Genomic DNA, 91,313 nt, shown 5'->3' on the forward strand with positions numbered 1-91,313 from the left:
GTCCCACTTGCAACTAGATCAACTCGTCACCTTTTACAAGGCACTCGGAGACCCCACGCGCGTGCGTATTCTCGCGATTTTGGCAAATGGTCCACTGCATGGACAGGCGTTGGCAGGCAAGCTCGGCGTGACACCTCCGACCATCACACATCATATGGCAAAGCTTCGAGATGCAGGGGTCGTTTACGAGCGTCGTGATAAAAACACTATCTATTTCTATTTGCATGATGCAAATGTAAAACGACAGTCGCAGGCAATCGTGAATGTCATGGAAAAAGCAAGGGATACGTCAGTAGAGGAGTTATTTGCAGAAGACACCTTACATGTTCAGAGGAGGCACCAGATGGCAGCCGAAAAAATGCAGGTTATTCGCAGCTTCATTACTCCAGATGGCAAGCTGAAACAAATCCCGTCCCAGCGTAAGAAAAAGCTGATCGTCTTTGAATACATGGTGCGCGGTTTAGAAAAAGGGCGCAAGTACAAAGAACCGGAGATCAACGAGTATATCCGTCAGTTCCATGAGGATTACGCTACGATTCGCCGGGAATTCATTATGAATCATTATATGTATCGGGATGAGGGCATCTACGAGCTGAACCCAGAGGAAATGTGGGCAAAAGTCGAAGACCTGCAATAATGGAAATGGCTTCCTCCTGACTTGAACAGAAAAAAGGACAACCTTCGGCACTGCCGCTCAGGTTGTCGAAGCAATAGAATGTCACACAAATCTATTATAGCGAGAGCTCTATCAGGTTTGTATGATAAACAGCTGGGAATAGAGGAAAAGTATTTCCAGTCATCGTTTTCCTAAAAATGAAAAAGGCATGCGGAACGTAAAGCTGTTCCCATGCCTTTTTTTATACCCCTTTTTTCAATTCTGCCTGCCAAGCTGTACGATAACGGAAATAATTGCGAGTTCCCAAGAATAAATTCATAGCCCCTACAATCAGCATGATCAACGCTACAACAATGCGGATCGTATCGAGAGAATCAAAAGTAAACTGATTGATGCCGAACAAAGAAACGAGTATCCCCAATGACACATTCATTTTCCCCAGCAACATACGCGATTCAAGCGGATGGATGCCTCGTCTGCGCGCATGGATACTATAGTAGACACTGGCTACCAGGGAAGCGAGAATACCGGTCATGTAAAAGGCAGGCCACATATATGGATTCATCCTTTCTAGCCATTCTGGTATTACCCATCCTACCAAAATCAGGGGAGAACGGTCAAATACAAGTAAGAACGTTTGTTCTTAGCGTCCGTATGCGCTATACTTCCGGTATAATGTAAGAGAGAAAGTTTCCATTGTGAAAATTGAGAGGGGTAATATCATGACCTCCTTTGTCCATTTGCATGTTCATACGGAGTACAGTCTGCTGGATGGTGCAGCACGTATTGATGCACTAGTGAAGCGAGCCAGCGAATTGGGCATGCATGCACTGGCTATGACAGACCATGCCAATCTGTACGGGGCGATCCCGTTTTATAAAGCTTGTCTGGAGGCAGGCATCCAACCGATTATCGGAATGGAAATATACGTAATAGAAGGAAATCTTCAAGATCGCGTGCGAAATGCACCGCCGCCTAGTCATCTGATCGTTCTTGCTGAAAACGAAACGGGCTATCGGAATCTCCTGAAGCTGGCGACAGTCGCGAATACAGACGGCAATTATATTCTTCCGCGTCTCAACAAAGAGGTGTTGGCAAAGCATACAGACGGCCTCATTGCACTGAGCGGCTGCCAGCAAGGGGAAGTAGCCAGGCTGTTACTGGCTGGAGAAGCGGACGCTGCGCAAGAAGCAGCCCGCAAGTATCAGCGAATGTTTGGTGAACAGCATTTTTATTTGGAACTGGCTGATCATGGACTGGAAGTGGAGCGCAGGCTGAATACTCGTCTCGTGAAACTGAGTCAGGAAACGGGGATTCCGCTGATTGCGACAAACAATGTTCACTACATCTACAGGGAGGATCACCAGCAGCATGATATCTTGTTGGCGATCAAAGAAGGCAAGACGATTGGCGAAGAAAACCGTTTTCGCTACGAGACGGATCAATACTATCTGAAAAGTGCCGAGGAAATGGCGGCGCTCTTTGCCTTTGCGCCCCAGGCGTTAGCGAATACGCTAGCCGTTGCAGATAGGTGTAAGCTGGACCTTACCTTTGGCGTGCATATTTTGCCGGAATTTCCCTTGGCAGAGGGACAAGATTCAACACAGTATTTGCGTGAGCTGTGTGAAAAGGGTTGCCTGGAGCGATACGGCGAGATTACGCCAGAGGTGCAAGCGCGTCTGGATCACGAGCTGACGATTATTACAGGGACGGGCTTCACCGATTACTTCCTGATTGTATGGGATTTCATGCGGTACGCTCACGAAAACGGGATACCGACTGGACCAGGACGCGGATCTGCGGCAGGTAGCCTCGTCGCGTATGTTTTGAAAATCACGAATGTCGATCCCCTTCGCTTTCACTTGCTCTTTGAACGCTTTCTCAACCCGGAGCGGGTGACGATGCCCGATATTGATATCGATTTTTCCGTAGAGCGCCGTGACGAAGTCATTCACTATGTAGCGAGCAAGTACGGGCATGATCGTGTCGCCCAGATCATTACCTTTGGAACGATGGCGGCTCGTGCAGCAGTGCGTGACGTTGGGCGGGCGTTAGGCTTGTCTTTGGACATCGTGGATCGCGTGGCCAAAATGATTCCGCAATCGCCAGGCATGACAATTGAGCGGGCGATGCAAATTAACCCGGATATCGGCAAGCTGTGCGCGCAAAACAAACAGGCAGCACAACTCATCGAAACGGCAAAGGGCGTAGAAGGCTTGCCGCGCCACGCATCCACACATGCGGCGGGTGTCGTCATTTCGCGTGAACCGCTGACGAATTACGTTCCATTACAGACGGGTAATGAAGGCTTGGCACTCACGCAGTATCCGATGGAGATTCTCGAAGAAGTCGGTCTCTTGAAGATGGACTTCCTCGGCTTGCGCAATTTGACCATCATTCAGGAAACGTTGCGTCATTTGCAGGAGCAGGGAATATCGCTTGATCTGGATCAGCTGCCGACAGACGATGAGAAAACATTTCGTATGCTCTCCCGTGGGGAGACAACCGGCATTTTCCAACTGGAATCTTCGGGGATGCGCAATGTGCTGCGAGATTTGAAGCCGAGCAGCCTCGACGACATCATTGCGGTTCTGGCTTTGTATCGCCCGGGGCCGATGGAGATCATCCCGCAGTACATCGCCGCCAAACACGGACAGAGCAAAGTACAGTACGCTCATCCTGTTCTCGAGCCGATTTTGCGAGAGACGCACGGTTTTATGATTTATCAGGAGCAAATCATGCAGATTTCCTCGACACTCGCCGGCTTCAGTCTTGGTGAGGCAGATATTTTGCGCCGAGCAGTCGGGAAAAAGAAACGGGAGCTATTGGCGGAGCAGCGGGAGAAGTTCGTCGCTGGTTGTGTCCGGCAAGGGTACGGGCAAGAGCTGGGCAATCAAGTCTACGATTTGATCGTACGCTTTGCTGATTATGGTTTCAACAAAGCCCACTCGGTGGCTTATGCGGTCATCGCCTACCAGATGGCTTATTTGAAAGCAACTTATCCGCTTGCGTTCATGGCAGCGCTACTATCCTTGTCCATTGGCAGCCAAACGAGAATTGCCGAGTATACGGAAGAAGCGCGGCGACTACAGCTTACTGTGCACGGGCCTGACGTGAATAAAAGCCTGGCTTACTTTACAGTGGAGCAGGATGCGATTCGCTTCGGTCTGGCCGCAGTGAAAAACGTCGGCTACGGTGCCATTGAATCGATCGTGAAAGAGCGCAAAGGCAGAGCGTATCGTGATGTCTTTGATTTTTGTGCGCGCGTGGATGCGCGGTTAGTCAATCGCAGAGTAGTAGAATCACTCACTTTATGCGGTGCGCTGGACTCGTTGCCAGGTCATCGCAGTCAGCTCTTGCTATTGCTGGATGAAGCAGTAGGGAAGGCAAACAGCAAGAGAATCGAGCGTGACGCCAACCAGCTCAATCTATTTGCAGTTGAAGAAGATGCGGAACCTTTGCGCGAGCCAGCAGAATATCCAGAGGTAACACCGTTCTCACATACCCAGCAATTAAAAGAGGAGCGGGATTTGATCGGGGTATATATCTCCGGTCATCCACTTGACCAGTTTGCCCATGTCGCGAGTCGCCCGGAAGTAGCCGTTATCTCTTCATTGGGGGATGTGCCGCGCGACAAGACGGTGAAAGTATTCGGAATGATAACGGAAGCGAGACGCATCCAAACGAAAAAAGGGGATCCGATGGCGTTTATTACGCTAGAGGACAAAACGGCGCCAGTAGAGCTGGTCGTCTTTCCGCAGGTGTATACGAAGTATGCGCCTCTGCTCGAGCGCGAACAAATCGTCGTGGCAGAAGCCCGAGTCGAACACCAGGACGAGATGGTCAAGCTCATGGCTTCTCGTTTCTGGGATGCACAAACGCTGCCGCAGCCGAAGTCCGAGACTGTATTATTTGTCAAAATATCGGCAGAGCAAGAGCATGATTCGACGCTGCAAAGACTTTCACGTTTGTTTGTCGAAAAAAAAGGAACGATTCCTGTTATTCTCTTCTACGAAGGAAAAAGACAGACAATTCGCCTGCCAGAAGCAAATTGGGTAGACGTAGATGAGTCATTTTTGGAGCAAGCGCGAGAAATTGTGGGGCCTGACAGCGTAATTCGGAAAGAAATGCCTATAAATTGGGGAGGATGAGGAATGTCCTCCCTTTTTCGCCGTTTTCGGCAGGTTTACAGGAGAACAGTTTTTTATTATATTGAGATCATAACTCAATGAGTGGTCAGACCACTTGGAATAACCCAGGCATTTTTTACTGCCTACAAGCCATCATAGAAACTATTATCGTGAAATGGAGTGGGATCTCATGTCCAACCTGAGAGAGGAAGCACTGGAGCTTCACAGAAAACATCAAGGAAAATTGGAGGCAGTGACCAAGGTACCCGTTCGCAATGCTTACGATCTGAGTCTTGCCTATTCTCCTGGGGTTGCTGAACCTTGCAAAGATATTTTTGATGACAAGTCCAAAGTGTACGATTACACGATGAAAGGCAATCTGGTTGCAGTAGTCAGCGACGGTACTGCTGTATTGGGTCTTGGAAACATCGGACCAGAAGCAGCAATGCCGGTTATGGAAGGTAAAGCAGTTTTGTTCAAATCTTTCGCAGGCGTAGATGCATTCCCGATCTGCTTGAATACAACAGATGTAGATAAAATCGTAGAGACAGTAAAACTGCTCGAGCCTACTTTTGGTGGCGTTAACTTGGAAGATATCGCAGCTCCTGCATGCTTCGAAATCGAAGAGCGTCTGAAGCGCGAAACAAACATCCCGATTTTTCACGATGACCAACACGGTACAGCAATCGTTACAGCGGCAGGTCTGATCAATGCTCTGCGCGTGGTTGACAAAAAGCTGGAAGATATTCGCGTCGTAGCGAACGGTGCAGGTGCAGCTGGTATCGCGATCATGAAGCTCTTGATTTCCATGGGCGTAAAAGAAGTGATCATGGTTGATACAAAAGGAATCGTGTACGAAGGCCGTCCATTCGGTATGAACCCAGTGAAGGAACAAATGGCGAAAATCACGAACCGCAGCATGCTGCAAGGTGACCTGGCTGATGCAATGAAGGGCGCTGACGTATTTGTCGGTGTATCCGTAGCTGGCGCTGTTACACAGGACATGGTTCGTTCGATGAACCGCGATCCGATCATTTTCGCGATGGCAAACCCAGTACCAGAAATCATGCCGCAAGAAGCAAAAGAAGCAGGTGCGGCAGTAATCGGTACAGGCCGTTCCGACTTCCCGAACCAAGTAAACAATGTACTGGCATTCCCGGGAATCTTCCGTGGCGCTTTGGATGTACGTGCAACGGAGATCAACGAAGAAATGAAGCTGGCTGCTGTATATGCAATCGCAGACCTGATCACGCCAGAAGAGCTTACTGCGGATAAAGTGATCCCTTCCGCATTCGATCCACGTGTAGCGCCAAACGTAGCTGCGGCAGTAGCAAAAGCAGCGATGGAAACGGGTGTTGCTCGCATCACAGTTGATCCGGAAGAAGTCAAACAAAAAACGACGAAATTGACAGCTATCTCTTACCAAGAAGCGTAAAATACTCTTTATCGAGGCACCGACGACACCCTCCGCGAAAAAACGTAGTCTTTTTACAAACGTGGAGGGTGCTCCTCGTTAAAGGTACGAGTAAGGAGGATAATCGTGCTCGACTCTTCCCAAGATCGAAAGGTTTACGAAGGAATTCTCCTGCAACTTCATGAAATCATCCAGGAGCAAAACTTGCGGCCCGGGGACAAGCTGCCGTCTGAGCGAGAGCTGTCCGAGCAACTGGGAGCAGGTCGTTCTTCTGTACGCGAGGCTCTTCGGGCTCTGGAGTTGCTCGGACTCATTGAGACCCGACGCGGGGAAGGCACCTTCCTCAAGCATTACCGGCACAATCGGCTGATCGATATTCTTGGCTTTTTTATCCTACGGGATACCAAAACCAAGAAGGACTTGATCGAAATGCGCCGAATGCTAGAGCTGGATGCTGTCCGCTTAGCCTGTAGACGGGCGACTGACAAGCATTTTGATGAAATGGAACGCATCCTGGCCATTGCAGAGGAAAGAGTAGCAAGAGGCGAGGTACCTGCGGAGGAAGACTATCAGTTTCATCGCGTCATATGTCGCTCCAGCCGCAACTCGATTCTGCATCGCATCTGGACGCCTTTGGTTGAGTACAGCAACAGTATTCGAATTGAATCACTGTCGCGCGAAGGTAGAGCGAGTGCAGCACTCGTAGAGCATCGACAGATTATGGAAGCCATTCGCGAAGGCGATGTGAACGTCGCATTAGAGAGAATGAAAAAGCATTTGGAGAACAGCAAGCTTTAGTTTTCCCCCAATTTGCGAGGGGCGTTGGCGCTGTGATATGATGATGCAGACCTGTATTGGACGATTGAGGGGGAAGCCAGCATGTGGACGGTCATCTACATCGCTCCTAGCGCTAGAATTGCAGAACGGATACAGCAACGTTTGACAGATGAAGGGTTTTTGGTAAAGGTTCGCGAAGGTAAGGTCTCGAAGCAATACGAGATTCTCGTGCCGGAGAGCGAACTAAATGAAGTCCGAGATGTACTCGGCACGATCCTTCACTGATGAGAAAGGTGGGTGTACCTGTGCTTAAAGATCTTTTTGGGAAAAAGCGCAAATTCGCTACAGTTCCTTCAGAGACACTAGCACGTGTCCCAGCTTCCACCGACACTAGCAAGGAAGCGGGTACGAAAGAAAAGGAAGTCCCTGAGGGATTGATGAATAAATGCCCACATTGTGGGACGATTCACTACTCGAAGGATTTGGAGAAGAACTTGCGCGTCTGCAAAGGCTGTCAGTTCCACTACTCCATGTCCGCTCCAGAGCGTCTGCAAGCGCTTCTGGATGATGGGGTTCTAACAGAAGAATTTGATGCCAACTTGATTACAGCCAATCCACTCGGTTTTCCTGGTTATTTGGAAAAAATGGAGCAAGATATGGCCAACACCAATTTGAACGAGGCGATCATTACAGGAGAAGGTATCCTAAGTGGAAACCGCATCGTGATTGGGGTCATGGATTCTCGTTTCCGTATGGCGAGTATGGGATCGGTCGTCGGAGAAAAAATCACGCGCGCAATTGAGCAAGCGATCGAACGGCGTTTGCCTTTCATTCTGTTCAGTGCATCTGGTGGAGCACGCATGCAAGAAGGTGTATTGAGCCTGATGCAAATGGCGAAAACCAGCGCAGCGTTGTCTCGATTGGATCGTGAACGCTTGCTGTTTGTCTCGGTCATGACGAATCCTACATATGGTGGCGTATCAGCCAGCTTTTCTTCGTTGGGAGATTACAATATCGCAGAACCAGGAGCTATGATCGGTTTTGCTGGGCGTCGAGTCATTGAGCAAACGATCCGTCAGGAGTTGCCAAAAGACTTCCAAACAGCGGAATTCTTGTTAAAGAACGGGCAACTCGATATGGTGGTACACCGTAAGGATATGCGAAATACGCTGTCCAAACTGGTAGAGATGCACACGTCTCGGGAAGGAGTAGAAACATGGCAGGCGAGCTCTCCTTTGAAAAGCCATTAGTAGAATTACAAGATAAGATTAAGGAATTGCGCCGTTTTACTGAGGAAAAGGGAATTGATTTCTCTGACGAAATACAGCGTCTCGAACAAAAATCAAAAGAGCTTGCTGCGCAAATTTATGGCAATTTGACTCCGTGGCAACGCGTACAGCTGGCTCGTCATCCGGAACGGCCAACGACTTTGGACTATATACAACTACTTTTTACCGATTTTATCGAGGTGCATGGAGACCGTTTGTTCGGAGACGACCATTCTATTGTGGGTGGAATTGCCAAGCTGGATGGGCGCCCGGTTACGATCATCGGTCACCAAAAAGGGAAAGACACAAAAGACAACATCAAGCGCAACTTCGGGATGGCTCACCCAGAGGGCTATCGAAAGGCCTTGCGTATTATGCAGCAGGCGGACAAGTTCGGTCGGCCGATCATCTGCTTTATCAATACATCAGGGGCATATCCTGGAAAAGCGGCAGAAGAACGCGGTCAGAGCGAAGCGATTGCCCGCAATCTGCGTGAAATGGCGACATTTGGCGTGCCAATTATTTGTATCGTAATCGGGGAAGGTGGAAGCGGTGGAGCCTTGGCGATCAGCGTAGGTAACCGCATCTATATGTTGGAGAATTCCTATTACTCCGTGATTGCACCGGAGAGTGCCGCTGCGATTCTCTGGAGAGATTCCAGCTTGGGCATGCGTGCAGCGGAGACGATGAAAATTACGGCACCTGATTTGTTGGAATTAGGAGTCATTGACGGAATTATTGATGAACCATTCGGAGGAGCCCATCGTGATTTGATCGCGCAGGCAGGGATGGTCAAGGCGGTCATCACGGAACAACTAGAACAGCTGGGCCGTTTAACTCCAGATGAATTGATACAGGACCGCTACGAGAAGTTTAAACAGATCGGAGAATTCGCCTCCCTGTAAGAAACAGGGGGCGTTTTTTTCTTTTTTCTCCGAGGAAAATCTGCTACAATCGAAGTCGAATGAAAGAGTTATCAGAGCTTTCAAAAAGTATGGCACATATCTTTTGATTGTATAACAGATATGAGGAATTGAGTGATACAGCATGTTTCATACAAAGTATGGTACATACTGTTTCCGTTAAATGACATGCTAAAGACGAAACGATTGGAGAGGTGGATTCCATGCGAAAACTTGCAGTTCTCACTAGCGGTGGAGATTCTCCTGGAATGAATGCCGCAGTCCGGGCGGCAGTGCGTCGTGCTCATTTTCACGAGGTACAAATGTTTGGGGTTTACCACGGATACGAAGGGCTGATGAGGGGAGATATCAAGGAGATGTCTCTGGGCTCTGTTGGGGATATTATCCAACGGGGAGGAACCATTCTCTACTCCGCTCGCAGTGAAGCGTTCAAGACGGAAGCCGGACAGCAAAAAGCAGTGGAGCAATTACGTGTTCATGGAATTGAGGGTCTGATTGTGATTGGGGGAGACGGGTCGTTTCGCGGTGCACAGAAGCTGACCGAAAAAGGCTTCCCGACCATTGGTGTACCGGGTACGATTGATAATGATATTCCGTGCACCGATTTCACGATTGGGTTTGATACGGCATTGAATACCGTTGTGGAAGCGATCGATAAAATCCGCGATACAGCTACCTCGCATGAACGCACGTACATTATTGAAGTGATGGGGCGAGATGCTGGCGACCTGGCATTGTGGGCAGGGCTTGCAGCTGGTGCCGAGTCCATTATTATCCCGGAAGCGTCGCAGGAGATGGACGATATTATTGAGCGTCTACATGCTGGACAACGCCGTGGCAAAAAGCATTCCATCATTATTGTGGCGGAAGGGGTAGGAAGTGCCGCTTCTTATGCCGAAGCGATTACGAAAGAGACAGGCTGGGAGACTCGCGTAACGGTACTGGGTCATATCCAGCGCGGTGGTTCCCCTACTGCGATGGACCGGATGCTTGCGAGCCGAATGGGTGCAGCAGCTGTCGATTTGTTGCTGGAAGGCAAGCAGGACCGAATGGTTGGGATTCAGAACAACCAGATCGTTGATGTCGATTTTCAAGAAGCATTGGCGACAAAGCATCAATTGGATTTATCTATTTATCAATTGGCGCGCACGCTATCTATATAAAACTGACAGTTTTCGGAGTGTAGAGGAGGCTTACATCCTATGTTAAGGAAAGCAAAAATCGTATGTACCATCGGACCGGCAAGTGAATCGGTTGAAACACTGAAAAAACTGATCGAAGCAGGAATGAACGTAGCCCGTTTGAATTTCTCGCACGGTTCCCATGAGGAGCATGCGGCGCGAATTGTAAACATTCGTCAGGCATCAAAAGAAACCGGAAAACCTGTTGCAATCCTGTTGGATACAAAAGGTCCTGAAATTCGCACGGGTACGCTTGCAGTAGATGCAGTCGAGCTCGTAGAAGGAAATACGTTGATCCTCACTATCGAGGAAGTAGCGGGTACTGCAGAGCGCGTCTCCATTACGTATCCGGAATTGCCTCGAGATGTAAAAATCGGCGATACAATCTTGATCGACGACGGCTTGATCGGGTTGACTGTACAAGAAGTACGGGACACTGAAATCATCTGCTTGATCAAAAATGGTGGAACACTGAAGAGCAAAAAAGGCGTCAATGTTCCGGGAGTCAAAATCAACTTGCCAGGTATCACAGAAAAGGATGCACAGGATATCGAATTCGGTATTGAACAAGGAGTCGATTTCATTGCGGCTTCCTTCGTCCGAAAAGCATCAGATATCTTGGAGATTCGCAAAATCCTGGAGCGCCATAACGTGCGTATCGATATTATCGCGAAAATCGAAAACCAGGAAGGCGTCGATAACGTAGACGAAATTCTGGTAGTAACAGATGGAATCATGGTTGCGCGCGGTGATTTGGGCGTAGAGATTCCGGCAGAAGAAGTACCACTTGTTCAGAAGAAGCTGATCAAGAAGTGTAACGAGCTTGCGAAGCCAGTCATTACGGCGACACAAATGCTCGATTCCATGCAGCGCAACCCACGCCCGACTCGTGCGGAAGCGAGTGACGTTGCGAATGCCATTTTCGATGGTACAGATGCAATCATGCTCTCTGGAGAGACGGCTGCCGGTAAATACCCGGTTGAGTCTGTCGAGACCATGGTGCGCATTGCTGTACGTGCAGAGCAAGAGCTGAATTATCGCGAGATCTTGTACGCACAAGCACAGCTCAAACAAGTGACGATTACAGATGCCATCAGCCAAGCTGTATCCAATGCAGCACTGGATCTGGACGCAGCGGCAATCATTACTGCGACCGAAAGCGGACACACAGCTCGCATGGTATCAAAGTTCCGTCCAAAAGCACCAATCGTGGCTGTAACGCCGCATGAAGCGATTATTCGCCGTCTGGCACTCGTAAATGGTGTGTATCCGGTGAAGGGCGAAATGGCGAATACAACGGATGAAATGCTGGAGATGTCTGTCCAGGAGGCGCTTGATGCAGGCTTCGTTCGTCATGGCGATCTCGTTGTGATCACAGCAGGCGTACCTGTGCGTGAAGTTGGGACAACGAACCTGATGAAAATCCATGTCATTGGCGATGTGGTAGCAAAAGGACAAGGAATCGGCCGAAAAGTTGTCACAAACAAGGTAATTATTGCTAGATCTGCTGAAGAAGCGCTGGCAAAGGTAGAAGAAGGAGCAATTCTGGTAACCATCGGTACGGACTCCGATATGATTGAAGCGTTTGGCAAGGCTGGAGCGGTGATTTGCGAAGAGGGGGGACTTACCTCTCACGCAGCCATCGTAGGCTTGAATCTCGGCGTTCCAGTCATCGTAGGAGTGCAATTTGCTACGGATGTATTGAAGGACGGACAAATCGTAACGGTGGATTCTGAACGTGGGCATATTTACTCAGGACATGCCCGGATTCTGTAGGTAATACTATCCATCTTTAATGGAGAATGCCTCTGAAGGGTGACCAAGCGTCACCCTTTTTTGGCTTGGTGCAAAAAGGATTAGCCGACGAACTACCTGATAAGTTTTACCAGATAACGGTGATTATTAGGTGGTGCAAAGCGAGTGGGAATCTGTTAAAATCGGTCGGTGGCTTTGTGTCAGGACGGATTAAATCCATACGTTCGGAGTTTCCAAATCATGACAGAATGGGTGTTGTAGCGCTCGCTGCCAGGAAAAGGCTGAACATAAAACGGTTCTTCTGTACGTCCAATGTTCGGGATTTTGTGTCAAGTGTTTTTTTAGAGTGAACACAACATCTAGTATTGTCGAAAATTATTTCGCACAATATATAGGTAAAACTATTGAGTTTTACAGATAAAGATAGTTAAACTAGAGAGGAAAGATTCGAAGGAGGAACGATATGCTGGCGACCGAAACCGTATCCCGAACTCAATTTTTGCGGGATGAATTCTTAAATCAATATCCTGATTTTCCGATTCATATGAGTCCTCTGGGACAATTCGTTTACTACCGTACTTATTCTCGCTTTGTTCCGGAAAAAGGAAGACGCGAAACGTGGAAAGAAACTTGCCGCCGCTCGGTGGATTACAATATTAAGCTGGCTTATCAGCATTTGAACAAAATCGGATTGTACGCCGATTCTCGCGCAATGGAAAAAGAGGCAGAAGGATTGTTTGACAACATGTTCAACCTTCGCCAGTTTTTGTCTGGCCGTACCTTGTGGGTTGGTGGTGCAGACAACGGCGTAGCGGATTTGTATCCGTTGGCGAACTTCAACTGCTCCTTCCTGAACATCAAGTCTTGGGATGACTTGGGCGATTTGTTCTACCTTCTCTTGGTAGGAACTGGAGTAGGTTTCAAATGCACGAAGGAAATGGCTGCTGGACTGGGCCCGATTCGCACGAATGTTTCCCTGCTTTCTTCTGAATACAGACCGCTGCCAAAGCATCAACGCCTGGAGCGTTCTGAGCTGAATGTACTGGATAACGGCTTTGCCAAAATTTATGTGGGCGACAGTAAAGAAGGCTGGGTAGAATCCCTCCGTCTCTACCTGCAAATTTTGACAGATTCCACTTACGAACACATTCACACAGTGAAAATCTCTTATAACAGCGTGCGTCCGAAAGGCGAGCGCCTGAAGCGTTTTGGTGGTACTGCTAGTGGTCATGAGCCGCTTCGCGAAATGTTTGAAGGAATCGATAAAGTGTTGAAAAACCAAATCGACCAGCATTTGGCATCCATCGAGAGTGATGAAAAAGGATACGGCAAAATCCGTCCGATACATATTCTCGACATCGGAAACCTCATCGGAGCAAACGTCGTAGTAGGTGGCGTGCGCCGTACAGCGGAAATTTTCCTGTTCGATCACGATGACTACGAGTGCATGCTGGCGAAATACGGCATCAACGGCTTCTGGACTGAGGATCAGCTGAACCATCACCGTCGTGTAGGCGAGTTGTTGGGAGAACACAAGCCTGTATGGTTTGACAGCATCCAAAATGTAGGAGACGGACGCAGTGGTCTGGATCACCGCCGTATGTCCAACAACTCCATCGCCTTTACTAAACAACCGACCAAGTCATTCTTGAACCTCGTGTTCACCTTGATGCAATTGGAAGGCGAACCAGGCTTCATCAACTTGGAAGAAGCAAATCGTCGTCGTCCAAATGCAGAGGGCTTGAACCCTTGTGCAGAAATCCTGCTCGATTCTTATGGCGTCTGCAACCTGACGACAGTCAATCTGGTTGAATTCGTGAAGGATCACGAGGATGGCTCCAAGTATCTGGATCTCGATGGCTTGCTGGAAGCACAACGCAAATCTGCTCGTGCCGGTCTGCGCATGACGCTGGTTACGTTGGAACTGCCACATTGGGATACTGTTCAACAGCGTGACCGTTTGCTCGGAACATCCCTTACTGGTGTGAAGGATGCGTTGGCATCCCTGGGCTATACAGAAGAGCAAGAGCTCGAACTCCTGCGTCAACTGGGCGATGCTGCTCGTGACGAGGCGAACCGTTATGCGTATGAGCTGCGTGTGAACTCTCCACTCTTGGTAACGACAGTGAAGCCGGAAGGTACGCTGTCTCAGGTAGCTGGTGGTGTCTCCAGCGGTCTGCACTGGTCCCATTCGCCATACTACATCCGCCGCATTCGCATCAATGCTGAGGATCCATTAGCAAAAGCGGTACAAACTCTCGGCTGGACAGTCAACCCAGAGGTAGGAACACCAGGCGAAACGTATGAAGAGCGCATGGCAAATGCACGTACACTCGTAATCGATTTCCCTGTAGCATCAGGCGCAGAAGAAACGAAGAACGAAGTAAGTGCAAAACGCCAATTCGATACGTACTTCCGTTTCCAGAAAGAATATACCGAGCACAACTCTTCGAACACCATTACAGTTCGCAAGGAAGAGTGGGTAGAAGTAGAAGACATCGTTTACGATAACTGGGATAATTTCGTAGGTGTATCCTTCTTGCAATTGGATGGCGGAAACTACCAATTGGCTCCATATGAAGAATGCACCAAAGAAGAGTATGAGGCAATGAAGCAGTCCATGAAGCCATTTGATCCTGCGATTTTGCAGCAGTATGAAACCGGCGGCGAGGCTGATCTGTCCACGGCTGAATCTTGCGAAGGCGGAGCTTGCCCGATTCGCTAAGCGATCCGAATAATGAAAGGCAGAGGTGGACTGAAAAAATCAGTTTGCCTCTGTTTTTTTATGTGGCTGTAGTGGGGAGAAGAATATTTCCAGTCTAGGCTCCAGGCTCCGTCCTGCTGGGGGCTGGGACTGCTCGCTCCGAAGGGATTCGCGGGGAAACGCAAAAGTGGTAGCCGCTACGTCGCGTGGGCACGGTTGCGTTTCTTTTGCCCGCGAATCCCTTCTCCGCTTGGTAGGACTCCACAAGTCGCTACGTCTGGAAATATTCTTCTCTGGCGTAACTGATCAGATTCTTCATTCTTTCAATTCTTTAAAAAACGATTAACACGGAAAGCTCGTAGAGGAAACAGGAGAAAAAAGCGAAGATCTTTGGTACACCGACCGAGACGTAATGCAAAAAGCGAAACAAGCCCTTAAGCGTCCACCTCTGAAATACATCTTGAGTGGACCACTTTGGATGCGGTTTCGCTTTTTGCATGGAGACGGGCAGTGAATCCCTCAGCGGGTGGGACAAGAAGCTGAGCGTTTTCTCCTGTTTCCTCCCCACCACTACAGCCACACAGGGTTACTATGGTACAATCATCCTATAGAGAAAGGAGCGATCTAAAATGACTCCCATTATTCATTCCCATCGATTGCGCGTCCGCTATGGCGAAACCGATCAGATGGGTGTGGTCTACCATACGAACTATTTGAACTGGTTTGAAGTAGGAAGAACAGAACTGATTCGCTATGCGGGGATCACCTATCGTGAGCTTGAGGAAAAAGGCGTACTTTTGCCTGTCACAGATGCGAACATCTCTTACAAACAGCCCGCCCGCTATGACGATGAGGTAGAAATACGGACACGTGTAAAAGAGATCAGTCCTGTCCGTCTCACTTTTTCTTACGAGATTGTTAGATGGCCTGACCAACAGCTGTTGGTGTCAGGAGAGACGATGCATGTATTTACCAACACAGCTTTGAGGCCGATTCGCTTGTCGCGAGCGGAGCCTGACATCTATGATTGGTTGGATTCCCAGCATAAAGGAGGGGAATAGGCATGTTCCGTTTTTTTGCCATTCTGTTTGTCGTCGCGTTTGGATTAGAGCTTTGGGGGCTTATTACCATTGGATCGTGGATCGGTGGTTGGAATACAGTCGTGCTGGTCATTCTCACGGGGATCTTGGGAGCTTGGCTAGCGAGGCAGCAGGGGATGCAAGTATTTCGGATGGTCCAACACCAGTTGGCGCGAGGGCAAATGCCTACGGATTCGCTCATCGATGGTGTTTTGATCTTGATCGGTGGCATTTTGCTCTTGTTGCCTGGATTCGTCACGGATGTGATTGGACTGGTCTTCCTCATTCCGTACACGCGGATGATTATTCGTCATCTGTTGAAGCGCTGGCTGTGGAACCTCATCTCGTCTGGTCGTGTTCAATTGTTTTTTCGCCGCTAATACAGCTATTCCCTATAAAAAAGAACCGCTACGAGCTGTGTGACATGCGCTCGCAAGCGGTTCTTTTTACATTGGGTCAGGTTTTCTTCCCACGGATGTAGCCCCAAACATCTTCGAAGACGTTGGCTTTTACCAAAGCATTGATCATGACAAGTGAAACAGGTCCGATGATCAAGCCCAAGAATCCGAACAGCTGGAGGCCGACAAACAGTGCGACCAGCGTGAGGAGAGGATCGAGCCCGACGTTCTCCGCAACGACTTTTGGCTCGATAATTTGCCGGAAAATCAAGACGATCCCGTACAAAATGGACAAGCCGATCACCATCGAGTAATTGCCTTTGAAAAACATGTAGATGATCCAAGGAACGAAGACAGTCCCTGTCCCAAGATAAGGCAAGAGATCGACCAAGCCCGTGATCAAGCCAATCGTAATTGCGTATTCGACACGCATGAACAACAGACCAATAATCACGATGGCAGCAGTTAAGGAGATGAGAGTCAGCTGCGCCTTGACGAATCCGAATAAGGCATTGCGCAAATCGATAAAGATCTGATCGAGACGGCTGTTTACCCCTTTTGGCAAAAGACGGCGAGCCCGCGCTTCCCAGAGAGCAAAATCTTTGGAGATAAAGAAGGCACCCATGATGGAAATGACGGAAACTGTTGCCATATTCGGGAGTGAGACAAGCAGGTTTTTCAATCCATCCAGGAATTTGACGATCAAGTCCTGTCCGACATTCGTGATAGTCGAGATCGCACTGCCTACCGTACTGGTAAGCTTATCCTTATAACTTGGATCGAGCTGATCGTAAAACCACTGAATCTGATTGTAAATGCCCATCAAGAAATCTTGAGAAATCGTATTTTGCAAATAATGGGCTAGCTCCTGTGAAACGACTGGTAAACGTTTGGCCAGCTCTCCGATTTCCACGACCGTTTCCGTGATAATCAGTGTGAGCACTCCGCCCGCGAGCAGCATCAAAACCAAGAGCGCGATAATGACAGAAAGCCAGCGTGGAATCCTGAACTTTCTAGTCATGAACGTAACTGGTTTGTTGATGACGAGCGCAATGATTAAAGCGATTATAAATGGGTACAGTAAGGGTGTTGCATGTTGGAATACCCAAATCCCTACATAGACAAGCAGACAAACCCATAACAAGCGAATGATTTGAAAGAGGCGCTCTACCCAGTTTTCCTGATTCAAACGATTTCTCCTTTCCGCCGCGAAAGTGCGAACAAATTACTGATGTTTCTATTATGCAGCATGCCTGATAGGTGGAGCAAGAATCGCGAAAAAACAAAACTCCGTTTCACCCTTCGAAACATTTTTTCGCCAACCTTATTCACAAAATCGCAATAATCTTTTATAATTGGGTCGTCTTAGTGGATTCTTTTCTCTCGCCTCTCCCCTTACACGAGCGTCATTTTCATGTACGACCTTGTGAGGATTTGCGTGGATACATTCCCTGTCAAGAGTGGTGGATGAAAGAAACCGCTGCTTACAATTGCATAGATAGGATGTTCAAAAAGAGTCGTCTTTTTTGAACGTGATCAGGTCGTTTATCAGTCATGGCGGACAAGCGAAGACTAGATAAGCACTACTACTTGAGTGGAAAAGGAGAGGGAGTTCTATGACAACTACTCGTGGACTTGAAGGCGTTGTTGCCGCTCAATCATCCATCTGTTCGATCGTCGATGGGGTTCTTTGCTATGGCGGGATCAACATCGATGAGCTGGCAGAACATGCAACTTTTGAAGAGGTTGTATATTTGCTCTGGCATGGAGCGTTACCGAAGCGTGATCAGCTAGACGCTTTGAAAAAACAATTGGGTGAAAATGCAGCAGTGGCCCAAGAAGTGCTGGAAAGCATTCGCCACTATCCAAAAGGCGTACACCCAATGGCGGCGTTGCGCACAGCTGTCTCTTCGCTAGCGCTCTACGACACAGAAGCGCAAGATATGTCTCCTGAAGCCAACTATCGGAAATCTATCCGTCTGATGGCACAAACTCCTACCTTGATCGCTGCTTACGAGCGTATGCGTAAAGGTCTGGAGCCAGTAGCTCCACGTGCAGATTTCACGATTGCACAAAACTTCCTCTACATGCTCACAGGCCAAGAGCCAACAGAAACGGCTGTTAAAGCATTTGACGTTGCTCTGATCCTGCATGCTGACCATGAGTTTAATGCATCTACATTCTCTGCTCGCGTATCTGTTGCGACTCTGACTGACATTTATTCCGGTATCGTGTCCGCAATCGGTACGCTCAAAGGCCCTCTGCATGGCGGCGCTAATGAAGCGGTAGCGAAAATGCTGAACGAAATCGGCGGAATGGCTAACGTAGAATCCTATATCCGCACCAAGCTGGATAACAAGGAAAAAATCATGGGCTTCGGACACCGTGTATACAAAGACGGTGACCCACGTGCGAAATGGCTGAAAGACATGTCCAAAGCACTGACCGCGCAAATCGGTCGCCCTGAGCTGTATGAGATGTCTGTGAAGATCGATGAAATGATTTCCGGCGAAAAAGGCTTGAAGCCAAACGTTGACTTCTACTCCGCATCTGTTTACATCTCACTCGGTCTTGAAACAGACCTGTTCACACCGATCTTTGCCATCAGCCGTATGTCCGGTTGGACGGCACACATCATGGAACAGTATGAAAATAATCGCCTGATCCGTCCTCGCGCGGATTACACCGGTCCGGTCAACCAACACTACGTTCCGATTGACCGCCGCTAAGAACTCGCTATTCTCGAGCGTGGAGGGCAGGTGGTCAGCCAGGCTGATCGCTCCTGAGCGCAAGCTTGAGAACTACCACAAGTGAGTGGTAGTTCTCCTACGTCTGGAAATATTCATAATCACCTAATATATATAACACTGGAGGGATTTTTTGTGTTTAAAAACCTGACGCAACCAACTGTAGGCGAAAAAATTACTGTGGATAACGGTAAATTGGTAGTTCCAAACAATCCGATCATTCCTTTCATCGAGGGTGACGGTACTGGCCCTGATATCTGGAAAGCTTCCGTTCGCGCTCTGGATGCAGCTGTAGAAAAAGCTTACAAAGGCGAGAAGAAAATCGCTTGGTTCGAAGTATTCGCAGGTGAAAAATCCTTCAACCAATACAACGAGTGGCTGCCAGAAGATACGCTGACTGCTGTTCGTGAATACCTGATCGCAATCAAAGGTCCTTTGACTACACCAGTAGGTGGCGGTATCCGTTCCATCAACGTAGCACTGCGTCAAGAGCTGGATCTGTATGCTTGCGTACGTCCTGTTCAATACTTCGATGGTGTTCCATCCCCAGTGAAACATCCTGAATTGACTGACATGGTAATCTTCCGCGAGAACACTGAAGACATCTACGCTGGCGTAGAGTGGGCTGAAGGTACTCCAGAAGTGAAAAAAGTGATCGACTTCCTGCAAAACGAAATGGGCGTGAAGAAAATCCGCTTCCCAGAAACTTCTGGTATCGGTATCAAGCCTGTTTCCAAAGATGGTACAGAACGTCTGGTTCGTGCAGCGATCGACTACGCGATCGAAAACAAGCGCAAATCTGTTACCCTCGTGCACAAAGGCAACATCATGAAGTTCACAGAAGGTGCTTTCAAAAGCTGGGGATATGCACTGGCTGAAGCAGAATACGGCGACAAAGTGTTCACTTGGGCTCAATACGATCGCATCAAAGCTGAAGGCGGCGACGCTGACAAAGCACAAAAAGAAGCAGAAGCAGCTGGCAAAATCATCGTGAAAGATGTTATCGCTGACGCGTTCCTGCAACAAATCCTGACTCGTCCAGCTGAGTACGATGTAGTAGCAACACTCAACCTGAACGGTGACTATGTATCTGACGCACTGGCTGCACAAGTAGGCGGTATCGGTATCGCTCCAGGTGCAAACATCAACTACCTGACTGGCCATGCGATCTTCGAAGCAACTCATGGTACAGCTCCAAAATACGCTGGTTTGGATAAAGTAAACCCATCCTCCGTGATCCTGTCCGGAGAAATGATGCTGCGTCACCTCGGCTGGAACGAAGCAGCTGACCTGATCATCAACTCCATGGAAAAAACCATCTCCGCGAAAACAGTAACATACGATTTCGCTCGTTTGATGGAAGGCGCACAAGAACTGAAATGCTCCGAGTTTGCTGACGCTCTGATTCAAAACATGTAAGATAGATTTGGGTACAAATTTTTACACTTACATTTTTGGAGGGGAATAGTTCATGGCATTCAACCGTAAAAAAATCGCTGTTATCGGTAGTGGCTTCACTGGTGCAACAACTGCATTCATTTTGGGGCAAAAAGAGCTGGGCGACATAGTATTGGTTGACATTCCGCAACTGGAAAACCCAACAAAAGGTAAAGCACTCGACATGATGGAATCCTCACCAGTATTAGGCTTTGATGCAAGCATCACAGGTACTGCGAACTATGAAGACATCAAAGATGCTGATCTCGTCATCATCACAGCAGGTATTGCCCGCAAGCCTGGCATGTCCCGCGATGACCTGGTTAACACCAATGCTGGCATTATGAAATCTGTTGCAGAGCAAGTAAAAACATATGCACCTAACTCTATCGTGCTCGTACTGTCCAACCCAGTTGACGCGATGACGTACACCTTCTTCAAAACGTCCGGCTTTCCGAAAGAACGCGTAATCGGTCAATCCGGCGTTCTGGATACGGCTCGTTTCCGTACCTTCGTGGCTATGGAGTTGAACGTATCTGTAGAAGACGTAACAGGCTTCGTTTTGGGTGGTCACGGTGATGACATGGTTCCATTGGTTCGCTACTCTTATGCTGGTGGTATCCCATTGGAAAAATTAATCCCGAAAGACCGTCTAGATGCCATCGTAGAGCGTACCCGCAAGGGCGGCGGCGAGATCGTAAACCTTTTGGGGAACGGTTCCGCTTACTACGCACCTGCGGCTTCCTTGGTACAAATGGCTGAAGCCATCATCAAGGACAAAAAACGCATTCTGCCATCCATCGCTCTTCTGCAAGGGGAGTACGGCTACAACGATCTCTACCTGGGTGTACCGACTCTGCTCGGCGCAAACGGGATCGAGAAAATCATCGAATTGGATTTGACTGCCGAAGAGAAAGCAGCTCTCGACAAATCTGCTGACTCTGTACGCAGCGTCATGGCTGTTTTGAAATAAGATCCATACATGTAAGACGCCTTTCTTTGGGAAGGCGTCTTTTTTGCTTGATAAAGTGGCTCTAGTGGGGGAAGAAGCGAATTCCCAGTCTACGCTTCGGCCTACGCCCTGCAAAGGGGATTGACTGTCCGCTCCAGAGGCGCTTGGCCTGGAAATTCGCTTCTTCTACGCAGCTTTTTCTTTATCTTAAAGTAAAATCTAAAGAAGTGCCTTCAAAAGCTCCGCTGTGTTGACTTGCAAAACGTACTAAAAGCACGAAATACATCCACAGCTGTACGAAAGCACTGTCACATGTTTGGAAGGAGACCGCCCGAACGAAGAGAGGATACAGGCGACTGGAAAACATGTGGCAGGGCTTCTCCCGACCATTACAGCCAGAAGACCTTTTTCATGTAGATACCTTTACCTAAAAGCGGAATACTATTGCCAAGCAATAAGTTCTATATGCCCTTTCAGCATGTCTTTACAAAAAAATTACTTGTTTTCCGCAATGAGCCTTGGCAGACTGAGTATTGTAGAGAGAAGCATTTTTCAGGGGACGTAGGTTAGAAAATCGAGCGCAAGCATTGCAACGCTAGGGGGAAACAGACAGATGATCAAAGTATTGGTAGTGGATGACGAAGCTTCCATTGTAAAGCTATTGCAATTTAATCTTGAAAAATCAGGTTTTCAGGTCGTGACTGCTTTTGACGGTAAACAGGCCTTGGACATGGTCAAGAGCGAGCAGCCTGATTTTATCATTCTTGATTTGATGCTTCCCAAGATGGATGGAATGGATGTATGCAAAACCTTGCGCCAGGAACGCAATAATACCCCGATCTTGATGCTTACAGCGAAAGATGATGAGCTCGACAAGATTTTGGGGCTTGAGCTTGGTGCTGATGATTATTTGACAAAGCCTTTTAGCCCGAGAGAAGTAATTGCTCGCGTGAAGGCCATCCTGCGGCGGTTTCAGACCACACCAGAAGCGACTACAGCGCCCCAAGATGTGTTGCTCCAATTTGGGGATATTCGCATCTATCCGGAGAAATACGAAGTGTTTTGTAAAGACGTGAAGGTTGAGCTGACGCCAAAGGAATTCGAGCTGCTTAACTATTTAGCGAGCCACCAAGGTCGTGTACTGACGCGCGATCAATTGTTGAACGCTGTTTGGAACTACGATTTCATCGGGGATTCTCGAATTGTAGACGTGCATGTCAGTCATTTGCGCGAAAAGCTTGAGGATGACACGAAGAACCCGAAATACATCAAAACAGTTCGTGGATTAGGATACAAATTGGAAGGATAACGGAGGATTTACCTTGACTCGCTTTCGAATCAAACTCACTTTGACTATTTTGGGTTTAATCTCTCTCGTACTATTGGTAATGGGGATGTATTTTGCCAAAGTGCTGGAGAATTCCTACCTCCAATCACTGAATGAGCTATTGTCCCGCGAGTCGAAGCTCATCTCTCAGGCGGTCCGTTTCCCGAACGTCTTTACCGATAAAGCGACGTTAGCGGATCGGGTCACACAAGTAGCGCCAACGGATGAAGTACGGATTACCATTATCGACAAGGATGGTCAGGTGATGTACGACAACTCCTCCCACTCGGAAGAGATGGAAAACCATCATGATCGACCGGAGATGATGGCAGCGTTAAAAGGAGAAACAGGAATTTCCCGCCGTTTCAGTGAGACGCTCGGCTATGACATGATGTACGTTGCAGTACCTGTTGAACTGAACAACGAAATATTCGGTGTTGTTCGTTCAGCGATGTCGATGAAAGATATTACCGATACGATCCACAAGATGTGGTACAGCTTGCTCACCGGTTTATTGGTTACTTTGGTAGTCGGATCGATTGTCGTTTCCCGCATTTCCTTTTCCATTATTCGTCCGATCGAGGAGATCACCCGAGTAGCCCGCAACATTACACAGCGCCAATACGAGAGCCGTGTGAGAATCAAAGCAAAGGATGAGATTGGTCAGCTTGCAGGAGCGATCAACTTCATGGCATCGAGCCTGGAGCAGCAGATGTACGAAATCTCGGAGAATCAGCAGCGCCTAGCAGGTGTGCTGACCAATATGACGAGTGGCGTGATCTTCATTTCTGAGCAACGTCGGATCATGCTGGTCAATCCCGCCGTTGAAAAGCTGTTGGGGACTGCTGGACATGAGATCGTAGGGAAGCTGCATATCGAGGCAGGCAAGAGCTTTGGGCTCAGCCAATACATCGACAGGTGTCTCGACAGAAGCGAGAAGTTCCGTCAAGAGGTACACATCTATTACCCGCAGGAACGCATCCTTGACGTGAATTTTGCTCCCTATATTAACTTCAAGGGGGAGTCGAGGGGTGTAGTCGTGGTGCTGCATGACATCACCGACATTCGCCGCTTGGAGAAGATGCGCAGTGATTTTGTGGCTAACGTATCGCATGAGCTACGCACGCCGATTACCTCGATCAAGGGCTTCACGGAGACCTTACTTGAAGGGGCGATGCAGGACGAGGAAACATGTCGCAACTTCCTGCAAATCATCTCAGATGAGAGCGAGCGACTCTACCGGATGATCCGCGATATTTTAGACCTGTCCAAAATCGAGCAGAAGCGAATCCCCTTGCATCTGAGTCAGGTTCACTTGCAGGATTTGATCAGTTCGGCAGTTGCCATCATGCATGACCAGGCACAGCGCAAGGAATTGACGATCACACTCCCTTCACCGAAGCCAGATATTTGGTTGATGACGGATAAGGATTGCTTGCAGCAGATCATCTTGAATTTGTTGACGAATGCGATCGCCTATACGCAAGAAGGTGGGAAGATCAACGTTAAGACACAGGCAGACAGCGAAAACATCACCATTCAAGTTATGGATACCGGGATCGGCATTCCGGAAAAGGATCTCACGCGTATTTTTGAGCGGTTTTATCGCGTAGACAAGGCGCGTAGCCGCGATTCAGGTGGAACAGGTTTGGGCCTCGCAATTGTGAAGCATCTCGTGGAAAATTTGCACGGACATATCAGTGTGGAGAGCAAGGAAGGAAGAGGGACAACCTTCTCAGTTACACTTCCCCTTACCTAAAAAGCTGCTGTAAAAACATTTACACAAACAAAATAGTAGCTTTACTTCTACAATACAATCGCCTTGTACCATTTGACATGTCAGACACTAGAAGGGGGAAGAGGGAAATGTCACGGCACGCTTTTGAAGAACAGCAGGATGTACTGCACCGCAAGCTCATGACGATGGGCACATTGGTGGAAGAAGCTATTCATAAATCCATTAAGAGTCTGGTTGAGCGGGATGCTGAACTGGCTGAACAGGTTATCGCAAGCGATCCTGTGATCAATGAGTTGGAGCAAGAAATACAGAGCGATTGCTTCCGTCTCATTGCATTGCAGCAGCCAGTCGGAGGTGACTTGCGACGCTTGGGAACCATGTTGAAGCTGGTGACGGATTTGGAGCGAATGGGTGATCATGCCGTTTCCATTGCGAAGACGACCCGGCGCTTGATGGCGGACCCGTACGTGAAACCCCTCATCGACATTCCGATGATGGCTGATCACGTCAAGGCTATGGTGCGCGATTGCTTAAATGCGTATATTGCACGCAATAAAGAAGCGGCAGAAGAGATTGCTGCACGCGACGACATTGTTGATAAACTGTACTCCACGATTTTCCATGATCTGATTGAATTGATGACGAAAAACAGTCAGGCCATTTCGCAAGGAACGCATTTGCTCTTGGTCGCGCAATATTTGGAACGGATTGCCGATCATGTTACGAACATTTGCGAATGGATTATTTATATGTCGACTGGTAAAATGACGGATTTGAATAAATAATACCCGCATGACAAAAAGCCGCCGTGAGCTATGAATAATAGCTTGCAGCGGCTTTTTGTAGACAGACGCCTATTTCCCCTGTTGTGCATACAATACATCGTTTCAACCGCAGCGAGAAGATGTACAGGAGGGAAAAGCAATGACGAACAAAGTGCGCCATATATATGCCGCAGGGAATACTGCGCGAGGATACAAGACATTTTATGACTCCGTATTGGAAGGCTTGGAGCGCGTTTATATTTTGACAGGGACAGTGGAAGGAATTACATCGCCACTGATCGAGTCGATTGGAAATCAAATGGCACGAAAAACAAACGAAGTGGAGTGGATTCATTCCCCTTTTGTGAACGGACAGTTTGATGGTGTCATTTTTCCTCACTATAAAGTAGCGATCATGGACGGGAGCTATCCGCGCATGTGGAGACCAGCTTCCCCTGGCGTAACTGAAATTCAAGTCAATTTGCAGGCGATGGTAGACGTTGATCAGCTCGTGGATGACAAAGACCGGATCGCGGCCTGGTACGAAGAGATTTTTAACAAGAGTGAAGAGGCTTATCTAGCTTTTGGCGAAGCACTGCGCATCCATGATGAGTGGGAAGCCCCTTACATTGAAAACCTGGACAGAGAAGAAGCCAATCGCGTCACGGAAGAAGTCATCGCGCTATTCTTCAGGGATGAGCAGCTAGAGAAGAAAGCAAAAGTTCGGCGTATGTACTTGGGGGCTGCCACTCCACAGGGACCAGTCGATCATATCATGAAGCTGACAGACCAATTGCAGAAACGTTACTTCATCAAGGGCAGACCAGGCTCTGGCAAGTCAACCATGCTGAAAAAGCTGGTGAAGGAAGCCCAGACACGGGGTTTTGATGTGGAAGTGTATCATTGTGGTTTGGACCCACACAGCCTCGATATGGTGATTGTACCTGAGAAGAGCCTCGCTATTTTTGACAGTACGGCTCCGCATGAGTATTTTCCTAGCAAAGAGACGGATGAGGTTATTGATATGTACGAACGCGCGATTACCCCAGGAACCGATGAGAAATATGAAGAAGAATTATTGGATATTAAGGTAAGATATAGCCAAAAAATAAAAGAAGCCACAGCCAATCTTGTCGCAGCCAAAGAGCTGCGTGACCAGTTAAACACCACGTATCAGGAAGCTGTTGACCAGCAACGTTTGAAGGCTGTCTCGCAAGCTCTCGTAAGCAGACTGACAAAGATGGGCTAATGGTATTTAGATCGTAGAATGAAACCCGTTCGACTGCTCATACTACAATAACGGAAGATGATCGTTGTTGGAGAATGGAGGTGAGCAGCCGGATGGGTTTTGCTATGACATTGGCTCTGTTACTGTTAATCAATCCCCTCGACCCGACGAATTTTTTGCAGATAGAGATGGAGGACAAGACGGTAGCTATTCTCAGTCGTGCTGATTATTCTCTTCCCTTTGATGGTGTTCCATTAGTTGATGAAAGCAAGCTTGCGCGAATGGTGGAAGAGGTGGCGAAAAAAGCCCACATCGAGCCCACCAATGCGACGATTAATAACGCCGGGGCCATTGTTCCAGAAACCAAGGGAAGAAGGTTAGATGACCTGGCATTTCGCGCACGCTTTTACGATTATTTTTACGGTACGGGAGCCGCAAGCTTGAATGTTAGCTACAAAGAGGTATTCCCGAAGGTAGACAAGGCTCTCATGAGTCAGGTTCGGAAAAAAAGGATCGGACAGTATGCGACCTATTTCAATGCAGGCAACCGGAATCGTGTACACAACATCAAACTCGCCTCGCAGGCGATTAACAATTACGTTGTCTTGCCAGGAGAAATTTTTTCTTTTAATAAGGTAGTGGGCCAGCGTACAAAAGAAAAAGGGTATTTGCAGGCACCTATTATTGTTAGAGGAGAGCTATCGGAAGGCATTGGGGGAGGAATCTGCCAAGTATCGTCTACTTTGTTCAATGCGGTAGACCAGGCAGGCTTGCACATTATGCAGCGTTATTCTCACAGTCGAAACGTAGCGTACGTACCTCCAGGCCGTGATGCAACCGTGAGCTGGTACGGCCCTGATTTTGTGTTTCAAAACAAATACGCCTATCCGGTCTTGATCCGGGCGATCGCGAGCAACGGAAGCATGTACGTGACGGTTCACTCTTTCCCAGAAATTGAGCATGAGCCACGAAATGTACCAAGCGTACGCCGCACGACCCCTGAGGAAGCACCGGATGCTCCATCTATTTTGCATGAAAATGGGCCGACAATTCCTTGAGGGTAAAGGGGGTGTCGGTTTTTCTTTTTTAGTACGAGGCTGCGGTGGGGAGAAGAATATTTCCAGTCTAGGCTCCAGGCTCCGTCCCTCGGGGATGTTTAGACTGGCCGCTCCGAAGGGATTTGCGGGGAAACGCAAAAGTGGTAGCCGCTTCGTAGCACAGGCACGTTGCGTTTCTTTTGCCCGCAGATCCCTTCTCCGCTCGGTAGGACTCCACAAGTCGCTACGTCTGGAAATATTCTTCTCTAACGTAACTGCGCACATTCTTTAATCTTTTAAGGCATTTAAGATCCGTTTAACACGGAAAGCTCGTAGAGGAAACAGGAGAAATAAGCGAAGATCTTAGGGACGCCGACCGAGACGGAATGCAAAAAGCGAAACACGGCTTTAAGCGTCCACCTCTGAAACACATCTTGAATGGACCACTTTGGACGCGGTTTCGCTTTTTGCATGGAGTCGGGCAGTCAATCCCCCAGCGGGTGGCCCTAGAAGCTGGAGCGTTTTCTCCTGTTTCCTCCCCACCACGACAACCCGCCCAACTCATGCTTTTAAAAGGTTACCTAATTAAAGTTTAACCTAAAGAAATAGTTGCCACGGATAGAAAAACATCGTATAGTTTTCATGTGATAAATTTCGTGTACGAAATATTACTTAAGAAAGGAGTGCGCTATGAATAAATCACTGCTTATTCGGGACTTGTTAAAACGGTTGAACAAGACATTTGGAACAATGGCCACAAAAGAACTGTCCCAATATGGTGTGACTGTCCCGCAGCTAATGGTCATTCGAGAAATACACCCTGATCCCAAAACGATTGGCCAGATAAGCAAAGCCGTAGACTTATCGTACAGCACCGTTTCTGGCATCATAGATCGTTTGGAACGAGAACAACTCGTAGAACGCGTACGTGATGAGAATGACCGGCGTGTTGTCTGGATTCGTAAAACACCGAAGATTTCGGAGCTGTTCGCAAAGGTTGATTTTTTCTCAGAGAACTTTTACAAGCGTATTTTCCATGGATTTTCCGATGAGGATTTAGACATCATTATTCAGTCGATGGAAACATTGATTGCGAAACTAGAAGAACGAGAAAGTTGAGGAGAAACCATGAAGCGAAAACTGGTTTTGTATGTCATTTTGCTCCTGTTCGTGGCAGGTGGTGGAGGAATCGGTTACTACTATTGGTATCAAGGTGCACATTATGTGACCACACAAGATGCTCGGATTGCGGGAGACATTTATCGCGTCATGCCAAAAATGACAGGCAAACTGACCGGACTCGCTGTCAAAGAAGGCGACACCGTTATAGCAGACCAAATCGTAGGGCAGCAAGATACAACTAACGTAGCAACGACGATGCTGGAAAACAGCGTGTTGCGTTCTCCCATTACAGGTACCGTGATTAAAACGCAAGCAAAAGAGGGAGAGATTGTTTCGGCAGGGCAATCGGTAGCTCTCGTGATGGACGAAAACAAATTGTACATCTCCGCCAATTTGGAAGAGACTGAGATCGAACGGTTGAAACTCGGCCAAAAAGTCGATTTTACGATTGACGCTTACCCAGGTAAGAAATTGGGCGGTCATTTATTGGAGATCGGAAAGGCGACGAATTCTACATTTTCCTTGATGCCAGCGACCAATACGAGCGGGAACTTCACCAAAGTAACCCAGCGTATCCCGATCAAAATCGCTATAGATGACACAGCAGGTCTGGACCTCGTGGCCGGATTGAATGCCGAGATCAAAGTGCACGTGAAGGAGATGTAATCAAGCATGAAAAAGACAGCACAATGGAAAACAATCGCTGCAGTCATGGCAGCCGTTTCTATTATTACGGCGGGCTGTAGCGAGACATCTTCTGCATCGCAAACGAGCGAGAGCGTCCCTGTCGTGAAGACGTGGAAGGTGACCTCTGCCTCTACGGGTGTCATTGCCAACGGTAAGGTGGCAGCATCTGAAGAGATCCAAGTCGTTTCTAAAGTATCTGGAAAAGCAGCGAGCGTGAAAGTAAAAGAAGGCGCAGTCGTCAAGCAGGGCGATGTACTGGTCACGCTAGAGGCAGCTGATTATCAGCAGCAGATCAATCAGGCACAAGCAGCCATTGCAGGCGCTCAGGCAAAGCTGAGAGATACGAAAGCAGGTGCGCGCAATGAACAGCTGACGCAGCTTGGGAGTATTGTCACCCAGGCAGAAGCCAGCCTGAAGGTGGTCGAGAGCAACTACAATCGGATGAAAGCACTTTTTGATGCAGGCGCATTGTCCCAGGCTGAGCTGGAGAAATCTTCGCTGGAATTGGAAAAGGCGCGTACAGGTCTTGAACAAGCGCAAGCTCAATACGATCTGGCAAAAGCAGGCCCAACTGCCGACACGGTAGCGGCTCTGCAAGCAGAAGTAAGCCGTTTAGGCTCCAATCTGGAGCTGGCGAAAAGCAATTATGACAATACCATTATTCGTGCGCCAATCACAGGTATCGTCGCCAAGCGCTCGGTTGACCCGGGAGAAATGGCAGCGGCAGGGACACCTCTCATGGTGCTAGTGAATATGGCAGATGTCAAAGTAGAAGCAAGCGTACCGGAAAACCAAATCAACCAAGTGAAGGTCGGCTCTACTGTTGATGTGAAGGTAGGCAGTCTGGGGGGAAAAGTGCTGAAAGGTACCGTTGAGTTTGTCTCTCCGATTTCGGATACCAACAGCAGTTCTTTCCCAGTCAAAGTGAAGGTAAATAATCAGGACGGCTTGCTGCGCGCAGGTATGGTAGCAGAAGTCATGCTCCAAGGTCAGGCAACGCCAGGAACAAAATTACCGACGTCAGCCGTGCTGGAGAAGGACAGCAAGCATTACATCTATACCGTAAGCGACAACGTTGTACACCAGGTAGAAGTTGCGGTAGAGAACGCAAGCGGCGACTGGACAACTGTCACGAATGGCGTCAAAGACAATGATCAAATTGTACTGAACCCGACAGACAAACTGTCCGAGGGCAGCAAGGTGATCGCAAACTAACGGGGGTGTTGACACATGGCGGAAGCGGTGGCACACCGAGAGGAGAAAAGAGGGAACAGCGGCATGTGGCTGTCTCTTGTCGCCATCCTCTCAGGAACCTTCGTTGCGATTCTGAACAATAGCTTGATTAACGTTGCCCTGCCTGCCATGGTCAATATTTTTGGTTCGACTACCGAGACCATGCAGTGGGTATTGACCGGATATATGCTGGCAAATGCCGTCATGATTCCGATGAGCGGCTCGTTGTCTGCCAAATTCGGGGCGAAAAAAATATTTGTACTCTCCTTATCCGCGTTTACATTTTCGTCCATCCTTTGTGCCTTGGCGTGGAGTGACTCTTCGCTGATTGCTTTTCGCGTCGTGCAAGGTGTCAGCGGGGGGATGATCATGCCAATCGGGATGTCGATGATTTACATGATCGTTCCGCGTGAAAAGATCGGAATGGCATTGGGGATATTCGGGATTGCTTCCATGACAGCCCCTGCGCTGGGCCCGACATTGGGTGGATATCTCATCGAATTTTTAAGCTGGCAATTTCTTTTTCTGGTCGGTGTACCCTTTGGTATTTTTGCGGTGATCATGAGTATCGTTCTGCTCAAGGAAACGCCGAAAAAGCCAGAGTTAAAGTTCGACTTTATGGGAGCATTTCTTGCCATCGTCGGTTTCGGGACCCTGCTGCTCGCCTTCAGTAAAGGGCAAGCAGAGGGCTGGACCTCCTTTTTCATCGTCAGTCTGTTTTTCGTTGCCGTGATGAGCTTGATCCTGTTTGTTTGGGTAGAGCTGGGGAAAGAAAGTCCGCTGCTCGATTTGCGGCTTTTGAAGATTCCTACCTTCACCATTAGTATTTTGACTTCGGGTTTCGTCATGATGGGGATGATGGGCGGTATCTTCCTGATGCCGATTTTCCTCCAGAACATTCAGGGATTGACGGCCATGGAGTCTGGAATTCTGCTGATGCCGCAATCGATTGCTATGGCGATCATGATGCCAATCAGCGGAAAGCTGATGGATAAATACGGAATCGGACCGATCGGGTTGATCGGCTTGACCATCATGAGCATCACGACGTACGAACTGCACACTCTATCTGCTGACAGCATGCATTCGTGGATCGATATGATCTTGACCATTCGCGGGATTGGAATCGGATTGTGCATGATGACGCTGTCTACTGTAGGGATGAACGCCGTTCCGCGTGCAAGTGTAGGGGATGCCTCTCCGCTGTCCAACGTATTGCGCCAAGTCATGAGTTCGTTTGCCATTGCGATTTTGACAGTCATCATGCAGGCGCGTCAAAATTTCCACATGGCCTCAATCTCTGACAACTTGAATACGGATATGGCGATGCAGTTTATCAGTGGCATTTCAGGAATGTATGCACAAGTAGGGGTAGATGCGGCGAGTGCGACAGGGGGAGCCAGCGCGATTTTATACGGAATGATGGCAAAAGAATCGTTGGTCCAAGGCATCGGGGATACTTTCCTCGTCTCCGTTATCCCTATTGTCCTCTCGATTCCACTTCTGTACTTCCTGCATAAAAAGCCGAAAAAAACGCAACAGGTGCCAGCAACCGAAAAGGCAACAGCCTAATAGCAAGGGGCAATTCCGCAAGTCTTATCGAAGACTTCTTTGGAATTGCCCCTTTTGCCTGTTAGGACATCATTTTAAATAACCAGTACAAAATCCGTCCGACGATGTAGCCAAGAAGAACTGTCCAGCCAATCTTCGCCCAAATACTCAGTCCCTTGACGAATTCACGCAAGCTTTTTCGGTTCTCCGGTTGCTTGTTCAATGGAGGACACTCCTTTAGCAGGTTGGTTAAAACGAATGAACACATAAATGCCGGCGATAATGATCAGGCCGCCGATCCATTGCGGAGGTGTTACCACTTCACCCAAGATGAAGTAAGCGAGAATCGCAGTCCCAATCGGTTCTCCCAAAATCCCCATGGATATCGTCGTCGTATTGAGCCATTTAATGATCCAGTTAAAAATAGAATGTCCAAGCAAGGTCGGGAACAGGGCGAGACAGAAGAACCAGCCCCAATCTGCCGCAGGGTAACCGACGAGCGAATATCCGAGTGCCAGATCGTAGGTGACCAGAATCACGCTGGTGGCTGTATAGACGACCAGTGTGTAGGCAAAGGAGGACATATGTTGGCGAACGTACTGCCCAACCAGCCAGTAGCCCGTCACAGTGACAGCTCCCATCAATGCGAGGAAATCACCCCACAGAGCCATGCCGCCTACTTGAAAGTCTCCCCAGCCAATCACAAAGCTTCCCGCAATCGCCAGCAAGCCGCCGGATAGAGCCAGAAATCGAACTTTTTCACCAAAAAAGAAATAACCGCCGATGAATGCAAATAATGGCTGCAAGGTAACGAGCACAGTAGAACTGGCTACAGACGTGTAGTTCAGCGATTCAAACCACAACAGAAAGTGGCTTGCCAAAAAGGCCCCGGATAAAATACAGAGTAGCCACACTTTTTTGGACATTTTTCCAATCTCTGCGATGGCGCCACGATTCCAGAATAAAAAAGGAAGCGTTAAGAGAACAGAAAAAATCAGGCGATACGTAGCGATAATCGGAGCAGGCGCATCCGATAGCTTTACAAAGATCGCAGAAGAGGAAATGGCGATCACCCCGATTAAGAGAGCCAAATACGGGGGGAATAACGGTTTTTCCAAAGATTGATTCATCAGTACACCTTCTTATGCGGGTAAGGTCATGTTTCATTATTGTAATTGTACAGTTGGATTAAAAAATTCACAATGTTATGTGTACCTCACCGCTTGAAAGGTTTCTTTTCAATCCGGTTATCCTACTGGCATGAGAAACTTACAGGCTATTTTCCGTATCGCTGCTTTCATACTTATCCTCATCTGTATCCCGACGCGAAGCGAGGCATTGCCGCTCACCCCCTTTCACATTTTGATTGATGTAGGTCATGGGGGTGTAGACTCGGGAACTTCTTATGGGGATTTGTACGAAAAAGACATCAACCTGCAAATTGCCAAGCAACTATACCAACAGTTGACAGAAGCTGGCTATACGGTGGCCTTGAATCGGAACAATGATATCGCACTGAGCGATGAGAATCGGTGGTTGGACAACCGATCGAGGCATATTCGGGATTTGGCGCAGAGGAAGAATTTGGCGAAAGAGATCGGTCCCCAGATGTTGCTCAGCCTGCATGTAAACTGGGCGTCTAATACGCGACGACGCGGTGCCATTCTCTTGCACCAAGATACCGAACAAAGTTATATGCTGGCAGAGCTGCTGCAAAACTCGCTGAACAAGCTGACAGGGACGAACAACCAACCAGTCAGGGGGAAGACGTACTACATGTTGCGTCATAACTACTGTCCGTCTGTCATCGTGGAGATGGGTTTTATCAGCAATGCGCATGACCGCGAAATGTTAACGAATCCCAAAGCACAAGAAAAAATCGCTCAGGCTATTACAGAAGCCGTGAGCGAATACGTAAAGCTGTCGGGAAATCTGAAAACGGAGGCTCGTGTGAAGGAGAGCTGGTGGCGAAAATTAATGAGCAGTTTGCTGGATAAGCTTTGAAATGGTTACAAATTCGGCCTCCTTCTGAATTCGCGGGATGTACTGGCGCAGAACGGAGGCTGTTTTCTTGCCAGGAGGCCCAACATGACCTATCGCGATACATAGGGGATGGTTGTGGATTCGTTTGCAAACGAGCTCCATTTGCTTCGTAATATGTGGGACAGAGTACACGTCATCGAGAAAAATTTGATTCACTGCATGGGGCACGCCCATTTCAGCCGCTATTTTCGCCGCCACGCTTTTATCAGTGGTCTTGCTATCCAGGTAAATGAGGCCACGCTCCTTGACGACCTTCATGATGATGCGCATAAGTCGCTCGTCAGCCGTTATTTTTGACCCCATATGGTTGTTCATGCCAATCGCATGTGGCACATCGTCAATCGCTTTTTCCACGCGACTGCGAATCTCATCGTCGGACAGATCAGCCGTAATGGCTCCAGGACCGAGCCAGGAGCGCTTTCCTTTCATCGGCTCCATCGGCATGTGAACGAGTACATCATGTCCTTTTTGATGGGCGAGCTCGGCATCCTGCTTGGTGCTTGGCAGAAACGGCATGACGGCAACCGTGAGAGGGACTGGCATTGATAATATTTCCTCCGTCCCTTGCATGTTGTTCCCGAAGTCATCAATGACAAATGCCATCAGCTTTTTGCCTGCGGGCTCGGCATCTGCATGTGGAGTCGCTGTTGCTGGTATTGACCCGAAGGAAAGAAATAGCGTGAGCAAGAGCGGAATCAATTTCCTCGCATTCATAGGATCACCTTCCTTGTCCATTTTTTTCATAGTCTGTTCAATCACCTTGTTCTTTACCCGCCATATCTACGGCTTGGCTTTGATGTTTGCCCTATGTTACGATTAAAGATAGTAGTTTTGTAACGAGAGGGGTCGAATTCCTTGAGTCATTTTGTGTTGATTGATGGAAACAGTGTTGCGAACCGGGCGTTTTATGCGCTCCCTTTATTGTCCACATCGGCAGGACTGCATACGAACGCAGTGCTGGGCTTTACGACTATGCTGTTAAAAGTGTTGGAGGAAATGAAGCCAACGCATATCATGGTTGCTTTTGACGCGGGAAAAGTCGTGTTTCGCCATAGCGAGTATGCTGAGTACAAAGGGGGACGCAGTAAAACTCCGCCGGAGCTGTCTGAACAGTTTCCATTGATTCGGGAGCTGTTGGATGCCTTCTCAATCAAACGCTTCGAGCTGGAAGGCTACGAGGCGGATGACATTATCGGTACGTTGACGAAGCAGGCAGATGGGCAAGCTTGGAAAACGACTGTCATTACCGGAGACAAAGATATGCTGCAGCTCGTGTCTGAGCATGTATCCGTCGCTTTGACGCGCAAGGGAGTCAGCGAAATCGAGCTGTACACTCCACAAGAAATTCACGAAAAGTACGGCCTTAAGCCGCTGCAAATAATTGATCTGAAAGGCTTGATGGGTGATTCATCCGACAACATTCCAGGTGTCCCTGGTGTCGGGGAGAAAACAGCGCTGAAGCTGCTGCACGAATACGGCTCTGTCGAGCAAGTACTGGAAAACATCGATAAAGTCTCGGGAAAAAAGCTGCAAGAGAACCTGCGTGAGAATGTAGACAAGGCGAACATGAGTAAAGCCTTGGCAACCATTTTGCGTGAAGCGCCTGTGGAGCTGGATGTGCAAGAGACTGGCTATGAAGGTTATGATGGTGTACCGTTAAGCGAGTTCTTTAAAAAGATGGAGTTCAAATCGCTGCTGTCCAAGATCAAAGTGGCACAGCCAGCAGAGGGAAGCGGACAAGCAGACGCTAAGCCGTTTTCGTTTGAGATGATTTCAGAGGAAAACAAAGCGGCATACGAGTCCAAGCTGACGTCACCAATGGCTCTTTACATCGAAATGGACGGGGAAAACTATCATCATGCGCCATTCCTCGGAATTGGACTGGCTGCGGAAGATACGGTGATGTTCGTTCCGTGGGACGTAGCTAAGGAATGGAAGGCACTCTGTGAGTGGCTGGCTGATTCCGCGAAGGAGAAGTGGGTATTTGACGGCAAGCGAGACACGGTTGGACTCGCCTGGCATGATTTGGTGATAAAAGGCATCAGCTTTGATGTGTATCTCGCCTCTTACCTGCTGAATGCGACTGAGAGCAACCCGACATTGGATAGCATAGCGGCACAATACGCACAAACACGGGTATTGTCAGATGAAGAGGTGTACGGCAAGGGTGCCAAGCGTCTTGTTCCTGAAATGGACGTGCTGAGCGAGCATGTAGCGCATAAAGCGGCCGCAATCTGGCAGAGTGTGCCTGTATTGCGCGAGCAGCTGGCGGAGAACGAAATGGAAAAGCTGCTCGGTGAATTGGAAGCTCCGCTGAGTATGGTACTGGCTCTCATGGAAAAGCAAGGCATAAAGGTAAACAGTGAGCGCCTTGTGCAAATGGGGGAAGACTTGGACAAAAAGCTCGCAGGTCTGACAGATCAGATTTACGAGCTGGCGGGTGGGGCATTCAACATCAACTCGCCGAAGCAATTGGGTGAAATTTTGTTTGATCGCTTATCTCTGCCTGTATTGAAAAAGACCAAAACAGGTCCTTCTACCAGTGCAGATGTATTGGAGAAGCTGGCTCCTTATCATCCGATCATCGATGCGATCCTGACCTTCCGTCAGCTCGGCAAGCTCCGCTCTACGTATATTGAGGGCTTAACCAAGGAAATCCATACGAAGACGAGCAAGGTGCATACACTTTACAACCAAGCGACTACAGCTACAGGGCGCCTGTCCAGTACGGACCCGAATCTGCAAAATATCCCGATCCGCATGGAAGAAGGACGCAAGATTCGCGAGGCGTTTATCCCGTCGGAGGATGGCTGGTACATGCTGGCGGCCGACTATTCCCAGATTGAGCTGCGGATTTTGGCCCACATTTCGCAAGACGAAAACTTGATTGACGCCTTCCAAAAGGGAATGGATATTCATACCCGCACTGCCATAGACGTATTTGGTGTGGGTGAGGAAGAAGTGACCTCACTGATGCGTCGTCAGGCCAAAGCGGTCAACTTTGGGATCGTATACGGCATCAGCGACTACGGTCTGTCGCAAAACCTCAATATTACCCGCAAAGAAGCTGGGGACTTTATTGAGCGCTACTTCGCTGTCTTCTCCGGTGTGAAGCGCTGGATGGACGAGATTGTCCAACAGGCGAAGGTAGATGGCTATGTGACGACCTTGTTGAACCGCCGCCGCTACCTGCCTGATATTCGCAGTAGCAACTTTAACCTGCGTTCGTTTGCCGAGCGTACTGCGATGAATACGCCGATCCAGGGTACTGCTGCCGATGTGATCAAGCTGGCGATGATTCGCATGCAGGAGGCAATCGAGGAGAAAGGTCTCGCTAGCCGCATGCTTTTGCAGGTGCACGATGAACTTGTATTTGAAGTCCCAGAAAATGAGCTTGAGGTCATGCGCAAGCTGGTGCCAGAAGTGATGGAGAGTGCACTGTCACTCAATGTGCCACTCAGGGTGGACGTCAGTGATGGACGTACTTGGTACGATGCGAAGTAGGCATGCCTAGACAATAAAACATGGATAGACAGCGAGAGGAGGAGGGCATATGCCAGAATTGCCGGAGGTAGAAACCGTCGTACGGACTCTGCGTGGCTTGGTCATGGGAAAAACGATTGAGAGAGTAAGTGTTCATTTGGCGCGTATTGTGCGTCAGCCAGATGATGTGGAAGCTTTCAAATCTCTCTTGGTGGGACAAACCATCCAGGATATCCAACGGCGGGCAAAATTCATTCAGTTTTTCTTAAACGAGGATGTGCTTGTGTCCCATCTGCGAATGGAAGGGCGCTATGGCGTGTATCAAGCGGATGATCCCGTTGAGAAGCATACCCATGTCGTCTTCCATTTTACGGACGGAACGGAGCTGCGTTATCGGGATGTTCGCCAGTTCGGGACGATGGATCTATTTCCTAAGGGGAAGGAAACAACCGTCGGACCTTTGGCAAAACTGGGAGTAGAACCGCTAGATAAGAGTTTTACTCCTGAAGTTTTGGGGAAATTGGTAAAAGGACGGTCAACAAAAATTAAGCCACTTCTCCTAAACCAGGAATGTATTGTAGGGCTGGGGAATATTTATGTGGACGAGTCACTCTTTAAAGCAGGCATTCATCCGGAGAAACCAGCAGGAATGCTGACAGATAAAGAAGTTATCCGACTGCACGAAAGCATCGTCTCTACCTTGCAAGAAGCGGTAGAACAAGGTGGTAGCTCCATCAAGTCGTATGTGAACGGACAGGGCGAGATGGGAATGTTCCAACAGTCTCTATTAGTTTATGGACGAAAAGATGAGGCATGTACGAAGTGCGGGGCCGAAATCATTCGGTTTGTAGTCGGCGGCAGAGGGACGCATATTTGCCCGGACTGCCAAAAGAACCAGTAACCTCGAGAAGTTTTTCACAAAGCAGTGATAACAGTTCGACCAAGGGAGGAGGATGGGCATGATACTAGGGTTAACAGGCGGAATTGCCACTGGGAAAAGCACGGTGACAGGTATGCTTCGAGAGCGCGGAATTCCTGTCATTGACGCTGACCAAATCGCCAGAGAGGTCGTAGAACCAGGTAAAGTAGCCTATGAAGCGATCGTGCGCCATTTTGGAAGAGAAATCCTATTGGAAGATGGTCAAATTGATCGGAAAAAACTAGGTGAGATCGTGTTTTCGGACGAGTCCGAGCGTCAAAAGCTGAACGCCATCGTCCATCCCGAGGTACGCCGCGTTATGCGGGAAGAGGCCGAAGCAGCGGAAGCGAATGGAGCCGAGATCGTCTTTATGGACATTCCTCTGCTGTATGAGAGCAAGCTTACGCATATGGTAGAAAAAATCGTGGTCGTCTATGCGCCCTACGAGATGCAATTGGCGAGAATGCTGGAGCGCGACGAATTGGAAGAAGAACAAGCACGAAAAAGACTGCGGGCGCAGTTTCCCATTGATCAGAAGAAGCAAGGCGCAGACTTTTTGATCGATAATTCTGGTTCGCGTGAAGAAACCGAGCGTCAAGTGGAGGCCGTATTGGCCGCGATTCGATCGGAGCGTCAATCATGAGTTTTGGCAAACGTGCAGCATTGATCTTGCTCGTTTTGGCGAGTGTATTTCTGCTGCTAAACACGCCATTGGTGTGGAAATGGATGTACCCGATCAAATATGAGCAACAGATTGTGACGGCTGCACTGAAATATGAGGTGGACCCTCATTTGGTATTGGCCGTCATTCGTTCCGAGAGTGGGTTTGCGACAGATCGCGTTTCGAAAAAAGGTGCCGTCGGGCTCATGCAAATCATGCCGGAAACAGCGCAGTGGATCGTCAAGGAGGCGGGCTTCCGTCCAAAGGACAGTCAATACTTGTATGACCCTGTCATGAACATCGAGATTGGGACATGGTATCTCGATTTTTTGCTGTCCCGCTATGATGGGGATATTGTCAAAGTCATTGCAGCCTACAACGCTGGTCCGGGGAAAGTAAACGGATGGCTCGCGAGTGAGCAATGGAACGGAACTCGAGAGACGATTGAGGACATTCCTTATGGGGAGACTCGTCAATATGTCCAGCGAGTGCTCTATTATCATGATCGTTACAAAAATATATACGACTTTCAATTACGTTAAAAGTCATGAAAAGCCGCTTCTCTTATGGATAAGAGAGCGGCTTTTTCCTCTTTTTTTGGGTAGGGTAAATCGTCCAAATATTTATTTTTCAGTAAAACACATTGATAATTGTGTCATACTTATTATAATAAAAGTATCAGATAAGCGTAACTCAATTCGGAAGGGGTTTCTATATATGACAATTAAAATCGGTATTAATGGTTTCGGACGTATTGGCCGCATGGTATTCCGCCGCGCTATTCAGGACCCCAACATTGAAATCGTTGCAATCAACGCCAGCTATCCAGCGGAGACGCTTGCACATTTGTTGAAATATGACACGATCCACGGACGCCTGCAAAATAAAGTGGAAGTCCAAGACAACAAGATTATCGTAGATGGAAAAGCAACAGTTGTCCTGTCTGACCGTGATCCGCTGAAGCTGCCTTGGGGTGACCTCGGAGTAGAGATCGTCGTAGAAGCTACAGGCAAGTTCAACAATCGCGAAGGCGCTGGCAAGCACCTGCAAAGCGGTGCGAAAAAAGTTGTGATTACAGCACCAGCGAAAGAAGAAGACGTTACGATCGTGATGGGTGTAAACGAAGGTATCTACGACCATGTTAATCACCACATTATCTCCAATGCGTCTTGCACGACCAACTGTCTCGCACCTGTGGCAAAAGTGCTCAACGATGCATTCGGTATCGAACAAGGTCTCATGACTACCATTCACTCGTTTACAAACGATCAGGTGAATCTCGACAATCCGCATAAAGACCTGCGTCGTGCACGTGCAGCTAGCGAGTCCATCATTCCAACGACTACCGGTGCTGCTCGTGCAGTGGGTAAGGTTCTGCCAGAATTGAATGGCAAGCTGAATGGATTTTCACTTCGCGTACCTACTCCAAACGTTTCCGTAGTGGATTTGGTAATCAATACGAAGAAGCCTGTTACATTGGACGAAGTAAACCGTGTCCTACGTGAAGCGAGCGAAGGCAGCATGAAAGGCTACCTCGAGTTCTGCGACGAGCCGCTCGTATCCAGCGATTTCAATGGTAACGATCACTCCTCGATCATCGACGGTCTGTCTACGATGGTAATGGGAGACAATCAGGTGAAAGTGATTGCTTGGTACGATAACGAGTGGGGCTACTCCTGCCGTGTCGTAGACCTGGTTCGCCACGTTTCCGAGCAGAACAATCAAGCTGCAACAAAAGAAGCAGCTGCTGTGGGTGTAAAATAAGTAGCATAACCAAAACCCCTTTGCCGATTTTCGAGCAAAGGGGTTTTTCGTTGCTTCGTATTTACGATGAGGTAGAAGATTCATCTAATGAGTTCACGTTAAATAGATCATCATCTTCAAAGCTGACAATAAACAGTCGGATGTTCGCCTTGAGATCGAGGTCATAAGGGCTTGGGACGTCGTTTCCTCGGCCGTCTTTTAGCACACGTACAGTAGGACGATGCGAATAATCCGGATCAACCCGACTCACTACCCCGATTTCTCCGGTATTCAAAACGACGCTGCTTCCAATCGGGAAGATAGCGATGTGCTTGATAAAGGCATTGACTAGATGGTGTTCGAACAGCGTACCGCCAGCGCCTAGCAGGTACTCGACAGCATCCTGTGGCATGTACCGCTTGCGCCATGGGCGTGGGGAAGTCAATGAGTCATAAATATCACAGAGACCGACGATTTGCGCAAATTCGTGAATTTGCTTGCCGGATAATCCCTGTGGATAACCACTTCCATTTAGTCGTTCATGGTGTTGCAAGCAGACATGTGCTGACATAAGCGAGATATCATGCTGCTTTCGCAACAAATTAAAGCCAAGCATCGAGTGCTGTTTGGCGATTTCCTTCTCTTCGTCCGTCCAACGCTCTGTTTTTTGTAACAGCTCTTCAGGCAGGCTCACTTTGCCGATATCGTGCAGCATGGCGCCTACCCCTAGGTTTATGAGCTGTGTGCGATTGTAGCCCAGAGACATGCCCACAGCAGTCGCCAGCACGGCCACATTCACGGAGTGATGGTATAAGGATGGCGAATGAGAAGAGATTGTCGTCAAATGTCCAACCATTTGTTTGTTTTGCATCAGGTCGTCCAATATTGAACTAAAGGCACGCTGAAAATGAAGGCCCATTTCTTTTAAGGAAATTTTCCGGGCCAGCTTGTTTGAGTTTGTAATTTGTTTGATCGTCTTCTCGATGGCTTCCACAGCTACTTGCCTGGTTTGTGGGCGAATCACTTCTTCTACAACGATGTCATTGGTACGGGGATCATCGATATACACCGAATCGACACCAGTTCGCTCTAATCCGGATATCAGTCGTTCCGTTAAGAGCATACCGGTTCCAAGCAGCACCTTTCCATCTTCTGTGAAGACCGTACGTCCCAATTTCATTCCAGGCTGTAGGTGCCTTAAAGATACTAAACGCATGACTATCCCTCCAACAGTACCATAATTGTACTCCATTCGACTTATGCTTTAAATAGGTACAAGGATTGACTTGACTTCTGACAGGAATATGAGGGACACTGTAGACAAGTATTGTCAGTATTGGAGTTGATTCTGATATGCGTTGTCCATTTTGCGAATATAATGGGACTAGAGTCCTAGATTCACGTCCTTTCAATCATAATAAATCCATTCGTCGTCGCCGTGAGTGCGAAGCCTGCGAGCGCCGTTTTACTACCTTTGAAATGGTAGAAGAAACACCTTTGTTAATTGTGAAAAAGGACGGAACACGCGAGGAATTCAATCGTGACAAGATATTGCGTGGGTTGGTGCGCGCTTGCGAAAAACGCCCCGTACCGTTGGAAGTGCTTGAAAATGTAGTGAACGACATTGAAAAAGAATTGCGCAGTTGCGGGCAAGCGGAGATCCCAAGCAATGACGTTGGGGAGAAGGTCATGGAGCGTTTATACCATGTCGATGAGGTTGCTTATGTACGCTTCGCCTCTGTATACCGCCAATTCAAAGATATCAATGTATTTATGAAAGAGCTGGAGGAGCTATTGGCTCAAGCGCGAAATAGCTCGTTTCCAAAAGAATAGATATGCTTTTTCTACCAGATTCGCAACTTCTCTCACACGCTCTTGCGGCCGATCCGCCAGGGCTTCTTTGGCTTTCCAGCTGATTTTTCCGCGAATGAATGGGTAGTCGTGCTATAATAAAAGAATCGAATTTTGTCAGGAAGGAAAGATCTGATGCGTCGTTTAGTTTGGAACGAATTGTTGCCGAAGGATCGTTATCTGGTGCGGATGGCAAGACCGATTGGCTTTGCCGAAATGGGCTTTGTTACGCAGCTATACTTGCCGATCATCGGTGTCGAATCGTACGCTCTCTACCAACTGCTCGTCCATGGCGTGCAGGAGGTGAGCGGAGCCTCCTCGGAGGGGACCCATCGCAGTTTGATGCTGACGACTTCGCTTTCTCTGGATCGGCTATTGGATGCGCGTGAACGTCTGGAGGCAATCGGGCTAGTCGAGGTGCGCCGCAGGGAAAATCAGCAGCGTGACTATTATTACGAGTATTTGATCAAACCGCCGCTTAGTCCGGCAGAGTTTTTTGCAGACTATGTACTGTCGTTGATGTTGTTAAACAAAATCGAAAACGTTCGCTATTCGCAACTGCGCCAGCATTATGCAGATACGCTTGGCAGTCAGTTGGATCAAGAATACTCCATCGTGGAAAACGTCACGAAAGACTTCCATGATGTATTCCAGTCGTTGAAACCATCGGAGCTGGAAGTGAAAAAAGGATCGGAGCGGGATCAGTTTTTAACCGAGATGGACACTAGCTTTCCGCAAGCGCAGATGAAATCTGGCTACGAGGCACAGGTCAACCATTCGTTGAGTGTATCGTCCTTGCGCCTGTACTTGCCGGATAATGCCGACTCGGTCAAAGTTTTGGAAGGCAAGAGCATGGAGCTGTTGTTCTCACTGTGCCATTTCTATCAGCTGGACAGCTGGGGAATGGGGCAGGAGCTGCGTGATTGGACGCTGTACAAATCGGATCGGAGTTTGGACGGAGAAGTTTTGCGCAAGCGTTTGGTGCAACGCTACACGGAAGACAAGCTATACCGAACTGCGCCTGCAACTGACACGACAGAGGATGACTTTGGACCAGGGCGCTTGCCTGAGCCTGGTAGCGAAGCCTTTATCCGTGCTTGTCGCCAGTTATCTCCGGTGACCCTGTTGGAAAAGGTCGTTGGTGGCAGAATCAGCAAGGTGTTTTTGGAACGGGCTGAAACGCTTGTATTTGCGGATGGGATGCAGCCGGAAGTCGTCAATGCCCTGCTGCTCCATACGTTAGCCAGCATGCAAATGGAGCTGCCAAAAGCGTACATGGAGACGATTCGTGACAGCTGGAAAGCCAAGCGGATCGCGACAGCCGACGAGGCAGTCAAGCAGATCCTCGAACGTGCGGATCAACGGGCACAAACTGCCGAGAAGGCAAAAGCGGGCAAGAAGGAATCTGCTCCTGTCAGACGCAACGGTAGAGCTATCTTGCAGGACAAGCTGCCAGCATCTGTCGAGTGGCAGCTGTCGCAGGAGAAAACCACATCGGACGCTGAAAAGAAACAGTCCATTCAGGATTTTCCAGACTTGCAGAAAAGACTGGAAACCTTGCGAAAACGGAAATAAGGAGTGTGAGGGAACGTGGAATCTATCAGTGAGTTCATGCAAGAGCTCGCCAAACGAACACCGCGTCAGTTGCTGACACCGGATCAGCAGTTAGATAAAATGTTCCGTTCGTCCGCGTATTTAAAAGCATTTCAACAAGAGCATCCCGAATTGACCAGGGACGATTACCTTCGCTCGCTCTCCAACATCTATACGGCAGTCAAGGAGCAGTATTGGTGTGAGCGTTGTCCGGGTCTTGGCGAATGCCCGAATTTGGTCAAGGGGCATAGCACTCAATTGGAGCTGGCTCACCATCATATTATCAGCTCGATGACGCCCTGTTCCAAGCAATTGTCGCATGAGGAAGAGATTCGCCGCCGCCGACTGATGCGCAGCTACTATGTTTCCGAAGAGACCTTGAACGCGAGCTTTGAGGGCTTGGTCATTGACTCCGGGAATTTGGCTACCGTAGACGCTGCGATTCAGTTCTGTGAAAAAGTGGGAACAGGCGAGCGGGTAAAGGGGCTTTATCTGCACGGTCCGTTTGGGGTTGGAAAAAGCTACATCATGGGAGCAATCGGTCGCGAGCTCTCGGAGCGCAATGTCGCTTCCTTGCTGGTTTATGTGCCTGACTTTATCCGGGAGATGAAGGATTCCATCTCGGATCAATCGTACGCGGGGAAGCTGGAGCTGCTGAAAGAAGTGCCTGTACTGATCCTCGATGATATCGGCGCGGAAAACCTGACGCCATGGGTTCGGGACGAGATTTTGGGGGTTATCTTGAATCAGCGGGCAAACAACCATTTGCCTACGTTGTTTACTTCAAACTACGCGCTGAATGAACTGCAAGAGCATTTGTCTATCTCCAACGGAAATCGGATTGAACAAACAAAAGCGGCTCGCATCATGGAGCGAATCCGCCATTTTGTCGATGTGTATGAAATTTTACGCGAGAACCACCGTTCCTAGCACGTGTGTCCAGAGGCGAGAGAGCTCCCAATGCGTGAGGGCGAGTACTTCTCTCGCCTTATGATACGGTCCAAAAAGGACGTGTGACGTCGTCCCGACAGGCGAGGCGACAATTCCCAGTGAATCAGCCATGATCATTGCACGGGCCAAATGATAGTCGTGGCTGATGATCAGGACGTCTTGTATATGATGTTCCGCCAAGACCTGCTGGCCGTACAGCAGGTTTTCGTATGTACTGGTAGACTTGTTTTCTAGCAAAATGTCCTCTTCTGGAATTCCTTTGGCAACCAAGTAATTTCTGCTCACAGCAGCTTCCGTGATCGTTTTGCCTTCACCAAGGCCGCCTGTGACCAACAGCTTCGATACATAGCCTTCTTCATACAAAGTCGCGGCCTGCTCCAGGCGTTCGCGCAGACCAGGACTAGGCCCCTCACCCCATACTGCTGCACCGAGGACAATGCCGACGGTTGCGTGCCGGGCGTTGGCTCCCTCAATCGTCTGTTCGACGCGGTACCAGTTGTAGCTCGACCATAGTAGACCGAGCAGCATGACAATCTCCAACGCTATCCGTATCCCGCGCCAGCACAGACGCTGTGCGTTTATCGTTCGATTTTTCATTCTTCGAAATCTCCCTCATAGTCGCTCTCTTAACTTTAGACGTTTGAAATGCGGTCTAGTTACAAAGTTTGACATATGCCTGACACGAAAAACTAGTAAATTGTTTCTTGCTCTTTACCGATATAGTAATGGTGGAATGGTTTCGAAGAACAGCAAATTTCATACTTGCGAGGGAGGCTAGCAATGTTCTGGAAAAAAACGATGCTCTTGTTTCTGGCCGTCCTGCTATTAGTGGGGACTGGAAACGCAGGGGTAGGATTGGCTGCCGATGAAATCAGCCGACTCGTTCTGTCCAAGAACGAGGTAACATTGGAAAATGGAGATTCTACCAAGCTGACGGCTACCGCTGTTTACGTGAGCGGAAAAACGGAAGACGTCACCGTCAAGACAGAATGGACCACGCAAAATGCGGATGTAGCCTCTGTATATGCGGGGCAGATTACAGCCAAATCGGTAGGGAAATCTACCGTAACGGCTACGTACATGGGTAAGCCTGTTGTAGTGGGTGTAACCGTAACGAAAAAGGTAAAGGCACTGACGACAGAAGATCAAACGTTGAACGTACGGATCGGCAACACGGAAAACGTAAAGCTGACAGCTGTATACAGCGATGGAACAACAGAAGACGTAACAACTCAATCAGACTGGTCCATCGATAATCCAGCGATTGCGACTGTAGTCAACGGTGCAATCAAAGGTTTGAATTCAGGAACTGGTACCGTGACAGCGAAGTTTGGCAGCCAGACGACAACGATCTCTGTTAATGTCGAGATCGCCCACAGATTGGAGCCTAACAAAAACCAGGTTTCACTCTTGCTGAACGGCGAAGAAACAATCAAGCTCAAGGCCATTTTCCCGGATGGAAGTGTAACGGAGGATGTCTCCGACAAGGCTGAATGGTCTTCAGACAATACGGCTGTAGCCGATGCGCTCAAAGGAACGATCAAGGCTTATGGCGCAGGTACAGCAACCATTACTGCGAAGTATGGAACCAAAACAGCGACGATCAAAGTCGATGTGGATACAACGCAAAAGCTAGAACTCAACAAGCAAAACATTTTCATGAATGTGGGCAAGGAAGAAGACATCGAGCTGAAAGCAACTTATGCCAATGGCGGCGGTTCCACAGTGGTGAACGATAAGGCCGAATGGTCCTCCGATCGAGAGGATGTTGCGTACTACAGCAACGGGAAAATCCATGCGGTGAAGTCCGGTGAAGCTGTGATTACTGCCAAGTACGGAAACAAATCCGTACAGGTACGTGTAGATGTAGAAGTACCTCGTTCCATATATATCACTCCAGCTTTCCTGACGATGAAAAGCGGATCAACGAAAGACGTAGTTGTAAACGCATCTTTCGCAAACGGAACAAGTGAAGATATCACTTCAAAAGTAGAGTGGTCTTCGGATAATCAAGATGTCGTATTTGCAAGCGGCAAGACCGTATCCGCCTACAAGGCTGGAACGGCGAATGTAACCGCTAAATACGGCGGAAAAACAGCGACACTGGTTGTCGATGTAGATGTACCGCAAAACTTGTCCGCAGATATCACGACAGTAGCGATACCAGTGGGCGGCGCGAAGCAAGTGAAGGTAACGGCTTCGTATCCAGATGGAAGCACTCCTGCTGAAGATGTCACACAAAAAGTCGTTTGGTCATCCAGTGCTCCTAACGTAGCAAGCGTGCGTCAAGGCTTGATCACTGGGGTGTCAACAGGTGCAGCGACCGTGACAGCTACATACGGATCACGTACAGTGAACATTTCCGTATCGGTTGGCGTTATGCAGACATTGACGGTAGACAAGAAAAAGATCGTGCTTGGCAATGGCAAGTCCGAAACCGTTAAGCTGACGGCAGCTTACGCAGATGGAACGACCAAGGATGTAACAGATACAGCGACATGGAGCACAGCTTCTGCTGCTGTAGCAGAGGTAATGAACGGGAAGATCACAGCGACTGGAGCAGGGAAAACGACTGTAACAGGTACCTTCGATGGCAAATCGGTTACGATTTCGGTAGAAGTAGACCAAGCGACGAATCTCTCCGTTGATCCTCGACTGCTGATCCTGAACGTCAACGAATCAAAAGAGATCAAGCTGAACGCAACAGACTCCGCTGGCAATTCGGACAATGTGACCAGCGATGCAGAATGGTCCTCGTCCTCGGTTAAAGTAGCGGATGTGGTAAACGGCCGCGTAACAGGTCTCTCAAACGGACGTGCGACGATCACTGCGAAATACGGCGGCAAATCGATCAGCATCCCGGTAGAAGTCGGAATCGTGAGCAAGCTGGAAGCAAACAAGCGCTTTGTATCTACGAAGTCGAACAGCAACGTACAAGTAACCTTGACCGCTACCTTCTCCGATGGCCGCACAATGGATGTTACCTCCATGGCTGACTGGAAGACGAGCAACTACAAGGTAGCAGACGTAACCAAAGGCCTCATTACAGGACGTGCCTACGGAAAAGCAACGATTACAGCTAGATACAACGACAAGAGCGTATCCATCCCAGTCGATGTTGATACATTGAAATACTTGAAGACAGATGTCGTCCAGCTCGTGATGAGCAAGGGCGAAGTGAAACAAGTGAACGTCATCGCTACGTATGCAGATGGCTCAGAGCAAAATGTCACCAAGCCAGCTCTCTGGACCACATCTCGTCTGTTGGTTGCCGATGTGAAGGACGGCGTCATCAAGGCGACGGGTTCTGGTAAAGCGACGATTTATGTACAATACGGTGGGAAGAAGACACCGATTGTGGTGACGGTGAGATAGTAGATTGATAGGGAAAAGAGGGAAGCCAACCGGTGGAGATCGGTTGGCTTTTTTCGTGGGTTTTTTCAGCTGGGACGGGGATTTATCAAGTTTGTGAAAATAAAAAAAGTCACCTTGTATAAGTGACTTGTGCGATCTATATTATGGTGGAGCCAAGGGGGATCGAACCCCTGACCTCTTGACTGCCAGTCAAGCACTCTCCCAGCTGAGCTATGGCCCCATTAATATTTAAATACTAACATATGCTGGATAGATAGTCAATAATAAAATATTTACTAATGAGTATATGGAGTCTACTGACCAGCAATTCTTTCATATAATTGGTAGTATAATCGCATGTGGAGCGCATTTTAATCGGTTCCTAATAGATAAGAAACCGATTAAATATTATCCCTTTTTTTGGAATTTCATTGTCCTTTGCTTTGCCCATCTTATACATTTCACTTCAATAAAATGATACGATACGATAGAAAACAATATTGTCGTTGTAACACATAAGAGGAACAGCAAAGAGGTTGGAATTTTTGCATACAAAAGTTTAAATAGTACCATCATAATTGGAAAATGACATAAATAGATACTATATGAAATTTCCCCTACGTATACAAATACACTCTTATTTAAAATTGCTTTTACTTTTAGGTTACTCATAGCCATTATAATAAGTATGCTAACACCAATGACAACGCCCCAATCTTTTAATAGAAAATACGTATCACTACGAGAAATCGCCAAAATTCCAGTTGAGTATAAATATAGAATGACTCCTAATGTGATAAGAAGTCTTCTTTTCCATTTTTTCATATTTCTATATAAACGGACAAGTTCTTCCTGATGCTTAAAAAGTACCATTCCGACCATAAATATAGATGTGAAATGCAGTGTATCAGCATAACCATTATAAAATCCCTCAGCTTTTCCAATATGCAATATATTAAGGAAAATACTAATGAAAGAAAAGCTCATGGCAAACAGTATTGTTTTCTTCCAACTTTGTTTATAAAAAAGAAGGAATAACAAAGGAAACACGATAGATATACGCATTTCTTGAGCCAATGACCAGATAACCGGATTGTAATTATCTGTAAAAAAGTTATTAAGAAGCACAAGGTGATTGATAATATCTAATGTTGTGATAGGTCCTTGCCACTTATCATAGAACCAATCTCGTAGTCCCGTAACTTCATATGGCGAAAACAAAATAAATAACGCAAAGGTGATGAATATCCAGAAATAATAAGGGATATATATTCTTACAAATCGCTTAATTAAATAGCCCCAATAATTTGTTTTTGAATGATAAATGGCCATAGATAAGACAAAACCACTGAGTACATAAAAAATGATTACAGCTTCTCCACCAGCCCATAAAAATCTAAGGGGTGAAAATTTAATAGAATCAGGCAAGGATGGTATCATTAAACAAAAATGTCCTATCACCACGGTAATAGCCGCCAATCCTCGTATTGAATCTAATTCTTTAATTCTATTACTCATAGATGACTCTCCTTGTAAACTTTGTTGTTGATAAATGCTACTATACTAGTAGGGTGGCATACTTATGTGTATCTTCTGAAGGGGATTTTCATATTTAGGGAAATCATACAATCATAATAGAAAGGAAAAAGAAACTTTATTTAAAGATTCTTTAAAAATTTCATTTCAAAATTATTACGATTTATAGCATAGATAAACATATTTACGTGTTAGTAACTGCTTTCCTTGACTTGTAGGATGGGGACGGATTGGGGACGAGCTTCACTCGGAACCTCAAAAACTCACTCGGACGAAAACGGATGCGAACAAGAAAAACCCTTGATATTCAAGGGTTTTTAAGATTGGCTTGTTTTCACAAATTCATCAAACTGCGAAACGCTTTTATTTTCCCTCTGCTTACGGGAATATCCGTCTGGCTGTCGTCGTTCATCTTGATCAAGTACGTGTTGTTGAACCAAGGGATGATTTCTTTGATATGCTTCACGTTCAAAATATAGTTTCGATGACTTCTAAAGAAAGAGCGGGATCGGTTCAAAATCTCCTCCAGCTCATTTAAGGACAAGTCGCACTTGTCGATACTCTCTTTTGTCGCAACATATAAATCTTTCTCCCGCACAAACGCAAAGTAAATCTGTCCTACAGGGATCGGGATGATTTTGTTGGTCTTCCGGATGCAGACATGTTCTTCCATCGGGGGAACCGTCGCGATGCGGTCATTCATGGCCGAGCGGTTCCTCAGTGTCCTCACTTTTTGGATCACATCGTCCAATTTCGATTCCATGATCGGTTTGGTCAAATACCCCACAGCCAGCGTGGAAAAGGCCTCCAGAGCGTGTTCATGATAGGCAGTCGAAAAAACGATCAATGGGGGATAGGACATCTGATTCAATGTTTTGGCAAATTCAAGCCCATTCATCCCAGGCATCTGAATATCAAGCATAAGCAAATCAGGCTTGGAATTGATAATATGAGGCAATGCTTCAAGCGGATTTGTATAGATTGCGTCCACCTGAATATCGATATATTTTTTCAGCAAATATTCCAATTCGGAACAAATGGCTGGCTCGTCATCGATGATGATCGTTTTCAGGAGCATCTGGATGCACTTCCTTTTCAAATACGGATAACGGAGCGACAAAGGATACTACTGTTCCCAAACCAGGCTGGCTGTGAATCGTGAGGCCATATTTTTTGCCATAGATCGATTGCAGCCGTGAATGGACATTGACAAGGCCGATCCCTTTCGATTGGCTGTTCCAGATATCGGCCAAACGCTCTTCACTGATTCCAACTCCATTGTCTTCAATACTGATTTTCACTTCATGGTCGTACGGTTCCACTCGAATCGTGAGCAGACAGTCGCTAATTTTGGGGAAAAGTCCATGGTGAATGGCATTTTCCACGATCGGCTGCAAAGTCAGGACAGGCAATTTGCGGGTCAGCAGGGATTCGTCGATCTCCATGTTCACCTTTAAACGGTTGCTAAATCTGACCTTCTCGATTTCCAAGTACGACTTGATTCCGTCGAGTTCTTCCTGCAAGCTGTGATGATTTCCCTTGCTTTTTAAATTGCGCCTGAAGATGTCACTTAAATGACCGATCAAGTTTCTCGCCTGATCAGGGTCTGTACGACAATAGGACATAATCGTCCCCAAGGTGTTGAACAGAAAATGCGGATTAATTTGTGCTTGTAGGGCGCTCACTTCAGCCTGCTTCCGCATTGTCGATTGATGCTCGATCTCTGCCAGTTCAATTTGGACCGACAGCAGCTTAGCGAGGCCGTCCACTAACTTCTCGTTGGTCTGGGACGTCTTGGAGGAAGAGGTTTTATAGTAGAATTGCAACGTCCCGATTTTCTGGTTTTGATGATACAACGACGCGGCACTGATCGATTTGAGGCGAGGCGGACGAGGAAGAGCAAAATCTTTGTCGCACCATACCCCTGTAGGGTGGGTCAAAACAGCCTCCGCTACTTGTGCGCACAGCGTCTCTTTCTGCAAATGATTCTCCAGTTCGTGGCCTTTTGCACTGAGCAGCTTTTCGCGGTCGGTAATAGCGACTGCATCCACCCTGGCCATTTCACGGATCAGTTCAGCGGTTTTTTTCGCAGAATGTTCATTTAGCCCCGTCCGCAGATGAGGCAACGTCTGGCTTGCAATCGACAAGGCCAGGTCTGCCCCCAATGCGCCGGACTGGTCTTGCATCATTTTGAGATTTTGGAAAACGCGCGTGAACAGCAGTAGTCCTGCAATGGTCATAATGGTGGTCGGGATCGCGATTTTTACTTCCAGTTCGAGTGCCGCAGAAAAAGGCTTGGCCATGAGAAGCACCAAAACTTTTTGAATGAGCTCGGCTGCAACGCCAATTAGTACGATATGCTGCCATTTCAGACGCAGCATATTCATTTTCGTACTGACGATCCCGGCCAAGTAGCCGTTCATTACGGTCGAGATGGCACAGGCGAATGCGGTAAATCCGCCTATCGAATAGCGATGAATACCTCCAATAAGGCCAGCAAAAAAACCGACGACAGGCCCCCCGATCAACCCGCCCGCGACGGCACCGACAATGCGCGTATTGGCGAGTGCGTCATCGACCCGTAGCCCGTTCTCCGTTCCGATTACCGACAGGAACCCGAACAGCGTAGAGAGGATCACGATCCGCATCCAGTTGTTTTTCCCGTACATGATGTTCCGAAAGTAATCCAGTTGGCCGATGATAAGGGCGATGACTGCGATTACAGAGATGTTTTCAAGCAGTCCCAGAAGCATAGTGATTGTCATAACAGCCGCCTCCCTATGGAAAAGGGTAGCCCGATCCGGTCGAAAAATCAATGTAACTCAACTGGGTTTTTCGGCAGCTCGGATGCCGTTTTTGCACATCTGGAAGTATTCAATAGATTCTAGCAAAACAAATAACTTAGAATAAAAACAGTTCTTCGAGAATCCATTCAGGTAAATATGTAACCCCTTTCAAAGCGAACGATGCCGTCTCGAGATTAGTATTGTTTCATTTGAAAGCGGTTAAACTATCCCAATTGCGAATGGATTCGGGTCAATCATAAGGAGGGGGCAGCAATGAAGCCATCGAGTGATCGTGAAAATACGCGGCGAATCACAAGCAACATCTTTAAAGGTTCACTGGGGAACCTGATTGAGTGGTATGACTGGTATGTCTATGCAGCTTTTGCGGTGTATTTCTCATCTCAGTTTTTTCCAAAAGGGGACGCTACCAGCCAGTTGCTAAATACAGCCGCTGTTTTTGCTATCGGATTTTTAATGAGACCGATCGGGAGCCTGCTCCTAGGCCGATACGCTGACCGTCATGGGCGCCGTGCCGCGTTGACACTGTCTGTTACCATCATGGCAGGTGGTTCTCTGGTGATTGCAGTAACACCAAACTATGAAACCATCGGCGTGTTTGCACCTATTATTCTCGTTCTTGCCCGCCTGCTCCAAGGGCTTTCGCTTGGCGGGGAATACGGAACATCTGCAACGTACCTGTCCGAGATGGCTGCGAGTGGTCGCCGAGGGTTCTATTCTAGCTTCCAGTACGTCACGCTGATCAGTGGACAATTGCTGGCGTTGGGTGTGCAAATTATCCTGCAGCAAATACTCCCGGAAGAAGCCATGATGGCCTGGGGCTGGCGAATTCCATTCATCATCGGAGCATTTGGCGCAGTAGCCGTGTTGTGGCTGCGCCGCAGTATGGACGAATCGGAGCAGTATACCAAAATGGAGTCGAAAAACAAGGAGAAGGCGGGTACGCTTCGAGAGCTGATGAAGCATCCGAAGGCGGTGCTGGCAGTTGTCGGCCTTACGCTCGGGGGAACCATCGCCTTTAACACCTACACGACCTATTTGCAAAAATTCATGGTGATTACGGTAGGAATGCCGAAAGAGGTAGTCAGTTGGATTAACTTTACCGCATTGCTCGTATTCGTCGTCTTGCAGCCGCTTGCTGGTATGCTGTCTGACCGGATTGGACGGCGACCGCTGTTGATTGGTTTCGGTGTTCTTGGAACATTGTGGACCGTACCGATGTTTTTGCTCCTGGAACAAACCACTAGCCCATATGTCGCTTTCTTGCTGATGCTGTCTGGTCTTATCATTGTTACTGGCTATACGTCCATCAACGCAATCGTGAAAGCCGAGATGTTTCCTACCGCCATTCGCGCTCTGGGTGTAGGTTTTCCGTATGGCGTGACTGTTGCGATCTTTGGAGGGACAGCGGAATTCATCGCACTATGGTTTAAAAGTATCGGGAACGAGTCTCTCTTCTATTACTATGTAGCAGCTTGTATTGCCATAAGCCTTCTCGTTTACTGGCGTATGGACGAGTCTTCGAAAAACTCTAAGATCGAAGCTGAGCTGAATACAGCAAAGGACTAGCATGCTTACATTCAATAGGTAGCGAACTGACATTTTCAAACTTCGCAGTACTAGTAGCGATTGCTTACTGATAGATGCAAATCAACAACGATCCATCAACTCGGTGCAGAAGTAGATGTGCCGAGGGGCAGCGGTTCGATCCAGCTATGCTTCACCATATAGAAGTCGCCAAACGCTTGGGTTTCCAAGCGTTTTTTATCTGCAAATTGGACTATAGTCACTGTTAATAAATTGGAAAGATCAAGACTTGGGGACTAGAAATCATAGTAACGAATCGCGATGTGAAATCCTAAGACTTGAAGAGCTTATTAAATCTTTATCGTAGTTTATCTCCGCGTTTGATTTTGACAGATGTAAAGCGTATCTACGCCTATATTCAAAATAAACGACTATTGACCATCTCGTCTTAGCGGATGGAGTCGAATCTCCACTGGGATGATTGTATACATATATGATAGAAGTGCTGCAACGTTAGATTACAGTGAGGAAAACTTCTCCTGGATGAACGAGTGCGGCATAGAGGGGGCATATAGACATATTCTCCTTGCGTATGGTTCTTTGTATTTAGGAATAATCAGATAAAATATTCCTGAGTTTGATATTTTACTTAAGGTTCCAGTAGATTAAATATATCTTTTCCATCCCCTTGGAGTTCGAATGAGTAATGGTCGCACAGTGGAATAGTAAGAAGCTTTGCAAGTTTAAGTAGTGTAGTAATTTGTCTTACTTTGCCGACTTCAATACCTTTGATGGTTTTTAATGTTGTACGGAAGCGTCTGTTAGTTCTATTGGTATCGGAAATTGGAAAAAAGTTCATGGATGATATAGTTATCCTGACGTTCTTTTAATGTCTTGGTAATCAATTTCTTCAGATCTTCATTGTGGTGTTGATTAAGAAAGTGCCGAACACATTTCCTTGTGTTTGGTACTTTGCATGTGCACTGATCAAGTAAACACTCTATCATTAATAGGCTTCAGGTATATAATATGTAACTAAAATTAGGGGTATTACGACAAAAAGAACGTTTGTTTGGAAGGATTTGGTGTTATTTTGACGAAACGTGAAAACTAAAGTAGTTCTATAGTCTTGCAACCTAATTAAAGGTGGCGATTAGTCTTGTCAACAAATATTCACTCCGCGCAAGCACCAATGCTGGGGTATAGATTTCAGCCACTTTACGCTCTATTGGTATTGTGGCGAGAAACAGGTGATGATTTCGATCAAGTCAGTGTTGAATCTGATGATGATGTTGTACTCAAAGGTAAAGAAATTAAGCTGTATCAATTAAAGCATAGTACTGGTAAAACCGAGCGTCTTACGATAAAGAACGATGGTTTTTGGAAAACTATTAGAATATGGTCACAGTATGCTGACACTGCAAATTATGAGTTGTACTTTGTTACTGGAGATACTGTTGCCCAAAATGATCCTTTGATAAAACTGGTAAATGGCGATACCGATAGAGTAGATATTATTACTTTAATGGAATCTGAAGCGAAAGCTGTTATTTCAGCAAGGAAACAAGCAGTTATTGATCGGAAGAAAAAACTACCATATGAAACAAGATTCCAAGGCTGTGAAGCCTTTTTAAAATTATCTTCCCACCAACGAAAAAAGTTGTTAGACAAAATTACGGTTCGCCCCGATAATTTTAATATTTTTGATATTCATGACCAAGTTATTGATCAACTAAGTCAAATGGTAATAAAAAAAGTGCGACCGCTCATTGCACAGCGATTGCTGGAGTGGTGGGATAATAGGATGCTTAATGCTTCTTCAGGAATTAGCAAAACAGAGCTTCTGTTTCAGCTTCAAAGTTTAATAGCTCAATTTCAGGATAACAATGTTCCAGATGATTATTCAAAATTAACTCCAACTTCAATTCAATCGGAGTTAGGTGGTTTTATGGAGAAGCAAATTGATTTAGTCAATGGAGGCGATAGTAGAAAAAAAAGAGCAGCAGTAGCAAGATGGAGGGCCAGAAATCAAAGGGAAAAATGGATTAAGGACGATGTGCTTAATGCGATGGAGCTTGAGGAATACGATCTCCAATTAATAGAAACTTGGACATATCGACATGAACCAATGAAAGAAGATTTAGAAGGGGAAACAGAAGATCTATGCAAAAAAAAAGGTCTAAAATTGCTTGACTGGATTCATGAGGATTCTCATTTGCACATTCATCCAATCAGAAGTGAATGGAAACAGCACTTTTTAATTCACGGTTCATTCCAGCAACTATCAGAAGATTTGAAAGTTGGTTGGCACCCTAGATATGATGAATTATTGGGGGATGATTGATGATTTCTACTGATGTATTTTCAATTACTAATCCTGCTCTCGGATCATTGGTAATATGGTCATTCTTACAAGGATATGAAGAAAACGAGAAAAGTGGTTGCCCTTTCCCTTTGATTTTCTTACCACTTCCATTAATACTATCTAAATCAATACGCGATGAATTCAAAGGAACAAATGTGGGGACTGGATTGTATACTTGGATTGGAAGAAAGCAGAACGTTTTAATCAATCTTGATTTTAGAATAAATAAATGCAGTGATTTAACAAGAAATGCCATTATTTTTGGTTGCACAAATGATATACTAGCCGTTCAAGAAAATGGTAAACTCCTTTCTAACAACAAAGGAGTTTATAAAAGTCGGATTAATAGTTCTTCTGATGAGGTTAAAGAAATGATGAATGTCTCCAAGAAGTTAGGGGTTTGGTTATCACAAATTAATTCAACTTCTAGTATTTTAAACAGTTTGGGGTTAACGTTATGAAGAGATGGAATATTCGACAGATACTTTTATATAGTCATGATGGCAGAAGAAATGAAATAACTTTTGATCTTGAAAAAGTAAATATAATAACTGGAGATTCACAAACAGGTAAATCAGCAATTCCTGAAATTATTGACTATGTTCTAGGATCAAGTGAGTGTCATATTCCTACATATGTTAGAAGAAGTGTAGCTTGGGTAGGCATCTTATGGAAGAAAGATGAAACTGAACATGCTATGTTTAGAAAGGTACCAAGAGCTCCTTATGTATCGAGTAGTGAAATGCATTATCTTACAGGAAAAGTAGTGAATATTCCCAACAAAGCAAACGAAATCCCTTCTTCAACAAATTTAGATGGAGCACTTAGTAAATTTGAACGACTAATAGGAATTGGAAATGTTAAAAGTGAAGTTTTTGGATCATTTAGGGAGCGCAAGGCTGTTACTATAAGAAGTGCAATGCCTTTATTATTACAAGACGATAATATTATTATTAATAAAATTTCTCTCTTAAGAGGACTTGATGATTATAAAAAACGACAAACGATTATAGATGCATTACCATATTATCTTGGAATTATTGATGAAGATACTATGAAAAAGGAAGTTGAATTAAAAGTATTAAGTAGGCAGCTAAAGCGCATTGAAAAAAACAGTACTGAGGATGAGCAAATTTCAGGAAGTATTAAAGCCCATACTTTATTGTATCAAGCAGCACAGCTAGGACTTTGTGAAATTCCATCTTTCGGGGCTACTGAAGAAACTGTACTTAGTATGCTAAATAATATTGCACAATGGAATCCTACATTACATTCTTCTACTGAAGAAGATAAGTTGTCCGAGTTATATGATCAATTAAGTGTTCAGCAGAATGAGGCCATTTCAATTAAAAGACGAATTAATTATGCAAGAAAATCAATACATTTTGCTGATGAGTTCGAAGACACTATTAGTAACCAGAAAAGGCGACTAGATGTTATAAGTATATTTAAAAATCCAATTGAACCAGGTTCGTGTCCTCTGTGCCAACAAAATCTCAATGATGAGATTAAACCAATAAAACTGATAAATGAAACAGTAAGTAAAGTCCAAATGGATTTAAATAATATTGAGAAAGAAAGACCTAAGCTTGATGAATACATTAACTATTTGAAAGAACTTTTAGGCTCTACAGAAGAGAAAATATCAATAATTCAGAATGAGATAGCTTCTCTTATAAAGGAAAACGAAAATATTGAGGCAGGGCTAGATTTAAAAGATAGAAGAAATAGGTTGGTAGGAAGTGTGAATTTTTATCTTAACTCAGTTAATAAAGTAGCAGCGCAAACTTCATTGACATCTATTTCGGAAATTTCTACATTACGAGGGCGTATAGAGGAACTAACTTTAGAACTAGATATTGAATCGAAAAAAGAAGCACTTGAAAATGCTGAACGAAGAATAGCAAATACTGCAAAGGAGATTATTTCTAAACTTCCGTTTGAGAATAGGTATAAGGATAATCCAATTTATTTAAACTTTCGTGATCTCAAAGTTGGTGTCTCCTTACCAACTCGTATCGAATATATGAGAGATGTAGGCTCAGATGAAAACTATTTAAGTCTCCATGTTTCAATACTACTTGCATTACATCGACATTTTGCTGAATTGAATCGACCTGTTCCGGGAGTATTATTATTTGATCAATTAAGTCGTCCTTATTTTCCATCTGAAGATGAGCCTGAGATCATCGAAATTGGAGAAGAGCGTGACAATGATACAAGGGCTTTGTTACAGTATTTTAATTTGCTGTTCGAAGAAGTTAGCCGCGGCGAATCGCTCCAAGTAATAGTAATAGAGCATGCTTATTTTAAAAACCATCCTGATTACAAAAAAGCAGTTAAAAAGAGATGGAAGAAAGGGATCGATGGGCTGATTCCTATTGGATGGCCTGAGAAGGACTAATCACGATTAAACAGATACACTAGTACTATAGAGGATTTAATATATGAATGTTACTGAATTCAAAAACTCATTGAGGGTTGTATGCCATAGTTCAAGGTTCAGCGGTTTTTGTTCGATGAATTTGCATATGCTTTTGTGGATAAGCAAGATGAGTATTTTTAGAGTTTAGAGTAGGATTTGTCAGCATTTTAATATTTATTCTAATGATTTTACCGTAGTGGGAGCGGTAAGCTTGGATAGTCATTTACAGAAGTTGCTTACAAGTTTGATGAATCAAATCGAATGGTGTTAGAGTGATCAACTGTGAAGCACTAGTTGAAATAATCTTGCAAATATCTGTGGTAAAATCTATTCGAAAACAAGTAATTGCACTCTGTCACAATAACAAATGCAATGTAAACGCTGTGGAAACCAAATGATATCACGAAAAGATGATAAAGGATAATTCTGGGAATACAAAGATAGTATAAATGCATCTGAAGTCACCTTTTAGGTGGCTCTTTTGTTTTCTTGATGTAAAATATAGGTAGTGAAATAATGTGTTGCATAACTATTTTTCAAAATAATTGGTTGGAGAGGGTCGATATGTCAGATCTCTTTATTGGACAAATAGAATCAAAGCTTGCAACTATCGTGAGAATGTTTGCTATGGAAGGCTTAGCCAGAGAGGTAGCTGTATTAGCAAATTCGTCCGCAAGAGTAGAACAAACTGACTATGATAATTGGAATGGTGGTATTTATTACTACACCCTTTTTTTAGAGCTGCCAATTAATTTATATGTTCAAATCAAAGAAGATACTGAGGAAATCGAAAAAAAAATAAAAGATGAGCTCTCATCAGTCATTAATTCTGGGGACTCTTTTTTTGAAAGAGTAACTATTTCACCAATACTATCTGATGATAAAGATTGGCGTTCAAAAGCGAATACTTGGTTAAACGGAAGTAACATATCCAATCAAGGAAGAGTAAGGTCTAGTAATATCGCTTCAAGAAATTGCGATGGATTACTGTTCAGGTCTCAAGCAGAAATAAAATTTTACAAAGCTTTAAAAAAATTAGGGGTATCCTTCGCTCCGCTTCCAGTGTTCATAAAGGGTGGAACTACATACCAAAGAATTGAACCCGATTTTGTAATTATTAAAGATGGCATAGTTGCAGTTGTTGAGGTTGATGGAGACACAGTGCATCAAGAGACTCCAGCTGAAGCACACACTAGAACAACAATGCTTTTACATGAAGGGGTTCACTTTGAAAGGATAAAGGCAAGCGAATGTGATACCGAGGAAAATGCATTAAGTACTGCGAAAAGAATAGTTTCCATCATCGGAAAAATTAAGAATGTACGCTAAAAACATACTAATTGAGAGAGAAGATATAAGTTTAGTCGAACCAATTCTTCCGCGAAGTCTGTAAATTTTCGGAATGGCCCAATCGTTTCTATCGGGCGGAGGAACAAGCGGCAAACAAAGCGAGGTAGCAACCCTTAGCGACAAAATATTTCGTACTACAGCCGCCCTCATTAAAAAGGTAGGAGCTGGGAGAATTCCGCTCAGGTGACCCGGATGAGATGGTCGTCTATTTCTTTTGGACGCTTCACGGACTCGCTTTAATGGTAAAAGACAAGTTCACCACGCCTTCCCCTGCCATCCTCACTTCTTTTCTGTATTAGAAAGGAGGAAAACCGGACATGTTTACAGTGATCAGGGCGGATCAAGTAGAATTCGATGCAAGAGAGCAAATGTCTCTGATTTTTGCGGAGGGATTCACGCAGTGGCTTGGCTTTTTTTCCAATGACAAGCAAACCATTACAAGAGCTTTTGCTCACATGTTCGTTTTGAATCAATTTTATGTAGCGGTAACGGATGATCGCAAAGTAGCTGGCATGGCCGCATGCACGGATGGCACTGCGCCTTCGGTGAAACTGAATCCAAAAGAGCTGCGAAAGCATCTGGGACTCTATAAAGGCACCCTCGCCGGACTATTTTTGAAAAAAGAATTTGAAGCTACACTGGCAGATCCCTCGCCTGTTAAATGCTCCATCGACTTTGTCGGAACGGCTCCTGAATTCAGAGGGCAGGGAGCGGCAATGGTTATTCTCCGCTATATGATGGAAATGACCTCGTATGAACAATTTCTCATTGAAGAAGTAGCAGATACGAATATTCCCGCTATGAAGCTATACCAAAAGCTAGGGTTCCAAGAATACAAGCGAAAGCCTGTCCCTTTAAAAAGAGCTAAAAAAATTGGAATCAATCATTTTAAATCGTTGAAATACGAAAAATCGCTCAAGGGAGAGCTGATCCCCTGAGCGATTTTTTTGTTTTACACGCCAATCTCGTACGAAGAAAGCTGCTGTTACGCGGACGGAAGGTTTCCCCTGCCCTTTTAGAGCTCCCTGAACAGCGACCTTCCAGGGCTGATTCCCTGACCTCCAGAGTTGGGTGGCCGCAGCTGTTCAACGCAGGCCGTCTCAGTTTCCACTCGGGAAAATATTCGGGCACTGTCGCGGGAATAAGATCGGCGGGCAACGGAAAGATGGAGTTGGCGATGGGATCGGAATGTTGTTTGGACGCGGCGCGCAGAATTTTGCCAATACTTCCAGCTTCACTTCTGCTTCTACCTGGATTTCTACACACACAATGACGTCGAGTTGAACCATGCCACCGAGGAGAACGGTACCGGTTGGTGAGCACTCAAAAGCACTGATATGGCACAGGATATTGTCCTCATCGAGCGGGTCAGGCAGGCAGAGAACGACTTCCTGATCGAATTGCACTGTGGCCGTGAAATCGCAGAGAAATGCTCCATCTGCGAAGATGCGAATCAGCACAGTAGCTCCGAACACGAAGCGAACAACCCCGACCCGAACAGTGGTCCCACCGACTGTAATGTTCTCGCGGCGAATACTGACGATATTGCATGTAGGATCAGGAGAAAGAAACTCAATGCAGGAGAACGTAATATCTTGCCCAGCCAGTATAGATGCGTCTACCAAAGCTTTACAATCGTTGGCGATGGGAATCTTGTTTCGGTAACTGTTCGCTAATACTACCCAGTCATATACCTTTTGAACGTGGATGCACTCCGTCGGTATCGGAGGGAGGGGAGGCGCTGGGAAAAGGATGATCACTATTCCGGCGAGAAAGGTTCCAGACACTTCAATCAGATCGATTTCGGTATTGTAGGTGGGACTCGCGGGATTCGTGTCGATGACCGAAACATTGTCAGAAAGTGCATTCGCGACGTAAGCGCGAGTGCCATCCTGAGTTATTGCAATACCGGCGTGGCCAGATCCAGAGAGCGGAATTAGCAAGATCTCCGTGTTGAAAGTGGGACTGGCTGGGTTCGTGTCGATTACAGATACATTAGGGGAAAACAAATTGGTAACATAACCACGTGTGCCATCCGAGGTGATCAGAATTTCTATAGGAGTGTTTCCAGTTAAGATTATACTCATGAGCTCGGTGTTATAGGTGGGGCTGGCTGGGTTCGTATCAATAACGGAGACTGTGTTGGAGTTTAGCATGGTGACATAGGCGCGATTGCCGTCTGGAGTGAAAGCAACGTCAAGCGGACCTGATCCTGTCACGTTTATCAGGTCAATTTGGGTGTTGAAGGTGGGGTTGGCGGGATTGATATCGATTACGGAGACATTGGCCGAATTGATATTAGGTACATAAATGCGTGTGCCGTCCGGGGTAATCATTAGAACGCTTGGCCCCATTCCTGTCAATCCGATTGTTCCCGTCATGGTATTGAATGTTGGACTGGCAGGATTTATGTCAATTATGGAGAGATTGTCGGACATTTGATTCGCGACGTATGCGCGAGTACCATCTAGAGTGATCACTATACCTGTTGGGGCGGATCCGATTCCCAACAGCGGTATCAGTTTAATTTGGGTGTTGAAGGTAGGACTGGCGGGATTCGTATCGATCACGGAGACATCACCGGAGGTATTGTTCGTGACATATGCACGTGTTGTATCCGGTGTGACTGCAATTACGAGTGGAGTCTTCCCGGAGACTGAAATCAGATTAATCTCGGTATTGAAGGTGGGACTTGCCGGATCTACATCAATTACAGAGATATTATCTGAACCTCTATTGGCCACATAAGCAAGTTGAGTCATTCTTACACTCCTTTCTCTTTAGATTTTCCATATAAGATCAATATATTTTATGAGGCGATTGTCATTTAGGTATAGGCTAATGATGCGCTAAACAACAAAATAATAGGCAAATTCAAAAATGTTGAGTTTGAAGGCCTAACCACAATATCCGGATTATTTCGAGGGATCAAATATTGAATAAAGGTAAACCAAACAGCTGTCTGTGCTGAAAAGCTGTTTTTTTGAACGAATCGGTTCGATACTTGAATACAGCAGTATCAGGAAACAACCTTTGCAGTGGTTTTTTGTTGAGAGTGGGTCACAGACGGAGATTGAAGAAGTCCCGAAAAAATCTTGGCAAAACGCGGACAAAATCAGGGATAAAAGGCAGGACGATTTGAAATGGTGGAATCGGTAATCTTGAGTCAAGAGCAAGCAACATCTGCTCTTGGGAGATACCGTCTATCCCTTATCAATGGCGTACCTGAGCGAATCTATGGGTGATGACGAATGTGACCTTACGAGAGGGGGCATTCTGAGCCTGAACGCGCTAGTCTTGCGATGATCGTAGCAGGGAACCATGCAATTATCTCTTTTATTGCAATGTTGTACAGCGGTTTTCAAGTTTTGAGAACCCCTCTCGTAGCTTTGGAAAATCGCGAACTACTCTGCTGGGATTTACCGGACAGGGGATAACAGGCGAGACATAAGGCTTCGCCCCTCGCTCCTTGTCCGGTATCTCTCATATTCGACTACGCCGATCCTGTCGCAAGAGTGCAGATTTACCTGCTGCACCAGCTCCTCTAACCTATGACCGAAATAGGTATAAGGATTGGCTTGCGGTGGATGCTCCTGCCGGAGAAAGTGGGGCTTTAGTATAGACAATCTACCTCAATTACCTCAAAATGGAATTGGAAGGGGGGATTTCAATGTTACAAGGATACATAACTGTTTATACTGCTTGGGCTGGATTAGGTCAATTCATTGATAGTGGCAGTTGTACTGCTAGGTTGGAACAGGAGGGTCCCTGGACTTATCCAATAGTAGTACCAAGAGAAGCGGTAACAAGAGGCGATAACTCTAGTGCAATAGTTGGTGTGGATCTTAGGGAAATTGCAGGGGAAAAATAAGCACCCACGCGTTTCCCGATCTTTTTATATTTGTAAAAAAAGAAGGATGGAGCTTTGCCCCATCCCTCCTTTTTTAACCTTGCCCTACAATCTTCTTCAAGCGTCCCACCAGCGGGATGACAATAACCGCTGCTACAACCACCTGCAAAACGTTCCCCGGAATGGAGCCAAACGGCTGAATCCAGTTCCCGTAAAGAATAACCTCAACAAAGTAGTAGCCCACGATCTTAATGACCAATGCTGCCGCAACTGCGAGTGCGTACACAAATACCCGATTGCCAGGCACCTTTTCGGCGATGAGGCCAGCTACATAGCCCATTGCACCTACGATTACGAAGGTAAACGGCGCCCATGCCGTCCAACCAGAGATAAGGTCAAAGAGGCCCATACCAAAAGCTCCTGCGATGGCTCCTGTTTTTCTGCCATACACAAAGGCAGCGATTAAAAGAGGCACGTTCCCGAGATGAATGAGGCCACCGTTACCCATGATCGGGAGTCTTAGGTTAATAAACATGGTGGCTGCGAGAGTAAAAGCGATAAATAGTGCATTGATAACGAGGGTTTTCGTCTTTGTTGCTTTTCTTGATGAAAAAGTAGAATCCATTTGATAGCCTCTTTCTTATTATTTTTACTATTATCATACTCAGAATCAGCTACATAATAAATACACTTTGCACGAATTCTTTGCTTAGGTAAATCATTCCAAGAAGGATGCTCCATAGCCGAAGAACTGACCTTCTCAAAGATTAATCCAGATCTCTAGCCCAACTAACTAACTCTTCATCTTCGAAATTATGTGGATTCTTGTAAATATTAGAGTAATAGTACTCTGCTTCTAGTACGTCTCGAATTTTATTGAACGTATGATTGGTTGCATCAAATCCATTACTGATTGGAGCAGTAAACGCGAGTGAACCATTATGAAATCCATCTAGAGAGCCTGAAAGTTCTTTTTTGACGATAGATTCAACTGCTTCTATCTTTTCTTTGCTAGGCTGCTCTTTGTAAATTTGAATACAGAAATTTCCACCATGCTCGATTAAATCAAAATCTCCGTTGGGATGGAGTTTTATGGTATCTCCTTTCGCAAGGCCTAGAGCTAGCCCTGGAGATGCGCATAATTTGAATGTTTGATCGCTTAGGTATTCTGCAGGAAGCTCTTCTAAAACTGTTCCCTGTGAACTTGTGCCAGCAAAAACCTTAATCAATGTTAATTTATCTTCCATACGATGCTCCACACCTATCTCTTTATTTGTATGATCTATCATCAGGATGCCGTCTTCTATTACCATTTGTTTCTTTATTTTACCATATCAATTTCAATAAAAATAACTGCCCGCTCTTCGGATTTCGGGAAAAGAGATCCGCTGATCATGGCCTGTGATAAAATATGGCTGTAAAAAAGGACCCATACATCTTGGACAGGAAGCAGGTGCAAAGACAGTGACAGATTTGGATAAACTAGCCGAAGTATTTGCTAGTGGTTCCTCTGAGATAGTAGGTACCTACCGTTTATTCATCCAGCCGAACAGTGTATTGCGTGAATTCAGGACGGTATGGCACGGTTTTCTTTTTACCATTCGCGGAGCAGCCAGAATGTGTGTGAATGGAACTGTCTACGAATTACATCCAGGAACCGTATTTCATGCGGCGCCAGACATGCTGCTGGACACGCGAGTCATTGGCGATTCAGAGTTCGAGTACTATTTGCTTACGTATCGATTGGACAACATACGTGATGGAGCTAGCGTCCACGAATGCGACGCACATTTCATGCTGGAACCGGGAGCTATTCCAAGAGTGACCGAATTACTGATGTTGCTTCATCAGAGTGCCCACACCGTTGACGGAATCGGGAAGCTTCGTAGCAAGGAATTATTCCTGGGGATCATGCATCAAGTTCTGGTGGGGTGCAGGCTTCGAGAGAGTGAGAGTTCTCCTAGTAAAATGGTGATACAGCAAGCCATTGCTTACATAAACGGACATTATATGAATCCACTGACGCTCGATGAATTGGCAGAGTTGCATGGAATGAGTCCCAAGAGCTTCTCGTACTTCTTTCACAAATATACGGGAGTTCGTCCAATCGATTATGTCATCCAGTACCGTATGGAGAGAGCGAGCGAATTACTTCTAGCAGGCAATTATTCCATCCGTGATGTAGCCTTCAGTGTGGGGTACGATAATCCGCTATATTTCAGTAGAGTTTTTAAAAAGAAATTCGGGGTTTCTCCTTCTGCTTACACAAGTCAATGAGAGCTCCTTTCGTCGCCAGTTTCAATAATGATGCATATCACATTAGGGATATGTGTATTTGCATTTGTGCCAGACCTTGCTACACTACTCGTCGATAATGATAATCGTTATTAACATTCGTGTAGGAAAGGTAGAGAAAAATGATGGAAGACAAACAATTGTGCATCGGATTGTCCATAAACGCAACCTGGATGAAAGGGGAAGGCTGGCGACGTCCAGACAGCAATGTGGAAAAAATGGGCTCCATCGACTATTACATGGATTTGGCTAAAATGGCTGAGAAGGCAAAGCTCGATTTTCTTTTCAGGGCGGATTATTTGTGTGTCCACCCGCAGACGCTAGGTGATGCCGCTCATTTCGGGAGTCCTGATCCTACGATGATATTCGCAGCGATTGCCAGGGAAACCGAGCGGATCGGACTGGTTACGACGATTTCTACGACGTTTAATCCGCCGTATGTTGTTGCCAGACAGCTTCAATCTTTGCATTGGCTAAGCAATGGTCGCGCTGGCTGGAATATTGTCACATCTATTGAAGGCGCGGAAAATTTCGGTGATTCCCCTATGCCTTCTCCCCAAGAAAGATATGCGAGAGCAGCGGAATTTACGGAGGTCGTAAAAAAGCTGTGGGACAGTTTTCCGTCCGAAGCAATTGTGATGGACCGTGAGACAGGCATGTTTTCTGATAGGGAGAAGGTTACCGCCATTGATCATTCGGGTGAGTTTTTCAGTGTTAAGGGGCCGCTTACGTTGCCTGCCCATCCATCTGGCTCCATTCCCTTCTTTCAAGCAGGAGCGTCGGATACGGGACGGAGCTTTGCTGCTAAAGTAGCGGATGCGATCTTTGCGGCGATGCCAGACCTTGAATCAGGAGTGGAATTGCGAAACGACTTGAGAAGAAGAGCCGAGGAACAGGGGCGTAGTCCGGATGCGATCAAAGTTTTGCCTGGATTATATTTTTTCTTGGCCGATACCCGTGAGGAAGCGCATGGGTTACATAAAGAAGCACACGCACATTTGAGTTTGGAACGCAGACATGCATCGCTTCAATCCGTACTGGGCCTTGATTTGCGCAGCTTTACTCTGGATCATCCCGTAACTGTCGATATGCTCCCTGATCCGAATCAGCCAGTGCGCAGCCGTACACACGCTGATCTGTTGCGCCGGTATATCATCAATCATCAGCCTACAGTAGAAGAGGTGTTGGCAAGGCCAGAGGTTGTCGGGTCTGCTCACTGGGTTTCCATTGGGACGGTTGAGGACGTGTTGAACGATATCATGGAGCGGTTTGAGGCTGGAGCTATGGACGGGTTTATTGCCCTTCCAGGCGGTTCAGAAAAATCGATGGAACTATTTTTTGAAAAGCTGATGCCGCAATTGGTTGAAAGAGGCTTATTCAGAAGCGAATATGCGGGTGTCACCTTGCGCGAGCATTTAAGGATTGGATAAAACGATAAGCCGTTTGAAAAGGGGTTCAGGAGAAAAAGGGAGAAAAAATCGTGATTTCTGGGGCGATGAAAGCGATGGAAGATGCAGGAATCCTCGGCATTCATCCAGTAGGGGCAAGTTTTTGGAAAGTGTGCAAAAGCACCTCGATAAGTAAGGCAACAGGAAAAACTCAAGCTGAAAGAGGGCTTGAGTTTTTGTTTTGTCACTCTGGTTCACCGTACGCTTAGGCTAGCCTCTCCCCAAGTAGTGTCACTTTCCCCAGCCACTTCTTGCGCTGTTCATCCGCCGAGGCATTCACTCCACTGATTTCCGTAACCTTCACAGGCTTGATCCCGCAAAACTTCAAAATGTTGCGTTTCATCACGAGATGTCCGGCTCGCCAGTAGATCAATCGATTGTACCAAGATGGGGTATCCATGGTCACAATTACATGTGCGGTTTTGCCCGTTAACAGCTTATCCCAGAGTGACGAACCCTCCCGATATTTATAGGCGAATCCGGGTAATAAGACACGATCGAAAAATCCCTTCAAGATAGCAGGCATCGTGCCCCACCAAGTCGGATAGACAATAACCAGATGATCCGCCCAACGGATGAGGTCCTGCGCTTCTTTTAAGTCATCCTCCAGCTCCGTTCTTTTCCGATATCCGTACTTCAAATTTGGGTCGAAAGAGATTTGGCTCAAATCAATCGTGCGAATTTGTGCTGCTTTGCCTTTAGCTCCTTTCATATAGGCGTGCGCCAACGCAGAGCAATAGCTCTCGGGATCTGGATGTCCGATGATAACGAGAATGTTCATTTTCATACCCCCTGTTGAGTTGATTCCATAACGGACAGATCGTGGTAAACTGAACTGTATTCAGCATATCGTGTGGAATGGAACAGATGAATGATCGAAAGCGCATAAATGTTGTGGATTCACGCAAAGGAGGTTCCGTACTTGGAAAATGCGCATGGGTTTGCGATTTCGATGGTGTATCCGATTATGAAAACAATTACTCACAAGAAGCTTGATTTTGAGCGTTTTTGTGATCATGTTTCTTTCGACGGTGCTTTGTTGCAGGATGTGGAGGCTCGCATTGACGAAGCGGAGCTTGAGCGCTTGATGAAAGAAGCTGCCATATACACGCAGGATGATCATTTCGGACTGCATCAAGGACAGTTAACCGATATTGCCGATCTGGGCATTCTTGGCTATGTCATGATGCATTCGGAAAAAATCGTCGATGCATTGAAGGCTTATCAGCGGTATCACGTGATCCTTTGCAGCGGGTACGAGCTGGATTGGGAAGAGCGGGGGAACGATGTTTTCCTGCGGTTTCATAGACAAAGTCCTGGGAGCGTTTCTCGACATTGCATGGAGGATATGGTCAGCTCCTTGTACCACTTGATCGTCCGTATGAGTCATCGGTCTATTCCGTTACAGGCGATACAATTCACACACGACGCTACGGCCGATATCGCACCTTATTTGAATTTGTTCGGAATGGAGCCTCAATTTGGTGGAGCAGAAAATGGGCTCTTGGTAGGCAAAGAAGTTTTGCAATACCCGATTCTGTATTCAGATGTCCGGCTGCGTAAAGCTTTTGAACCAATCGCGGAAGAAATTAGAGAGAAGCTGATCAGAGGACGGGAATTTTCGGACCGTGTGTTTCAATGGATGGTGGGATGTATGCCTGCGGCTTTTCCGACCTTACAGCAGACTGCCGCTGCTTTTCATATGAGTACGAGATCCCTGCAAGCGAAACTAAAGGCAGAGGACACTTCCTATCATGAATTGTCCACGAATGTTCGTAAAGAAATGGCGATGGGGTATTTACAGCAAGCGGAGCATTCCATTGGAGAGATTGCGTATTTGCTGCATTTTTCAGATCCAAGCGCCTTTCAAAATGCTTTCAAGAAATGGACGGGGTTGACACCGGGGCAATATCGGATCAGTCGCCAAGCACTTGCCATGTAAGGTTAGGATGGAACACGCTGAGTAAGCGTGTTTTTTTGTGGTGTCGAACCTATTCGTTTGACAAACTGGAAAATAATTGTGTACACTTTTTTTATTCCGACCGTACAGTATAAATAAATGAGGTAAGATCATGCCCAAATTAGGAATGGAACCAAAGCGCCGAGCAGATGTCATCAATGCGACCCTAACGTGTATTAGCAATCACGGGATTGATGGCATGACACTAGATAAGGTGGCAGACTATGCGGACTGCTCAAAAGGTGTCGTCACGTATTATTTTAAGAATAAGGATAATTTGACGAGTGAAGCCTTTCAGGCATTCTTGGCCTATTATGGCTTGAAAATCGAATCTGACATTGAGAAGACCATGACAGCCCAGGAAATGATGGACGTTACGCTGAAGCATATCTTGCCACCATACGTGAACGACAAGGAAAAAGGGATCAATGTTTCGCAGCTGGATGGCATCGCTGACATGTACATCCCGCATGAAGATCAAGCAAGACTCTTTGTACAATTCTTCTCCAAAGCCGCATTGGACCCCAAGCTCCAAGAAGTGGTTGCGAAGAGTTATACGAGAGATTTGCAGGGCATCACCAAGATTTTTGATTACGGGAATCAAACCGGGCTTATGTCCGTAGAGGATTCGCAAAGCGCTGCCTACGGACTCATGGCGATGGTTGTGGGTTTGAGCTTTTTTCGAGTGGCGAGCGTTCAGCCAGCAAACGGCGAAGACAACCGATATATTTGTGAGGATTATGTGAGGCAGATTACCAGTAGAAGATGAGGAGGAAACACATGAATATTACAAAGGTAGAAGCAGCCGTGGGAAACATTGCGATCGTGAGCGGAAGCGAGGTATTGATTATTGATGTGCAGTCAGCTCTGGATCTGATTGCAACCGTACACTATGAGGCAGACAGTAATCGTATCATTATAAACAAATCATTGATTAACGAAAGCTTTTTCGATTTGAAAACACGCCTTGCTGGCGAGATCCTGCAAAAGTTCATCAATTATCGCGTGAAAGTAGCGATTGTAGGAGATTTTTCGGTGTACACAAGTAAAAGTCTAAAAGACTTCATCTATGAATCCAACAACGGAAACGACATCTTTTTCTTACCGACCGAAGAGCAGGCGATCGAGAAGTTAAGCCAGGTGAAATAGAAATGGATCAGGCGTACCCCATGGTGAACATCCCAGCAGGGAAGAGCGAATTACGGGACGATCGAATCAAGGCGACATGGACAGCCGAGGTGAACGCTTTTTTACTCGCACCGGTTCCTGTTACGAACGCGTTATACTTCTCGGTTGTACAAAAATCAGCTGGTCAGAATGACCACTCCGAGGCTCCCGTTGTAAATGTCTCGTGGAACGATGCGATTTCGTTTTGCAATCTGCTGTCTCAGCAAGCGGGTCTCACGGAATGCTACTCGATGAGTGAAGATGGTGAGCGTGTCGTATGGAACGTCGAAGCGGATGGCTATCGTCTGCCGACAGAGGCGGAATGGCAGTACGCGTGCAAAGCAGGGACGGGTGGTTATCGGTACGGCGAGCTGGATGAGATCGCATGGTACCAAGAGAACGCTGAGGGTACAGCACATGTGGTAGGACAAAAGCTACCGAATTCGTGGGGACTCTATGACATGCTGGGCAATGTTTGGGAGTGGTGCTGGGACCTTTATGATGTGAACGTTTACGGCTCCTACCGAATTTTTCGCGGTGGCAGCTGGGCAGAAGAGGCCAGAGGCTGTGGAGCGACGTGCCGCCGTCGCAGTCACCCCACGTTTCGGATTGATGATCTCGGCTTTCGTCTTGCCAGGTCCCTGTAAGGTAGGGGGTTGCAAAATCCAAAAGAATCCGTTATATTGATTTTGGTTAGATAAACTAATTATATTCAAGGTGGATCATGAGCAGAAAAAACAAGAGAGAGCATACATCCGATCAATTGCCAAAACTAGGTATTCAGCCGTATTTGGATCTGATGGAAAAAACAGCTCTGCAAAATACGGATCGCAAATTGGCTCATTTGGGGTTATTGATGCTATGGCTGGGGGATAACGCCATAGACACTATTGATTTGAATTTGGAGTCATTCGGCATAACGGAGAGTAAATGGGACGTTTTACTGTTGCTTACGTTACATGAAGACAGAGAGCTTATCACCCCCTCTTCGCTTGCAGACAGGCTGGGCATTCGGCGTGCTTCTGTTACAGCTTTGCTGGACTGGCTGGAAAAAAGGCACTGGATAATCAGGGAGCAAAGCACGCTGGATGGTCGCAAGATTCATGTCAAACTAACACAGGAAGGCAGAGAATTCGTAGCCAGAGCATTACCAGTTTTCTGGTCTGCCTGCTCCTCCATTATGAGCGACTTAGAAGAGGAAGAACGGATGCTGCTGGAAAAAATCTTGATGAAGTTGAATCGCAGCATGGAAGAAAAACTGGGGGTGGGAAGATAAGATCATATTTTTTTGTGAATATAATTAGATAATCTAACTATAATGGGTGTAAATAATTGAAAAAGAGGTGTGCGATGTCACAGCGAAACTACTCACTCATGACGGCAATCCTATGCTGGTCTGGAATCGTCGTCATGTCGAGCTTATACGTTACGATTCCCCTTATGACCATCTTTGCCGATCTTTTCCGTATTACGTTGACACAGGCTGCAGCGGTAGGCAGTGCATTTTCGGTTGGGTTTGCCATAGGATGCCTGATTTATGGACCGTTGTCCGAAAAGTATGGCCGCAAGAACGTTATTGTGATCGGGATGATTGCCCTGGTTCTATTTTCTTTGTTGCTTGGTAGTGCAAATGATTTCGCATGGATCATTGTACTTAGGTGCTTGCAAGGTGCTGCCGCAGCTACGTTCTCGCCAGTTGCGCTCGCCTATGCTGTGGAAATGTTCCCTGCGGCAAAACGGGTAACGGCAATCGGATTTATCAGCACAGGATTTTTGGCGGCAGGGATCATTGGTCAAGTGATCAGTAGCTTCATGAGTCAGCAATACAGTTGGCACGCCGTATTTTATATGCTTGCTGCTATTTATTTCGTGACGCTGCTCGTGGTGATGAGGTGGCTGCCAAAAGAAGAGAGTTCTCTTGCTACCGTGAATATTTGGGAGCCGATTAAGCGAATCCCCTCCCTGTTCAAACAAAAAAATATCGTCTTGAGCTACATGATCGCTCTTGTATTGCTTATGTCATTCGTTAATATGTATACGGTTTTGGGGAGTTATTTGGCGGGACCCGATTTTGGGCTTAGTAACAAGGAGATTCTGCTTGTTCGAATGATTGGTGTAGTGGGCATGCTCATTTCTCCGCTGGCGGGCGGGCTGGCAAAACGGTTTGGCTTACGTACCGTGCTCCGCTGCGGATTAGTTCTGGCAGTGGTCTGTATGGCTTCCCTCGGTATAATATCTAACTTGGTTCTTTTGATTGGTACGAGTGTGCTTTTCGTTGCCGGAATTGCGTTATCCGTTCCTTCCCTGATCACGCTTATTGGACAGCTAGGGGGCAAATCGCGGGGAATTGCGGTTTCGGTGTATACGTTTATCCTGTTTTCGGGAACAAGTCTTGGGCCGATCTTGTCCATCCGTTTTATGAATTTTGGCAGCTATGGACTTACTTTTGTACTGCTTGCAATCGTACTTGGTATTGGTCTGTTGGCTGCATGCCTGATTCATAGTGATTCCACGGTTGAAAGCATTAGCACAAAACCTCCTTCGCCACTAGTTTAGTGGTTAAGGAGGTTTTGTTGTTATAAACGACGGCTGCTACCGATTATTTTGTTGATTCAGCAAGCGTTCTCGTTGCTTATGCATGGCAATGAAAGCGGCAAACACGAGCAGCAGGCTTCCTGTGAACAGAAACCCTTCCTTAATGGAGAAGGGCAGCCACCCTAATAGGCCTGAGCCGACGACCACACCGAGAGAGAAGAAGGCGTATAAGTAACCGTGTGCTTTCCCCCGCAATTCTTGCGGCGTCGATTGAATGAGCATCGTATTGACAGAGGGAAACAAGAGAGCAAAGCCTATCCCATATAGTCCTAACATGCAATACAGTGCCAATGTCGTGTTGGATTGACCAATAAGCAACTGACTCACGCCCATGAAACCAATTCCGAGTGACATCGTTTTGGAAGGGGCCACACGATCGAAAATCCGATTGGTCGGAAGCACGAAAATCAGAACAGCAATCAGTCCAAACGTGCTCAATAACGTACCGCTTAATTTCGAGTCATATCCAAGCGATTGGACGTGCAAGGGCAAAAGGTAAGCAATCACACCTTGTGAAAACATGAGCAAAAAGGCACCGCCGTAGGCCTTGATTATCCCCGTATTGAAGATCAAGGCAGAGGTTGGAACATCCTTCTTGAGCTTCTCTTTCTTGCAGGCCTGAGTGGATTGCAGAAAAATGACGGACAGGATGGCTAGGAAAAAGCCCATAACAGCTACACATGTAAAGACAAAAGGCACGGTGGTTTTGCTAGCCATAATGCCGCTGAATGCAGGTCCGATAATCGCTGCGAGTCCCACAAAGGTACCGGTGAAAGCAACCTTTCGTCCTTGCTGCTCATGTGCAGTGTTATTCGCAGAGAAAGTAAAAGCAGCAGGAACGATCAAACCGGCAACAAATCCGTGAATGATACGCACGATAATCAACAGAAACGGCTGATCGACGATGTGATACAGCAGCAAGGCACAGCTTGATAAAACCAATCCGATCAATAGTGGTTTGGATGGACCAACCTTATCTGTCAGCATGCCAGAGATAATATTGCCAAAGGTATTGGCTAACGAATACAGACCGATGACAAAGCCTATAACAAATGAGCTGGCACCTACGGAAGCAGCAAAGGTACTCATGACCGGCAGTTGCGAGAACAAATCAAAGAACGAGAAAAAAACGATGCCGTATACAAGCAGGGCATTATTAAACGGCTTCAGAGGATACACATCCTGTGCCGTTTTCAGTCTGCGATCCAGAAAGAAGTTCCCAAACGGTACAAAAGCGGCGAGTAACGCAGCAAGAGACCAGAGCAGGCTCCATCTCACGCGAATGGCCGCATAGAGTATCGCTAGAGCATACAGGCAAAATATCCCGCCGTGAATACTTCCTATGATGGTTACGGCTTTGTCTAAGCCCCACACGTATTTCAAGGGCATCGCGATGCCCATCAATACTAATAAGGAAAGGCCATCGAATAGGCCTGTAAGACGTAAAAAATAAATTGGATGTACCCGCACTTGAGACTCTCCTCATTTTTTATGAAGTGATGCCTCTATCCTACCATTTTTTTTGATGAAGAAAGTGAACAAATTGGGGTCATTCCTGTGTCGATTAGGCAAATAAAAGACGTTTTGCATAATCAGGGTCTTCCAAGAGAGGGCGACCAATCGCGACACTATCGACGAGATGGTCTTCGAGAATTCGATTGGCAAGACTGCGGCTATAGATTTTTCCCACGGCAATGACCGGAATGCTGACATGTTGTTTGATCGCAGCTGCATGAGGCAACTGATAAGCCGTATAGACGTCACTAGGCTGGATCGGGAGCAGCCCCCCTGTTGAGACATCGATCGCATCCAATTCGGACTCAATGGGCTTTAGCATTTGCACCCAGTCTTCTGGGGTTAGACCGCCTCGGACAAAATCTGTGGCAGAAACACGGATGATAACTGGATATTCCCGTCCCACTTCGGCTCGAATCGCCAGAAGTACGTCTTTCAAAAATCGTGCCCTGTTCTCGGAAGTGCCACCATAGGCATCCGTCCGCGTGTTGGACAAAGGCGATAAAAATTGGTGAAGCAAACAGCCGTGCGCCGCGTGAAGTTCAATGCCATCAAAGCCTGCTTCGATACTTCTCTTTGCAGCCAAACGGTATTCTTCGACGATGCTCTTTATTTCGGCAAGAGACAGCGACTTAGGGGTCCCGTAGTAATCATCGTACGCAATAGCACTTGGAGCGACCAATTGCTTTGTTACATCAGGCGAAGCCTTCCTTCCGCCATGCGACAACTGGAGGAAGATCGGGGTGTGCTCTGCGTGAACAGCTTCTGTTATTTTGCGCAAAGGCTCCACATGTTGGTCGGTAAAAATGCCGATGTCGTTGAGAAACAGTCTGCCGTTGGCTGAGACGGCGGTCGATTCCACAATCACCAGAGACACATGCTTGGCCCTACGGCTGTAAAATTCGATATGATGGTCCGTGGCAAAACCTTCAGGAGTTCCCCGATACTGCTGCATGGGCGACATGATGAGTCGGTTTTTTAAGCGCAAGTTGCCAATGTTTATGGGTTCGTTTACGGTAAATGTCATGTTCTCATTCTCCTCTTCTGTTTATGAGTGACATTTTATGGGAGAATGCTTACAATTTACATAAGTTTTTGAAGGGATTTCAAGTCATTTACCTTACATTTTTATTTGTTTTAGGTATCCCACTTTCGAAAAATGAGGTGCTGTGCGGATGGACCAAATCGATCATAAAATTTTGACAGTGCTTCACGATAATGCCCGGATTCCCATTTCCGAGTTGAGCCGAATGATTGCGATGTCGCAGCCAGCTGTAACGGAAAGAGTGCGAAAGTTGGAGGAGCAAGGCGTCATAACCGCTTATCGGACGGAGCTTTCTCCCCAGAAGCTCGGCAAGCACACGACTGCATTTGTACTGTTTAAAACGAGTGTGTGTAAGGATTTCATTGCATTCTGCGAACTAGCACCTGAGATTGTCGATCTCTACAGGATCAGCGGGGAGTACAATTATTTGATGAAGGTGCTGACTGAGAGTACCGAGTCACTGGCTGCCTTTTTGGATACATGCCACGTTTACGGATTTTCAACGCCTTTAATTGTTCTCTCGAAACCATTCGAGAATAAAAGTTTGGTTCCAAGTACGGAGTGAAAAAACGCAATTTTTGCATTCATGAAAAATGAGTGCTAACAAATATGATCGAAGAGGTGTTCCGATGAAGGATCAAAATACCGAATCACGCAAAATTGTTGGTCAAACGGCATCGACAGGCTTCCAAGTAGGTGTACGCAGGACGATGCCCATTACCCGAGAGCAGGCATGGGCGTTTTTAACCTCGTCCGAAGGGGTGAGATTATGGCTTGGTCATGTATCGAACCTTACCTTTAGGGAGGGGGAGACCTTTATTTCCAGCGAAGGAATATCGGGTCAGTTTCGTGTTGTAAAGCCGCTCCAGCAGTTTCGTTTAAAGTGGTCGATGAAGGATTGGGAAAAGCCGTCCACCCTGCAAATCCGGCTGCTATCCGACAAGGCTGACCGAACGACAATTAGTTTTCATCAAGAGAATTTGGATCATGAGAATACACGAGAGCAAATGAAGCTTCATTGGGAAGAAGTTCTGAATGAAATCAGGCAAAAGGTCTCTTTGATGTAGAGGGAATAAAAACTTTTGAATAGACGCTGACGTCCATTGTTGAAGGGGTCAGGGCAGCAGCATCAGCCGTCCGGTGCGGCGTACTTCCTTACGTCTGGCTCGAATGTCGCTCCATTGGACGAGTCCAGCTCCAAGTGTGTGGTTCCGCGATCGTCGGTCAGCACGAGTATGCGCGAGCCGACGACAGGGACGCGGTCGGCGCTGGTGCGCATGTGCGCTGAGACGACACGAGGAGCACCGTCGACAATGTAACCTACCTCGACCGTGAACATCGGGAGATCGAAGAGCCAGCGGTTCGCGAAGCTCACGTCGGTCAGCGTCCCGGTGAATGACGAGCCCTCCACGCGGAGGCGAGCGATGTCCGTCTGACGCCGCCGGGCGTGGGCGATCGACCCGGGCAACCGCAGGAGCGTGATGGCGGCCCAGAGGGCGAAGCCGGCTCCGACGACGGCGCCGAGCTCTGGCGGGATCGTCGGCGACGTTGCGATGGCCTCGAGGTCGAATGGTCGCGACGGATCGCTTGTCAGCGTCCAGAGCAGGAGGACTCCCGCGTCTGTGACGAGTCCTCCTGAGACTGCGAGCGATACGAACAAGCCGGCGACCCTGGTCTGTCCGAACTGCTCGACCGCTCGCGAGTACACTCCGCCAGTCGCACCGATCGCGAAGAACAACAGTACCACGGCGACGCCCACCGTGACCGGATGACCGAGGAACATGCTGATCGCCGGTGTTGGCGCCAGGCCGAGCAGGGCACCGAACGGCACGGAGCCTGTCAGCGCCCACAGTGCAGCGGCTGCGAGCAGCCACGGCAGCAACGGAGCCGCGCGTCCGACGCGACGTCCCGGCAGGAGCATAGTCATCCGTCCGTCCTTGTCCGTGGTGGAGAACAGCGGCAGCGTCTCGATGTGCTCCTGCTGACCCTCCGTAGCATCCCTCATCGGCATGGCCCTCCCGAGGAAGATTCTCGCACCTCGAACGGCGGAGGGGGAGTCCCCAAGGCACGGCCGGGTCGATCAACTATAGAATGGAGGAGTTGCTTCCCTTTCTGTATTTCTTCTTCATGAATACTGTATTTGGGTACATCATTTGAAGATCTAGATATCAAGTATCCCTTTTCCATTAATCTGTCAGATATTATTCGTTCGTATTGACGCCGATTATAGTTAGCCATACACACCTTCCCCTCCATAATTTTTGTCCACTGTAAATGCCACCGTGTGTCAAAGCTGCCGATCGATGATACCTGCTTTCATATTCGTTTGGTGTAAGGAACAATCCGATCCCCCATGAAAGTCGTAAATCACTTGAGGTATATTCAAAGCTGGGATCACTGATGCGCAGTTCGTGTATAACGAGGTTATCAATAAGTTTCTCTTATCATCTTCTGATACTTTGCGGGTGGTGTCAGCGACGCTGGTACAAGCTAACGAGATCAAGCGCGGAGAGCCGTATCACAATTGATGGTACACACAATCAGAAAAAAAATAGTGTTTGATCGTAGTTATATCAGCAGATTAAGACGATAGTGATAGTAGTCCGGCGGAAAAAGGCTATAAAATAAAGCCTTTATTCGCCGCTGTTTTGTTGAACTAACGTTCTCCGTTAACTGTCTTTCCGCAAAGTAGTGTTGATCACCTGGGTATAAAAAAAGATCGGCATGATCGGTCAATGCCGCGAGCTCAAGTGCCGCCTCAAGACCCGTACATTCGGAAGTTCTTCAGTTCCTGATTTGAACATTCTCAAGCTGTAGTTTTCTAGCAGATTCGGTTATTGAATTTTTATTACACCTACGTTATATTCCATATATGAAATACTCAAGATAAGGAGTCTCTCTATGCATACATTATCGAATGTCGAATTCATGCTCCTGCAAATGATCGCGGAACATCGTCAAGCTTCCGGATACGATATTATGAAGTTAGTCGAGCAGCGAGGTTATAAAGAATGGGCGAATATCGGTACAACTTCGATTTATGCAGGATTGAAGAAACTTAGCGATAAAGGATGGATCTCGCCTGAGACATCCGACGAGAAATCCGGCAAGGGGCCAACGCCTACCCGGTTTGCCCTCACCGAAGTGGGTATACGTGAGCTGAGAAATGAAATTCTTGATAGTCTGTCGTCTACACGGGAACGTGACAACCGCTTCGATCTCGGTTTGGCCGCTTTGCCCCATATCGGGAAGGAAGAGGCCGTCATTGCTTTACGGAAACGACTGGATTTTCTTGGACAAACCTTGATAAAAATAAGACAGAAGTACGAATCACAAGGCGGAGCTAGCTTGCCGCTGAACGTAAGGGCGTTGTTCTTGCATCCATTCAGCTTAATCGAGAGCGAGCAAGCGTTCGTTAGCCGTTTAATACATGAATTATTGGAGGAGGCAAGTAGACATGGGCAAATTTATTGAAGGTTTCATTCCTTATCAAGGCGAACATTGCGAAACAACCGCCATGGGCAATTTAATGCAATATGCGGGAGTCCGCTTGTCTGAGCCGATGTTGTTCGGACTCGGGCAAGGGCTTGGATTCATATACTGGGATTCGAAGGGAATGGACTTCCCCTTCATCGGAGGAAGGATAAAACCGGATAAACTGACCGCTTATCTCGCCGAACGACTCGGCTTGAACGTCAGATATCAAGAAACCTCGTCCGTCAATAAGGCGTGGCAGAACGTCCGAAGCAGCATCGAACACGGCATTCCGGTTGGGCTTAAATTAGATGCCTATTACTTGGATTATTTTAAGAACAAAGTGCACTTCGCCGGTCACTATGCGGTACTTTACGGTTTAGATGACGAATACGCCTACATGGCGGACACCAGACAACAGGGTGGACTTGTGAAGACGCGTTTGACAAGCTTGGCCGCTGCCAGAAATGCAAAGGGACCCATGAGCTCCCGGAATCGTTCCTTTACGATCGAGCCAAGAGACGCATTGCTTCCGCTTGTTCCTGCTATACGCGAATCCTTGACCATGAATGCGCATGACTATCTGAACCCACCCATTCGGAATATTGGCAATGAGGGCATTGTTAAAATGAGCAATGAAATCTTGAAGTGGCCTTCTCGCAGCAACAATTTCGAACATGATTTATGTCTTACCGCGACGCTAATGGAGCGGGCGGGAACCGGCGGCGCTTTATTTCGGAATCTATATAGGGATTATTTGAGAGATTGTGCTGATCGGCTGGAGGACCCGAGGATCGAACAAGCCCACTGTATGTTTACAGAGATCGCTCCCATGTGGGTTAGCGTCTCTGCTTCAATCGACCATGCAGGAAGAACAGGTGATCACCAAGAGCTCGTGCATGCGTCTAAGCTGTTGCTCGAGATTGCGGATAAAGAACGCGCAGCCATGGAGCTATTGTTGTGATAGCCTTATACTTACATTGAACGCAATCATTCCTTTCGGCACGCATGCTTTTACCGAGTGTCAGCTTAAGCACCTCACACGGATTTTATTCTTGTGCAGGTCATTTATTGCTTGGACTTTCTCCCATAATTCTATTGAAATAATTTCTGGGTGTTTGCCGTTTCTTTCAGGCATTTCTTCAAATGTGCCCTTTTACCGAAGATACTATATGTGCCAGGCATACCACCAAAAAGGTAGGTCAGAATATTCCTCAAATTTAAGTAGGGCTGACTGGATTGAACAGGGAGAACGACCTCTATGGCGTTCTCCCTTTTGCTATTGATATAAAGGAACGGACTAAGGATTGAGTTTTAGCCGATCTCAGGGAGAGGTATATAGTTTCAACAAGATTTTCCATTTCCATAGTATGATTATGTTGAGAAAAGATGGAACAAGCGAAAAGGCGGGAGACAATGAACGAATTGCAGAAAGAAGCGCTGGGAGAGATGAAAACAGCCATTCATAAATGGTTTGACGAACAGGAGAATCGAAAGGACGCAGAGGAAGTGGTCTTACGCACCACGCTGCAAGTAGGCATCTTTAACTTTGTCATGCTGGATTATCGGCCGGGCAGGACTAGGGTTGACAGTTCGAAATCTGTGGGGAGTGCCGCAGGCAAAAAGTCGATGAAAGCTTCACCCTTTACGCGGGAGCAGATATTGCATGAGGTTCAGCCCCTGCTGGCGGAAATCGTAAGGGAGAGGCTGGACAAGTTGGAAACGTCGGCGTTGATCAACTACCGTTTTACCTTCCAAGGAACCTTCGCAACGATGGACGGGCTTGTGGAATTAACGGTGCTGGAAACTGTATATGAAGAGAAAAAGCGGCAGCTTCTGGAGCGAATTCAGTCCTATATGGAGGAAAAACTGGAGAAGGGCTCTTACCCGACAAACAGGCGGGAAACCTTCTTTTTGGCGCGCCATCTGCTGGATCCGTATTTATTCCCCGAACCGGAAGTCGCAAAGACGATAGCTATATTTGACCGGATTCAGGAGTTGAATAAAGAACGGGTTGAGACTCTCGCGGAGCATCGAAGAGATATCATTAGGGCTTTGACCGACTGGGCCGAGAATGTATTTTTGCCGCATTACTATGACGTCACCTGTTCCGAATACAGGACCAATGAGTATGTGATCAAGCCGGATGCTGTTTTTGAGAATAAGGATGAACCGAATCAGCCTATCGACCTTCTGTTGTACGGAGCGGTGATGATTATTCGTTACGAGCCGGACTTCAACAAATTCATGGGCCAGACTTTTCTGGAGCTGGCGAAGCAGCTTGGTAGCGGTAAAGCCGCGCGTATGCTGAAGGAGGGCAGCGACAGCTTCTCGCAAGAAGACGTCCATATGCGTCATGAATCGGTCGAATGCAAGGCTAACGATGTTTTTTCCCTCTTCACAATCGTTATTCGCAAGGAAGAAGCCGGGGCGTACGAGCGGGCGATTTCGTTTATTCTCTCCCTGCTCCGAAAGGACTTCCCGAAAAGCTATAAAATCAAGTTAAAATCTAGCGTGAGAGAGAATTTACCCATCAAGGGGCTAGCCAAATCGGACACGCACCGATTTTTTGCAAATGCTCTGGCTTATTCCGAGCTACATCCTTTATTGGAGGAATACGCTCGAGAGGCGATGAAAGAGTATGAATGGTACGAGGATACGGAAAGCGAAAGAAGCGTAATGCCGGGCAGTTATGCTGTGTTCGGGCTGGGGCTTGCGTCCGATCGGTATTTTCCGCTTGTTGAAGCTTACATGGACTCTGTGGATGATGAGCATCAGCTGGTGCATGACAAGTTCACAGTCGTTTTTGCCGAAACCTATGGCATAACGGAACGCTCGACTCCGACCTTGATCGCCTGCCTGCTACGCTCCCATGATTCGCTAAAGCTGAAGATTCAGCCGGAGCTGGAAAGCGAAGACAAGCTGTCGCTATTCGTACAGCAAATAGAGACTCTGTCGGATGACGAGGCAGAGCGGGTACTGTACCCGATCTGGGGCAAGGCGGAGAAGCTGGCTGCATTGGCTCGCAAGGCGCGGGGAACGCGCAAGGAGCTTATCATTCGTCTGCTAAAGGCAGCGGGTATAGCCTGATGGTGGCTCGGTGAAAGCGGCATTGAAACGTAGGCTTAATGGATAATTACAATGCATAAAAGAAAGGGGGAGAAGAACATGTACATAAGTAAATGGTGGGGAGATTTAATTGGCGGTTCCGATGATTCACTGGCATTAATAGACTATTTGGAACAATTGGACGCAACGGATGTGACGCTCAATCAGATTTTAAAGGACTTGGGTCTGGATGTTCTGCTTTCCGAGGGAGACTTGAAAAACGGCGGAAGTATTGGATTTGATATAAAAAATGCTAACGGCATGTTTCGAGCAGAACTTGATATTGCCTGCTCAGCTCTAATCGATCTTTCAGCCATTGTGTTGGAGTCTCAAAAATCAGGCTATGTCGATTTGCATGATTTGGATGAGGATAGGCAGCCGTGCAAACTTTATATAGATGCCTCTGAAGAAAAAAGGAACCTGCTTCGGGATGAATTGTATAAGTTTTCACGTGATCCGCTGGCTTACGAATTAGCCGAGCTTGTTCCGGCCGATGATATGAGAGAGCTTGCGGAAAAGGCAAAAATAATCGCAGATGAGCTGGTATAAGTTACATCGTTTGTGATAACGATCCTTTGAATATGGCGATGGGTCATTACAAATAAAGATGGTTGGCGTTTAAGTTTGCCAGGCAGAACACTAAGCTGGCGAGGACCATTAGAATATTAATGGAAGACGGAAGAAAGGGGCTGGTTGTGCCAGCCCCTCTTTCATTTCTTTTTCTCCAACTCCGCCTTTAATCTTGCATTCTCTTCCAACAGCTTTTGAACGTCCGGGACATCCTTACCGGAAAACCAGCCGTACAAATCGTCTCTTGCTGCATACTCCGGCAATTGATCACGAAGTACCATTTTAATGTGCCGTACATCTTCAACATAATAAGTAGGAATTTGTTCCATGACAGATTGCTTAAACTCTTGAAACTTCTGATAGTACTCAATTGCTGCGAAGTCGTATGGCTTTTGTCTTAATGCTTCATCTGTGACAACAAAAGCAAATCTAGGTTTGCCCGCTTCTCCGGCATACTCATATTCCCACTGTGTATAGCTCTTGGATTCATCAGGAAGCGTTAAACCATAGAATCCTCCGAGAATCAGGATATATACATCGGACTCGTCGATCCATCTCTTCCTAATTTTCATTGGACTTTCCTTGAAAAATTGCTCGATTCCAGCAGGGATATGACCAGCTTGAAGTACGGCTTCAACAGCGGTATGTCTTTCCTCAATAAGATCGTAGTAAGTAGACGATATGTAAATTTGCAATTTTTTTCTCATAGACCCACCCAAATTAAAGAATTAGTATAAATAGAATCTACCACTCACTCACTTTATTTTCCAGTGAAGTGAATCGTTATTTCCTGATCTGTGTTTTTTCATTCTTCAAAGACTTCTAAATTAGCCAATTTTTTTCTTTACCTTTGTTAGTTATCCAACCTATGCGAAAAGTATAAATAAAGAGTAAGGAGAAATTCGTAGAGTATTTTGGAAGAAAGCTCGGTATTGTTATTCGATACCGAGCTTATTCATTCCTATGCTCATAATTGGCAAGAGAATGCACATAGCTTATCAATAGCGGGCGCATAAGTCCTTGCTGATAAATGAGGTGGGAGGGAGACAAATGAGCAATGAAATCATAAGGAGTGAAATAGAGAGCAACCTGAAGGCCAAAGTAGCTTCTGATCCACAACTGCACAATGTCTATTTATTAATCCATTCTGATAAGCTGGATATCCACTGGCCAATAGCGGCTGGCAATACTGATGGGGGGACAGCCAACCCGAATCAACCCTATCACACGGCTAGTGTGGGCAAGGCTTTTACGGCTGTTATCGTATCGATCCTAGCAGAAAAAGGTCTCGTTACGTTTGACGACCCCATTGCCAACTATTTACCGACTGAGATTCGAAAAGATCTCCACATCTGGAAAGGAAAAGATTACACAAACGAAATTCAGATCAAGCATTTACTCAACAATACTTCTGGATTACCAGATTTCTTTGAAGAAAAGCCGAAGGGAGGGAAAGGATTCCTAGAAGAGATTCTGGAGGATTCTTCACGCTATTGGACGTCGCAAGAAACCATACAATGGTCGAAAAAGCACTTACAGCCGCACTTTGAGCCCGGGAAACGCGTTCATTATACAGACACAGGGTACAATCTGTTAGGGCTCGTGATTGAAAAGGTTACTGCCAAACCATACCACGAAGTTCTCCATGACTACATATTTAACCCCCTTCAAATGAATCACTCTTATTTATCTCAGTATTCCAATCCCGTCAGCAAAAGTGAGCATCCGGTAGCCCATCTACATTTGGACAGGATAAAAATAAACGTAGAAAACTATCGCAGCTTCAGCAGTTTTTACGCGGGAGGGCAAACCGTAAGTACAATGGAAGATCAGCTGCGTTTCATGAAAGCACTCGTCCAGAATCAGATGATTAAAAAAGAAACGCTCGAGATCATGCAGCAGTGGAACAACATGCGGATCGGCATGGATTATGGCTATGGACTCATGCGGATGCGTTTTCTTCCGTTCACGCAAAAGTATACGGGATGGGGTCACTTAGGGGCGAGTGGCAGCTACATGCTTTATTTTCCCAATAGGGAGGTATATCTGATCGGGAGCTTCAATCAGACTACGTATCAAGCAAAAGGGATGAACTATCTCTTTTTTCATGTGCTGCGCAAATTAGCGAAGGCAAAACCCCGTCAAGCTTCCAATATTGACAAGTAAACATAAATGCTTGGGAATCCAAGCATTTTTCTTTTTGCTTTTTGTTCATTTCCACTGTATATGGAAATTGAAGTAAAATAGAGGAGTAATCCTATGATTTGAACAAAACAACAAAAAAGAGGTGTGACGATGGTAGAAGAGTTGTCGAATTACCTAAAGAAATGTGACATAGAAGTGGTTGCTGCGGAGGATTTCACGGTACCTGCTACAAAGGTAGATAAGCACAGTATCTTGGTCCTACCTAGTTTTAATATATTAGAGATGATAGAAGAAGCTGTGGATGAAGAAGGATCACTCTCTGATTATGTACATAACCAGCTAGAGGAAGTTCATCATCTATCCGTAGAGGATGTCTTTCGGCGAATTGTAAAATCTCGACTTTTGTATACAGACATTTCATCCGAGCTACAAAATTTGGATGGAAAGAACTTTGAAGATATCTATCGGGCATATTCTCTGATATGGGAAGGCCAGGAGCTAATCGATGAACAACTAAGTGAAACAGAGACGGAGTCCTTTCAAATCAGTGAAGAATGGGTACAGGATCGATTAGAGGATGACGCCTTGATTGTCCTGGAATTGCCGCTAGCATCTGGTTATGAAGCGCCGTTGTGGATTCCAATGGGCGGCTTTAATGAATGCCCATTGCCCGTTTACCAGTCCGTTATCGTAAAGCACTGGCAGGAGGTATATGGGATCAGGATTCTCGCTGTGACAGAGGACGCTTGGATTTTTCAAGCCGGTTCAAGACCACAGACCTACCAGGAGGCCCTAAAGCTGGCACAAGAGCATTTCATCTTTTGTCAGTACGTCTTGGATGAGTTTCCTTCCTTAGGGCATTATGCCGATTATTTGATGAAACAGGATGTGTGGTTTTTTTGGTGGGATTAGCTCGCCATATTCCTGAAATATCTCCCGTGTTCCTACAATAAACATAACAAGATACCAAAGAACACTGGGGGAAGGAATGAGCAAATCATGCCTCAAGGAATACATGATGTGGAGCTGAACCTGCCCATCGGGGCGGTATGGCAGTTTGTGAGTATAGTGGAGAATTGGGTTCCACTGGTACCTGGCTACATCAGCCACGAGGTAATCAATGAACGTCGTGTCGCTTGGACGTTTACAGGCGAAATCGGCATCATGAAGAAAACGATCAGCCTGCAAGTGGATATCACTGAATGGACTCCGCCAACTGAGGTGAGGTTCAACCTGACAGGGATCAGCGGGAATTTTACCGGAGAGGGTTATTTCAAAGCGAAGGCACTGGGTGAGGCGCGGACGAAAATGACGGGGTGTCTGGATATCACCGCCCATGGTGTGAAGGGCCCCATGATCAATTCCATTCTAAAATCCAATCTTCCGAAGACAACGAGGGAGCTCGTGGAGGCTATTGGAAAACGTATAACGAAATAGCATCCTTGCCACCAAAACGAAAACACGCCAGCTCGGCGTGTTTTTTTGTGTCATGCACGTTTTGGGAGATAATAAAGGCATTCAAGCGGAATAAGGAGTTCAAAGAGGAAGTGAAGGATTATCACAAGTCGAAAGGAACATTGCCATTTCCGATCAATCAGCCTTTACCTTATGATCTGATCAGGAAAATCGGCCAATACCGAGTATCGAGCAACTTGAAAAAAGCAGAGAGTAAATCACAAAGTCGGCGGAGTTGACGCTTAGAGACGGCGATCCTTATAATTTCTTTATGACAATTCCAATTGTAACCACCAAACTGTATATGCCCCCGCCACGGTTGAAGACCGTTACCCGTCATCGACTGATCGAGCAGTTAAACGAGGGGCTAAACCGTAAACTGACGGTCATTTCAGCACCAGCAGGCTCCGGGAAAACGACACTTGTCAGTAAATGGCTCGCTAGCGGTGATCGACCCTTCGCCTGGATTTCCATGGATGAAGGGGATAATGACCCTGCGTGTTTTCTTACATATCTCTTCACAGCTCTACAAAACATTGACCCGAATATTGGAGCGGGCATATTTCCTTTGCTCCATTCCCCTCAACCTCTACCACTCGAATCGATGATCACGACTCTGCTTCATGAAATAATCGCAGTACCCAACCCTTTTGTTCTAGTCTTCGATGATTACCACGTATTGAAAACGGGGCCACTCGATGCTGTCATCTCATTCCTGCTTGAACGCATGCCACCGCAAATACATCTGGTAATTGCGACCCGTGAGGAACCGCGTCTGCCTATCGCTCGGTTACGTGTGCGGAACCAATTGAATGAAGTACGCGCGTCCGATTTGCGCTTTACCTACTCGGAAGCAGCAGAATTTCTGGAGACAGTGATGGGTTTAGAGCTATCACCGGAAAACATCGCTCTGCTCGAAGCCCGCACAGAAGGCTGGATTGCGGGTCTACAGTTAGCGGCTCTTTCCATGAAAGAACAAATAGATATCGCAACCTACCTTCGATCTTTTTCCGGCAGTCACCATTTTATCCTTGACTATCTGGTGGAAGAAGTACTTACCCAGCAATCTGCAAGCATTCAAGCATTCTTGCTGCATACATCCATCCTCGCCCGATTGTCCGGTCCTCTTTGTGACGCCATTTTTGGCGAAAGTGGTATCGGTTCAGGTTCAGGCCAGGAAACGTTAGAATTCCTCGAACGAGCCAATTTGTTTATCGTTCCGCTGGACAGCGAGCGGCGTTGGTACCGCTATCACCATCTTTTTGCTGATTTACTACGGCAGAGGCTCCATCAGCGTTTTTCATCGACAACAGGAGAGGGCGAACGTATTCTCGCAGAATTACATACCCGAGCAAGCATTTGGTATGAAGACACTGGTCTGGAGATGGAAGCTTTTTACCATGCAGTGGCCGCCAATGATACATCACGAGCAGCGCGACTGGTTGAGGGAGAGAGGATGCCGCTGCTCTTTCGTGGAGGGGTAATCCCAGTACGGAACTGGCTGGAGTCGTTATCACACGAGGAGTTGGATGCAAGACCCGCGCTGTGGGTGATGTACGCCTCTGCCTTGCTGATGACTGGTCAAGTGACTGGCGTTGAATCAAAATTGGTAGCCGCTGAAAAAGCATTACAAGGTTTGAAACAAGAGGCCAGGTCCAGAGATACTCTTGGGCATATCGCTGCTATACGCGCCACATTGGCTGTGAGCAAGCATCAATCAGAGGACATCATGGCCGAGGCCAAGCGAGCTTTAGAGTACCTGCATCCTGACAACTTGCCAGTTCGCACAGCCACTACTTGGTCGCTGGGGTATGCTTATCACCTTCAAGGGAATCGTATCGCAGCCAGTAAGGCTTACCAGGAGGCATTATCAAACAGTGAGAAGATTGGCCATGTCATGATCACCATGATGGCCACGATTGGACTAGCGAAGCTACAAGAGGCAGATAATCAGCTCCATATGGCGGCTGAGACTTATCAGCATGTACGAAAATTGGCTGGTTCTCCTCCCTTACCAGCTGCTTGTGAATCGCATCTAGGCCTGGCCCGGATTTTTTATGAATGGAACGACCTGCGTACAGCGGAACATCATGGTCAACAGTCCATTCAATTAGCACGTCAGCTGGAACAAACGGACAGAGTCGTGGCAACGCAGGTGTTTCTCGCTAGACTGAAGCTAGCACAAGGAGACGTTAGTGGAGCGGCTGCCATGATTGCAAATGCTGAGCATGTTGCTCGCAAGCATGGCTTTATCATGCAGATGCCTCCTATTGCCGAAGCACAAGTCCTTCTATTACTTCAGCAGGACAACCTGACAGCGGCAGCCCGATTGGCACAGAAGCACGACCTTCCCCTGCTCCAAGCCCGTGTACTTCTGGCACAGGGAAATACGTCCGCAGCACTTGCGGTGCTCGAACCATTACTCGAGCAGGCAAGGGCAAAACAGTTAGAGGATGAACGACTCAAGATCATGCTTTTACTAGCGGTTGTTCTGCATACGCATGGTGATCAAGCAAAAGCTGCGCAAATGGTGAAAGACGCTTTGGTAATAGCGGAGCCGGGTGGCTTCATTCGTACATTTGTCGACGAAGGTATCCCGATGAAAAGGTTATTGTGTGATGCGGAAGTCTATGAAACGATGCCACGTTATAGAGAAAAGCTACTTGCGGAGTGGAAAGAGGAAGAGCCGAAAAGGGAAGGAGGCAATTCGAATCTGCCCCACCATGTTGATTCCCTGATCGAGCCACTTAGTGAGCGAGAGCTTGAAATTTTGCAGCTCATCGAAAAAGGATTATCGAATCGTGACATTGCCCAGCAGCTGTTCCTCGCACTCAGTACGGTGAAAGGGCACAACCGGAATATCTTTGACAAGCTGCAGGTACAGCGGCGTACGGAAGCAGTTGCACGGGCTCGCCAGTTGGGCTTGCTGTAAATTTCAAAACAATACTTAAGTATCTGTATAGCAATACCGTGCTCCCGCTATACTCATGGCAAAGTACAGGTTAGGAGGATGTCAATGAGAGCCGTGGTATGCACGAAATACGGATCACCAGATGTTTTGGAGCTAAGAGAAGTAGAGAAGCCTAGACCTAAGGATAATGAAATCTTGATAAAAGTTCATGCAACAACAGTTACATCTGGAGACTGTAGAATACGAGCCTTCAAAAGTCCGTTCTTGCTCTGGATTCCCATGCGCCTTGTGCTCGGTCTCACCAAACCGCGAAATCCTATTCTCGGTGTCGAGCTATCTGGGGAAGTCGAAGCGATCGGAAAACATGTAACGCGATTTCAAAAAGGCGACCACGTCTATGCATTAAGCGGGATGCGATGCGGGGCGCATGCGGAGTACATCAGTCTGAAGGAAAACGCAATCGTGGGGTTAAAACCGACAAACGTAACACATGAAGAAGCCGCCGCGATTCCTTTCGGGGGAACGACCGCCTTGCATTTTTTTCGAAAAGGAAAGCTGCAAAAGGGACAAAAAGTGCTGATCTACGGGGCTTCTGGATCGGTAGGGACATCCGCGGTACAGCTTGCCAAGTATTTTGGGGCTGAGGTGACAGCAGTGTGTAGTTCTGCCAATTTAGATTTGGTGAAATCGTTGGGAGCCGATAACGTCATCGATTACACGAAAGAAGATTTTACGAAAAAAGAAGAGCGGTATGACATTGTATTTGATGCGGTTGGGAAAGTAACGAAGTCCCATTGCATAAAAGCACTGGCGCCGGACGGGTTATTCCTAACAGTGGATGGGCAAGGGATTGCAAAGGTGCGAACGGAGGATTTGGATTTTCTTAAAGAGCTGATGGAGGCAGGGCAGATAAAAGCGGTTATTGATAGACGTTATTCGCTGGAACAAGTATCGGAGGCACATAAGTATGTGGAGACAGGGCGGAAGAAGGGGAATGTCGTGATCAAGGTTAGAACATGATGAAATTGTGCCAAAATGAAAGACAAAGGGGGCAACTCTTGTTCAAAGAAAATAATGTTTTAGACTGACTTTCGGACATTAC

At 46.8% G+C, this 91,313-nt stretch carries 78 protein-coding genes and 1 tRNA gene; 60 read left to right on the forward strand and 19 right to left on the reverse strand.

The window, feature by feature from the left end; genetic code table 11:
* Positions 1 to 7: 7 nt before the first annotated feature.
* Entirely contained in the window at positions 8 to 637 is a 630-nt protein-coding gene (locus HPY27_RS16060) for a DUF2087 domain-containing protein (protein ID WP_174225432.1), read from the forward strand.
* Positions 638 to 857: 220 nt separating this feature from the next.
* Here HPY27_RS16060 and HPY27_RS16065 read toward each other — a convergent pair whose 3' ends face one another.
* Complete coding sequence (locus HPY27_RS16065) at positions 858 to 1,169, reverse strand: YtpI family protein (RefSeq protein WP_017250744.1); 312 nt, start codon at positions 1,167 to 1,169, stop codon at positions 858 to 860.
* Positions 1,170 to 1,338: 169 nt separating this feature from the next.
* Between HPY27_RS16065 and HPY27_RS16070 the strand changes: the two genes are divergently transcribed.
* From HPY27_RS16070 to HPY27_RS16120, 11 genes are all read left to right on the forward strand, one after another.
* A complete protein-coding gene (locus tag HPY27_RS16070) occupies positions 1,339 to 4,767 on the forward strand; it encodes a DNA polymerase III subunit alpha (protein WP_174225433.1) in 3,429 nt (1,142 codons plus the stop codon).
* A gap of 169 nt (positions 4,768 to 4,936) precedes the next feature.
* Positions 4,937 to 6,181 carry an NADP-dependent malic enzyme gene (ystJ, locus tag HPY27_RS16075; RefSeq protein ID WP_017250746.1) on the forward strand — a complete coding sequence of 415 codons (1,245 nt, stop codon included), beginning with the start codon at positions 4,937 to 4,939 and terminating at the stop codon, positions 6,179 to 6,181.
* 105 nt (positions 6,182 to 6,286) lie between these two features.
* The gene (locus tag HPY27_RS30610; protein ID WP_012685105.1) at positions 6,287 to 6,958 is read left to right on the forward strand and encodes a FadR/GntR family transcriptional regulator; all 672 of its coding nucleotides are present in this window, start codon (positions 6,287 to 6,289) and stop codon (positions 6,956 to 6,958) included.
* An 81-nt stretch (positions 6,959 to 7,039) separates the two neighbouring features.
* On the forward strand, positions 7,040 to 7,222 hold the full coding sequence (locus tag HPY27_RS16085) for a hypothetical protein (RefSeq protein WP_007725347.1): 183 nt from the start codon (positions 7,040 to 7,042) through the stop codon (positions 7,220 to 7,222).
* A 20-nt stretch (positions 7,223 to 7,242) separates the two neighbouring features.
* Positions 7,243 to 8,187, forward strand: a complete 945-nt coding sequence (gene accD, locus HPY27_RS16090; protein WP_174225434.1) for an acetyl-CoA carboxylase, carboxyltransferase subunit beta — start codon at positions 7,243 to 7,245, stop codon at positions 8,185 to 8,187.
* On the forward strand, positions 8,154 to 9,110 hold the full coding sequence (gene accA / locus HPY27_RS16095) for an acetyl-CoA carboxylase carboxyl transferase subunit alpha (protein ID WP_017250748.1): 957 nt from the start codon (positions 8,154 to 8,156) through the stop codon (positions 9,108 to 9,110). Before accD ends, accA begins: the two co-directional genes overlap by 34 nt.
* A 221-nt stretch (positions 9,111 to 9,331) precedes the next feature.
* Positions 9,332 to 10,291 carry a 6-phosphofructokinase gene (gene pfkA / locus HPY27_RS16100; protein WP_017250749.1) on the forward strand — a complete coding sequence of 320 codons (960 nt, stop codon included), beginning with the start codon at positions 9,332 to 9,334 and terminating at the stop codon, positions 10,289 to 10,291.
* Positions 10,292 to 10,330: 39 nt separating this feature from the next.
* Positions 10,331 to 12,085, forward strand: a complete 1,755-nt coding sequence (gene pyk, locus HPY27_RS16105; RefSeq protein ID WP_017250750.1) for a pyruvate kinase — start codon at positions 10,331 to 10,333, stop codon at positions 12,083 to 12,085.
* Positions 12,086 to 12,527: 442 nt separating this feature from the next.
* Positions 12,528 to 14,789 carry a ribonucleoside-triphosphate reductase, adenosylcobalamin-dependent gene (gene nrdJ, locus HPY27_RS16110; RefSeq protein ID WP_174225435.1) on the forward strand — a complete coding sequence of 754 codons (2,262 nt, stop codon included), beginning with the start codon at positions 12,528 to 12,530 and terminating at the stop codon, positions 14,787 to 14,789.
* A 608-nt stretch (positions 14,790 to 15,397) separates the two neighbouring features.
* Entirely contained in the window at positions 15,398 to 15,829 is a 432-nt protein-coding gene (locus HPY27_RS16115; protein WP_069846058.1) for an acyl-CoA thioesterase, read from the forward strand.
* 2 nt (positions 15,830 to 15,831) lie between these two features.
* A complete protein-coding gene (locus HPY27_RS16120) occupies positions 15,832 to 16,227 on the forward strand; it encodes an FxsA family protein (protein ID WP_069846055.1) in 396 nt (131 codons plus the stop codon).
* 76 nt (positions 16,228 to 16,303) lie between these two features.
* Here HPY27_RS16120 and ytvI read toward each other — a convergent pair whose 3' ends face one another.
* Complete coding sequence (gene ytvI, locus HPY27_RS16125; protein ID WP_017250755.1) at positions 16,304 to 17,434, reverse strand: sporulation integral membrane protein YtvI; 1,131 nt, start codon at positions 17,432 to 17,434, stop codon at positions 16,304 to 16,306.
* A gap of 427 nt (positions 17,435 to 17,861) precedes the next feature.
* On the opposite strand from ytvI, the gene citZ reads away from it, so the two are divergent.
* The 12 genes from citZ to HPY27_RS16185 all read left to right on the forward strand — a co-directional run bounded on the left by citZ (position 17,862) and on the right by HPY27_RS16185 (position 32,089).
* Positions 17,862 to 18,974 (forward strand): citrate synthase, encoded by a 1,113-nt coding sequence (citZ, locus tag HPY27_RS16130; RefSeq protein ID WP_017250756.1) that lies wholly within the window; start codon positions 17,862 to 17,864, stop codon positions 18,972 to 18,974.
* A 153-nt stretch (positions 18,975 to 19,127) separates the two neighbouring features.
* Positions 19,128 to 20,411, forward strand: coding sequence for an NADP-dependent isocitrate dehydrogenase (gene icd, locus HPY27_RS16135; protein WP_017250757.1), 1,284 nt, complete (start codon positions 19,128 to 19,130; stop codon positions 20,409 to 20,411).
* Positions 20,412 to 20,463: 52 nt separating this feature from the next.
* Complete coding sequence (mdh, locus tag HPY27_RS16140) at positions 20,464 to 21,402, forward strand: malate dehydrogenase (RefSeq protein ID WP_017250758.1); 939 nt, start codon at positions 20,464 to 20,466, stop codon at positions 21,400 to 21,402.
* A gap of 592 nt (positions 21,403 to 21,994) precedes the next feature.
* Positions 21,995 to 22,690, forward strand: a complete 696-nt coding sequence (locus HPY27_RS16145) for a response regulator transcription factor (protein WP_017250759.1) — start codon at positions 21,995 to 21,997, stop codon at positions 22,688 to 22,690.
* A gap of 13 nt (positions 22,691 to 22,703) precedes the next feature.
* Positions 22,704 to 24,467: a two-component system histidine kinase PnpS gene (pnpS, locus tag HPY27_RS16150; RefSeq protein ID WP_017250760.1), complete on the forward strand. Its 1,764-nt coding sequence runs from the start codon at positions 22,704 to 22,706 to the stop codon at positions 24,465 to 24,467.
* A gap of 107 nt (positions 24,468 to 24,574) precedes the next feature.
* A complete protein-coding gene (phoU, locus tag HPY27_RS16155; RefSeq protein ID WP_007725330.1) occupies positions 24,575 to 25,231 on the forward strand; it encodes a phosphate signaling complex protein PhoU in 657 nt (218 codons plus the stop codon).
* A gap of 139 nt (positions 25,232 to 25,370) precedes the next feature.
* Positions 25,371 to 26,459 carry a PRK06851 family protein gene (locus HPY27_RS16160; protein ID WP_069846047.1) on the forward strand — a complete coding sequence of 363 codons (1,089 nt, stop codon included), beginning with the start codon at positions 25,371 to 25,373 and terminating at the stop codon, positions 26,457 to 26,459.
* A gap of 92 nt (positions 26,460 to 26,551) precedes the next feature.
* Entirely contained in the window at positions 26,552 to 27,496 is a 945-nt protein-coding gene (locus tag HPY27_RS16165) for a VanW family protein (RefSeq protein ID WP_017250763.1), read from the forward strand.
* A 669-nt stretch (positions 27,497 to 28,165) separates the two neighbouring features.
* A complete protein-coding gene (locus HPY27_RS16170) occupies positions 28,166 to 28,594 on the forward strand; it encodes a MarR family winged helix-turn-helix transcriptional regulator (RefSeq protein WP_017250764.1) in 429 nt (142 codons plus the stop codon).
* 9 nt (positions 28,595 to 28,603) lie between these two features.
* Positions 28,604 to 29,263 carry an HlyD family secretion protein gene (locus HPY27_RS16175; protein WP_173623101.1) on the forward strand — a complete coding sequence of 220 codons (660 nt, stop codon included), beginning with the start codon at positions 28,604 to 28,606 and terminating at the stop codon, positions 29,261 to 29,263.
* Between the two features lie 6 nt (positions 29,264 to 29,269).
* Entirely contained in the window at positions 29,270 to 30,499 is a 1,230-nt protein-coding gene (locus tag HPY27_RS16180; protein WP_174225436.1) for an efflux RND transporter periplasmic adaptor subunit, read from the forward strand.
* 15 nt (positions 30,500 to 30,514) lie between these two features.
* Positions 30,515 to 32,089, forward strand: a complete 1,575-nt coding sequence (locus tag HPY27_RS16185) for a DHA2 family efflux MFS transporter permease subunit (RefSeq protein WP_174225437.1) — start codon at positions 30,515 to 30,517, stop codon at positions 32,087 to 32,089.
* Between the two features lie 61 nt (positions 32,090 to 32,150).
* Here the strand turns inward: HPY27_RS16185 and HPY27_RS16190 are convergent, their stop codons facing one another.
* Together HPY27_RS16190 and HPY27_RS16195 are read right to left on the reverse strand one after the other, a co-directional pair.
* Positions 32,151 to 32,291 (reverse strand): hypothetical protein, encoded by a 141-nt coding sequence (locus tag HPY27_RS16190; protein ID WP_158265714.1) that lies wholly within the window; start codon positions 32,289 to 32,291, stop codon positions 32,151 to 32,153.
* Positions 32,254 to 33,198: a DMT family transporter gene (locus tag HPY27_RS16195; protein ID WP_017250768.1), complete on the reverse strand. Its 945-nt coding sequence runs from the start codon at positions 33,196 to 33,198 to the stop codon at positions 32,254 to 32,256. Before HPY27_RS16195 ends, HPY27_RS16190 begins: the two co-directional genes overlap by 38 nt.
* A gap of 130 nt (positions 33,199 to 33,328) precedes the next feature.
* On the opposite strand from HPY27_RS16195, the gene HPY27_RS16200 reads away from it, so the two are divergent.
* A complete protein-coding gene (locus tag HPY27_RS16200; RefSeq protein ID WP_017250769.1) occupies positions 33,329 to 34,072 on the forward strand; it encodes an N-acetylmuramoyl-L-alanine amidase family protein in 744 nt (247 codons plus the stop codon).
* On the opposite strand, the gene HPY27_RS16205 is transcribed toward HPY27_RS16200, so the two are convergent.
* Positions 34,043 to 34,825, reverse strand: a complete 783-nt coding sequence (locus HPY27_RS16205) for a divergent polysaccharide deacetylase family protein (RefSeq protein ID WP_254476162.1) — start codon at positions 34,823 to 34,825, stop codon at positions 34,043 to 34,045. The genes HPY27_RS16200 and HPY27_RS16205 overlap by 30 nt on opposite strands.
* 141 nt (positions 34,826 to 34,966) lie before the next feature.
* Here HPY27_RS16205 and polA point away from each other — a divergent pair, with 141 nt between their 5' ends.
* The 5 genes from polA (at position 34,967) to HPY27_RS16230 (ending at position 40,938) form a co-directional block, all read left to right on the forward strand.
* The gene (polA, locus tag HPY27_RS16210) at positions 34,967 to 37,615 is read left to right on the forward strand and encodes a DNA polymerase I (protein WP_174225438.1); all 2,649 of its coding nucleotides are present in this window, start codon (positions 34,967 to 34,969) and stop codon (positions 37,613 to 37,615) included.
* A 49-nt stretch (positions 37,616 to 37,664) separates the two neighbouring features.
* Positions 37,665 to 38,495 (forward strand): DNA-formamidopyrimidine glycosylase, encoded by an 831-nt coding sequence (gene mutM / locus HPY27_RS16215; protein WP_069846024.1) that lies wholly within the window; start codon positions 37,665 to 37,667, stop codon positions 38,493 to 38,495.
* Positions 38,496 to 38,547: 52 nt separating this feature from the next.
* Positions 38,548 to 39,156: a dephospho-CoA kinase gene (coaE, locus tag HPY27_RS16220; protein WP_069846022.1), complete on the forward strand. Its 609-nt coding sequence runs from the start codon at positions 38,548 to 38,550 to the stop codon at positions 39,154 to 39,156.
* Positions 39,153 to 39,716 (forward strand): lytic transglycosylase domain-containing protein, encoded by a 564-nt coding sequence (locus HPY27_RS16225; RefSeq protein WP_017250774.1) that lies wholly within the window; start codon positions 39,153 to 39,155, stop codon positions 39,714 to 39,716. Before coaE ends, HPY27_RS16225 begins: the two co-directional genes overlap by 4 nt.
* Positions 39,717 to 39,891: 175 nt before the next feature.
* Positions 39,892 to 40,938, forward strand: a complete 1,047-nt coding sequence (locus HPY27_RS16230; protein ID WP_173623096.1) for a glyceraldehyde-3-phosphate dehydrogenase — start codon at positions 39,892 to 39,894, stop codon at positions 40,936 to 40,938.
* A gap of 61 nt (positions 40,939 to 40,999) precedes the next feature.
* Here the strand turns inward: HPY27_RS16230 and HPY27_RS16235 are convergent, their stop codons facing one another.
* A complete protein-coding gene (locus HPY27_RS16235) occupies positions 41,000 to 42,133 on the reverse strand; it encodes an HD-GYP domain-containing protein (protein ID WP_174225439.1) in 1,134 nt (377 codons plus the stop codon).
* Between the two features lie 137 nt (positions 42,134 to 42,270).
* On the opposite strand from HPY27_RS16235, the gene nrdR reads away from it, so the two are divergent.
* The 3 genes from nrdR (at position 42,271) to dnaI (ending at position 45,291) form a co-directional block, all read left to right on the forward strand.
* Positions 42,271 to 42,750 (forward strand): transcriptional regulator NrdR, encoded by a 480-nt coding sequence (gene nrdR, locus HPY27_RS16240; protein WP_017250777.1) that lies wholly within the window; start codon positions 42,271 to 42,273, stop codon positions 42,748 to 42,750.
* Between the two features lie 153 nt (positions 42,751 to 42,903).
* On the forward strand, positions 42,904 to 44,343 hold the full coding sequence (locus HPY27_RS16245) for a replication initiation and membrane attachment family protein (protein WP_173623095.1): 1,440 nt from the start codon (positions 42,904 to 42,906) through the stop codon (positions 44,341 to 44,343).
* 15 nt (positions 44,344 to 44,358) lie between these two features.
* Complete coding sequence (gene dnaI, locus HPY27_RS16250) at positions 44,359 to 45,291, forward strand: primosomal protein DnaI (RefSeq protein ID WP_017250779.1); 933 nt, start codon at positions 44,359 to 44,361, stop codon at positions 45,289 to 45,291.
* On the opposite strand, the gene HPY27_RS16255 is transcribed toward dnaI, so the two are convergent.
* Positions 45,268 to 45,909: a YdcF family protein gene (locus HPY27_RS16255; protein WP_174225440.1), complete on the reverse strand. Its 642-nt coding sequence runs from the start codon at positions 45,907 to 45,909 to the stop codon at positions 45,268 to 45,270. The genes dnaI and HPY27_RS16255 overlap by 24 nt on opposite strands.
* A 183-nt stretch (positions 45,910 to 46,092) precedes the next feature.
* Between HPY27_RS16255 and HPY27_RS16260 the strand changes: the two genes are divergently transcribed.
* Complete coding sequence (locus HPY27_RS16260; RefSeq protein ID WP_017250781.1) at positions 46,093 to 48,687, forward strand: Ig-like domain-containing protein; 2,595 nt, start codon at positions 46,093 to 46,095, stop codon at positions 48,685 to 48,687.
* 144 nt (positions 48,688 to 48,831) lie between these two features.
* On the opposite strand, the gene HPY27_RS16265 is transcribed toward HPY27_RS16260, so the two are convergent.
* From HPY27_RS16265 to HPY27_RS16280, 4 genes are all read right to left on the reverse strand, one after another.
* A tRNA-Ala gene (locus HPY27_RS16265) sits at positions 48,832 to 48,907 on the reverse strand.
* A 167-nt stretch (positions 48,908 to 49,074) separates the two neighbouring features.
* Positions 49,075 to 50,184, reverse strand: a complete 1,110-nt coding sequence (locus HPY27_RS16270; RefSeq protein WP_173623092.1) for an acyltransferase family protein — start codon at positions 50,182 to 50,184, stop codon at positions 49,075 to 49,077.
* Positions 50,185 to 50,536: 352 nt separating this feature from the next.
* A complete protein-coding gene (locus tag HPY27_RS16275) occupies positions 50,537 to 51,280 on the reverse strand; it encodes a LytR/AlgR family response regulator transcription factor (RefSeq protein ID WP_174225441.1) in 744 nt (247 codons plus the stop codon).
* Positions 51,252 to 52,967 carry a LytS/YhcK type 5TM receptor domain-containing protein gene (locus HPY27_RS16280; RefSeq protein ID WP_017250784.1) on the reverse strand — a complete coding sequence of 572 codons (1,716 nt, stop codon included), beginning with the start codon at positions 52,965 to 52,967 and terminating at the stop codon, positions 51,252 to 51,254. The genes HPY27_RS16275 and HPY27_RS16280 overlap by 29 nt, the downstream gene beginning before the upstream one ends.
* A gap of 294 nt (positions 52,968 to 53,261) precedes the next feature.
* Between HPY27_RS16280 and HPY27_RS16285 the strand changes: the two genes are divergently transcribed.
* The 6 genes from HPY27_RS16285 to HPY27_RS16310 all read left to right on the forward strand — a co-directional run bounded on the left by HPY27_RS16285 (position 53,262) and on the right by HPY27_RS16310 (position 61,611).
* Complete coding sequence (locus HPY27_RS16285; RefSeq protein WP_173623090.1) at positions 53,262 to 54,575, forward strand: MFS transporter; 1,314 nt, start codon at positions 53,262 to 53,264, stop codon at positions 54,573 to 54,575.
* 1,117 nt (positions 54,576 to 55,692) lie between these two features.
* Positions 55,693 to 56,877: an ABC-three component system protein gene (locus HPY27_RS16290; protein ID WP_174225442.1), complete on the forward strand. Its 1,185-nt coding sequence runs from the start codon at positions 55,693 to 55,695 to the stop codon at positions 56,875 to 56,877.
* Positions 56,877 to 57,359 (forward strand): three component ABC system middle component, encoded by a 483-nt coding sequence (locus HPY27_RS16295; protein ID WP_174225443.1) that lies wholly within the window; start codon positions 56,877 to 56,879, stop codon positions 57,357 to 57,359. The genes HPY27_RS16290 and HPY27_RS16295 overlap by 1 nt, the downstream gene beginning before the upstream one ends.
* Positions 57,356 to 59,302: a DUF3732 domain-containing protein gene (locus HPY27_RS16300; protein WP_174225444.1), complete on the forward strand. Its 1,947-nt coding sequence runs from the start codon at positions 57,356 to 57,358 to the stop codon at positions 59,300 to 59,302. Before HPY27_RS16295 ends, HPY27_RS16300 begins: the two co-directional genes overlap by 4 nt.
* A 585-nt stretch (positions 59,303 to 59,887) precedes the next feature.
* Positions 59,888 to 60,652, forward strand: a complete 765-nt coding sequence (locus tag HPY27_RS16305; protein ID WP_174225445.1) for a hypothetical protein — start codon at positions 59,888 to 59,890, stop codon at positions 60,650 to 60,652.
* Between the two features lie 338 nt (positions 60,653 to 60,990).
* Positions 60,991 to 61,611, forward strand: coding sequence for a GNAT family N-acetyltransferase (locus HPY27_RS16310; protein ID WP_174225446.1), 621 nt, complete (start codon positions 60,991 to 60,993; stop codon positions 61,609 to 61,611).
* 162 nt (positions 61,612 to 61,773) lie between these two features.
* On the opposite strand, the gene HPY27_RS16315 is transcribed toward HPY27_RS16310, so the two are convergent.
* Positions 61,774 to 63,435, reverse strand: coding sequence for a BMQ_0737 family morphogenetic spore coat protein (locus HPY27_RS16315; RefSeq protein WP_174225447.1), 1,662 nt, complete (start codon positions 63,433 to 63,435; stop codon positions 61,774 to 61,776).
* 908 nt (positions 63,436 to 64,343) lie between these two features.
* Between HPY27_RS16315 and HPY27_RS16320 the strand changes: the two genes are divergently transcribed.
* Positions 64,344 to 64,544 carry a hypothetical protein gene (locus tag HPY27_RS16320; protein ID WP_174225448.1) on the forward strand — a complete coding sequence of 67 codons (201 nt, stop codon included), beginning with the start codon at positions 64,344 to 64,346 and terminating at the stop codon, positions 64,542 to 64,544.
* 73 nt (positions 64,545 to 64,617) lie between these two features.
* On the opposite strand, the gene HPY27_RS16325 is transcribed toward HPY27_RS16320, so the two are convergent.
* A complete protein-coding gene (locus tag HPY27_RS16325; protein ID WP_069845969.1) occupies positions 64,618 to 65,148 on the reverse strand; it encodes an ECF transporter S component in 531 nt (176 codons plus the stop codon).
* 142 nt (positions 65,149 to 65,290) lie between these two features.
* A complete protein-coding gene (locus HPY27_RS16330; protein WP_017250794.1) occupies positions 65,291 to 65,812 on the reverse strand; it encodes a DUF4265 domain-containing protein in 522 nt (173 codons plus the stop codon).
* A gap of 175 nt (positions 65,813 to 65,987) precedes the next feature.
* Between HPY27_RS16330 and HPY27_RS16335 the strand changes: the two genes are divergently transcribed.
* Positions 65,988 to 66,800, forward strand: coding sequence for a helix-turn-helix transcriptional regulator (locus HPY27_RS16335; protein WP_174225449.1), 813 nt, complete (start codon positions 65,988 to 65,990; stop codon positions 66,798 to 66,800).
* Positions 66,801 to 66,940: 140 nt separating this feature from the next.
* Positions 66,941 to 68,248: an NtaA/DmoA family FMN-dependent monooxygenase gene (locus HPY27_RS16340; RefSeq protein ID WP_017250796.1), complete on the forward strand. Its 1,308-nt coding sequence runs from the start codon at positions 66,941 to 66,943 to the stop codon at positions 68,246 to 68,248.
* A 223-nt stretch (positions 68,249 to 68,471) separates the two neighbouring features.
* Here the strand turns inward: HPY27_RS16340 and HPY27_RS16345 are convergent, their stop codons facing one another.
* Complete coding sequence (locus HPY27_RS16345; protein WP_174225450.1) at positions 68,472 to 69,047, reverse strand: NAD(P)H-dependent oxidoreductase; 576 nt, start codon at positions 69,045 to 69,047, stop codon at positions 68,472 to 68,474.
* A gap of 141 nt (positions 69,048 to 69,188) precedes the next feature.
* Between HPY27_RS16345 and HPY27_RS16350 the strand changes: the two genes are divergently transcribed.
* The 6 genes from HPY27_RS16350 to HPY27_RS16375 all read left to right on the forward strand — a co-directional run bounded on the left by HPY27_RS16350 (position 69,189) and on the right by HPY27_RS16375 (position 73,949).
* Entirely contained in the window at positions 69,189 to 70,208 is a 1,020-nt protein-coding gene (locus HPY27_RS16350; RefSeq protein WP_017250799.1) for an AraC family transcriptional regulator, read from the forward strand.
* A gap of 130 nt (positions 70,209 to 70,338) precedes the next feature.
* Complete coding sequence (locus HPY27_RS16355; RefSeq protein WP_174225451.1) at positions 70,339 to 70,995, forward strand: TetR/AcrR family transcriptional regulator; 657 nt, start codon at positions 70,339 to 70,341, stop codon at positions 70,993 to 70,995.
* An 11-nt stretch (positions 70,996 to 71,006) separates the two neighbouring features.
* Positions 71,007 to 71,375 (forward strand): DUF4180 domain-containing protein, encoded by a 369-nt coding sequence (locus HPY27_RS16360; RefSeq protein ID WP_017250801.1) that lies wholly within the window; start codon positions 71,007 to 71,009, stop codon positions 71,373 to 71,375.
* A 2-nt stretch (positions 71,376 to 71,377) separates the two neighbouring features.
* Positions 71,378 to 72,040, forward strand: a complete 663-nt coding sequence (locus HPY27_RS16365; protein WP_174225452.1) for a formylglycine-generating enzyme family protein — start codon at positions 71,378 to 71,380, stop codon at positions 72,038 to 72,040.
* A 77-nt stretch (positions 72,041 to 72,117) separates the two neighbouring features.
* A complete protein-coding gene (locus HPY27_RS16370) occupies positions 72,118 to 72,669 on the forward strand; it encodes a MarR family transcriptional regulator (protein WP_174225453.1) in 552 nt (183 codons plus the stop codon).
* 74 nt (positions 72,670 to 72,743) lie between these two features.
* On the forward strand, positions 72,744 to 73,949 hold the full coding sequence (locus HPY27_RS16375) for an MFS transporter (RefSeq protein WP_174225454.1): 1,206 nt from the start codon (positions 72,744 to 72,746) through the stop codon (positions 73,947 to 73,949).
* 36 nt (positions 73,950 to 73,985) lie between these two features.
* Here the strand turns inward: HPY27_RS16375 and HPY27_RS16380 are convergent, their stop codons facing one another.
* The gene (locus tag HPY27_RS16380) at positions 73,986 to 75,458 is read right to left on the reverse strand and encodes an MFS transporter (RefSeq protein WP_017250804.1); all 1,473 of its coding nucleotides are present in this window, start codon (positions 75,456 to 75,458) and stop codon (positions 73,986 to 73,988) included.
* A 94-nt stretch (positions 75,459 to 75,552) separates the two neighbouring features.
* Complete coding sequence (locus HPY27_RS16385; RefSeq protein WP_174225455.1) at positions 75,553 to 76,530, reverse strand: oxidoreductase; 978 nt, start codon at positions 76,528 to 76,530, stop codon at positions 75,553 to 75,555.
* Between the two features lie 148 nt (positions 76,531 to 76,678).
* On the opposite strand from HPY27_RS16385, the gene HPY27_RS16390 reads away from it, so the two are divergent.
* Positions 76,679 to 77,113, forward strand: coding sequence for an Lrp/AsnC family transcriptional regulator (locus tag HPY27_RS16390; RefSeq protein ID WP_174225456.1), 435 nt, complete (start codon positions 76,679 to 76,681; stop codon positions 77,111 to 77,113).
* Positions 77,114 to 77,177: 64 nt separating this feature from the next.
* The gene (locus tag HPY27_RS16395) at positions 77,178 to 77,615 is read left to right on the forward strand and encodes an SRPBCC family protein (RefSeq protein ID WP_174225457.1); all 438 of its coding nucleotides are present in this window, start codon (positions 77,178 to 77,180) and stop codon (positions 77,613 to 77,615) included.
* A 62-nt stretch (positions 77,616 to 77,677) separates the two neighbouring features.
* On the opposite strand, the gene HPY27_RS16400 is transcribed toward HPY27_RS16395, so the two are convergent.
* Positions 77,678 to 78,553, reverse strand: coding sequence for a hypothetical protein (locus HPY27_RS16400; protein WP_174225458.1), 876 nt, complete (start codon positions 78,551 to 78,553; stop codon positions 77,678 to 77,680).
* An 896-nt stretch (positions 78,554 to 79,449) separates the two neighbouring features.
* Between HPY27_RS16400 and HPY27_RS16405 the strand changes: the two genes are divergently transcribed.
* From HPY27_RS16405 to HPY27_RS16420, 4 genes are all read left to right on the forward strand, one after another.
* The gene (locus HPY27_RS16405; RefSeq protein WP_174225459.1) at positions 79,450 to 80,022 is read left to right on the forward strand and encodes a PadR family transcriptional regulator; all 573 of its coding nucleotides are present in this window, start codon (positions 79,450 to 79,452) and stop codon (positions 80,020 to 80,022) included.
* Positions 80,006 to 80,986 carry a BtrH N-terminal domain-containing protein gene (locus HPY27_RS16410; protein WP_174225460.1) on the forward strand — a complete coding sequence of 327 codons (981 nt, stop codon included), beginning with the start codon at positions 80,006 to 80,008 and terminating at the stop codon, positions 80,984 to 80,986. The genes HPY27_RS16405 and HPY27_RS16410 overlap by 17 nt, the downstream gene beginning before the upstream one ends.
* Positions 80,987 to 81,438: 452 nt before the next feature.
* The gene (locus tag HPY27_RS16415) at positions 81,439 to 83,112 is read left to right on the forward strand and encodes a DUF6138 family protein (protein WP_174225461.1); all 1,674 of its coding nucleotides are present in this window, start codon (positions 81,439 to 81,441) and stop codon (positions 83,110 to 83,112) included.
* Between the two features lie 78 nt (positions 83,113 to 83,190).
* Entirely contained in the window at positions 83,191 to 83,679 is a 489-nt protein-coding gene (locus HPY27_RS16420) for an imm68 putative immunity domain-containing protein (protein WP_174225462.1), read from the forward strand.
* Positions 83,680 to 83,840: 161 nt separating this feature from the next.
* On the opposite strand, the gene HPY27_RS16425 is transcribed toward HPY27_RS16420, so the two are convergent.
* Positions 83,841 to 84,407, reverse strand: coding sequence for a DUF4062 domain-containing protein (locus tag HPY27_RS16425; RefSeq protein ID WP_017250813.1), 567 nt, complete (start codon positions 84,405 to 84,407; stop codon positions 83,841 to 83,843).
* Between the two features lie 343 nt (positions 84,408 to 84,750).
* On the opposite strand from HPY27_RS16425, the gene HPY27_RS16430 reads away from it, so the two are divergent.
* The 5 genes from HPY27_RS16430 (at position 84,751) to HPY27_RS16450 (ending at position 91,231) form a co-directional block, all read left to right on the forward strand.
* Positions 84,751 to 85,866 carry a serine hydrolase domain-containing protein gene (locus HPY27_RS16430; protein ID WP_017250814.1) on the forward strand — a complete coding sequence of 372 codons (1,116 nt, stop codon included), beginning with the start codon at positions 84,751 to 84,753 and terminating at the stop codon, positions 85,864 to 85,866.
* A 129-nt stretch (positions 85,867 to 85,995) separates the two neighbouring features.
* A complete protein-coding gene (locus HPY27_RS16435; RefSeq protein WP_017250815.1) occupies positions 85,996 to 86,757 on the forward strand; it encodes a DUF4253 domain-containing protein in 762 nt (253 codons plus the stop codon).
* 87 nt (positions 86,758 to 86,844) lie between these two features.
* Positions 86,845 to 87,282, forward strand: a complete 438-nt coding sequence (locus HPY27_RS16440; RefSeq protein WP_017250816.1) for an SRPBCC family protein — start codon at positions 86,845 to 86,847, stop codon at positions 87,280 to 87,282.
* A gap of 289 nt (positions 87,283 to 87,571) precedes the next feature.
* Positions 87,572 to 90,232: a winged helix-turn-helix domain-containing protein gene (locus HPY27_RS16445; RefSeq protein WP_174225463.1), complete on the forward strand. Its 2,661-nt coding sequence runs from the start codon at positions 87,572 to 87,574 to the stop codon at positions 90,230 to 90,232.
* An 84-nt stretch (positions 90,233 to 90,316) separates the two neighbouring features.
* A complete protein-coding gene (locus HPY27_RS16450) occupies positions 90,317 to 91,231 on the forward strand; it encodes an NAD(P)-dependent alcohol dehydrogenase (protein WP_174225464.1) in 915 nt (304 codons plus the stop codon).
* The last annotated feature ends 82 nt before the right edge of the window (positions 91,232 to 91,313 follow it).

This window comes from Brevibacillus sp. HB1.1 (assembly GCF_013332445.1).
Lineage (GTDB): Bacteria > Bacillota > Bacilli > Brevibacillales > Brevibacillaceae > Brevibacillus > Brevibacillus porteri.

Excerpts from the sequence above, each read along its gene's own strand:
- HPY27_RS16065 (WP_017250744.1), bottom strand. The coding sequence starts at position 1,169 with ATGTGGCCTGCCTTTTACATGACCGGTATTCTCGCTTCCCTGGTAGCC.
- HPY27_RS16285 (WP_173623090.1), top strand. The coding sequence starts at position 53,262 with ATGAAGCCATCGAGTGATCGTGAAAATACGCGGCGAATCACAAGCAAC.
- HPY27_RS16255 (WP_174225440.1), bottom strand. The coding sequence starts at position 45,909 with ATGAAAAATCGAACGATAAACGCACAGCGTCTGTGCTGGCGCGGGATA.
- HPY27_RS16425 (WP_017250813.1), bottom strand. The coding sequence starts at position 84,407 with ATGAGAAAAAAATTGCAAATTTACATATCGTCTACTTACTACGATCTT.
- HPY27_RS16415 (WP_174225461.1), top strand. The coding sequence starts at position 81,439 with ATGAACGAATTGCAGAAAGAAGCGCTGGGAGAGATGAAAACAGCCATT.
- HPY27_RS16170 (WP_017250764.1), top strand. The coding sequence starts at position 28,166 with ATGAATAAATCACTGCTTATTCGGGACTTGTTAAAACGGTTGAACAAG.
- HPY27_RS16145 (WP_017250759.1), top strand. The coding sequence starts at position 21,995 with ATGATCAAAGTATTGGTAGTGGATGACGAAGCTTCCATTGTAAAGCTA.
- HPY27_RS16280 (WP_017250784.1), bottom strand. The coding sequence starts at position 52,967 with ATGACAATCACTATGCTTCTGGGACTGCTTGAAAACATCTCTGTAATC.
- HPY27_RS16400 (WP_174225458.1), bottom strand. The coding sequence starts at position 78,553 with ATGAGGGATGCTACGGAGGGTCAGCAGGAGCACATCGAGACGCTGCCG.
- nrdJ (WP_174225435.1), top strand. The coding sequence starts at position 12,528 with ATGCTGGCGACCGAAACCGTATCCCGAACTCAATTTTTGCGGGATGAA.
- HPY27_RS16205 (WP_254476162.1), bottom strand. The coding sequence starts at position 34,825 with ATGAATGCGAGGAAATTGATTCCGCTCTTGCTCACGCTATTTCTTTCC.
- mutM (WP_069846024.1), top strand. The coding sequence starts at position 37,665 with ATGCCAGAATTGCCGGAGGTAGAAACCGTCGTACGGACTCTGCGTGGC.
- HPY27_RS16370 (WP_174225453.1), top strand. The coding sequence starts at position 72,118 with ATGAGCAGAAAAAACAAGAGAGAGCATACATCCGATCAATTGCCAAAA.
- HPY27_RS16120 (WP_069846055.1), top strand. The coding sequence starts at position 15,832 with ATGTTCCGTTTTTTTGCCATTCTGTTTGTCGTCGCGTTTGGATTAGAG.
- HPY27_RS16385 (WP_174225455.1), bottom strand. The coding sequence starts at position 76,530 with ATGACATTTACCGTAAACGAACCCATAAACATTGGCAACTTGCGCTTA.
- pfkA (WP_017250749.1), top strand. The coding sequence starts at position 9,332 with ATGCGAAAACTTGCAGTTCTCACTAGCGGTGGAGATTCTCCTGGAATG.
- HPY27_RS16325 (WP_069845969.1), bottom strand. The coding sequence starts at position 65,148 with ATGGATTCTACTTTTTCATCAAGAAAAGCAACAAAGACGAAAACCCTC.
- HPY27_RS16275 (WP_174225441.1), bottom strand. The coding sequence starts at position 51,280 with ATGCTCCTGAAAACGATCATCATCGATGACGAGCCAGCCATTTGTTCC.
- mdh (WP_017250758.1), top strand. The coding sequence starts at position 20,464 with ATGGCATTCAACCGTAAAAAAATCGCTGTTATCGGTAGTGGCTTCACT.
- HPY27_RS16225 (WP_017250774.1), top strand. The coding sequence starts at position 39,153 with ATGAGTTTTGGCAAACGTGCAGCATTGATCTTGCTCGTTTTGGCGAGT.
- HPY27_RS16420 (WP_174225462.1), top strand. The coding sequence starts at position 83,191 with ATGTACATAAGTAAATGGTGGGGAGATTTAATTGGCGGTTCCGATGAT.
- HPY27_RS16320 (WP_174225448.1), top strand. The coding sequence starts at position 64,344 with ATGTTACAAGGATACATAACTGTTTATACTGCTTGGGCTGGATTAGGT.
- HPY27_RS16355 (WP_174225451.1), top strand. The coding sequence starts at position 70,339 with ATGCCCAAATTAGGAATGGAACCAAAGCGCCGAGCAGATGTCATCAAT.
- nrdR (WP_017250777.1), top strand. The coding sequence starts at position 42,271 with ATGCGTTGTCCATTTTGCGAATATAATGGGACTAGAGTCCTAGATTCA.
- HPY27_RS16360 (WP_017250801.1), top strand. The coding sequence starts at position 71,007 with ATGAATATTACAAAGGTAGAAGCAGCCGTGGGAAACATTGCGATCGTG.
- HPY27_RS16195 (WP_017250768.1), bottom strand. The coding sequence starts at position 33,198 with ATGAATCAATCTTTGGAAAAACCGTTATTCCCCCCGTATTTGGCTCTC.
- HPY27_RS16330 (WP_017250794.1), bottom strand. The coding sequence starts at position 65,812 with ATGATAGATCATACAAATAAAGAGATAGGTGTGGAGCATCGTATGGAA.
- HPY27_RS16085 (WP_007725347.1), top strand. The coding sequence starts at position 7,040 with ATGTGGACGGTCATCTACATCGCTCCTAGCGCTAGAATTGCAGAACGG.
- coaE (WP_069846022.1), top strand. The coding sequence starts at position 38,548 with ATGGGCATGATACTAGGGTTAACAGGCGGAATTGCCACTGGGAAAAGC.
- HPY27_RS16410 (WP_174225460.1), top strand. The coding sequence starts at position 80,006 with ATGGGCAAATTTATTGAAGGTTTCATTCCTTATCAAGGCGAACATTGC.
- HPY27_RS16200 (WP_017250769.1), top strand. The coding sequence starts at position 33,329 with ATGAGAAACTTACAGGCTATTTTCCGTATCGCTGCTTTCATACTTATC.
- HPY27_RS16375 (WP_174225454.1), top strand. The coding sequence starts at position 72,744 with ATGTCACAGCGAAACTACTCACTCATGACGGCAATCCTATGCTGGTCT.
- HPY27_RS16405 (WP_174225459.1), top strand. The coding sequence starts at position 79,450 with ATGCATACATTATCGAATGTCGAATTCATGCTCCTGCAAATGATCGCG.
- ystJ (WP_017250746.1), top strand. The coding sequence starts at position 4,937 with ATGTCCAACCTGAGAGAGGAAGCACTGGAGCTTCACAGAAAACATCAA.
- HPY27_RS16260 (WP_017250781.1), top strand. The coding sequence starts at position 46,093 with ATGTTCTGGAAAAAAACGATGCTCTTGTTTCTGGCCGTCCTGCTATTA.
- citZ (WP_017250756.1), top strand. The coding sequence starts at position 17,862 with ATGACAACTACTCGTGGACTTGAAGGCGTTGTTGCCGCTCAATCATCC.
- HPY27_RS16395 (WP_174225457.1), top strand. The coding sequence starts at position 77,178 with ATGAAGGATCAAAATACCGAATCACGCAAAATTGTTGGTCAAACGGCA.
- HPY27_RS16445 (WP_174225463.1), top strand. The coding sequence starts at position 87,572 with ATGACAATTCCAATTGTAACCACCAAACTGTATATGCCCCCGCCACGG.
- HPY27_RS16450 (WP_174225464.1), top strand. The coding sequence starts at position 90,317 with ATGAGAGCCGTGGTATGCACGAAATACGGATCACCAGATGTTTTGGAG.
- accA (WP_017250748.1), top strand. The coding sequence starts at position 8,154 with ATGGCAGGCGAGCTCTCCTTTGAAAAGCCATTAGTAGAATTACAAGAT.
- HPY27_RS16230 (WP_173623096.1), top strand. The coding sequence starts at position 39,892 with ATGACAATTAAAATCGGTATTAATGGTTTCGGACGTATTGGCCGCATG.
- HPY27_RS16235 (WP_174225439.1), bottom strand. The coding sequence starts at position 42,133 with ATGCGTTTAGTATCTTTAAGGCACCTACAGCCTGGAATGAAATTGGGA.
- HPY27_RS16185 (WP_174225437.1), top strand. The coding sequence starts at position 30,515 with ATGGCGGAAGCGGTGGCACACCGAGAGGAGAAAAGAGGGAACAGCGGC.
- HPY27_RS16430 (WP_017250814.1), top strand. The coding sequence starts at position 84,751 with ATGAGCAATGAAATCATAAGGAGTGAAATAGAGAGCAACCTGAAGGCC.
- HPY27_RS16345 (WP_174225450.1), bottom strand. The coding sequence starts at position 69,047 with ATGAACATTCTCGTTATCATCGGACATCCAGATCCCGAGAGCTATTGC.
- HPY27_RS16440 (WP_017250816.1), top strand. The coding sequence starts at position 86,845 with ATGCCTCAAGGAATACATGATGTGGAGCTGAACCTGCCCATCGGGGCG.
- HPY27_RS16115 (WP_069846058.1), top strand. The coding sequence starts at position 15,398 with ATGACTCCCATTATTCATTCCCATCGATTGCGCGTCCGCTATGGCGAA.
- HPY27_RS16435 (WP_017250815.1), top strand. The coding sequence starts at position 85,996 with ATGGTAGAAGAGTTGTCGAATTACCTAAAGAAATGTGACATAGAAGTG.
- HPY27_RS16070 (WP_174225433.1), top strand. The coding sequence starts at position 1,339 with ATGACCTCCTTTGTCCATTTGCATGTTCATACGGAGTACAGTCTGCTG.
- HPY27_RS16160 (WP_069846047.1), top strand. The coding sequence starts at position 25,371 with ATGACGAACAAAGTGCGCCATATATATGCCGCAGGGAATACTGCGCGA.
- HPY27_RS16245 (WP_173623095.1), top strand. The coding sequence starts at position 42,904 with ATGCGTCGTTTAGTTTGGAACGAATTGTTGCCGAAGGATCGTTATCTG.
- HPY27_RS16305 (WP_174225445.1), top strand. The coding sequence starts at position 59,888 with ATGTCAGATCTCTTTATTGGACAAATAGAATCAAAGCTTGCAACTATC.
- HPY27_RS16180 (WP_174225436.1), top strand. The coding sequence starts at position 29,270 with ATGAAAAAGACAGCACAATGGAAAACAATCGCTGCAGTCATGGCAGCC.
- HPY27_RS16165 (WP_017250763.1), top strand. The coding sequence starts at position 26,552 with ATGGGTTTTGCTATGACATTGGCTCTGTTACTGTTAATCAATCCCCTC.
- HPY27_RS16365 (WP_174225452.1), top strand. The coding sequence starts at position 71,378 with ATGGATCAGGCGTACCCCATGGTGAACATCCCAGCAGGGAAGAGCGAA.
- HPY27_RS16270 (WP_173623092.1), bottom strand. The coding sequence starts at position 50,184 with ATGAGTAATAGAATTAAAGAATTAGATTCAATACGAGGATTGGCGGCT.
- HPY27_RS16295 (WP_174225443.1), top strand. The coding sequence starts at position 56,877 with ATGATTTCTACTGATGTATTTTCAATTACTAATCCTGCTCTCGGATCA.
- HPY27_RS16175 (WP_173623101.1), top strand. The coding sequence starts at position 28,604 with ATGAAGCGAAAACTGGTTTTGTATGTCATTTTGCTCCTGTTCGTGGCA.
- pyk (WP_017250750.1), top strand. The coding sequence starts at position 10,331 with ATGTTAAGGAAAGCAAAAATCGTATGTACCATCGGACCGGCAAGTGAA.
- phoU (WP_007725330.1), top strand. The coding sequence starts at position 24,575 with ATGTCACGGCACGCTTTTGAAGAACAGCAGGATGTACTGCACCGCAAG.
- HPY27_RS16310 (WP_174225446.1), top strand. The coding sequence starts at position 60,991 with ATGTTTACAGTGATCAGGGCGGATCAAGTAGAATTCGATGCAAGAGAG.
- HPY27_RS16315 (WP_174225447.1), bottom strand. The coding sequence starts at position 63,435 with ATGACTCAACTTGCTTATGTGGCCAATAGAGGTTCAGATAATATCTCT.
- HPY27_RS16390 (WP_174225456.1), top strand. The coding sequence starts at position 76,679 with ATGGACCAAATCGATCATAAAATTTTGACAGTGCTTCACGATAATGCC.
- HPY27_RS16340 (WP_017250796.1), top strand. The coding sequence starts at position 66,941 with ATGATGGAAGACAAACAATTGTGCATCGGATTGTCCATAAACGCAACC.
- HPY27_RS16300 (WP_174225444.1), top strand. The coding sequence starts at position 57,356 with ATGAAGAGATGGAATATTCGACAGATACTTTTATATAGTCATGATGGC.